This is a genomic window from Deferrisoma palaeochoriense (genome assembly GCF_054656955.1).
Map to the genome: position 1 here is coordinate 1 of NZ_BAAHXI010000002.1, position 111,069 is coordinate 111,069.

At 71.4% G+C, this 111,069-nt stretch carries 107 protein-coding genes (1 of these 107 only partly in view); 61 read left to right on the plus strand and 46 right to left on the minus strand.

Annotation, left to right across the window (positions count from 1 at the left end; genetic code table 11):
- The first annotated feature begins 420 nt into the window (after positions 1 to 420).
- From ACYQ8L_RS00845 to ACYQ8L_RS00885, 9 genes are all read left to right on the plus strand, one after another.
- On the plus strand, positions 421 to 2,088 hold the full coding sequence (locus ACYQ8L_RS00845) for a peptide-binding protein (protein WP_459939859.1): 1,668 nt from the start codon (positions 421 to 423) through the stop codon (positions 2,086 to 2,088).
- Positions 2,089 to 2,091: 3 nt separating this feature from the next.
- Positions 2,092 to 3,072, plus strand: a complete 981-nt coding sequence (locus ACYQ8L_RS00850; protein WP_459939860.1) for an ABC transporter permease — start codon at positions 2,092 to 2,094, stop codon at positions 3,070 to 3,072.
- A gap of 13 nt (positions 3,073 to 3,085) precedes the next feature.
- Positions 3,086 to 3,769: a cyclic di-GMP-binding domain-containing protein, MshE-related gene (locus ACYQ8L_RS00855; RefSeq protein ID WP_459939861.1), complete on the plus strand. Its 684-nt coding sequence runs from the start codon at positions 3,086 to 3,088 to the stop codon at positions 3,767 to 3,769.
- Positions 3,769 to 4,626, plus strand: coding sequence for an oligopeptide ABC transporter permease (gene opp4C, locus ACYQ8L_RS00860; protein WP_459939862.1), 858 nt, complete (start codon positions 3,769 to 3,771; stop codon positions 4,624 to 4,626). The genes ACYQ8L_RS00855 and opp4C overlap by 1 nt, the downstream gene beginning before the upstream one ends.
- Before the next feature lie 30 nt (positions 4,627 to 4,656).
- Complete coding sequence (locus ACYQ8L_RS00865; protein WP_459939863.1) at positions 4,657 to 5,634, plus strand: ABC transporter ATP-binding protein; 978 nt, start codon at positions 4,657 to 4,659, stop codon at positions 5,632 to 5,634.
- Positions 5,627 to 6,580: an ABC transporter ATP-binding protein gene (locus ACYQ8L_RS00870; protein ID WP_459939864.1), complete on the plus strand. Its 954-nt coding sequence runs from the start codon at positions 5,627 to 5,629 to the stop codon at positions 6,578 to 6,580. The genes ACYQ8L_RS00865 and ACYQ8L_RS00870 overlap by 8 nt, the downstream gene beginning before the upstream one ends.
- Before the next feature lie 13 nt (positions 6,581 to 6,593).
- Positions 6,594 to 7,202: a hypothetical protein gene (locus ACYQ8L_RS00875; protein WP_459939865.1), complete on the plus strand. Its 609-nt coding sequence runs from the start codon at positions 6,594 to 6,596 to the stop codon at positions 7,200 to 7,202.
- A gap of 276 nt (positions 7,203 to 7,478) precedes the next feature.
- On the plus strand, positions 7,479 to 8,174 hold the full coding sequence (locus ACYQ8L_RS00880) for a zinc metallopeptidase (protein WP_459939866.1): 696 nt from the start codon (positions 7,479 to 7,481) through the stop codon (positions 8,172 to 8,174).
- A gap of 3 nt (positions 8,175 to 8,177) precedes the next feature.
- On the plus strand, positions 8,178 to 8,579 hold the full coding sequence (locus tag ACYQ8L_RS00885) for a hypothetical protein (RefSeq protein ID WP_459939867.1): 402 nt from the start codon (positions 8,178 to 8,180) through the stop codon (positions 8,577 to 8,579).
- 26 nt (positions 8,580 to 8,605) lie between these two features.
- On the opposite strand, the gene ACYQ8L_RS00890 is transcribed toward ACYQ8L_RS00885, so the two are convergent.
- Positions 8,606 to 9,511, minus strand: a complete 906-nt coding sequence (locus ACYQ8L_RS00890; protein ID WP_459939971.1) for a DMT family transporter — start codon at positions 9,509 to 9,511, stop codon at positions 8,606 to 8,608.
- Positions 9,512 to 9,665: 154 nt separating this feature from the next.
- Here ACYQ8L_RS00890 and ACYQ8L_RS00895 point away from each other — a divergent pair, with 154 nt between their 5' ends.
- From ACYQ8L_RS00895 to ACYQ8L_RS00930, 8 genes are all read left to right on the plus strand, one after another.
- Positions 9,666 to 9,821, plus strand: coding sequence for a hypothetical protein (locus ACYQ8L_RS00895; RefSeq protein WP_459939868.1), 156 nt, complete (start codon positions 9,666 to 9,668; stop codon positions 9,819 to 9,821).
- Between the two features lie 53 nt (positions 9,822 to 9,874).
- A complete protein-coding gene (locus ACYQ8L_RS00900; protein WP_459939869.1) occupies positions 9,875 to 10,678 on the plus strand; it encodes a transporter substrate-binding domain-containing protein in 804 nt (267 codons plus the stop codon).
- A 67-nt stretch (positions 10,679 to 10,745) separates the two neighbouring features.
- Positions 10,746 to 11,705 carry an amino acid ABC transporter permease gene (locus tag ACYQ8L_RS00905; RefSeq protein ID WP_459939870.1) on the plus strand — a complete coding sequence of 320 codons (960 nt, stop codon included), beginning with the start codon at positions 10,746 to 10,748 and terminating at the stop codon, positions 11,703 to 11,705.
- Positions 11,698 to 12,432 carry an amino acid ABC transporter ATP-binding protein gene (locus ACYQ8L_RS00910; RefSeq protein ID WP_459939871.1) on the plus strand — a complete coding sequence of 245 codons (735 nt, stop codon included), beginning with the start codon at positions 11,698 to 11,700 and terminating at the stop codon, positions 12,430 to 12,432. The genes ACYQ8L_RS00905 and ACYQ8L_RS00910 overlap by 8 nt, the downstream gene beginning before the upstream one ends.
- 322 nt (positions 12,433 to 12,754) lie before the next feature.
- Positions 12,755 to 13,687: a S66 peptidase family protein gene (locus tag ACYQ8L_RS00915; RefSeq protein WP_459939872.1), complete on the plus strand. Its 933-nt coding sequence runs from the start codon at positions 12,755 to 12,757 to the stop codon at positions 13,685 to 13,687.
- Positions 13,684 to 14,661, plus strand: coding sequence for a beta-N-acetylhexosaminidase (gene nagZ, locus ACYQ8L_RS00920; protein WP_459939873.1), 978 nt, complete (start codon positions 13,684 to 13,686; stop codon positions 14,659 to 14,661). Before ACYQ8L_RS00915 ends, nagZ begins: the two co-directional genes overlap by 4 nt.
- Positions 14,658 to 15,671 (plus strand): aminoglycoside phosphotransferase family protein, encoded by a 1,014-nt coding sequence (locus ACYQ8L_RS00925; RefSeq protein ID WP_459939874.1) that lies wholly within the window; start codon positions 14,658 to 14,660, stop codon positions 15,669 to 15,671. Before nagZ ends, ACYQ8L_RS00925 begins: the two co-directional genes overlap by 4 nt.
- Entirely contained in the window at positions 15,659 to 15,859 is a 201-nt protein-coding gene (locus ACYQ8L_RS00930) for a hypothetical protein (RefSeq protein ID WP_459939875.1), read from the plus strand. Before ACYQ8L_RS00925 ends, ACYQ8L_RS00930 begins: the two co-directional genes overlap by 13 nt.
- A gap of 152 nt (positions 15,860 to 16,011) precedes the next feature.
- Here the strand turns inward: ACYQ8L_RS00930 and ACYQ8L_RS00935 are convergent, their stop codons facing one another.
- Together ACYQ8L_RS00935 and ACYQ8L_RS00940 are read right to left on the minus strand one after the other, a co-directional pair.
- Positions 16,012 to 17,904, minus strand: a complete 1,893-nt coding sequence (locus tag ACYQ8L_RS00935) for a DUF294 nucleotidyltransferase-like domain-containing protein (protein ID WP_459939876.1) — start codon at positions 17,902 to 17,904, stop codon at positions 16,012 to 16,014.
- 106 nt (positions 17,905 to 18,010) lie between these two features.
- On the minus strand, positions 18,011 to 19,417 hold the full coding sequence (locus tag ACYQ8L_RS00940; RefSeq protein ID WP_459939877.1) for a S41 family peptidase: 1,407 nt from the start codon (positions 19,415 to 19,417) through the stop codon (positions 18,011 to 18,013).
- Between the two features lie 410 nt (positions 19,418 to 19,827).
- Between ACYQ8L_RS00940 and ACYQ8L_RS00945 the strand changes: the two genes are divergently transcribed.
- The gene (locus ACYQ8L_RS00945) at positions 19,828 to 19,962 is read left to right on the plus strand and encodes a hypothetical protein (RefSeq protein ID WP_459939878.1); all 135 of its coding nucleotides are present in this window, start codon (positions 19,828 to 19,830) and stop codon (positions 19,960 to 19,962) included.
- Between the two features lie 75 nt (positions 19,963 to 20,037).
- Here ACYQ8L_RS00945 and ACYQ8L_RS00950 read toward each other — a convergent pair whose 3' ends face one another.
- Complete coding sequence (locus ACYQ8L_RS00950) at positions 20,038 to 22,998, minus strand: proline dehydrogenase family protein (protein ID WP_459939879.1); 2,961 nt, start codon at positions 22,996 to 22,998, stop codon at positions 20,038 to 20,040.
- Positions 22,999 to 23,147: 149 nt separating this feature from the next.
- On the opposite strand from ACYQ8L_RS00950, the gene ACYQ8L_RS00955 reads away from it, so the two are divergent.
- From ACYQ8L_RS00955 to ACYQ8L_RS00965, 3 genes are read left to right on the plus strand one after another with little or no spacing between them, the layout of a single operon-like run.
- Positions 23,148 to 24,389, plus strand: coding sequence for a PQQ-dependent sugar dehydrogenase (locus ACYQ8L_RS00955; RefSeq protein WP_459939880.1), 1,242 nt, complete (start codon positions 23,148 to 23,150; stop codon positions 24,387 to 24,389).
- Positions 24,386 to 25,183 (plus strand): SDR family NAD(P)-dependent oxidoreductase, encoded by a 798-nt coding sequence (locus ACYQ8L_RS00960; RefSeq protein WP_459939881.1) that lies wholly within the window; start codon positions 24,386 to 24,388, stop codon positions 25,181 to 25,183. The genes ACYQ8L_RS00955 and ACYQ8L_RS00960 overlap by 4 nt, the downstream gene beginning before the upstream one ends.
- Positions 25,184 to 25,213: 30 nt before the next feature.
- Complete coding sequence (locus ACYQ8L_RS00965) at positions 25,214 to 25,408, plus strand: ArsR family transcriptional regulator (protein ID WP_459939882.1); 195 nt, start codon at positions 25,214 to 25,216, stop codon at positions 25,406 to 25,408.
- 231 nt (positions 25,409 to 25,639) lie between these two features.
- On the opposite strand, the gene ACYQ8L_RS00970 is transcribed toward ACYQ8L_RS00965, so the two are convergent.
- Positions 25,640 to 26,869: a multiheme c-type cytochrome gene (locus ACYQ8L_RS00970; protein WP_459939883.1), complete on the minus strand. Its 1,230-nt coding sequence runs from the start codon at positions 26,867 to 26,869 to the stop codon at positions 25,640 to 25,642.
- A 79-nt stretch (positions 26,870 to 26,948) separates the two neighbouring features.
- On the minus strand, positions 26,949 to 27,683 hold the full coding sequence (locus ACYQ8L_RS00975) for an ATP-binding protein (RefSeq protein ID WP_459939884.1): 735 nt from the start codon (positions 27,681 to 27,683) through the stop codon (positions 26,949 to 26,951).
- 191 nt (positions 27,684 to 27,874) lie between these two features.
- Here ACYQ8L_RS00975 and ACYQ8L_RS00980 point away from each other — a divergent pair, with 191 nt between their 5' ends.
- The 4 genes from ACYQ8L_RS00980 to ACYQ8L_RS00995 all read left to right on the plus strand — a co-directional run bounded on the left by ACYQ8L_RS00980 (position 27,875) and on the right by ACYQ8L_RS00995 (position 31,865).
- A complete protein-coding gene (locus ACYQ8L_RS00980) occupies positions 27,875 to 28,888 on the plus strand; it encodes an NAD(P)/FAD-dependent oxidoreductase (RefSeq protein WP_459939885.1) in 1,014 nt (337 codons plus the stop codon).
- Positions 28,889 to 29,029: 141 nt separating this feature from the next.
- Positions 29,030 to 29,878 carry a glycosyltransferase gene (locus ACYQ8L_RS00985; protein ID WP_459939886.1) on the plus strand — a complete coding sequence of 283 codons (849 nt, stop codon included), beginning with the start codon at positions 29,030 to 29,032 and terminating at the stop codon, positions 29,876 to 29,878.
- A complete protein-coding gene (locus tag ACYQ8L_RS00990; protein ID WP_459939887.1) occupies positions 29,857 to 30,807 on the plus strand; it encodes a ParB/RepB/Spo0J family partition protein in 951 nt (316 codons plus the stop codon). Before ACYQ8L_RS00985 ends, ACYQ8L_RS00990 begins: the two co-directional genes overlap by 22 nt.
- Positions 30,804 to 31,865, plus strand: a complete 1,062-nt coding sequence (locus ACYQ8L_RS00995) for an SPL family radical SAM protein (RefSeq protein ID WP_459939888.1) — start codon at positions 30,804 to 30,806, stop codon at positions 31,863 to 31,865. The genes ACYQ8L_RS00990 and ACYQ8L_RS00995 overlap by 4 nt, the downstream gene beginning before the upstream one ends.
- A gap of 103 nt (positions 31,866 to 31,968) precedes the next feature.
- Here the strand turns inward: ACYQ8L_RS00995 and ACYQ8L_RS01000 are convergent, their stop codons facing one another.
- On the minus strand, positions 31,969 to 32,490 hold the full coding sequence (locus ACYQ8L_RS01000; protein WP_459939889.1) for a Slp family lipoprotein: 522 nt from the start codon (positions 32,488 to 32,490) through the stop codon (positions 31,969 to 31,971).
- Positions 32,491 to 32,950: 460 nt separating this feature from the next.
- On the opposite strand from ACYQ8L_RS01000, the gene deoC reads away from it, so the two are divergent.
- Positions 32,951 to 33,619: a deoxyribose-phosphate aldolase gene (gene deoC / locus ACYQ8L_RS01005; RefSeq protein WP_459939890.1), complete on the plus strand. Its 669-nt coding sequence runs from the start codon at positions 32,951 to 32,953 to the stop codon at positions 33,617 to 33,619.
- A gap of 26 nt (positions 33,620 to 33,645) precedes the next feature.
- Here the strand turns inward: deoC and ACYQ8L_RS01010 are convergent, their stop codons facing one another.
- Positions 33,646 to 34,830 (minus strand): pyridoxal phosphate-dependent aminotransferase, encoded by a 1,185-nt coding sequence (locus tag ACYQ8L_RS01010; protein WP_459939891.1) that lies wholly within the window; start codon positions 34,828 to 34,830, stop codon positions 33,646 to 33,648.
- A 93-nt stretch (positions 34,831 to 34,923) separates the two neighbouring features.
- Positions 34,924 to 36,207 carry an IMP cyclohydrolase gene (locus ACYQ8L_RS01015; protein ID WP_459939892.1) on the minus strand — a complete coding sequence of 428 codons (1,284 nt, stop codon included), beginning with the start codon at positions 36,205 to 36,207 and terminating at the stop codon, positions 34,924 to 34,926.
- Positions 36,208 to 36,380: 173 nt separating this feature from the next.
- On the opposite strand from ACYQ8L_RS01015, the gene ACYQ8L_RS01020 reads away from it, so the two are divergent.
- The 5 genes from ACYQ8L_RS01020 to ACYQ8L_RS01040 are packed head-to-tail and all read left to right on the plus strand — an operon-like array spanning position 36,381 to position 41,242.
- The gene (locus tag ACYQ8L_RS01020) at positions 36,381 to 36,728 is read left to right on the plus strand and encodes a hydrogenase maturation nickel metallochaperone HypA/HybF (protein WP_459939893.1); all 348 of its coding nucleotides are present in this window, start codon (positions 36,381 to 36,383) and stop codon (positions 36,726 to 36,728) included.
- Complete coding sequence (gene hypB, locus ACYQ8L_RS01025; RefSeq protein ID WP_459939894.1) at positions 36,725 to 37,384, plus strand: hydrogenase nickel incorporation protein HypB; 660 nt, start codon at positions 36,725 to 36,727, stop codon at positions 37,382 to 37,384. The genes ACYQ8L_RS01020 and hypB overlap by 4 nt, the downstream gene beginning before the upstream one ends.
- Positions 37,385 to 37,436: 52 nt before the next feature.
- On the plus strand, positions 37,437 to 39,122 hold the full coding sequence (hflX, locus tag ACYQ8L_RS01030) for a GTPase HflX (protein WP_459939895.1): 1,686 nt from the start codon (positions 37,437 to 37,439) through the stop codon (positions 39,120 to 39,122).
- Positions 39,123 to 39,138: 16 nt separating this feature from the next.
- The gene (locus ACYQ8L_RS01035; protein WP_459939896.1) at positions 39,139 to 40,749 is read left to right on the plus strand and encodes a methyl-accepting chemotaxis protein; all 1,611 of its coding nucleotides are present in this window, start codon (positions 39,139 to 39,141) and stop codon (positions 40,747 to 40,749) included.
- Positions 40,742 to 41,242 carry an acyl-CoA thioesterase gene (locus ACYQ8L_RS01040; protein ID WP_459939897.1) on the plus strand — a complete coding sequence of 167 codons (501 nt, stop codon included), beginning with the start codon at positions 40,742 to 40,744 and terminating at the stop codon, positions 41,240 to 41,242. Before ACYQ8L_RS01035 ends, ACYQ8L_RS01040 begins: the two co-directional genes overlap by 8 nt.
- Positions 41,243 to 41,261: 19 nt before the next feature.
- Here ACYQ8L_RS01040 and ACYQ8L_RS01045 read toward each other — a convergent pair whose 3' ends face one another.
- Positions 41,262 to 41,540, minus strand: a complete 279-nt coding sequence (locus tag ACYQ8L_RS01045) for a hypothetical protein (RefSeq protein WP_459939898.1) — start codon at positions 41,538 to 41,540, stop codon at positions 41,262 to 41,264.
- Here ACYQ8L_RS01045 and ACYQ8L_RS01050 point away from each other — a divergent pair.
- Positions 41,539 to 42,606 carry a uroporphyrinogen decarboxylase/cobalamine-independent methonine synthase family protein gene (locus ACYQ8L_RS01050; RefSeq protein WP_459939899.1) on the plus strand — a complete coding sequence of 356 codons (1,068 nt, stop codon included), beginning with the start codon at positions 41,539 to 41,541 and terminating at the stop codon, positions 42,604 to 42,606. The two genes, ACYQ8L_RS01045 and ACYQ8L_RS01050, sit on opposite strands and share 2 nt — an antisense overlap.
- 32 nt (positions 42,607 to 42,638) lie before the next feature.
- On the opposite strand, the gene ACYQ8L_RS01055 is transcribed toward ACYQ8L_RS01050, so the two are convergent.
- The gene (locus tag ACYQ8L_RS01055) at positions 42,639 to 43,754 is read right to left on the minus strand and encodes a tetratricopeptide repeat protein (protein ID WP_459939900.1); all 1,116 of its coding nucleotides are present in this window, start codon (positions 43,752 to 43,754) and stop codon (positions 42,639 to 42,641) included.
- Between the two features lie 231 nt (positions 43,755 to 43,985).
- On the opposite strand from ACYQ8L_RS01055, the gene ACYQ8L_RS01060 reads away from it, so the two are divergent.
- Genes ACYQ8L_RS01060 through ACYQ8L_RS01075 form a run of 4 tightly spaced genes read left to right on the plus strand, consistent with a single transcriptional unit; the run spans position 43,986 to position 48,080 of the window.
- Positions 43,986 to 44,375, plus strand: a complete 390-nt coding sequence (locus ACYQ8L_RS01060; RefSeq protein WP_459939901.1) for a PaaI family thioesterase — start codon at positions 43,986 to 43,988, stop codon at positions 44,373 to 44,375.
- A gap of 9 nt (positions 44,376 to 44,384) precedes the next feature.
- Complete coding sequence (locus tag ACYQ8L_RS01065; protein WP_459939902.1) at positions 44,385 to 45,536, plus strand: cation:proton antiporter; 1,152 nt, start codon at positions 44,385 to 44,387, stop codon at positions 45,534 to 45,536.
- A 3-nt stretch (positions 45,537 to 45,539) separates the two neighbouring features.
- Entirely contained in the window at positions 45,540 to 46,904 is a 1,365-nt protein-coding gene (locus ACYQ8L_RS01070; protein WP_459939903.1) for a cation:proton antiporter, read from the plus strand.
- A 6-nt stretch (positions 46,905 to 46,910) separates the two neighbouring features.
- Complete coding sequence (locus tag ACYQ8L_RS01075; protein WP_459939904.1) at positions 46,911 to 48,080, plus strand: exo-beta-N-acetylmuramidase NamZ family protein; 1,170 nt, start codon at positions 46,911 to 46,913, stop codon at positions 48,078 to 48,080.
- Positions 48,081 to 48,115: 35 nt separating this feature from the next.
- Here ACYQ8L_RS01075 and ACYQ8L_RS01080 read toward each other — a convergent pair whose 3' ends face one another.
- The gene (locus tag ACYQ8L_RS01080) at positions 48,116 to 48,304 is read right to left on the minus strand and encodes a hypothetical protein (RefSeq protein ID WP_459939905.1); all 189 of its coding nucleotides are present in this window, start codon (positions 48,302 to 48,304) and stop codon (positions 48,116 to 48,118) included.
- 63 nt (positions 48,305 to 48,367) lie between these two features.
- On the opposite strand from ACYQ8L_RS01080, the gene mpl reads away from it, so the two are divergent.
- Positions 48,368 to 49,798, plus strand: a complete 1,431-nt coding sequence (mpl, locus tag ACYQ8L_RS01085; protein WP_459939906.1) for a UDP-N-acetylmuramate:L-alanyl-gamma-D-glutamyl-meso-diaminopimelate ligase — start codon at positions 48,368 to 48,370, stop codon at positions 49,796 to 49,798.
- 125 nt (positions 49,799 to 49,923) lie between these two features.
- Positions 49,924 to 51,756, plus strand: a complete 1,833-nt coding sequence (locus ACYQ8L_RS01090; protein ID WP_459939907.1) for a family 10 glycosylhydrolase — start codon at positions 49,924 to 49,926, stop codon at positions 51,754 to 51,756.
- A gap of 72 nt (positions 51,757 to 51,828) precedes the next feature.
- Here ACYQ8L_RS01090 and ACYQ8L_RS01095 read toward each other — a convergent pair whose 3' ends face one another.
- Together ACYQ8L_RS01095 and ACYQ8L_RS01100 are read right to left on the minus strand one after the other, a co-directional pair.
- The gene (locus tag ACYQ8L_RS01095) at positions 51,829 to 52,608 is read right to left on the minus strand and encodes a DUF4197 domain-containing protein (protein ID WP_459939908.1); all 780 of its coding nucleotides are present in this window, start codon (positions 52,606 to 52,608) and stop codon (positions 51,829 to 51,831) included.
- A 129-nt stretch (positions 52,609 to 52,737) separates the two neighbouring features.
- Positions 52,738 to 53,541, minus strand: coding sequence for a DsbC family protein (locus ACYQ8L_RS01100; protein ID WP_459939909.1), 804 nt, complete (start codon positions 53,539 to 53,541; stop codon positions 52,738 to 52,740).
- An 877-nt stretch (positions 53,542 to 54,418) separates the two neighbouring features.
- On the opposite strand from ACYQ8L_RS01100, the gene ACYQ8L_RS01105 reads away from it, so the two are divergent.
- Genes ACYQ8L_RS01105 through ACYQ8L_RS01200 form a run of 20 tightly spaced genes read left to right on the plus strand, consistent with a single transcriptional unit; the run spans position 54,419 to position 74,457 of the window.
- The gene (locus tag ACYQ8L_RS01105) at positions 54,419 to 55,225 is read left to right on the plus strand and encodes an ExeA family protein (RefSeq protein ID WP_459939910.1); all 807 of its coding nucleotides are present in this window, start codon (positions 54,419 to 54,421) and stop codon (positions 55,223 to 55,225) included.
- Positions 55,222 to 56,166, plus strand: coding sequence for an HD-GYP domain-containing protein (locus ACYQ8L_RS01110; protein ID WP_459939972.1), 945 nt, complete (start codon positions 55,222 to 55,224; stop codon positions 56,164 to 56,166). Before ACYQ8L_RS01105 ends, ACYQ8L_RS01110 begins: the two co-directional genes overlap by 4 nt.
- A gap of 29 nt (positions 56,167 to 56,195) precedes the next feature.
- On the plus strand, positions 56,196 to 56,504 hold the full coding sequence (locus tag ACYQ8L_RS01115; protein ID WP_459939911.1) for a PqqD family protein: 309 nt from the start codon (positions 56,196 to 56,198) through the stop codon (positions 56,502 to 56,504).
- Positions 56,501 to 57,556, plus strand: coding sequence for a radical SAM protein (locus ACYQ8L_RS01120; RefSeq protein WP_459939912.1), 1,056 nt, complete (start codon positions 56,501 to 56,503; stop codon positions 57,554 to 57,556). Before ACYQ8L_RS01115 ends, ACYQ8L_RS01120 begins: the two co-directional genes overlap by 4 nt.
- On the plus strand, positions 57,553 to 57,708 hold the full coding sequence (locus ACYQ8L_RS01125; protein WP_459939913.1) for a hypothetical protein: 156 nt from the start codon (positions 57,553 to 57,555) through the stop codon (positions 57,706 to 57,708). The genes ACYQ8L_RS01120 and ACYQ8L_RS01125 overlap by 4 nt, the downstream gene beginning before the upstream one ends.
- Positions 57,705 to 58,547: a hypothetical protein gene (locus ACYQ8L_RS01130; RefSeq protein ID WP_459939914.1), complete on the plus strand. Its 843-nt coding sequence runs from the start codon at positions 57,705 to 57,707 to the stop codon at positions 58,545 to 58,547. Before ACYQ8L_RS01125 ends, ACYQ8L_RS01130 begins: the two co-directional genes overlap by 4 nt.
- Positions 58,544 to 59,920, plus strand: a complete 1,377-nt coding sequence (locus ACYQ8L_RS01135) for a nucleotidyltransferase family protein (RefSeq protein WP_459939915.1) — start codon at positions 58,544 to 58,546, stop codon at positions 59,918 to 59,920. Before ACYQ8L_RS01130 ends, ACYQ8L_RS01135 begins: the two co-directional genes overlap by 4 nt.
- Entirely contained in the window at positions 59,917 to 60,909 is a 993-nt protein-coding gene (locus ACYQ8L_RS01140; protein ID WP_459939916.1) for a polysaccharide biosynthesis/export family protein, read from the plus strand. The genes ACYQ8L_RS01135 and ACYQ8L_RS01140 overlap by 4 nt, the downstream gene beginning before the upstream one ends.
- Positions 60,910 to 60,911: 2 nt before the next feature.
- A complete protein-coding gene (locus ACYQ8L_RS01145; protein WP_459939917.1) occupies positions 60,912 to 63,014 on the plus strand; it encodes a GumC family protein in 2,103 nt (700 codons plus the stop codon).
- Positions 63,011 to 64,369 carry an O-antigen ligase family protein gene (locus ACYQ8L_RS01150; RefSeq protein WP_459939918.1) on the plus strand — a complete coding sequence of 453 codons (1,359 nt, stop codon included), beginning with the start codon at positions 63,011 to 63,013 and terminating at the stop codon, positions 64,367 to 64,369. The genes ACYQ8L_RS01145 and ACYQ8L_RS01150 overlap by 4 nt, the downstream gene beginning before the upstream one ends.
- Positions 64,366 to 65,568 (plus strand): glycosyltransferase family 4 protein, encoded by a 1,203-nt coding sequence (locus ACYQ8L_RS01155; protein ID WP_459939919.1) that lies wholly within the window; start codon positions 64,366 to 64,368, stop codon positions 65,566 to 65,568. The genes ACYQ8L_RS01150 and ACYQ8L_RS01155 overlap by 4 nt, the downstream gene beginning before the upstream one ends.
- The gene (locus ACYQ8L_RS01160; RefSeq protein WP_459939920.1) at positions 65,565 to 66,947 is read left to right on the plus strand and encodes a hypothetical protein; all 1,383 of its coding nucleotides are present in this window, start codon (positions 65,565 to 65,567) and stop codon (positions 66,945 to 66,947) included. The genes ACYQ8L_RS01155 and ACYQ8L_RS01160 overlap by 4 nt, the downstream gene beginning before the upstream one ends.
- A 31-nt stretch (positions 66,948 to 66,978) precedes the next feature.
- Positions 66,979 to 67,656, plus strand: a complete 678-nt coding sequence (locus ACYQ8L_RS01165; RefSeq protein ID WP_459939921.1) for a WbqC family protein — start codon at positions 66,979 to 66,981, stop codon at positions 67,654 to 67,656.
- Complete coding sequence (locus ACYQ8L_RS01170; protein ID WP_459939922.1) at positions 67,653 to 68,309, plus strand: PIG-L deacetylase family protein; 657 nt, start codon at positions 67,653 to 67,655, stop codon at positions 68,307 to 68,309. Before ACYQ8L_RS01165 ends, ACYQ8L_RS01170 begins: the two co-directional genes overlap by 4 nt.
- Complete coding sequence (locus ACYQ8L_RS01175) at positions 68,306 to 69,442, plus strand: glycosyltransferase family 4 protein (protein ID WP_459939923.1); 1,137 nt, start codon at positions 68,306 to 68,308, stop codon at positions 69,440 to 69,442. The genes ACYQ8L_RS01170 and ACYQ8L_RS01175 overlap by 4 nt, the downstream gene beginning before the upstream one ends.
- Complete coding sequence (locus ACYQ8L_RS01180) at positions 69,439 to 70,419, plus strand: glycosyltransferase family 9 protein (RefSeq protein WP_459939924.1); 981 nt, start codon at positions 69,439 to 69,441, stop codon at positions 70,417 to 70,419. Before ACYQ8L_RS01175 ends, ACYQ8L_RS01180 begins: the two co-directional genes overlap by 4 nt.
- Complete coding sequence (locus ACYQ8L_RS01185; RefSeq protein ID WP_459939925.1) at positions 70,416 to 71,891, plus strand: oligosaccharide flippase family protein; 1,476 nt, start codon at positions 70,416 to 70,418, stop codon at positions 71,889 to 71,891. The genes ACYQ8L_RS01180 and ACYQ8L_RS01185 overlap by 4 nt, the downstream gene beginning before the upstream one ends.
- Positions 71,888 to 73,015: a glycosyltransferase family 9 protein gene (locus tag ACYQ8L_RS01190; RefSeq protein ID WP_459939926.1), complete on the plus strand. Its 1,128-nt coding sequence runs from the start codon at positions 71,888 to 71,890 to the stop codon at positions 73,013 to 73,015. Before ACYQ8L_RS01185 ends, ACYQ8L_RS01190 begins: the two co-directional genes overlap by 4 nt.
- Complete coding sequence (locus ACYQ8L_RS01195) at positions 73,012 to 74,223, plus strand: glycosyltransferase family 4 protein (protein WP_459939927.1); 1,212 nt, start codon at positions 73,012 to 73,014, stop codon at positions 74,221 to 74,223. The genes ACYQ8L_RS01190 and ACYQ8L_RS01195 overlap by 4 nt, the downstream gene beginning before the upstream one ends.
- 51 nt (positions 74,224 to 74,274) lie before the next feature.
- On the plus strand, positions 74,275 to 74,457 hold the full coding sequence (locus ACYQ8L_RS01200; protein ID WP_459939928.1) for a DNA gyrase inhibitor YacG: 183 nt from the start codon (positions 74,275 to 74,277) through the stop codon (positions 74,455 to 74,457).
- Between the two features lie 202 nt (positions 74,458 to 74,659).
- Here ACYQ8L_RS01200 and ACYQ8L_RS01205 read toward each other — a convergent pair whose 3' ends face one another.
- The 32 genes from ACYQ8L_RS01205 to ACYQ8L_RS01360 form a co-directional block, all read right to left on the minus strand.
- Entirely contained in the window at positions 74,660 to 75,118 is a 459-nt protein-coding gene (locus ACYQ8L_RS01205; RefSeq protein WP_459939929.1) for a PaaI family thioesterase, read from the minus strand.
- On the minus strand, positions 75,115 to 76,590 hold the full coding sequence (locus tag ACYQ8L_RS01210) for a class I adenylate-forming enzyme family protein (protein ID WP_459939930.1): 1,476 nt from the start codon (positions 76,588 to 76,590) through the stop codon (positions 75,115 to 75,117). Before ACYQ8L_RS01210 ends, ACYQ8L_RS01205 begins: the two co-directional genes overlap by 4 nt.
- Positions 76,587 to 76,952: a VOC family protein gene (locus ACYQ8L_RS01215; RefSeq protein ID WP_459939931.1), complete on the minus strand. Its 366-nt coding sequence runs from the start codon at positions 76,950 to 76,952 to the stop codon at positions 76,587 to 76,589. Before ACYQ8L_RS01215 ends, ACYQ8L_RS01210 begins: the two co-directional genes overlap by 4 nt.
- Before the next feature lie 56 nt (positions 76,953 to 77,008).
- Complete coding sequence (locus ACYQ8L_RS01220; protein WP_459939932.1) at positions 77,009 to 78,199, minus strand: ABC transporter substrate-binding protein; 1,191 nt, start codon at positions 78,197 to 78,199, stop codon at positions 77,009 to 77,011.
- A 38-nt stretch (positions 78,200 to 78,237) separates the two neighbouring features.
- Positions 78,238 to 79,167, minus strand: coding sequence for a branched-chain amino acid ABC transporter permease (locus ACYQ8L_RS01225; protein ID WP_459939933.1), 930 nt, complete (start codon positions 79,165 to 79,167; stop codon positions 78,238 to 78,240).
- Positions 79,164 to 80,108, minus strand: a complete 945-nt coding sequence (locus tag ACYQ8L_RS01230) for a branched-chain amino acid ABC transporter permease (protein ID WP_459939934.1) — start codon at positions 80,106 to 80,108, stop codon at positions 79,164 to 79,166. The genes ACYQ8L_RS01225 and ACYQ8L_RS01230 overlap by 4 nt, the downstream gene beginning before the upstream one ends.
- Positions 80,109 to 80,217: 109 nt before the next feature.
- Complete coding sequence (locus tag ACYQ8L_RS01235) at positions 80,218 to 80,922, minus strand: ABC transporter ATP-binding protein (RefSeq protein ID WP_459939935.1); 705 nt, start codon at positions 80,920 to 80,922, stop codon at positions 80,218 to 80,220.
- Entirely contained in the window at positions 80,916 to 81,653 is a 738-nt protein-coding gene (locus tag ACYQ8L_RS01240; protein WP_459939936.1) for an ABC transporter ATP-binding protein, read from the minus strand. Before ACYQ8L_RS01240 ends, ACYQ8L_RS01235 begins: the two co-directional genes overlap by 7 nt.
- A 67-nt stretch (positions 81,654 to 81,720) precedes the next feature.
- On the minus strand, positions 81,721 to 83,334 hold the full coding sequence (locus ACYQ8L_RS01245; RefSeq protein ID WP_459939937.1) for a hydantoinase B/oxoprolinase family protein: 1,614 nt from the start codon (positions 83,332 to 83,334) through the stop codon (positions 81,721 to 81,723).
- On the minus strand, positions 83,331 to 84,719 hold the full coding sequence (locus tag ACYQ8L_RS01250; protein ID WP_459939938.1) for a phenylacetate--CoA ligase family protein: 1,389 nt from the start codon (positions 84,717 to 84,719) through the stop codon (positions 83,331 to 83,333). The genes ACYQ8L_RS01245 and ACYQ8L_RS01250 overlap by 4 nt, the downstream gene beginning before the upstream one ends.
- Entirely contained in the window at positions 84,716 to 85,195 is a 480-nt protein-coding gene (locus ACYQ8L_RS01255; RefSeq protein ID WP_459939939.1) for a V4R domain-containing protein, read from the minus strand. The genes ACYQ8L_RS01250 and ACYQ8L_RS01255 overlap by 4 nt, the downstream gene beginning before the upstream one ends.
- Positions 85,192 to 85,452: a TIGR04076 family protein gene (locus ACYQ8L_RS01260; RefSeq protein ID WP_459939940.1), complete on the minus strand. Its 261-nt coding sequence runs from the start codon at positions 85,450 to 85,452 to the stop codon at positions 85,192 to 85,194. Before ACYQ8L_RS01260 ends, ACYQ8L_RS01255 begins: the two co-directional genes overlap by 4 nt.
- 99 nt (positions 85,453 to 85,551) lie before the next feature.
- A complete protein-coding gene (locus ACYQ8L_RS01265) occupies positions 85,552 to 86,631 on the minus strand; it encodes a 4Fe-4S dicluster domain-containing protein (RefSeq protein WP_459939941.1) in 1,080 nt (359 codons plus the stop codon).
- 107 nt (positions 86,632 to 86,738) lie between these two features.
- Positions 86,739 to 87,743 (minus strand): XdhC family protein, encoded by a 1,005-nt coding sequence (locus ACYQ8L_RS01270; RefSeq protein WP_459939942.1) that lies wholly within the window; start codon positions 87,741 to 87,743, stop codon positions 86,739 to 86,741.
- Complete coding sequence (gene yqeC, locus ACYQ8L_RS01275) at positions 87,727 to 88,524, minus strand: selenium cofactor biosynthesis protein YqeC (RefSeq protein ID WP_459939943.1); 798 nt, start codon at positions 88,522 to 88,524, stop codon at positions 87,727 to 87,729. The genes ACYQ8L_RS01270 and yqeC overlap by 17 nt, the downstream gene beginning before the upstream one ends.
- The gene (locus ACYQ8L_RS01280; protein ID WP_459939944.1) at positions 88,521 to 89,120 is read right to left on the minus strand and encodes a class I SAM-dependent methyltransferase; all 600 of its coding nucleotides are present in this window, start codon (positions 89,118 to 89,120) and stop codon (positions 88,521 to 88,523) included. The genes yqeC and ACYQ8L_RS01280 overlap by 4 nt, the downstream gene beginning before the upstream one ends.
- A gap of 116 nt (positions 89,121 to 89,236) precedes the next feature.
- Positions 89,237 to 90,049: a selenium-dependent molybdenum cofactor biosynthesis protein YqeB gene (yqeB, locus tag ACYQ8L_RS01285; protein WP_459939945.1), complete on the minus strand. Its 813-nt coding sequence runs from the start codon at positions 90,047 to 90,049 to the stop codon at positions 89,237 to 89,239.
- 263 nt (positions 90,050 to 90,312) lie between these two features.
- Positions 90,313 to 90,909, minus strand: a complete 597-nt coding sequence (locus ACYQ8L_RS01290) for a nucleotidyltransferase family protein (RefSeq protein WP_459939946.1) — start codon at positions 90,907 to 90,909, stop codon at positions 90,313 to 90,315.
- A gap of 194 nt (positions 90,910 to 91,103) precedes the next feature.
- A complete protein-coding gene (locus ACYQ8L_RS01295) occupies positions 91,104 to 93,410 on the minus strand; it encodes a xanthine dehydrogenase family protein molybdopterin-binding subunit (protein ID WP_459939947.1) in 2,307 nt (768 codons plus the stop codon).
- Positions 93,407 to 93,883 (minus strand): (2Fe-2S)-binding protein, encoded by a 477-nt coding sequence (locus ACYQ8L_RS01300; protein ID WP_459939948.1) that lies wholly within the window; start codon positions 93,881 to 93,883, stop codon positions 93,407 to 93,409. The genes ACYQ8L_RS01295 and ACYQ8L_RS01300 overlap by 4 nt, the downstream gene beginning before the upstream one ends.
- A 251-nt stretch (positions 93,884 to 94,134) precedes the next feature.
- Positions 94,135 to 95,004, minus strand: a complete 870-nt coding sequence (locus ACYQ8L_RS01305) for an FAD binding domain-containing protein (protein ID WP_459939949.1) — start codon at positions 95,002 to 95,004, stop codon at positions 94,135 to 94,137.
- Between the two features lie 16 nt (positions 95,005 to 95,020).
- Positions 95,021 to 96,304 carry a phenylacetate--CoA ligase family protein gene (locus tag ACYQ8L_RS01310; protein WP_459939950.1) on the minus strand — a complete coding sequence of 428 codons (1,284 nt, stop codon included), beginning with the start codon at positions 96,302 to 96,304 and terminating at the stop codon, positions 95,021 to 95,023.
- A complete protein-coding gene (locus ACYQ8L_RS01315; protein ID WP_459939951.1) occupies positions 96,301 to 98,049 on the minus strand; it encodes a hydantoinase B/oxoprolinase family protein in 1,749 nt (582 codons plus the stop codon). The genes ACYQ8L_RS01310 and ACYQ8L_RS01315 overlap by 4 nt, the downstream gene beginning before the upstream one ends.
- Positions 98,046 to 100,151 carry a hydantoinase/oxoprolinase family protein gene (locus tag ACYQ8L_RS01320; protein ID WP_459939952.1) on the minus strand — a complete coding sequence of 702 codons (2,106 nt, stop codon included), beginning with the start codon at positions 100,149 to 100,151 and terminating at the stop codon, positions 98,046 to 98,048. Before ACYQ8L_RS01320 ends, ACYQ8L_RS01315 begins: the two co-directional genes overlap by 4 nt.
- 167 nt (positions 100,152 to 100,318) lie before the next feature.
- Entirely contained in the window at positions 100,319 to 101,950 is a 1,632-nt protein-coding gene (locus tag ACYQ8L_RS01325; protein WP_459939953.1) for an acyl-CoA mutase large subunit family protein, read from the minus strand.
- A 366-nt stretch (positions 101,951 to 102,316) separates the two neighbouring features.
- Positions 102,317 to 102,724, minus strand: coding sequence for a cobalamin B12-binding domain-containing protein (locus ACYQ8L_RS01330; RefSeq protein WP_459939954.1), 408 nt, complete (start codon positions 102,722 to 102,724; stop codon positions 102,317 to 102,319).
- An 82-nt stretch (positions 102,725 to 102,806) separates the two neighbouring features.
- Complete coding sequence (locus tag ACYQ8L_RS01335; protein WP_459939955.1) at positions 102,807 to 103,085, minus strand: ferredoxin family protein; 279 nt, start codon at positions 103,083 to 103,085, stop codon at positions 102,807 to 102,809.
- A gap of 409 nt (positions 103,086 to 103,494) precedes the next feature.
- Positions 103,495 to 104,784: an FAD-dependent oxidoreductase gene (locus tag ACYQ8L_RS01340; protein WP_459939956.1), complete on the minus strand. Its 1,290-nt coding sequence runs from the start codon at positions 104,782 to 104,784 to the stop codon at positions 103,495 to 103,497.
- A 49-nt stretch (positions 104,785 to 104,833) separates the two neighbouring features.
- Positions 104,834 to 105,787, minus strand: coding sequence for an electron transfer flavoprotein subunit alpha/FixB family protein (locus ACYQ8L_RS01345; RefSeq protein ID WP_459939957.1), 954 nt, complete (start codon positions 105,785 to 105,787; stop codon positions 104,834 to 104,836).
- Positions 105,788 to 105,867: 80 nt separating this feature from the next.
- Positions 105,868 to 106,617 carry an electron transfer flavoprotein subunit beta/FixA family protein gene (locus ACYQ8L_RS01350; RefSeq protein WP_459939958.1) on the minus strand — a complete coding sequence of 250 codons (750 nt, stop codon included), beginning with the start codon at positions 106,615 to 106,617 and terminating at the stop codon, positions 105,868 to 105,870.
- A gap of 103 nt (positions 106,618 to 106,720) precedes the next feature.
- Entirely contained in the window at positions 106,721 to 107,869 is a 1,149-nt protein-coding gene (locus ACYQ8L_RS01355; protein ID WP_459939959.1) for an acyl-CoA dehydrogenase family protein, read from the minus strand.
- A gap of 152 nt (positions 107,870 to 108,021) precedes the next feature.
- On the minus strand, positions 108,022 to 109,212 hold the full coding sequence (locus tag ACYQ8L_RS01360; protein WP_459939960.1) for a CaiB/BaiF CoA transferase family protein: 1,191 nt from the start codon (positions 109,210 to 109,212) through the stop codon (positions 108,022 to 108,024).
- Positions 109,213 to 109,540: 328 nt separating this feature from the next.
- Here ACYQ8L_RS01360 and ACYQ8L_RS01365 point away from each other — a divergent pair, with 328 nt between their 5' ends.
- The 3 genes in view from ACYQ8L_RS01365 to ACYQ8L_RS01375 are tightly spaced (each overlapping or abutting the next) and all read left to right on the plus strand, a layout consistent with a single transcriptional unit that may run on beyond the window.
- Positions 109,541 to 110,533 carry an FAD binding domain-containing protein gene (locus tag ACYQ8L_RS01365; protein WP_459939961.1) on the plus strand — a complete coding sequence of 331 codons (993 nt, stop codon included), beginning with the start codon at positions 109,541 to 109,543 and terminating at the stop codon, positions 110,531 to 110,533.
- Positions 110,530 to 111,063, plus strand: coding sequence for a (2Fe-2S)-binding protein (locus ACYQ8L_RS01370; protein ID WP_459939962.1), 534 nt, complete (start codon positions 110,530 to 110,532; stop codon positions 111,061 to 111,063). Before ACYQ8L_RS01365 ends, ACYQ8L_RS01370 begins: the two co-directional genes overlap by 4 nt.
- Positions 111,060 to 111,069 carry the start of a xanthine dehydrogenase family protein molybdopterin-binding subunit gene (locus tag ACYQ8L_RS01375; protein WP_459939963.1) on the plus strand. Its footprint extends 2,285 nt past the window's final position, so only the first 10 of its 2,295 coding nucleotides appear in the window; its start codon is at positions 111,060 to 111,062; its stop codon lies beyond the right edge, outside the window. Before ACYQ8L_RS01370 ends, ACYQ8L_RS01375 begins: the two co-directional genes overlap by 4 nt.

Consider the following 111,069-nt stretch of genomic DNA (forward strand, 5'->3'; position numbering starts at 1 on the left):
GCCGTGGTCCAGACGGCCGCGGCGCACCGTGTGGCCGTGGCGGAAGTTATTGTTTTTGCAAACGGGCCGCGGCCTACGGGAGCTTCCAAAGCGATCCGGGCGCGGTGGGGGCGCGGCGAGGCAAGGGGCCGCACCCGGCTCTCCACCAGCCCCCCGCCCGCGGGTTTCCGCTAAAACGCCGGGAATCTGACAATACTTCCGTTGGTTCCAGTAGCTTTCGAGCCTCCTAATGCTCCGCCGGCTCAATCGGCACGCCCGGAAGCGGGCCCCATGCCCGCGTGATCTCCTCGCGCGCCTCTCTTGGCGCCGGGGGAATCCCGTCCCAGCGTTCCAGCCGGCTTGACGCCGCCGCCGGTTCCGGGCGATTCTCCGCGGCACCCGCCGTGCGCCGAAACCATCCTGGAACTCGAAGGGGAAACCGTGTCGAAGCGAATCTGGCTGGCCGTTCTTCTCGCCGCCCTGGCGGCCTGCACCCAGGGATCCCAGGAATCCGAGAAACCTGAAGCCCCCAAGGAGCCGCAGGCCCAGGTCGATCTCTCGCCCGCCTACGGCGACACCTTCGTGGACGCCTCGATCGGCGACGCCTCCACCCTGATCCCGATCCTCGCCACCGACTCCGCCTCCCATTCCGTGGCGGGCCTCATCTACAACGGGCTCGTGAAATACGACGGGGAGTACAACGTGGTGGGGGACCTCGCCGAGTCCTGGGAGGTGAGCGAGGACAACCTCACGATCACCTTCTATCTCAAGAAAGGGGTGCGATTCCACGACGGCGCCCCCCTCACGGCCCGGGACGTGGAGTTCACCTACCGGGTCACCATGGACCCGAATACGCTCACGGCCTACCGGGGCGATTTCGAACCGGTGGACTCGGTGGAGGTGCTGGACGACCACACCCTGCGGGTGCGCTACAAGGAGCCCTTCGCCCCGGCCCTGATCTCCTGGGGCGCGGCCGTGCTGCCGCGGCACCTCCTGGAAGGGAAGGACATCAACACCTCGGAACTGGGGCGGCATCCCGTGGGGACGGGCCCGTTCCGGTTCGTGGAGTGGACCACGGGCCAGCGCATCGTGCTGGAGCGCAACCCCGACTACTTCGACGTGGATCCCGACACCGGGATGCGCCTTCCCTATTTCGATCGGTACGTGTTCCGGATCATCCCGGACCTCGGGGTGCAGTTCAACGAGCTTCTGGCCGGGAAGATCGACATGATGGGGTTGAAGCCCCTCCAGTGGGTGCGCCAAACCGATTCGGAGCGGTTCCGGTCGCAGTACAACAAGTACAAATACCTGGCCAACGCGTACACGTATTTAGGTTACAACCTCGAAAAGCCGATGTTTCAGGACGTACGGGTGCGCCGGGCGCTCACCCACGCGATCGACAAGAACGAGATCGTGGAGGGCGTGCTCCTGGGCCTCGGGGTGCCGGCCACCGGCCCCTACAAGCCGGGCACCTGGGTGTACAATCCGGACGTTCCCAAGTACCCCTACGATCCGGAGAGAGCCAAGGCGCTGCTGGCCGAGGCCGGCTGGACCGACACCGACGGCGACGGGGTGCTCGACAAGGACGGGCGGCCGTTTCGGTTCACCGTGCTGACAAACCAGGGGAACGACCAACGGCTCAAAACGGCCGAGATCATCCAGCAGCGGCTCAAGGCCGTGGGGGTGGAGATCGAGATCCGGGTGCTCGAGTGGGCCGCGTTCATCAACGAGTTCGTGAAGCCCGGGAAGTTCGACGCCGTGATCTTGGGGTGGACGATCACCCAGGACCCGGATCTCTACGACGTGTGGCACTCGTCGAAGGCGGTGCCGGGCGGGCTCAACCACACCCACTACCGCAACCCGGAGGTGGACGACCTGTTGGTGCGGGCCCGCAAGACCTTCGATCGGGAGGAGCGAAAGCGGCTCTACGACCGGTTCCAGGAGATCCTGGCCGAGGATCAGCCGTACACGTTTCTGTACGTGCCCTACGCCCTGGTGGCCGTGTCGAACCGGGTGCACGGCATCCGACCGGCCCCGGCGGGCATCACCTATAACTTCGAGCGCTGGTACGTGCCCAAGGCCCTCCAGCGCCACACGGAGACGCCCTGATCCATGCTCGCGTACGTGGCCAAGCGGGTCGCGTTCATGGTCCCCATGCTCCTGGGGATCACGGTGATCTCGTTTGCGCTGATGCACATGGCCCCGGGGTCCCCGACCGAACTCTACACCGAGCTCAACCCGAAGGTGGGGGCCGAGTTTCGGGAGCGGTTCGAGCGATATTACGGGCTCGACAAGCCGCTTCCCGTGCAGTATGTGACCTGGCTCAGCCAGGTGGTGCGGCTGGACCTCGGGGTGAGTTTCAGCCCCGACAAGCGGCCCGTGTGGGACAAGATCCGGGAGCGTCTGCCGATCACGATCCTGATCAACCTCCTGAGCCTCGTGGTGATCCTGGCCTCGGCCGTGCCCCTCGGGGTGCTTTCGGCGGTGCGAAGGGGGAGCCGGTTCGACCGGACGACAACGGTTCTGGTGTTTGCCGGGTTTTCGATCCCGAGTTTCTGGCTCGCGCTCCTCCTCATGAAATGGCTGGGGGTGGATTTGGGGTGGCTGCCCATCTCGGGGCTCGAGTCCTTGGGGGCCGACCGGCTGCCGCCTTTGGCGCGGTTCTGGGACCGGGTGCAGCACCTCATCCTGCCGGTGTTCGTCTCGGCCGTGGGGGGGCTTGCCGGGATCAGCCGGTACATGCGCGGGTCCATGCTGGAGGTGGTACGGCAGGATTACATCACCGCCGCCCGGGCCAAGGGGCTGCCCGAGTGGCGCGTGATCTACCTGCACGCCCTCCGGAACAGCCTTCTGCCCATCGTGACCCTGATGGGGTTCTGGATCCCGGCGCTGATCGGGGGGAGTGTGATTTTCGAGACCATCTTCGCCATTCCGGGGATGGGACAGCTCTTCTATCAAAGCGTGATGGCCCGGGACTACCCCGTGATCCAGGGGATTTTGCTCCTGGGAAGCGGGCTCACCCTGGTGGGGAACCTCGTGGCCGACCTGACCTACGCCCTGGTGGATCCCCGCATCCGGTTCGGCCGGGGGTAGAAAGGGGAAGACGGTGCCTCCTCGACGCAGACGCCTCGGCGAGATCCTGATGGACGCCGGCCTCATCACCGAGACCCAGCTCCAGGCGGCCCTGAGCAGCCAGAAAACCTGGGGCGGGAAGCTGGGCTCCACCTTGGTGCGCATGGGGTTCGTAAAGGAGGAGGACATCCTGCGGTGCCTCTCGGCGCAGCTTCGGCTTCCGGCCGTGGACTTCCGCAAGGTCCGCATCTCCCCCCGGGCCCTGGCCGCCGTACCCCTGCGGATCGCCGAGAAGTACCACGTGATCCCGGTGGCCCTGAAGGAGGAGTCGGGGAAGAAGTCGGTGATCCTGGCCATGGCCGATCCCACGAACCTGGACGCCATCAGCGAGATCGAGTTCCAGACCGGGGTGAACGTGCGGCCGGTGGTGGCCACCGAGTCGGGCATCACCCGGGCCATCAACTACTACTACCGCAAGCAGGGGCCCGACCCGGCCGGAGGAGGCCCACCGAGGCCGGGGCCCGTGACCCCCACCGCGGCCCCGCCCGCCGCCGAACCCGAGGAGGAGATGGTGATCCTCCAGAAGGGGGAGGAACGGCGGGTCGGTTCGCTCGACGGTTTGGACGCGAAGGACCTCCTCGAACTCCTCCTTCGGGTGCTCGAGAAGAAGGGCGTCGTCACCCGGGAGGAACTCCTGGCCGCCCTGCGCTCGGAGTGATGGGGAAGCCGACCCACGTGGGCCCGTGGCGGACCCTATGGCTCCGCCTCCGGCGGAACCGCCAGGCCATGGCGGGGCTTGTCATCGTTTCGGCCCTGGCCGTGGTGGCCGTGCTCCACCCGTGGCTCGCCCCCTACGACCCCGCCCAGGTGGACATCCGGCACATCCTGGAGCCCCCGAGCAGCCGCCACTGGTTCGGCACCGACGAACTCGGACGCGACGTGCTCTCGCGGCTTCTCTACGGCGCCCCCATCAGCCTCCTCGTGGGGTTCGTGGCCGTGGGCATCGCCGTGGCCATCGGCACCGTGCTGGGCTGCACCGCCGGCTACTACGGCGGGTGGTGGGACAGCCTGGTGATGCGCTTCGTGGACCTCATGCAGTCGATCCCCACGTTTTTCCTGATCCTTTCGGCCATCGCGTTTTTGAAGCCCTCGATCTGGCTCATCATGGTGATCATCGGGGCCACCGGCTGGATGGGCGTGTGCCGGTTGGTGCGGGCCGAGGTGCTGAGCCTCAAGAACCGGGAGTTCGTGCTGGCGGCCCGGGTGCAGGGCGCGGGGGATGCCCGGATCCTGTTCCGGCACCTGCTCCCCAACGCCATGGTGCCGGTGCTCGTGTCCGCGACCCTGGGCATCGCCGGGGCGATCCTGGTGGAGTCGAGCCTGTCGTTCCTGGGCCTCGGGGTGCAGCCGCCCCAGCCCTCCTGGGGAAACATGCTGGCCCAGGCCCGGGACAACCTGGAGGGGGGGTGGTGGGTCACCGTGTTTCCCGGGATGGCGATTTTCTTGACGGTGCTGGGCTATAACCTTCTGGGCGAGGGCCTGCGCGACGCCCTGGACCCGAAGATCAACGACTGACCCGCGCCGGCAGAGCCATAGGAGCGTTCGTTGCCCCATCTTCTCGAGGTGGAGAACTTACGGGTTTCGTTCCACACCCGCGCCGGCGAGGTGCCGGCCGTGCGGGGCCTGGACCTGACCGTGGGCCACGGCGAGGCCGTGGGGCTCGTGGGCGAGTCGGGGTGTGGCAAGAGCGTGACCGCGCTGAGCCTCATGGGCCTCGTGCCGGATCCCGGCCGGATCGAGGCGGGTTCCATCCGGCTGGAGGGAAGGGAACTGGTGGGGCTTCCGGACGAGGAGTACCGCAGAATCCGAGGCCGGCAAATCGGCATGGTGTTCCAGGAGCCCATGACCAGCCTGAACCCGGTGTTCACCGTGGGGTTCCAGGTGGCCGAGGCCCTGACGACCCATTTCGACCTGCCGCGCGACGAGGTGCGGCGCCGGTGCGTGGAACTTCTTACCGAGGTGGGCATCCCCGCTCCCGAGGACCGGCTCCGCGCTTACCCGGCCCAGCTTTCGGGGGGGCTGCGCCAGCGGGTGATGATCGCGATCGCGGTGGCCTGCCGGCCCCAGTTGGTGATCGCCGACGAGCCCACCACCGCCCTGGACGTCACGATCCAGGCCCAGATCATGGGGCTCCTGGGCCGGCTGCGGCGGGAGCGGGGCATGGCCCTCCTCCTCATCACCCACGATCTGGGGCTCGTGGCCCAAAATGTGGACCGGGTGGTGGTGATGTACGCCGGGTACGCGGTGGAGGAGGCGAGCACCCGAGAGCTCTTCCGCGACCCCCTGCACCCCTACACCCGGGGCCTCCTGGGCTCCATCCCCGGGGCGAGCGGGATCCGCAGGGGCGAGCGGTTGCGGGCCATCCCCGGAAACGTCCCCCACCCCAGCCGGGTTCCGTCGGGGTGCCCGTTCCGGGACCGGTGCGACCTGGCCATCGAGGCCTGCGGGGACGCCGTGCCGGCCCTCGAGGAGAAGCGGCCCGGGCACCGGGCCCGTTGCATCCGGGTGGACCGAGATGTTTGAGGTACGGGCGGTGGAGCGGCGCTACCCGGTGAAGCGGGGGGCCTTCGGGAAGCGCCGGTGGCTTCGGGCGGTGGACGGGGTGGACCTGACCCTGACCCAGGGGGAGACCCTGGCCCTGGTGGGGGAGTCGGGGTGCGGGAAGAGCACCCTGGCGCGGCTCCTCCTGCGGCTCGAGCCCCCCACGGCCGGGGAGATCCGGTACGCCGGCCGGGACCTCTGGGCCATGGACCGGGAGGAAATCCGGAGGTTCCGGCGGCAGGTCCAGATGGTGTTCCAGGACCCCCAGGCCTCGCTCAACCCCAGGATGCGGGTGGGCCAGATCGTGGGGGAGGGCATGGTGATTCACCGGCTCGCCCGGGGCGTGGAGCTTCGGGAACGGGTGGCGCGGCTTCTGGAGCAGGTGGGGCTGCCCCCCGAGGCGGCCGAGGCCTATCCCCACGAGTTCAGCGGGGGGCAGCGCCAGCGAATCGGCATCGCCCGGGCCCTGGCCGTGGAGCCCCGGGTCGTGGTGGCCGACGAGCCGGTCTCGGCCCTGGACGTGTCGGTGCAGGCGCAGATCCTGAACCTGCTCCAAGATCTGAAGGAACAACACGGACTTACGTACCTTTTTATCAGCCACGACCTGCGGGTCGTGGAGCACATCTCGGACCGGGTGGCCGTGATGTACCTCGGCCGGGTGGTGGAGGAGGGCCCGAGCGAGGCCGTGTTCGCCCGCCCCCTGCACCCCTACACCGAGGCCCTGCTCACGGCGGTGCCCGTGCCCGACCCCGAACGACGCCGGGAGCCCCGGGTCCCGGAAGGGGACGTGCCGAACCCGATCGACCCGCCGCCGGGCTGCCCGTTTCACCCCCGGTGCCCCCGGCGGTTCGGGCCCTGCGACCGGGAGGTGCCGGTCGTCTCCGAGCCCGAACCGGGCCACCGGGTCCGGTGCCACCTTCACGCCTGAGCCGAGGGAAGCCATGCAAAGCGTCCTGCGGCCGATGGATGCAAAGGAACTGCGGCTGCTTGCCCTGTGTGTCGGGGTGAGCCTCGTGGTCCACGCCCTGGCCGTGTGGCTGGCCGCGCCCGGGGGCGCCCGCCCCTCGAAGGAGACCCCGGCGCCCCTGGCCGAACGGTTCGCCGCGGCGGTCAACGCGGCCACCGACCTCGACGCCGCGGATCGGGCCAAGCTGGAAGCCTCGTTGGCCAGGGTGAAACGCGCCGGGTGGCAGCGGGTGGAGATGGCCGAGACCCTCCAGTGGGTGGCCCAGGAGGTCGGGGTGCCGCTCTCGGACTGCGACCTGGTGCGGGCCCTCGACGCCGAGCGGGCCCGGGAGGGCCGGTGGGACATCCGGGCGTGGGTGCGGTGGGAGGCCGGAGCGGGCGCCGAGCCGTTCCTTCGGCTTGCCTACCTCGTGGGGGAGGGGACCTTGAAGAGCGATTTCGGGTCCCACCGCCTCTGGATCCACGTCGAGGCCCCCGAGGGCGCCGGCCGGGTGGCCCTGGAAACGATGGATTGCCGGCTGTTCCGGGCGGGGAAACTCTCGGCCGCGGACCTGCTGCACCGGGCCCGGTGGTTCGACGGGTGACGCCAGCGAGGAGGCTGGGAGGCTGGAAGGCTAGAAGGCTGGGAGGCCGAGAGGGCAGAAAGCTGGGAGGCCCGTGTCCGCCTCCGGGATATACGGTCCGGTTCCCCGGCCGGTGCGCGGGCCGCGGGGCGGGGCAAAGGGCCTTGGCACCTCCGTGGGGCGTGGTTACTATAGGGGCGACTCGCCGGGATCGACGGCGCCGGGACCGGGCCGACGATCCCGGCGCTCGTGTATCCGGGGAGCGTTGATTCACCCCAACACCGCGGAGAACTGGCCATGTTCTACTTCGACCCCTTGTATTTTCTGCTCATCGCGCCGGCGTTTTTGCTGTCGCTCGTGGCCCAGATGTGGGTCCAGTCCGCGTTCCACCGCTACGGGGAGCGGATGAACCGCAGGGGGATCACGGGGGCCCAGGCGGCCGAGATGATCCTCGCCCGGTCAGGGCTCCACGACGTGCGGATCGAGATGGCGCAGGGGTTTCTGTCGGACCATTACGACCCGCGATCCCGGGTGCTGCGGTTGAGCCCCGATGTGTACGCGAAGCCCAGCCTCGCCGCCGTGGGAGTGGCGGCCCACGAGGCCGGCCACGCGCTCCAGCACGCGGCAGGGTACGCGCCGCTCCAACTCCGCTCGGCCCTCGTGCCGGTGGCCTCCATCGGCTCCCAGCTCGCCTGGCCGCTTCTCATCTTCGGGTTCCTGTTGCACACCATGGCCCTGGTGAAGCTCGGGGTGATCCTCTTCGCCGCGGCCGTGGCGTTTCAGCTCGTGACCCTGCCGGTGGAGTTCAACGCGAGCCGCCGGGCGTTGGCGGCCGTGGAGAGCGTGGGGATCCTGGGGCCCGACGAGCTCCCGGGGGCCCGCCAGGTGCTCACGGCCGCGGCCCTCACCTACGTGGCGGCCGCGGTCACGGCGGTGATGCAGCTCCTCTACTTCCTCCTTCGTTCGGGACTCCTGGGGGGGAGGGACGAGTAGGCCGTGAGGGCCCCGGCCTGGAAACGGCTGGTCGACCGGCTGACCGACGAGGGCTACGAGAGCCCGTATCTCGACCGGCTGCGCCGGCGGCTCGACGTGTACCAGGCCCAGCGGGAGCTCGAGAAGGAGATCCTCCAGGAGATGGCGGCGGCCCTGGGCCGGGCCGAGGAGAAGGTGCTGGTGGCCCTCCTGGAGCTGGAACTCCTGGGCCGGCAGGTGGACCGGCTCGAGGCGGAAGGGGCGGAGGACCTCGCGGAGGCGGTCCTTCGGTTCAACGCCAAGCGCCGGGAGGCCCAGCAGCGGCTGTGGGAGCTCGTGATCCACCGGGAGGCCTTGGGGTTTCGGAACCACCGGATCCTGGACGAATTCTACCCGATTCCCCCGCCCAGGCGTCCGAGGGCGTAGGGCCCGTCCCCGCTCCCGCGGCGCCCTTACCCGGCCTCGGGTTCTGCCTGCGCTGCTGTCCCGTTCGCGGCCGCCGGCCAGAGTTCGGCCGTCAGGGTGCCCGCCACGATCAAGAGGCCGCCGGCCCATGCCGCCGGCGTGAGCCGCTCCCCCGCGAGCCACACCGAGAAAAGGGCGGCGAACACCGGCTCCAGGGTGTAGATCAGCGCCGCCCGGGCCGGGGTGGTGTAGCGCTGGTAGGTGGTCATGATCCAGAAGGCGTAGACTGTGGCGAACACCGCGGTGATCACCACGGCCCCCGCCAGGCCGGCCGACCACGCCCGGGGCCAGGTGACGGGCTCGAAGGCCAGGCTTCCGGCCCCGGCCAGAACCGCCATGGTGGCCACCTGCACGAACGTGAGCGCCCGGGCGTCCACCCCGGCCGTGAGGGCGTCGAGCCCCAGCACGTGAAGCGCCACGAACACGGAACACAGGAGCACCAGGAGATCCCCGGTCCCGAGGTGCCAGGGGGCGCTTCCCGTAAGCAGCCACAGGCCCACCACCGCAAGCCCCGTGCCCAGCTTGGCCCCCGGGCCGGGGCGCTTCCCCAGGATGGGCCCCGCCAGGAGGGGCACCCACACCACGTTGAGGCCCGTGAGGAAGCCCGCGTTGGCGGCGGTGGTGCGTTCGAGCCCGAAGGTTTGAAACAGGTAGGCCAGAAAGAGCAGGGTGCCCAAGAACACCCCCCGGTTCCAGCCCCGGCGGCCGAGCCGCAGGATCTGGCCCCGGGCCATCCCGGCGAGGAGCGCCGCGGCCAGGGCAAAGCGAATCCACAGGAAACACAGCACAGGCACCTGGCCGATGGCGTCCTTCACCACCGGGAAGGTGCCCCCCCAAAACACGGTCACCGTGGCCAGCAGGAACTCGGCCCATAGTTGCCGGTTGCGACCCATCTGGTGCACGACGCTTCCTTTCTCCCCAGCGCCCTGGCGCCGGGGGCACAAAGAAAAGCCGCCCCGTTCTTGCCGGGGCGGGGTGTGTGTGGTATAAGCGCTTTCCCTTTTACCAAATTCAGTTTCGCCGCGCTACACCCTTCGAGGAATGCCGATGGAACGCGGGGAGAAAGAGCCGGTCCAGGTCGTCTGTCCCCGGTGCCGGTTCACCCAGATCGTTTACCTCCCGGTGGAGGACCTTCCCCGGTGCCCGGAGTGCGGCACCCGGATGGTGATCGAGGAACTCCTGGACGAGGGCAAGTCGTACTGAGAGCCCTGTCTTCTCCTTCTCTCTTCCCCCACGTTACGCGAAAGGAGAGTCCCATGAAACGACTTCTGTCCATCCTGACGGTTGTGGCCCTTGCCGTTGCCACCCTGGTTCCGGCGGCCTCCGCGGGCACGCTGGACGAGATCCTGGAGCGGGGTTCGCTCCGGGTCGGCATGGAGCCTGGCTACATGCCCTTCGAGCTCACCAACCGCAAGGGCGAGATCGTCGGCTTCGACGTGGACATCGCGAAGCGCATGGCCAAGGCCATGGGGGTGAAGCTGGAGTTGGTGAGCACCGCCTGGGACGGTATCATCCCCTCGCTCATGACGAAGAAGTTCGACATCATCATGAGCGGCATGACCGTGACCCAGCAGCGGAACCTCCAGATCAACTTCGCCGACCCCTACATCGTGGTGGGGCAGACCATCGTGATCCGCAAAGAACTCGCGGGGAAGGTCAAGTCGTACAGGGACCTCAACGACCCCAAGTATAAGGTGGTGTCGAAGCTCGGCACCACGGGCGAGCAGGCCGTGAAGCGGCTGATCCCCAAGGCCACCTATATCTCCTTCGAGCGCGAGGACGAGGGGTTGATGGAGGTGGTACGGGGCAAGGCCGACGCTTTCGTGTACGACCACCCCTACTGCGCCCTGGCCGTGAAGCAGAAGGGCGAGGGCAAGGTGGTGTGGCTCGACGAGCCCTTCACCTACGAGCCGCTGGCCTGGGGCGTCCGGAAGCGCGATTACGATTTTATCAACTGGCTCAACAACTTCCTGCGGCAGATCAAGAACGACGGTACCTACGACAAGATCTACGAGAAGTGGTTCAAGGACGACGCCTGGTTGAAGGATCTGCAGCAGTAACCCGACCCCGAATCTCGCCGAAGGGCCCCGTACCCCGGGGCCCTTCGTGCGAAGGCGGAAGGACGCCGTGAAACAGACAACCCGTACCTGGCCCTGGAACCTGTTGCTCGGGCTCATCCTGCTCGGCCTCGCCGCCGGGATCTGGGTGGCCACCAAACGGGTGGACTACACCTGGCGGTGGAACCGGGTGCCCCAGTATTTCGCCTACCACGCGGAGATCAACGAGCACGCCCCGGCCGACGGCCGGGTGGTGGAGATCCGCAACACCGGCTCAGACGCGGTGATCGTGTTCGAGAGCGACACCGGCGACCGATCGGAGATCCGGGTAGAGACCGACACCGTTCGGGTATCGGAGGGCGAGGAGTTGTTCGAGGGCGATATCGTGGGCTCGCGTCACCAGTGGAAGGTGGGGCCGCTCACGAAGGGGCTCTGGACCACCCTGTGGATCTCGTTCTTCTCGGGGGTGCTCGGTCTCGTCCTGGGGCTTGTCACGGGGCTCGCCCGGATCTCCAAGAACCCGACCCTCAAGGGGCTCGCGGTGTTCTACGTCGAGCTCATCCGGGGCACCCCGCTGCTGGTTCAGATCTTCATCTTTTACTTCTTCATCGGCACCGTGCTGAGCCTCGACCGGATCGTGGCGGGCATCCTGGCCCTGGCCGTGTTCGCGGGGGCCTACACGGCCGAGATCGTCCGGGCCGGGATCCAGTCGATCCCCCGGGGCCAGATGGAGGCGGCCCGGTCACTGGGGATGACCCTGTTCCAGGCCATGCGCTACATCATCCTGCCCCAGGCCTTCAAGCGGATCTTGCCCCCGCTCGCCGGGCAGTTCATCAGCCTGATCAAGGACTCGTCGCTCGTGTCGGTCATCGCCATCACCGATCTCACGAAGGCCGGCCGGGAGGTCATCACCTCCACCTTCGCCACCTTCGAGATCTGGTTCACGGTGGCGGCCCTGTATCTTCTGATCACCTCGCTCTTGAGCCAGGTGATCCTGTGGATGGAACGGAGGCTCGCGGTCAGTGATTAAGGTTCGCGATCTCGTCAAGATCTTCCACGCCCGCGGCCACGTGGTCCGGGCCGTGGACGGGGTGAGCACCGATGTCGCCAAGGGGGAGGTGGTCGTGGTGATCGGCCCCTCGGGGTCGGGAAAGTCTACGTTCCTCCGGTGCCTGAACGGGCTCGAGACCTTCGACTCGGGGCACGTGGTGATCGACGGCATGGACTTGGCGGACAAGAAGACCGACATCAACAAGGTCCGCCGGGACGTGGGCATGGTGTTCCAGCAGTTCAACCTGTTTCCCCACAAGACCGTGCTCGACAACATCTGCCTGGCCCAGCAGGTGGTCCGGAAGCGATCCCGGGAGGAGGCCGAGGCCAAGGCCCGGCAACTGCTCAAGAAGGTCGGGATCGCCGAGAAGGAGTCGGAGTACCCCTCGCGGCTTTCCGGCGGGCAGCAGCAGCGGGTGGCCATCGCCCGGGCGCTCGCCATGGACCCCAAGGTGATGCTCTTCGACGAGCCCACGAGCGCCCTGGATCCCGAGATGGTGGGGGAGGTGCTGGACGTCATGAAGCAGCTCGCCCGGGAGGGCATGACCATGGTCGTCGTGACCCACGAGATGGGGTTCGCCCGGGAGGTGGCCGACCGGGTGCTCTTCATGGACGAGGGCAAGATCGTCGAGGAAGGCCCCCCGGACCAGATTTTCTCGAACCCCCAGAACGACCGGACGAAGTTGTTTTTGAGCCAGGTGTTGTAACGGCTGGAAAGCCGAACCGCTCTCACGCTTACGCCGCGTCGCGGGAACCCCGAGGGTGCACCGTCTAGGAACTCCGTGCCCTCCGTGTCCTCCCTGGTTTCCCCCCCCTGTCCGCTCTTCGGCCCCGGCGAGGATGTCCCGCCGGGGCCGTTTCCGTTAGAATCCCTGCCGTGAGTCCCCGACCGACGGCCCGCACTCCCGGAAACGGCGGCGTCGATCCGGGGGGAGAGCGGCCTCCCCCGGGCCGGGGAGGGCAGGGCGTCCCGGTCCCGACGCCCCGCGGTTCCGCCCCGCCCTGTTCCGAACCGCTTCGGTGATCCCGATGAACGACGCTTTCCCACCTCTCTCGCCCCTCCGGCCCCTTCGGACTGGGGATCTCGTGGCCCTGGTGGCGGCCGCCGGACCGGTGACGGCCGAGCGCGCCGAGGGGGCGAAACGGCTTCTCGAGGCCCGAGGGCTTCGGGTGCGGCTTCGGTACGACCCGCGGCGTTCCCGGCGCTACCTGGCCGCCGGCGACGAAGAGCGGTGGGCCGACCTCTGGGGGGCCCTCACGGATCCCGAGGTGGCGGCCGTGTGGTTCCTGCGGGGCGGGTACGGCGCCGTGCGGCTCCTCCCCCGGTTCGCCGCAGAGGACCCGCCCCCGGCGCCCAAGCCACTCGTCGGGTTCTCGGACAACACGGCGCTCTTGGCGTTCGTCCGCCGCTGGGGCTGGCCCGCGCTCCACGGGCCCCACCCGGACCCGGACGATCCCGACGGCGTGGATGCGGTCCTCGGGAGCCTCGGGTTCTGGGGCGAGCCCGCGAGACCCGCCCAATCGGGCCTGCGGCTCTGGAACCCCGGGGCGTGGGAACCCCGGGTCGCGGCGGTGGAGGGGGGGTGCCTCGCGCTCCTCGCGGCGCTCCAGGGCACGCCCTACGCCCCGGCGTTTTCTGGAAAAATCGCGTTCCTGGAAGACGTGGGCGAACCGGCCTACCGGCTCGACCGGATGCTGTGGCAGCTCGTGGCCGCCGGCGCCTTCGAGGGGTGTCGGGGCGTCGTGTTCGGCCGGCCCGAGAGCTTTGTCGCCGAGGATCGGGAGCGGGCGGCCGTGGAGGAACTCCTCCACGAGTTCGCCTCCCAGGCGCCGTTCCCGGTGCTCTCGGGGGTCCCGGCCGGGCACTGCCGCCCGAACCTCCCCCTGCCCCTGGGCCGCCGGGCCTACCTCGATCCGGAAGGGGGCCGGATCGCCTGGATCGAATCCTTGGTGGAGCCGTGATCCCCCGGCCGGGCCGTCTTCTGATCGTGGGCTTCGAGGGGGCGTCCGTGCCCCCGTGGCTCCGTGCCTTCGCCCGGCGGTGGGGCCTCGGAGGGGTGATCCTGTTTCGCCGCAATGTGCCGGACGCCGGGACCGCGGCGCGGCTCGTGGGCGAGGTCAAGGAAACCCTCGCCGAGGCCGACCCGGGTTCCCCGGCCCTGGTGTTCGTGGACCAGGAGGGGGGCCGGGTCGAGCGGCTCCGGGACGGGGTGCCCCGGTTGCCCCCCGCCCGGGAGTTGGCCCGGGAGGGGGCGGACGTCCTCTCGGAGCGGGTCGAGGCCCAGGCCCGGGCCCTGGCTGCCCTCGGGATCGACGGGAACCTGGCCCCGGTTTGCGACCTGCCTACGGCCGGGGAGAGCGGGGTGATCGGGGACCGCGCGTTCGGCGACGACCCGGCCGCGGTGGCCCCCCTGGTCCGGGCCCACGTGCGGGCGTGCCTGCGGGGCGGGGTTCTCCCCTGCGCCAAGCATTTCCCCGGCCACGGCCGGGCCCGGGTGGACAGCCATGTGGGCCTTCCCACCGTGGAGGCGGCGTGGGACGAAATGGCGGCCCGGGACCTGGTGCCGTTCCGGGCGGCCGTGGCGGCCGGGGTGCCGCTCGTCATGGCCGGGCACCTCCGGGTGCCGGCCGTGGACGACCGGCCGGCCACCCTGTCCCGTCGGTGGCTCGGCGACGTGCTCCGGGGCCGGTTGGGGTTTCGGGGTGCCGTGATCTCCGACGACATGGAGATGGGGGCGCTGGGGGCGCTCGGACCGGTCGCAGAGGGGGCCGTGGAGGCGGTGGAGGCCGGGTGCGACCTCCTCATTTTCGGCCGGATGCTCCGGCCCGACCTCGACCTCGACGAGGTGGCCGGGATGCTGGCGGAGCGCGCGCGCCCGGAGCGGTTGGCCGAGGGCCGGGCCCGGGTGGAGGCGCTTGTGGGGAACCGGCGATGACCGCGGTTCCTGCGGCCCGGAACCTCGTCCGGGTGTTTCCGGATCTCGGTTCCGTAGACCGGGTGGAGCCCTTGGCGGGCGACGGATCGGCCCGGCGGTTCTACCGCGTGTTCGTCGGGGGAGGCACCCGGGTCCTCCTCGAGGGCCCCGACCCCATGGAGAACGGGGCCTACGTCCGGATCACCCGGCACCTCGCCGCGTGCGGGGTCCGGGTGCCCCGGGTGTTCGGCGTGTGGGAGGAGGGGGGATGGATCCTCCTAGAGGACCTGGGGGACCGGAGCCTCTTCCGGGCCCTGCGGGCGCCGGGGGCAGACCCCGTGGCCCTCTACCGGCCGGTGTTGGACCTTCTCGTCCGGATGCAGGTGGACGGCGCCCGGGGGTTTCGGCTCGAGACGGGGTTCGCCCCCCGGCCCTACGACGAGCGCACCATGGTGGAGGACGAGGGGCTCTACTTCGCCCGGGAGTTCGCGCAAGGGGTCCTGGGCCTCGCGGTGCCGGCCGGGTTCCGGACCGACCTCGAGCGGTTGGCCGCCCGGGTGCCCCCGGGGGCGCGCGGCTACTTCCTCCACCGGGACTTCCAGAGCCGCAACGTCCACCTGACCCCGGAGGGGCCGGCCGCCATCGACTTCCAGGGCGCCCGGCCCGGACCCCTGGCCTACGACACGGCGGCCCTCATCCTGGACCCGTACGCCGACCTCCCGCACGGCGTTCGGGTGGTGCTCCTCGAGGAGTACCGGAACCGCCTCGTGGCGGCCGGGGCCCTTCGGGGCTGGACCGAGGAGGCCTGGATCGCCTGCGGCACCTTTCGGCTCCTCCAGGCCCTGGGGGCGTTCGGAAAGCTCGGATGGAGGCTCGGGAAACCCGGATTCCGGGAACACGCGCCGGCCGCCCTGCGGACCCTGGAGCACCACTTAGCGCCGGTGGCCCGCCGGTTTCCGCACCTTGCCGAAACCGTGGCCCGGGCCCGGGAGGCCTTGGAACGTTCGGGGAAGAGCCCATGCGAAACGTAATCTCCCTCACGATCGTGCTCGCACTGGCCCCCCTCGCGGGCGGATGCAGCCCCCGGTCCTGGTGTCGGGGCGTGTTCGAAGGAGACGCCTGGCACGAGCGCGCCGAGAAAACGCCCCCTCCGGACCTTCCGCCCACCTACGACGAGTATGAGCGGGCCCGAACCGAACCTTCGGCCCAGAGGCGCTGAGGCCGTCGAACGCATGGCCGTCGGGCGGGTAGGGGGGTGGCGCTCTGGCGGGCGTCACGCCCGTTGACGCGTCCATCTGGTCGGGCGAGGGAGGAGACCGCCGCGCGCCCCCAGGCGCCCTCGCCGCCCAGCCGCCACACGGAGGGGCTCTCTCACAGCCCTCCCGTTCCCACCTGGTACTCCAGGGCCAGGCGCCGCTGGAGCCGCTTGGCCTGGCGGAAGGCCTCCAGCAGGAACTTCCGGTCCAGGGGGTTGAGGTCGTCGGGCCGGATGCGGTTGTCGGGCTCGACACCGGCCCGTTCCTGCTCGTACTGGTGCCGCAGCCGGAGCCGCTGCAGAAACAGGTGGGCCTCGATCCAGGCCTCCACCTGCCCCTGGTCGAGGCGCAGCGGCTCGGCGGCGGCCCGGAGCCGCTCCGCCGTGTTGCTGGTGGGCGCGGCGTGGGCGAGCCCGAACACCCGGGCCGCGTCGGTGAAGAGGGCCACGCCGTGGGCTTTGAGATCCACGGTGCCCTTGTGCTCCCCCCGGGTCTCCACCACGAAGTCCCGGAAAAAGCCCAAGGGAGGAGTGCGGCCCAGGGCGTTGGCCGCCAAGAGGTGCAGGAACAGGTCCTTCCGGGGCGCCTCCTGCCGCAGCCAGTCCCGAAGCTCGACGCCGAGCGCTTCGTCGCCGAACAGCGGGCGCAGGTCGAAGAAGATCGTGGCGTTCAGCAGGGCCTCTGGAGCGGGGGCGTCGATCCAGCTGCGGAACCGGTCCTCCCACTCGGCAAGGCTCAGGCACCAGGAGGGATTGGACGCCATCACGCCGCCCTTGCACAGCGGGAATCCGCACGCCGCCAGGGCCTCGTTGGCCCTCCGAGCGGCCGGCAGGAGTTCCCCCCGCACCGCCTCGGCCTCCCGGTCGGGCGCGTCGAACACGAGCCCGTTGTCCTGGTCGGTCGAAAGCGTCTGCTCCATCCGCCCCTCGCTCCCGAGGGCGATCCAGCACACCCGCACTCCCTGCGGGAGCGCGGGCAGGAGCTCGAGCTCCAGCACCCGCGTGGTGAGATGGTCGTTCAGGGTCGAGATGAGCCGCGTGACCTGCTCGGCCGCCGTTCCCCCCGCGAGCAACTGAAGGGCCAACTCCTTGATCTCCCGGGCGAGGCCGGCCAGCGCATCCACGTCTTCCGCCCCATGAATGCGGTTTCGGAGGTCGGCCAGGCGAAGCCGGTTCCGGCGAAAGAGATCGCTTTCCGACACGAGTCCCACGACGCGGCCTCCGTTTACGACCGGGAGATGATGGAACCCCTCCCGGGCCATGATCATGGCGGCCTCGAACCCGAAGGCCTCGGGGGACAGGGTGAGGGGATCCGGCGTCATGACCCCCTCCACCGCGTCCGAGGTGTCGCGGCCGGGCAAGGCCACCCGGCGGAGCACGTCCCGGAGGGTGAAGAGCCCTAGGGGATGCTGCCCCTCGTCCGTCACCACCACGACGGTGGCGTTGCGGCGGTCCATGGCCACCAGGGCGACCCGGATCGGGTCGGTGGGCCGGCAAAGCGGCGGGTCGGGCTGCATGAGGGCCCGGACCGGCTGGGTGAGGCCGGGATCCTCCGGCGCCGAAGGCACCGCCCCCACCCGGGCCGAGGCCGCCCGGAACGCGTCCACCCGGCACCGGCAAAACTCCCGGAACCCCTCGTGGCGCTCGCGCAGCCGCGAAAACTCCTCCACCGGGATCTCGAGGCACCACACGTCGGTGCGGGCCCGCCACGAGAGCCCGGTGGGCCGGTGCTCGGAAAGGGCCTCCACCGGGAAGCACTCTCCCTCCACCAACTCGGCCACGACCCCGCCTTCCCCCACCGCCTCGACCACCCCATCCTCCACGAACCGAAGCCGGGCGGGTACGTCGTCGGGGCCGAGGATCAGGCTGCCCCGGCGGTAGCAGACCTCCCGGAGCCGCTCGGCGAGCCACCGCAAGTCCTCCTCGGGAAGCTCGGAGAAAGCCTCGTGGCGGCGCAGTCGAACCAGGATGTCCTCGGGCATCGGGGCCACGCGCTCTACCTGAGACACTCGCGTACCTCCGTAGGGTGTGGACGGCTAGGAGGCTAGAATGCTGGGAAGCTGGAAAGCTGGGAAGCAGGTCATCCCCGAAGCGCTTCCTGTCGGTCGGCCGCGATCAGAGCAGGTCCGGACGGACGATCCGGTGCTCCCACAATTCCCGGGGCGCCACGCGGCGTTCGGTACGACGGGCGGCCGCCGCCGGGGTTTCGCCCCGCAGCACCGCCAGGGCCGCCTGGAGCTGGGGGTCGTCCTCCGGCGTGGCGCCGCCGTCGGGGGCGGCCACCTCAAAGTCGGGCGTGAGCCCCGCGCCGTGCCAGGACGTTCCGTCGGCCAGTTCGAGCCGCTGGGACGGGATGAGAAGGGCGCTTCCGTCCAGAAGCTGTTCCACCGTCTGGGCCACGCCCTTGCCGAAGGTGGTCTCGCCGACCAGGGTCGCCACACCCCGGTACTGGAGCACCCCGGCCACGATCTCGGAGGCGGAGGCCGAGCCGGCGTCCACCAAAATGACGAGGGGAACGGGATCCACGTCCTCGGCGAACCAGTCCCCGAAGCGGTAGGAAACCGTGAGCCCGAACACGTCCTCGGTATGGAACATCTCCTCCCCGTCCAAGCTGCCTCCGGCCAAGAAATCGGCCAGTTCGATCGCCCCCTGAAAGCTCCCGCCGCCGTCGTCCCGGAGGTCCAAGACCACGCCCGAGGGCGCGTTCCCGAGGGCCGTCTTCAGGCTGTTGTAGTCCTCCCTCACCCGATCCGCCGTCTGGGTGGTGAAGCTCCGAACCCCGAGGTAGGCCACATCGCCGTCGAGGAGTTTCTCGATGTGGGTTTCCGCGGCGGTTTCGATCGCCACCGTCGCGCCCCCGCGCTCCACGGTCAACGTCGCCGTTTTCCCCTCGGTGCGGGGAAGAAGGAGCCTCGCCTCGTCGAGGGGGAGACCTTCCAGGGAATGGTCGTTCACGCGCAGGATCCGATCCCCGTCCTGGAAACCGTCCCACCAGGCCCGGGAATAGGGGAGCACGGCGTCGATGGTGGGAGCCGTGTCCCCCTCGTGGACCGAGAGAAGGATCCCGATGTAGGCCCTCTCCCCGGTGATTCCCGGTTCCACCGAACCGGAAAAGGCATCCGCCGTGTGATACACCGCGAACGGGTCGGCAGGCTCGATCGCGGCCACGTACGCGTCGGGGGTTCCGATTCCCCGGACGTCGGCGGGGAGTCTTCCGGGCTCCAGGTAGAGGTCATGGAACGCGAGGCACGCCTGGGCCACGAGCACGGGCACTCGCTGGTCCGTGGGATCCTGGCAGGCGGGTTCGGCCAGGGTGCGGTCGTAGAGGGAGGCGAGTTGGGCCTCTGAGGCCCCTGCGGGAACGTCGGTCAGGACGAGGGCTCGGCCCGGGCGAAAGGTCTCGCCGTCCCGGACGACGAAGTCGTCGCCCGACGACCCGCCGCCACAGCCGGCCACCGCTGCAAGCGCTACGACCCCGACCAGGATCGCTAGGGGGCCGAGATCCCGGGAAGTCCTCTGCAAGGTAGGCTCCTTTGGCGGGGGGAGGAGAAGAGGGGTCCTGAGATTGTGCCACAGGGGAACCGGGGGGCCAACGCATCCGGCCAAATCACCACTTGACGGATGGTATTGGGCAAGTATATTCCGCGGCCACTCGCAGGACCCAACCCCACCCCAAGGAGGAGAACGTCATGCTCAAGCGGCTTCTGTTGGTCTTGGTCGCCGGAACGGCCCTGGCCCTCGCCGGATGCGCCGGATTCCACCACGGCCCCCGGCACGGCTGCGCCATGGAGGCCGGATAGGCCCACGCGTGCCAGTGCGGGGACGCTAACTGCGCCTGCGCGCAGGGCGATCCCTCGAAGTGCGGCTGCAAGGACAAGGCCTGTAAGTGCGGCTGCAAGGGCAAGGACGGGTGCAAGTGCGGGAAGCACATGATGAAAGCCTGCAAGTGCAAGGCCGGCGGCGACTGCACCTGCAAGGGGGAGTGTCGCTGCGCCGAGGCTCAGAAGAAGTGCAACTGCAAGGTGGACGGCAAGTGCGTGTGCGGGCCGGGGTGCAAATGTAGTTGACGTCTTTTCCGATTCGCTCGAAAAGGGCCGCCCCACGGGGCGGCCCTTTTTCACGGTTCGCCGGCGGCGCGGCGGTCAGATCTGGACGTCCGGGGAGAACCCCCGCCGCACGGTGTTCTCGCTCGCGCACCTCGGGTTCGCAAACCGCAGGAGGTAACCCGGGCCCCCGGCTTTGGTGCCGGTGCCGCTCATGCCGAACCCCCCGAAGGGTTGGCGGCCCACCACCGCGCCGGTACAGCCGCGGTTGAGGTACAGGTTTCCCACCCGGAATCGCCGCCGGGCCGCCGCCAGATGGGAGGGGGTGCGGGAGAACACGGACCCCGTGAGGGCGTAGCGGGTGCCGGAGGCCACCTCCAAGGCTTCGTCGAACGTCCGGGCCCGGTGGAGGGCCACCACCGGGCCGAACAACTCCTCCTGCATCAGGGGGTGTGACGGATCCTCCACCTCGAACACGGCGGGCCCCACGTACCACCCGTCGTCCCGGCCCGGGCCTGCGAAGAGGGGCCGGGCCCCGGGCCCCGGATCGCACACCACCGCCCGGATTCTCCGATGGGCCTCTTCGTCGATCACGGGGCCGAGGCGGGAACGCGGGTCCTCCGGCGGGCCGAGGGGGAGCGATTTGGTGGCTTCCACGAACCGCTCGCGAAACGGGGCGTAGGCTGAGCCCACCGCGATCACCCGGGAACAGGCCGAGCACTTCTGCCCGGCGTACCCGAAGGCGGACTGGATCGCGCCCGCCACGGCGGCGTCCAGATCGGCGCTCTCGTCCACGACGATGGCGTTTTTTCCGCCCATCTCGCAGATGACCCGCTTGACCTCGCGCTGCTCGGGGTGGGTCTTCCCCGCGATTTCCAAGATCTCGAGGCCCACGCCCATGCTGCCGGTGAAGGCGATCAGGAGCACCCCGGGGTCGGCCACAAGGCGCCGCCCCACGTCTTCGCCCCGCCCGGGCAGGAACTGGGCCACCTCCGGCGGGAATCCGGCGTCCATGAGGGCCTGGAACAGGGCGTACCCTACGCCGGAGGACTGCTCCGCGGGCTTGATCAGCACCGGGTTCCCCGCCACCAACGCCGCCGCGGTCATCCCGGCCAGGATCGCCAAGGGGGAATTCCACGGTGCGATGATCGCAGCGGGCCCCACGCCCTCGTACCAGAGGAGGTTGATCTCGCCGGGCACCGTTCCCATGCGGCGGACGGCCAACTCCTCCACTGCTCGACGGGCATAGTAGCGGCAGTGATCCACGGCCTCCGCCACATCCGCGTCGGCCTCGCGCCACGGTTTCCCCACCTCGTACACCTGGAGGGCCGCGAGGAAGAGTCGGCGTTCCTCCAGCAGGTCCCCAAGGCGTTCGAGGAGCTGAACCCGTTCCCCCAGGGGCCGGTCGCGCCACCGGGGCCAGGCGGCCGCGGCGACTTGGATGGCCTGGTCCACCTCGGGCGGGCTGGCCAGAACCACTCGGGACGCCGTTTCCTCCTTTCGCCCCGGGCACGGGTGCTCCAGAACCGGACCGTCCCGGCGCTCCCGGCCGCCCACCACCACGGGGGCGATGAGGGGCAGAGCCTTCCGGGCTTCTTCCACCGCCTGGCGAAACCTCCCCCGCTCGGCTGAGCGCCCGAAATCCACGAGGCCGCAGTTGTGGAACCCGTTCCCGCCCTGGGCTCCGCCCTGACTCGGGCCGGGCCCCGGCGGGGCGAAGAGCGCCTCGGGAGAAGCCCCCTCCCGATGGGTAAGCCGCAAGAATCCCTCGTTGGATGTGTTCTCCAGGAGCCGGCGGACGAGGTAGGCCATACCGGGGATCAGTTCGCCCACCGGGCAGTACACGCGAACCCGGCACCCCAGGTCCCGCAGGGCCGCCCGCTCGGGCTCGGCCATGCCATACAGGGTTTGCACCTCGATGCGTTCCCGGGGAATCCCCGCCGAGTCTGCGCTCGCCAAAGCCCAGGCGATGGAGCGCAGGTTGTGGCTGGCGAAGGCGGGAAGAAACCGGTCGGGTTCCTGGAGGAGCGCGGTGGCCAGGGCCTCGAACTGGGCGTCCGTTTCTCCCCTGTCGGTGAATACGGGGCAGGGGTAACCCTGTTGGCGGGACCGGATGACCTCGGTTTCCCAATAGGCCCCCTTCACGAGGCGCACGGGAACCGGGACGCCCCGCTCCCGGGCCGTTCGGCCGATGCGTTCGAGGTCCTCGGCCGCACACCGCAGGTACCCCTGGAGGGTGATGCCCAGGTGGGGCCTGTCGCGAAGGCGGGGGTCCAGGGCCGCGCGTTCGAACACCTCGAGGGCCAGATCGTGGAGGTCCCAGGACTCGAGGTCAAGGTGGATCGCGACGCCCACCTCCTTGGCACGGACGAGGAGCGGGGTCAGGCGGGCCAACACCCGATCCGCTCCCCCCTCGGGATCGGCGGGGTCCAGGTAGGGGGCCAGGGAGGAAACCTTCACGGATACGTTCACCCGGGGGAGGGGACTTCGGGCCAGCAGGGGATGCTCGGGCCACCTTCGGGCCTCCCGGGCAAGCGTTTCGATGAGGTCTCGGTAGCGGCGGGCATAGGTGTCGGCTTCGGCGTCGGTCACGGTCGCCTCGCCCAGGAGGTCGGCGGTGAACGCGAACCCCTCCCGGTGGAGCCGCCGGAGCCGGCGCACCGCAGAAGGCGCATCGACTCCGACGATGAACCGCGTGCCCAGGCGCTCCAGCCCCGCGCGGATCAGACGCGCCGTGGCGGCCGCCAGCGCCGGATTCCCCGCGGCCCGGACCGCGGCGCCTGGAAGGCCGGGGATGCGGGCGGCCGCCGGACCCAGGTACTCGGCCACGTGGAGGGCCACCTGGTCGGCCCGCTGCAGGGCAGGAAGCACGTCCACCAGGCGAAAAAGGGACGTTTTGAACTCCGGGTCGGCCATAGCCAGATCCAGGACCCGTCCCTCCCAGTGGCGGGTGTCGAACAACGTCGGCACATGGCCCTGGATCCGGTCCCAGAGCAACCTGCCAAACTCTTGTACCCACGCCTCGATCGCCTGGTCCACGTGGTCCGGGATGTCTGGCATCGCGTCTCTCCGGAAAGGGGGCGGCCCATCCACCGATACCACGGCCCTGCCTCCCGTCAACCGAACCGGGCACCGACTTGCGAACCTCCGGGATCCGGTAACACTTGGACCCAGGCCAGCCGGAACCCGGGGGGTGGGGAGAGGATCATATGGGACGTCGAGACCTCTGGGCGGTTGGGTGCGCGCTCCTCCTCGCCTTCGGCTGTGGGGCGGGCACGTCTGGCACCGGGGCCCAATCGCCGGTGCCGGACCCCGTCGTTCTCCGGGCGCAAACGATCACGGTGGGGGGATCCGTGCGGGAGGTTCAGGTACCGGAGGGGATGGTCCTGGAGTTTCTGGCGGGCGGAATGGACCGGCCGCGGTTTTTCGCCTTCGACCCGGCGGGCATGCTCCTGGTCGGGAGCAAGGGGGGAACGGTGTACCGGGTTGCGCCGCCCTATTCCCGGGCGGACCCGCTGGTCCGGACCGGCGGCTACCCCCACAGTGTCGCGGTGCGACCGGGCGAACTCCTCATCGCCAAGACCGAGGGGCTCTACGCCGCCCCCTACAAACCGGGCCAAGAGTCTCTGGATCCCGCGACCCTGCGCCTCTTGGCGGCGCTCCCGTCGGGGCGGGGCCACTCGAGCCGTACGGTGGCCGTGGGGCTGGACGGCCGCATCTATCTGAGTCTCGGCATCTCGGGCAACTGCAGCGACGAGTACCTGGACCCCTCCTATCCCTTCGACCGCAGGCGGGGAGGGGTGCTGGTGCTCCGGGAGGGGGACGGCGGTGCCGAGTGGGAGCCGTTCGCCTCGGGGCTTCGCAATCCGGTGGGGTTCGATTGGCACCCGGCCACCGGGCGGCTCTACGCCACCAACAACGGCCCCGACCATTGGGGCTTCGAACAGCCGCCTGAGAACTTCCGCGCCCTACCGCCCGGATCCTTCCACGGCATGCCCTGGTTCCAATGGGATGGGACGGCCCTCAAGCGGGATACCTGCATCGACACGCCTCCGCCCCGGCCCGCCGGGGACGTGGCCCCGCCGGATGCTACGTTCCCGGCCCGCAACGCCCCCCTCGGGATGGCCTTCGTGGGGTCCGGGGCGCTTCGCCCGGAGTTCGAGGGGGACGCGGTGGCGGCCCTCCACGGCAGCTGGGCCACCCGGCCCTCCGGCGGGTTTTTCGGCGACCCGGCCACCCGACGGCCGCCTGCCTTGGTCCTGGTTCGGTTCGAGGGGGGAAAGCCCGTGCGCGTGGACGAACTGGTCACGGGGTTCCAGCTACCCTCGGGGGAGCGGTGGGCCCGGCCAGCCGGGGTGGCCGTGGGGCCGGACGGGCACCTCTATTTCACCAGCGACGAGGGGGTCCAGGGGATCTTTCGACTTCGGGCCGTGGCAGGGGGCGCGCCGTGAGACCGCTCGAGGGGCGGGTCGCCGTGGTCACGGGGGCGGGCCGGGGCCTGGGCCGCGCCACGGCGCTGGCCTTCGCCCGGGCGGGCGCCCGGGTAGCCGCCCTGTCCCTGCCGGGGCCCGACCTCGAGCATCTGGCCTCGGGCCTCGGGGCGATTGGCACATCGCACCTCGTGCTGGCTTGCGATGTGTCCGAGTGGGAGCAGACCCGGGCGGCCTTCGAGGACGTTGAGGCCCGGCTGGGTCCTCCCGCGGCCCTCGTCAACAACGCCGCCGTGATCGGCCCGCCGCGGTTCCGAGAAGACGCCACACCGGAGGCTTGGCACCGAGCGGTCGCGGTGAACCTGCACGGCGTATATCACGGGATCCGGGCGGTCTTGCCCTCCATGGAGAGGCGCTGCGACGGCGCCATCGTGAACCTCTCGTCCGGCCTGGGTCGGGTGCCGTTTCCCCGATTCTGCGCCTACGCCGTGACCAAAGCCGGGGTGATCCAGATGACCCGAAGCCTCGCCGTGGAGCTTGCCCCCCTGGGCATCCGGGTGAACGCCGTGGATCCCGGCATGATGGACACCCCCATGCAGGCCGAGGTGAGGGCCCTCGGTTCTGAGGTCCTGGGCTCAGATCTTCACCGGGAGTTCGTTTCGGCGGAGCGGGCCGGGAGGCTTCGGCCTCCCGGGGAGGTGGCGGCGCTGCTGGTTTGGCTCTGCTCCCCGGCCGCCTCCGGCGTCACGGGGGTCGAGGGAACGTTACAAGACTACCGCCACCTGGGGTGGCCCGGGCCAGGGGCACCCGGATGACCCGGCGGCCTGGCACAAGGAGAGAACGCGATGGATGTGGAGCGGATTTCGGCGGAAGAGGCCCGGGCACGGGCGAAGGCGGGGGAGGCGCTCTTGGTGTGTGCCTACGAGGACGAGGAGAGGTGCGCCTCGCTGCGGCTCGGGGGGGCCCTGACCCTGAGGGAGTTTCGGGAGCGGGCACCCGCCCTCGATAAGGCCCGGGAGATCGTTTTCTATTGCGCCTGACCCGCCGAGGGCACGGCCGCCCGGCGGGCGGCGTACTACCGAAGCCTCGGTTTCTCGAACGTGAAAGCCCTCGGGGGCGGCGTGGAGGCGTGGCGCGCCGCCGGGTATCCCATGGGGTGAGGGTACCTTCTCCCCCCGAGTGGATTCCCCTCGCCGTCCCGACACCGGCTCATAGCAAGAAACGGGGAGGCCCCTCCGGGCCTCCCCGTTTCCCCGGTGTCGGCCTTTTCCTTACTGGTGCCGCGCCGCCTCGCGGATCATGCGCTCGGCCTCGTGCTTGATCTCCACCAGGTCCTTCCTCATCTCGGCCAGGCCGTACCAGGTCACGTAGTCCGGGTTCATGTGGAACGCGCCCTGGAAGGCCCGCATCCGGTGCTCCAGGAACATCACATAGAGCGTCTGTTCGATCGGGGTCATCGCGTCGTAGAAGGTCAGGAGATCCGGGTAGGCGGGCTTGCCGGGTTCCGGCTGGATGATGCCCCGCTTGTAGAGGTCGGCCACGATCTCGATGGCCTCGGCCATGAGCTTGTCGGCCTCCTTGATCATCTGGTCGGCGTTTTCGAGCTGGGTCTTGGCGTAAGAGGGGCTGTGGCACTGGGTGCAGACCTTGAGCATCCGGTCCCGCTCGGCCTGCCAGTCTTCCTTGGTGAGCCGCGCCACCTTGCCCGCCTTCACCACGTCCAGGCGGGCGGTGGGCTTTCCTTCGGGGTCGAGCACGTGAAGGCCCTTGAGGATCGTGGTCCGGTACCCCATCCACTCCTCGTCGTCCTCAGGCAGCCGCAGCCCCAGGAAGCCCCAGGCCGTCATGACGGCGTGGTTCCCGTTCTCCATGTGGCAGGTCTGGCATTTGGGCGCCCGGCCGGTGTCACCCTCGGTCAGATAAATCACGCCGTGCTTGGAGCTCGACCACATCTCCCACTGGGGGTGGTCGAAGCCCATGTGGCAAGTGCGGCACGCCTCGGGCCGTTGGGCCTCGGCCTTGGAAAACTTGTGCCGGGTGTGGCACGAGTCGCAGGGGCTTCCGTACCGGGACTCGGCCCGCACCGACTCGTCGCGCACCCCCACCTTGTGGCAGCCCCCGCAGCCCTTGAGCCCCTGGATGTACGCGTGGGGCTGGAACCCGGTCTTCGGCATGGCCGACATGGCGATCCAGCCGAGGGCGTGTTTGCCGGCCATATACTCGTCGTGCTTGTCCTGGTGGCACTCGGCACAGGTTTTCTCGGTGGGCAGCTTCACCTTGGCCACGTCGTCGGCGCTCATGTGCTCCGAACCGTGGCAGTTGGAGCAATCCACGCCGTTCTTGCCCATCTCACCCGACAAAAAGTCCTTGACGATGTTCGGGGTCACCTTGCGGTGGCACTCCATGCATTTGCTCTCGGCCGCCAGCGCCGTGCCGGCCCAGAGGATGGCCGCCAGGAGCCCGGCGGCCAGACACGAAAACCGTTTCCTCGTCTTTCCCATGATGCGACTCCTCCTTGCCCGGGCAGGGTTGGAAGGATCCGGCGGGGTGCCCGGCCGGGCCTCCGGGCGCCCCGCGGGGTTACAGCGGTCGCTCGGAAAGGACCGTGCCGTCCCGGCCGATCACCGCCTCCCGGGCCGGAATCGTGGAACCCGCCTCCCGGAGGGCCTGGGTGACCATGCCGCTGAGCCCCCCGCAGCAGGGCACCTCCATCCGCACAACCGTGACCGACCGGGGGGCGCCCTGCTCGAAGATCTGGATGAGCTTCTGGAAATGGGCGTTGGCGTCGTCCAGCTTGGGGCAGGCCACCGCCAGGGCCCGGCCGGCGAGGAACCGGTCGTGGAAGCCGGCGAACGCGAAGGGCACGCAGTCGGCCGCCACGACGAGATCGGCGTCCCGGAAAAACGGCGCCGTGGGTGGAAGGAGGGCGAGCTGCACGGGCCACTGCGCCAGGCGGGAGGGCGCCTCGCCGGCGGAAGCCGACGGCTCACGGCCGGCAGCGGGCCGGAGGTCCACCACCTGGGCCGAGGGGCACCCGCCCCCGGGGGACGGGTGGGCGTGGAGGGGCTCGCGTCCCAGTTCCCGGAGGCGCTTTTCCACGAGTTCCTCGTCGAAGGGCTCGGCCTCGCGCTCCTCCACGATCAGGGCCCCCTCGGGGCAGTGGCCGAGGCAGGCGGCCAACCCGTCGCACAGGGCCTCCTTCACGAGCACGGCCTTGCCGTTGCGGATCTCCAGGGCGCCCTCGGCGCAGTTGGGCACGCACTCACCGCAGCCGGTGCACTTTTCCTCATCGATACGGATGATGGGTCGCTTCACGGGTACACTCCTTAGGTCGGGGGTTCGGACGTGTCGAAAGATAATCCCTTCCCGCGTTCGCGCCATTGACCGGGATCAAAAAACCAGAAAAAGGGGAGCGCGCTTGACGACGTTACGCCGGTTCGTACACTGGCACGGGCAGCCCGACCACCCCGCCGCCGGCCGCCCATCCGAAAACGGAGGAACTCCCCATGCGCCAATACGTCATCCTGGGAACCGGCCCTGCCGGCACCGCCGCCGCCGAGACGATTCGGGCGGAAGACCCCAAGGCCCGGATCACGATGGTCAGCCGGGAGTTCACCCCGTTCTACCTGAAGCCGGCCCTGGCCGATCACGTGGCCGGGCGGCTGGATCGGGACCGGCTGGTGCGGCCCGACACCCCGGTGCTCCAGGATCCCGAGACCGAGGTTCGGGCCGGGGCCCGGGTGTACCGGGTGTTCCCCCACGAATCGCGGGTGCTCCTCAGCGACGGCACGAGCCTCTATTTCGACCGGCTCCTCATCGCCACGGGGGCGGCGCCGCGCATGGGCCGGCGGGCGGCCGAACTCCGGCACAAGGTGTTCACGCTGAACTCGTTTGCCGACGCGATCCGGCTGGCCCGCGCTGCGACCGGAGCGGGGCAGTGGGTGCTCGTGGAAGGGGAGGGGCACACCGGGCTCGAGGTGGTCCGGGCGTTTGCCCTCCGGGGGTGCCGGGTGGTGTACCTCACGAGCCACACCCGGTTTTGGCCCCCGGGGTCGCCGGTGGCGCGGGCGGACGTGCTCGAAAAGCTGCTTTCCGAAAAGGTGGAGGTGCTGTTCGATGAGACCGTGCTGGACATTCTCGACCGAAACGGCGAGGGGTACCGGGTGGTCACCTCGTCCCGCCGGGCCATCGACGCGGGGCTCGTGTGCGAGGCGGGAGCCCTGGAACCCGCCGTCGAGTACCTGGCGGGAAGCGGGCTCCTGGTGGACGGGGGGGTGGTGGTGGACCGAGAGCTCCGGACCAACTTCGACAACATCTATGCAGCGGGCGACGTGGCCCGGGTGTTCGACAGCGAGCACGGCTGGATCCGGGGGAACTTCGGGTGGGAGAGCGCCCGGGACCAGGGCCGGGTGGCCGGGTACAATCTGGTCCACGGCGGGGGCCGGGAGGTGGGGGCGGCCGAGCCCAACTTCCGGAAACTGACGGGCACGAAGCTCCTGGAGCGCTGGCAGAAGGGTTAAGGGGGAACCACGGAGGGCGCGGAGGGAGCCGCGCCGGAGTCCTCTCGTTCCCCCGCGGCGCTCGACGAACGTGCTGAACGAGGCCGACCGGCCCAACGATTCACGACTTCACGATTCACGGTACCCCCCAGCGGACACCCCATGCCCCACGTCTCCGTGGTGATCCCGACCCACGACCGCCTCGGCCTGGTGGACGAGGCGGTCGCGAGCGTTTTGGAACAGACCTTCCCCGACCTCGAGCTCGTGGTGGTGGACGACGGCAGCACCGACGGCACCGCCGAGCACCTGGCGGCGCGGTTTCCCGACCCCCGGCTCCGGATCGTGGTCCAGGAGAACCGGGGCGCGAGCGCGGCGCGAAACCGGGGGGCGGCCGAAACCTCGGGGGAGTGGCTCGCGTTCCTCGACTCCGACGATAGGTGGCTCCCCCGGAAGCTCGAGCGCCAGCTCGAGGCCCTGGCGGCCCACCCCGACCACCCGGCCGCCTACACCGAGGAGATCTGGTACCGCAACGGTCGCTGGGCGAATCCCCGGAAGATCCACGCCAAGTACTCGGGCTGGATCTTCGAGCGCTGCCTGCCCCTTTGCATCATCAGCCCCTCCTCGATCCTGATGCGGCGCGAGGTGTTCGAGGCCCTGGGGGGCTTTGACGAGAGCCTGCCGGCCTGCGAGGATTACGACCTTTGGCTCCGGCTCGCGGCCCGGCACCCGGTGTTGCTCGTGCCCGAGCGGCTCATCGTCAAGCGAAACGGCCACCCGGGCCAACTCTCCCAGGCCCACTTCGGGCTCGACCGGTTCCGGGTACGGGCCCTGTGGAAGGTGGCCTACGACCCCGAGGTGCCCGACCGGCTCCGGGCCCGGGCCCTCGAGACCCTGGCCGAGAAGGCGCGGGTGGTGGCCCTGGGGGCCCGGAAGCGGGGCCAGACGGAGAGGGCCCGGGTGTTCGAGCACTCCCGGCAGGAGGCGTTGGCGTGGCGGGAACGGATCGGCTGACCCTGGTGGAACCGGACGCGCTGCGCCCGGATCCGGAACGCTACTCGTTTTCGTGGCCGCCCGGGGAGGAGCGGGCCCGGCTGGCCGAGAGCGTCGCCCGCGTGGGCGTGCTTCGGCCCCTGTGGGTCCGGGAGGAGGGGGGAGGGCTTACCGTCGTGGCGGGCCACCGCCGGCTCGATGCCCTGCGCCGGGTCGGCGCGTCGTCGGTTCCGGTGCGGATCACCGACCTCGAGGGGCCGGCCCTGTGGGACCTCCTCCTCGCGGACCACGCCGACCACCGGCCCTGGAACCCCGTGGAGGCGGGGCTCTACCTGCGGCGGCGCACGGCCGACACGGGGGAAGCCCTGGAGGGGTTGGCCGAAACCGTGTTGCCCCGCCTCGGACTCGCCCCGCGGCCCCAGGCGGCCCGCGACGCCCTGTGGTTCGCCGGCTTGCCCGACCCCCTCCGGGATGGCGTGGTGGAGGGCCGGGTTCCGGCCGCCGCGGCCCGGGCCCTGGCCGGGGTGCCGGAGCCCGAGGCCCTGTCGGTGCTCACCTGGCTTTCGGCCTGGCGGCTCGGGGGGAACCGGTTCGCCGAGTTGGCGCGGCTGGCCCTGGAGTGCGCCTGGGCCGAGGGGGCCGAGGTGGAGGGGTGGCTCCGGGCCGAGGGGCTGTGGGAGTGGAAGGGGACGCCCGAAGGCCTGCGTGCGGAACTGCGGGCCCGCCGGTTTCCCACGGTGACCCGGTGGGAGGGGCGGTTTCGCCGGGTGGTGAAGGACCTGGAGCTCCCCGAGGGGGTGCGGGTCGAGGCGCCCCAGCATTTCGAAGGGGGAGAACTGCGGTGCGCGGTGGCGTTCCGGAGCCTGGAGGAGCTCGCCCGCCGTCTCGGCGAGGCCCGGCGGGCGGCCGAATCGGGGGCCTGGGACGCCCTGGCGGAGTTTCTCGGGTGACCCGGCCCTTTTCGCGCATCGTGGTGGACGAGGATGTCCGGGACCTGCCCTTCACCCGGGCGTTCCTCGGCCGGGTGGGGGACGACGTGCCGGTGGAGGTGCGGCCCCAGGGGGCCCCCGGCCCCCGCGGCCGATCCACGGCGCACGTGACCCGCGAGCCCGGCCGGTTCCTCAAGCCCTGCCCCTGCAGCCCGGGGGTGGTGCGGTGCGGGTACTGGGTGCTGACCCCGGCGTTTCAGTGCCCGTTCGGGTGCACGTACTGTTTCCTTCGGTTCTACGCGCCCGAGGAGCCCCTGACCGTCTACGCCAACCTGGCCGACGCCGAGGCCGAGTTTCGGGAAGCCCTGGAGGCCTGGCCCGGCCCGGTCCGGCTCGGCACCGGGGAGTTCGCCGACAGCCTGGCGCTGGACCCCTGGACCGGCCACGCCCGGTGGCTCCGGGACCTGGTGGCCCCCCACCCGCGGGTGACCCTGGAGCTCAAGACCAAGAGCGACCGCATCGACGGTCTCCTGGGTCTGGAGCCCCTCCCCAACCTGGTGGTGGCCTGGTCGGTGAACCCCCCGGAGCGGATCCGCACGGACGAGCCGGGCACCGCCCCCCTGGACCGGCGCCTCGCCGCGGCCGCGGCGGCCGTGCGGGCCGGGTATCGGGTGGCGTTCCATTTCGATCCGGTGACCCTGGAGCCGGGGTGGCGGGAAGCCTACTCGGGGGTCGTGGAGGCCCTGTTCTCGGCCGTGCCCGCCGACCGGGTGGCCTGGGTGAGCCTCGGCACGCTTCGGTTCCCCCGGCGGTTCCTGGAGCGCTGGGGCCCCAAACTCCGGGGGGCGAGGGCGTTTTTCGGGGAGCACGTTCCCGGGCCGGACGGGAAGCTCCGGTACTTCTGGCCGCTACGGCGCGACGCCTACCGGTTCCTGGCCGACCGGATCCGCCGCCGGGGGGGAGAGGAGTTGCGGCTCTACCTCTGCATGGAAACCCCGGCAATGTGGCACGCGGCCTTCGGGTTCGAGCCCGAACCGGAGGGCGACGTGGAGCGCTGGCTTGCCGCGCCGTTCGGGTGACGGGACGGACGGCAGCCCGAGCGAGGGAAGACCTCGCACTCGCGTCCGGCGGCGCGGGCGCCCGGGCGATTCACGATTTACGATTCCCGATTCACGGCCGTTCTTACCACCACCACGGCCGGGTGCCCACGGCCGGGTCGTACCAGGGGGGATACCAGGCTTCCGCGCGGGAAAACGGGGTCCGGGCGAGTTCCCGGCGGGACCAGGCCCGCACCTCGGCGGCCTTGACGACGAGGTACCGGCGCGTGGCGTCCCCCTCGGTTCGTTCGGCCGTGCCCGCGAGTTCCCCAACCACGGTGACGGCCCGGCCGGGGGAGAACAGCCGCGGATCCAGTTCGGCGTCATACTGGGCGAGGATGCGGCCGTCGCCCAGACGGTCGGTGCGGGGCCGGTCCCACCCGTCGATGGGTTTGTGGAGGAGCCGCAGTTCGGTGCCGGTTTCGGTGGCCCGGACCTCCTCCACCACCCCGCCGATCACCACGAACTGGCCGACGCGCCGGTCGGCTTCCGCGAGGAGGTGGGAAAACCGCGGGGGCACCTCGTCGTCGGTGCGGGCGTCGAGATGGGCCGCGCACGAGGCGAGGAGGAGAAGGCCGATCAGGAGGAAAGCGTTCCGGATGCGCATCGCGGTGTCCTTTGTCTCAAGCCTACCCGGTGCCCGTTCGGATCGGCAATCGGCAGGGGAAGGTTGAGCCTTGGGGCTTGACCCGGTTTCGGCCGCAGGGAGGACCGCCGCGCCATGGGCTGAGGGACCGGGGACCACCGACCGGCGATCGTGGACCGAAGTTCCTTCGAAGCGTTACCAATACCTTCAAAAGTATTGCCGGGGGGCGGGTGGGGGACTGGTTACGGCCGGGCGCGAGTGCGGCACCGGATCGCCGCGCCTTTCCATGCCGTTGTCGGCTCGGCAGGGCGGGGCGGGGGTGGCGGACGTTCCGAACCTTTCAAAGCGATCCGGGCGTGGTGATGGCGCGGCGAGGTAAGGGGCCGCACCCGGCTCTCCACCAGCCCCCCACCCGCCGGTTTCCGTTGTAACGCCGGGGATCTGACAACACTTTCCGTTGGTCGTAGTAGGAGAAACCGTCATGGATCTCGATCGGCTTAGGGGGGCCCTGGAGTCCACGCTTCTTTCCCCGGTGGCCTCGGCCGCCCAGGTGGAGGCGCTGTGCCGGGAGGCGGCCGAGCACGGCTGGGTCGGGGTGTGCGTGAGCCCGTGCCGGGTGGCCGAGGCGGCGGGGCACCTGCGGGGAACCGGGGTTCGGGTGGTGACCGTGGCCGGGTTCCCCCTGGGCACCTCGTCCACCCGGGCCAAGGCGGCGGAGGTGGAGCAGGCCCTTCGCGACGGGGCCGAGGAGGTGGACGCGGTCTGGAATGTCGGGTGGTTTCTCGAGGGGCGCTACCGGGCCGTGGCCGAGGAACTGCGCACCCTCAGGACGGCGGCGGGGGAACGGGTGCTCAAGGTGATCCTCGAGACGGCCTACCTCGATCCACCCCGGCTCAAGGAAGCCGGGGCCCTGGCCCTCGGGTGTGGGGCCGACTTCCTGAAGACGTCCACCGGGTTCGGGCCACGGGGCGCGAGCCTGGACGACGTGCGGGTGCTTCGGCAGGTGGCCCGCGGCCGGTGCGGGGTGAAGGCCTCGGGGGGGATCCGGACCCTGGAGCAGGCCCTGGCGCTCCTCGACGCCGGGGCCGACCGGATCGGCACCTCCTCGGCCGGGGCGATCTGGTCGGAGGCGGGGGCGAGACAGGAATAGGGGAGCCAGCCCGCCCCCGGGGTGGGCTACCCGGCTCCGGCCCGGGCCCAGCGCTCCAGGCGGTCGAGCGCCTCGTCCAGGGTTTCGTCCCGCTTGCAAAAGCAAAACCGCACCAGGTTTCTCCCCAGCGCCGGGTCGGAGAAGAAGCTCGACCCGGGAACCACCGCGACCCCGGCGTGCCGCACGAGCTCCACGGCGAAGGCGGTGTCATCCTTCGCCCCGAACCCCGAGACGTCGGCCATCACGTAGTAGGCCCCCTCCGGAGGGAAGCACCGAAACCCCAGGGCCTCGAGCCGGGGAACGAACCGGTCCCGCTTGGCCTGGTAGAGGTCCGCGAGGTCGCGGTAGTAGGCCTCCGGCAGCCCCAGAGCCACGGCGCCGGCCTCCTGGAGGGGGGCCGCGGCGCCTACCGTAAGGAAGTCGTGGACCTTCCGGATGCCCGCCGTGAGTTCGGGGCAGGCGATGGCGTACCCGATGCGCCAGCCGGTGACCGAGTAGGTCTTGCTGAGGCCGCTGATCGCGATGGTGCGGTCCCGCATCCCCGGAAGGGTCATGGGGGCCACGTGCCGGCGGCCGTCGAACACGATGTGCTCGTAGATCTCGTCGGTCACGAGCACGGCGTCATGCTCCCGGCACAGGGAGGCCACCGCCCCGAGTTCCTCCGCCGTGAACACCTTGCCGGTGGGGTTCTGGGGGGTGTTCAAGACCACGGCCCGGGTGCGGGGGGAAAACGCCCGGGCGAGGTCGTCCGGATCGAACGCCCAGCGACGCACACCCCCTTCCTCCACGGGCCGCAGCGCCACGTACCGGGGCGTAGCGCCGCACAGGATCGCGTCGGGCCCGTAGTTCTCGTAGAAGGGCTCGAACACCACCACCTCGTCCCCGGGATCCACCACGGCCAGGAGGGCCGCGATCATGGCCTCGGTGGATCCGCAGGTCACGGTGATCTCGGCCTCCGGGTCCACCTCGATCCCCAGGAACCGGCGGGTCTTCTCGGCCAGGGCCTCCCGGAACGGCCGGGCGCCCCAGGTGATGGCGTACTGGTTGATGTCGTCCTGGATCGCCCGGCACGCCGCGTCCTTGAGTTCCCGGGGGCAGGGGAAATCGGGAAACCCCTGGGCCAGGTTCACCGCCCCGTGGGCCACGGCGTGGCGGGTCATCTCGCGGATGACGGACTCGGTGAAAGAACGGGCCTTCCGCGATAGCGTCATGGGTCTCTCCGTGGGGAGGGGTGTCCCGTTTCTCACCCCCCCGCCCCCCCCGATCGTTCCGTGCGAACGTCCTACCGTCCCAACGTCCGCACGTTAGTGCTTGAAGCACCTCTGCCCGGTGAACACCATGGTGGCGCCGGCCTCGTTCACGGCCTCGATCACCTCCCAATCCCGGTTGGCGCCGCCGGGCTGGCACACGGCCGTGACCCCCTCCCGGAGCCCCACGTCCACCCCGTCGCGGAAGGGGAAGAAGGCGTCGCTGATCATGGCCGAGCCGATGAGCCCGCCCTTGGCGCGGCGGGTTTCCTCCTGGATCTCGTCGAGCAGGGCCTGGTCGGCCTCCCCTTTGCGAACCCGCAGCTCCAGGTCCTTGTAGGGCAGGCCGTGGCGGTCGTAGCACAGGGCGTCGGCGTACTTGGTGTAGGCCTTGAACACCGCGATCTCGGCCACCCCCACCCGGTCCTGCTCCCCGGTGCCGATCCCCACCGTGCACCGGTCCTTCACGTACAGCACGGAGTTCGAGGTGACCCCCTGTTCCACGCACCAGCCGAAGAAGAGGTCCGCGAGCTCCGCGGGGGTCGGTTCGCGGTTCACCCGGTACTCCCGGCCCTCGTGGGTGGCCACGGCCGGCTGGAAATCGGAGGGGCTCTGGATGGCGTTCAGGGGCGACTGCTGCACGATGAGGCCCCCGTCGATCAGGCTCTTGAAGTCCACGAACCGGCGGGTGCGGTACTCGGCCAGTCGGTCCATACGGGGCACGGCCAGGATGCGAAGGTCCTTGCGGCGTTTGAGGATCTCGATCACCCCCTCCTCGTAGTCGGGGGCCGCGACCACCTCCAGGTACTGCTCCACCACGGCCTCGGCCGTGGCCCGGTCCAGCGGCCGGTTGACCACCAAGGCCCCGCCGAACGCGGCGATGCGATCGGCCCGGAACGCCCGGCGGAACGCCTGCTCGAGGCTTTCGGCCTCGGCGGCGCCGCTCGGGTTGTTGTGTTTGAGGATCACGGCCGTGGGCCGGTCCATCAGGTACCGCAGGATGTTGAGGCCGTTGTCCACGTCGGTCAGGTTGATCTTCCCGGGGTGCTTTCCGGCCTGGAGCATGTGCTCCTCGGCCAGGGACGAGACGAGACCCAGGCCCGGCCCGATGAAGGTGCACTCGCCGAGCGTCAGGTTTCCGCCCACGAGCTCGTAGAGGGCCGCCTCCTGGCCGGGATTCTCCCCGTACCGAAGGCCCTTCTCCACCAGCCCGCCGGATGCGTCCGGGAGCTTCCAGGTGCGCTTGCGGTACTCCAGGGTCTGGTCGCCGAAGGTGATGGTCAGGCGGTCGGGGAAATGGTCGTCCATCACGGTGCGGTACATCTTCTTGATGTCGGCCATCGGACTCCTCCGCATGGGGGGGGAACGGGGTCGGCACTTACTACCACAACGCCCCGCGGCCGGGAACCCCCGGGCCCGCGTTGACACCCGGCCCCCGCACCCCTATAACGGGCGCCCGATGCGCGGCGGGGACGACCGAACGCCGCGAGCCCACAACCGGAGGCCACCTGCCCGTGCACGAAACCGGAATCGCCATGGAAGTGTTGCGGCTCGCCCGCGAGACGGCCGAGCGGGAGGGAGCGGCCCGGATCGCCCGGCTCAAGGTGGTGGTGGGCCGGTGGTCCGGGGTGGAGCCCGAAACCCTTCGGTTCGCCCTGGAAACCCTCCTCGAGGATCCCGTGCTCGAGGGGGCCCGGGTGGACATGGAGGTGCGGGAGGCCGAGTTCCTGTGCGGCCACTGCGGCGAGCGGTTCCCCGCCCAGGGGTATTTCGACCCGTGCCCGGCCTGCGGCCGGGAGGGCGCCGAGATGGTGGCCGGCGACGAGCTCCTGCTGGAGGAACTGGACGTGGAGGACGGATGACCGAACTTCGGGTAGAACAAAAAATATTGGCTCGTAACGACGCTCTGGCGAAGGCGAATCACGAGTTGTTTGCCTCCGCCGGGGTGCGCCGGAGCGTGAACCTGATCTCGAGCCCGGGTTCCGGGAAGACCACGCTCCTCGAGACGACCCTGCGCCGGCTGCCCGGAGGCGTGCGGGCCGCGGTGATCGAGGGCGACGTCCAAACCGAGAACGACGCGGAGCGCATCGCCCGCACCGGTGTGCCCGTGGAGGCCGTGGTGACGGGGGGAGCCTGCCATCTCGACGCCGCCATGGTCCGGCGGGCGTTCGACCGGCTCCGGCACCGGAGCCCGGGGGGCGTCGACCTCCTGATCATCGAGAACGTGGGGAACCTCGTCTGCCCGGCCACCTACGACCTCGGGGAGGACGAGAAGGTGGCCCTCGTGAGCGTGACCGAGGGCGAGGATAAGCCGCTCAAGTACCCGGCCGTGTTCCACCACGCCACCGCCGCCGTGGTCACCAAGGCGGACCTGCTGCCCCACCTGGACGTGGACCTGGACCTCCTGCTGCGGAACCTGCGCGCCGTGAACCCGGAGCTCAGGGTGTTCGTGGTGTCGGCCCGCACGGGGGAGGGGATGGAGGCGTGGATCCGCTTCCTCCTCGGGGAATCCGGGTGATAGGATGGAGTCCAAGAACCGGACCGCGAGGAGGTGACGACCCATTTCCCAGGTGCAGGGCAACCTGACGGGCCTCAAGCCCAGCCAGATCCGGGCGCTCGAGCGCCTCTACCGCCGGAGGATCCCCGAGGAGGACCTGGTCACCGCGGAGCTCGCCAACCAGATGGCCCGGCTGAGCCGGGAGACGGGCCGCCAGGTGGGGGTGCTCGTGGACCGGCGGGGCAGCGTGCTCCACGTGGTGGTGGGCGACGAGGCCGGCATCCTGATCCCCGACCTCTCCCGCCACGGCCTGGGTCGGGGAAAGCTCCGGGGGGTCCGGTGCGTCCACACCCATCTGCGGGGCGAGGATCTGAACGAGGACGACCTCGCGGACCTGACGCTCCTCCGGCTCGACGCCATGGCCGCTGTGGGGGTCACTCGCGAGGGGCGGCCCGGTACGATCCGGGTAGCCCACCTCCTGCCGCCGAACCCCAGGGGGGAGACCTACCGGCTCCTTCCGCCCCAGGACTTCTTCGCCTTCCGGCTGCCCTTCGGGGAGTTCATCCGGGCCCTCGAGGACGAGATCGCCAGCCGCCAGGCGGGCACGGTGGAGACCCGCCTCGCCGCCGACCGGGCCATCCTGGTCCACGTGTCTACGGCGCCCCGCCACGAGGTGGAGGAACGGGTCCGGGAGTTGCGGGAGCTGTGCCGGACCGCAGGCGTGGAGCCGGTGGAAACCGTGGTCCAGCGGCCCCGGCGGATCAATCCCCGGTACCTCCTGGGGGAGGGGAGGCTCCGGGAGGTGATCGCGTCGGCCCTCCAGAAGGGGGCCGATCTCCTCGTGTTCGACCAGGAGCTCTCGCCGGCCCAGGCCCAGGCCATCTCGGAACTGGCCGAGGTCCGGGTGATCGACCGCACCCAGCTCATCCTCGACATCTTCGCCCGCCGGGCCCACACCCCTGACGGCAAGGTGCAGGTGGAGCTGGCCCAGCTCCGGTACATCCTGCCGCGGCTGCGGGGCAAGGGGCTGGCCATGAGCCGGCTCACGGGCGGCATCGGCGGGCGGGGGCCGGGGGAGACGAAGCTCGAGGTGGACCGCCGCCGGGTTCGCGACCGCATCGCCCACCTGGAGCGCCGGCTCGAGGCCCTGGCCCGGGGCCGCACCCAACGGCGGCAGCGGCGGCAGCGCTCGGGCGTGCCGATCGTGAGCATCGTGGGGTACACGAACGCCGGGAAGAGCACGCTCCTGAACGCGCTCACCCGCTCCGAGGTGTTCACCGAGGACCTCCTTTTCGCCACCCTGGACACCTCGACCCGCCGGCTTCGGTTCCCCCGGGAACGGGAAGTGATCATCACGGACACCGTGGGGTTCCTCCGGGATCTTCCCGAAGGGCTCGTGGGGGCGTTTCGGGCCACCCTCGAGGAGCTCCACGACGCGGATCTCCTGCTCCACGTGGTGGACGTGGCGAACCCCGCCTTCGAGGCCCAGATCCGGGCCGTGGAGCGGCTGCTGGGCGAACTCGACCTCGGCGACAAGCCCACGCTGCTGGTGTTCAACAAGGCGGACCTCCTGCCCCCGGGCGAGGCCGAGCGGCTGGCCCGGCTCCACGGCGGCGTGGCCGTGAGCGCCCGCCGGCCGAAAACCCTGGCCCCGCTCCTGGAGCGCCTGGAGGAGAAATTTTGGAGGGACGAGGAATCCCCGCCGGGGTCAAGTGACGCGCCGCCGTGGCCGATCCGAGAGAAGATCACCGAACCGTGAGAAAGGAGATCGGCGCATGGACGGAAGCGGCTCTCGCCTCGGCGGGTGGATCGGCGGGCTCCTGGGCCTCGCCGGTGCTGGGATCGCCTGGGCCGGGTGGGGCGCGGCGGGTACGGGGGTGGCCGCCGTCGGGCTCGCCGTGGCCGGGCTGTGGCCGCGAACCAGCCGGCCGCCGGCGACCCTACGGGAGCTCCTCGAGGTGGCGCGGGAACATCCGGACGGCCCCTGGGGCCCCCTGGGCCGCGACCTGGAGGACCGGCTCCGCCGGCTGGACTCCCACGCCGACGCCATCCGCGACGTGGTGCGGCGGATGCAGGAGCACGCCACGCTGCTCGGGTGGGTGCTCGACAACCTGGGCCGGGCCGTCGAGGGGGCGAAGGAGGGGCTCTCGGTGGTCGACGGGGCGGGGGAACGGGTATGGGACCGGGCCCAGCGGGTCCAGGCGGAGAGCGAGCGGGGGCTCGCGTTCATGGACACCCTGGCCCAGAGCACCGAGGAACTCTTCTCCGGGGCCGAAACCCTGAACCGCTCGGTGGAGGAGGCCACGGCCTCGATCACCCAGATCTACGGGGCCCTGCGGGAGATTCACGGCAACGTGGACCGAGTGAGCGAGGCGAGCGACCGCACGACCGGGTTTGTGGCCGAGGTGGGCCGGGCCATGGGCGAGATCCGCAACCGGATCGACCGGAGCCTCGATCTCTTCCAGGAAGTGGAGGGGGCCGCCCGGGAGGGCCGTGACGCGGTGGTTCAGGTGGGCGAGGGCATCCGGCGGATCGAGGACGCGTCCCAGGCTCTGGGGGTCGCGGTGCAGGCGCTGGCCGACCGGAGCCGGGAGATCGAGGGCATCCTGGGGGTGATCACCGAGGTCAGCGAGGAGACGGGGCTCCTGTCCCTGAACGCGGCGATCCTGGCCGCCCAGGCCGGGGAGCGGGGGGCCGCGTTCGCGGTGGTGGCCGACCAGATCCGGGGCCTGGCGCGGCGCACCCGGGAGAACGCGGGGCAGATCGCGGCCCTCATCCGGGAGGTGCAGGAGAACATCGCCGAGGCGACCCGGGGCCTTTCCGAAAGCCTCGCCGCCGTGGACGATGCGCGCCGGCTGGGGGAGAGGGCGGGGGGGGAGATCCAGCGGATCGAACAGGCCGTGGTGGCCGCCGTGGGGGAGGCCCGGGAGATCGCCCAATCGGCCCAGCGCCAGGACGAGCAGGCCCGGGCCATGGTGAGCGCGGCCGACGAGGTGAACGCGAGCCTCCACCGGGTGGCCGAGAATCTGCACCAGGGCATGCAGGAGATGGACCGGGTCCAGGCCCTGATCCAGACCCTGGCGGCCCTGAGCCAGTCGCTCCGGGCGGCCTCCGACAGCCACCGGGACACGGGCCGGCAGACCGCCGAACTCATGGAGAGCTTCGCCCGGGAGGTGGAGGAGATCGGAGGGGCCCTGGAGGAGCAGCGGCAGGCGGCCCGGGCCCTGGAAGAGCACCTGGCCACCGTGGCCGAGTCGGGGGAGGGGGCCGGGGAGAGCTTGGAGGGGTTCCACGAGATCGTGCGCCAACTCGTGGCCCAGGCCGACGGCCTGCGCGAGGACGCGAGGGTGGCGGAGACCCGAAACGAGGAGTCCGAGGATGGCTGAGGGCAGGAGGGTGTCCGAGACCCGGGTTGAGGTGGCGGAGATGATGCTCCCCCAGCACGCGAACCTGGCCGGCAACGTCCACGGCGGGATGATCATGAAGATGATCGACGACGCGGCCGGGGTGGTGGCCTTTCGCCACTGCCGGGGCAACGCCGTCACCGCCTCGATCGACCGGCTGGATTTCCACGCGCCGGTGTACGTGGGAAACCTGGTGGTCCTCAAGGCGTCCATGAACTACGTGGGTCGCACGAGCATGGAGGTGGGGGTGCGGGTGGAGGCCGAGGACCCGAAAACCGGGGTCGTCCGCCACACGGCGTCGGCCTACCTCACGTTCGTGGCGCTGGACGACGAGGGAAAACCCCGGCCGGTGCCCCCGCTCATCCTCGAGACCGAAGAGGATCGGCGCCGCTGGGAGGCCGCCCTGCGGCGCCGGGAGGAGCGCATGCGCACCCGCTCGATCCTCAAGGCCGAGGGCCTGTCCCGGAGGGCCTAACGGGGAAGGCGGGACCGGGTCAGCCGAACCCGAACCGCCCGGTGACCAGAAGGTGGGCCAGCGCCGTGAGACTGGCCGACGCCAGGATCACCGCCGAGACGAGGTGGAGGAGGGTCTGGACGAGCCCCCAGTCCCACGTCAACGTTTCCCGGTGGCGGAACAGATCGAGGAGGGCCAGCACCAGGGCGACGCCCGTGCACACGGGAACGGCCAGGCCCCATCCGCCGGTACGCCAGCTCACGGCCAGGACCACGGCGGCGGCGGCCCAGAACCCCAGGGAAAGGATGCGTTTACCCATGCCGTTTCGTTCCTCCCAAGAACCTGCGGGCCCTCGCCTGTCCGATCTCCTCTCGCCCGGGGGGCTGCCCACGGGAATCGGAAGCCTCCCCCACACCGATCCGGAGTCCGCGGTGGACGCCGTGCTTCGCCACCTCCCGGAGATCCCGTTCTGGCCCCAACTGCCCCGGCGGAGCCCGCTGGAGGGGATGGTACCCCAGTACGTGGAGGGGTTCCCGGTGGGCGACGACCTAAGGCTCCCCGACGCCGACGAAGGGGTCCGGGGGCTCGAGGGGTTCTACGAACGGGTTCTCGCCGGCGATCTGGAGGCGTTCGGCCTGAGCCCCGGGCGGGCCCCCGGATTCTATGCCCTGGAGCGGCGCCTCGTCCAGGACCCGCCCCCGGAACTACGGTGCGTGAAGGCCCACGTGACCGGCCCGGTGACCCTGGCCTCCTCGATCAAGGATCCGGCGGGTCGGGAGGCGCTCCACGACGACGGCTTCCGGGACGCCCTGGGTCAGTTGGCGGCCCAAAAGGCCCTGTGGCAGGTGCGGCGGCTGGCGCGGCTCGGGAAACCCGTGATCGTGTTCCTGGACGAGCCCGTGATGGAGGTGTACGGCTCGGCCTACTCGAGCCTGAGCCGGGAGATGGTGCTGGACCTCTGGCGGCCGACCCTGGAGGCCCTGGAACCGGAGGACGCCTGGGTCGGGATCCACTGCTGCGGGAACACGGACTGGGGCCTCCTGTTCGAGAGCGGGGCCCACATCGTCAACTTCGACGCGTTCCACTTCCTGGAAAAGATGCTCTTGTACCCGGGGGAGGCCCAGACCTTCCTGGACCGCGGGGGCGTGATCGCCTGGGGCATCGTCCCCACCTCTCCCGAGGCGCGCGACGTCACCGTGGAGGGTCTGTGCCGGCGCCTCGACGAGGCCATGGGACGGTTCGCCCAAGCCGGGGTGGACCCGGATGCCCTCCGGCGAGGGTGCCTCCTTACACCCTCGTGCGGCATGGGGAGCCTCGACGAGCCCCTGGCTGAGCACATCCTGGGCCTTCTGAAGGAGACTTCGGCCCGGTTTCGGGCCGGGTAGGGGAGGGGGAATCGGGGCGGGGCGAGGTCCCCTCAGCCGACGGGTTTACTTCGCGTCGTGTGGGTGCACGACTCCACCGGCATGCCGCTCCCGCAGGGGCAGGGGGAGGTCAAGGGCAGGCGCTGGCGGTTTTGAAAATCCACCGGGATCACGGCCCCGGCCGGCCCGGGATCCCCCTCTCCGGCCTCGGCTTCATCCCGGGGCCATCGGTCGGCCTCGTCGAACAGCCTCCGCACCGCGGCGTAGCGCTTCGCCAGGGTGCTCACCGAGATCCCCCAGTGTTCGGCCACCTCGGCCCGGGACACCTCGTGCCCCAGCATGCGGTGGCAGGTCCAGGCCAGGGCCGCGGCCCAGGCCGCGTCGAGCACCCTCGGGGCCGAGCCCGCCTGGGCCACCTCGGCCCAGACCCCCTCCACCAAAAGCACCTCCAGATGGCTCGCCCCCTTGGACCGGAGCCAGGCGCGCAACCGCCGCAGTTCGGCCCGCTCCTCGGGCCGGAGGATGCGGCGCTGGGCCCGGATCTCGGGGAGGAGGGCGCGCATCTGCTGCCGCTCCAGGGCTCGGCCGGCCCGGCCCTCCCGCACGGCCCGGAGGGCGGCCTCGAGCTCGGGATCCTCGGGGGTGAGGGCCAGGGCCGCCTCGAGATGGAACTCGGCCTCGTCCCATCGGGCCTCGCTGGCGAGAATCAGGCCGAGGTCGATGTGCGCCGGGGGGTAGTAGGGGTGGAGCCGGGCCGCCCGTTCCAGAACCCGTTTCCCCTCGGTTTTGCGGTTCTGCTGGTAGAGCACCCACCCCAGGGCGCAGAGGCACCCCGGATGGTCGGGCGCCTGCCGCAGGGCGTCCTCCAGTTCGGCACAGGCCTCCTCGCCCCGTTCGGAGCGCAGGAGCGCATCGGCCAGGAGGAGGCGGGCCGAGATGTGTTCCGGATCGTGCCGGGCGGCCTCCTGGAGCACCCCGACCGCGCCCGCCGGATCGCCGGTCTCGAGAAGCGCCATCCCCTCGTGGAACGAAAGGAAAAAGGCGTCCTCGGCCGTCTCGGGCTCGGGCTGGTGCTCCCGAACCCGCTCGAGCAGTCGAAGAACCGAGGGCCAGTCCTCATCGAGGGCGTGGCGCTCGATGAGGTGGAACAAAAAGCGGACGTCGGGCATTCTTCCCTCTCGCAATGGCAACCACGAACGCCCGGGCCCCGGGGGGCCGGGCGGGCGGACTATACCAGGGCAGCCGATCCCATTCCAAGGTATACTTGCCGGCCCGCAGTCCCCCCCCTGGGTTCCGGTGGGAGCAAAGGCTTCTCGCGCAGAGGCCCACGCGAAGCGGGTGGTTTGCGTCGGCGCTCGCCGGGGGTTAGCCGTCTTTGAAGACACAAAAGGAGGATATCCATGGAACCGAGAACCCATCTGGCCATCCGCCCCGAGTGGGTGGGGGAGATCCTGGAACTCGAGGAGGGCCGCTGCCGCGCGAGGCTCGTGGCCCGGCCCGAGATGGCGGCGGACGACCGGGGCCTCGTGCACGGGGGGTTCACCTTCGGGCTCGCGGACTACGCCGTGATGATGGCCGTGAACCACCCCTTCGTGGTGCTGGGCGGGGCCGAAGTGCGGTTCACCGCCCCCGTGCGGGTGGGGGAGACCCTGGTGGCCGAAGCCCGGGTCGTGGAGACCAAGGGCAAGAAACGGGTCGCCGAGGTCCACGTGGAGGTGGACGGCCGGCGGGTCCTGGAGGGGACCCTGACCGCCTTCGTGCTGGACCGGCACGTCCTGGACGCCGGGTAGGCCGGATCCGTGCGCGAACTCCTGGGGGTTGCTGCGCTCCTGGCCCTCGGCCTTGCCGTGTCGAACCGGTGGTTCGTCCGGGTACGGGCGGGACGGTTCGGCCGGTTCCTCTACCTCACCGGGGAGGAGTTCCTGCTCCTGGGGTTGGTGCTGGGCCCCCGGGTCACCGGCGTGCTGGACCACGCCACCCTGGAGGGCCTGGAGCCGTTCGTGGGCCTCGGGTTGGGGTATCTGGGCTTCGTGTTCGGCCTCCAGTTCGACATCGCATCGCTGCGCCAGGTGCCGCCCCGGTTCTTCGCGGCCAGCGCCGGCCAAAGCGCGCTGGTCTTCGCCGCCACGGCGGCCGGACTGTGGGCCGTGATGGGGGTCGGCCCGGAGGGACTCCCCCTGGTGGCGGCGGTGGCGGCCGCCGGGGTGGGCACCTCCACCTCGTTCCTGTTCCTGGTGGACCGCCATACCGCCCTAGGACGGAACCCTGCCTTTCGGTTTCTTCGGTTTTCTTCCGTGTTCGACGACGTCTGGGGCGTGGCGCTCTTCGGGGTGGCCCTGTGCTGGCTCGCGCCGGGGGGCCCCGGTCGGTTCCTGCTCACGATCGGGCTGTCCCTCGTGTCCGCCGTGGTGCTCCTGGGCGGGGCGCGGGTGGCCCAGACCGAGGAGGCCGAGCTTCCCGTCCTGGCGGGGAGCGTCCTCTTCACGGGCGGCGTGGCATCCTACGCCGGGGTTTCTCCCATTCTGATGAACGCGGCCGCCGGTTTCTTGGTGGCCAACCTCCACCCCAGGGCACGGGCCCTCCACGAGCGCCTGCTCACCGTCGAAAAGCCCATCTATTTCCTGATGCTCCTCGTGGCCGGCGCCTGGTGGGGGCTTTCCGGGGAGTGGGTGGCGACGTGGACCCTCGTGTACGTGGGCGCCCGGTTGGTCGGAAAGCTTTTAGGAGGCACGGCGGCCGGCCGAATTTTGGCCGGCGATTGGGGAGGCGGTGCCGCCGGCCTGGGACTCCTCGCCCAAAGCGAGATGAGCGTGGCCCTGATGGTGAACCTGATGGTCATCTGCCCGGTCCAGGACGTGGGAGGGGGCGCCGCGGCGGTGCTCGTAGGGGTGATCGTGAACGACCTCCTCAGTTCGGCCTATTACGGCTGGGCCTACCGGAAGGGAGCGTGAGGGGTGCATCGGTTCGTCGCGGCGTGGGATCGGGTGCCTGGCCTGTGGGTGCGCCTCGGGTTCGCCCTTCTCCTGGCGGCCGTGCTGGCGGGGGTGGAGAGGGCCCCCCTGGGGGCCTACCGGTTTGAGCCGGCGCTCCTTTCCGTGTTCTACGGGTTTTTGCTGCTGGAGGCCTACCTTGTGGGGGAGGTGTTTGCCCGTCTGCGTCTGCCGAGGATCAGCGGGTACATCGTCGCCGGGGTCCTGAGCGGACCCCACGCCCTGGGCCTGGTGGACGAGCACTGGGGCCACCGGATGAAGGCGATCGACGATCTGGCGCTCACGTTCATCGCCCTGACGGCCGGGTGCGAGCTGCACCTGGGGAAACTCCGGGAGCGGTTCCGGGGCATCGCCGGGATCGCGGGCGGCATGGTGCTGATGGTGGTGCCGGGCCTGGCCGCCGTGACCCTCGTGGCCAGGCCCTGGCTTCCCTTCGATCTGGATCTGTCCGGGGTGGGGATCTGGGTCGTCGGGGCCCTCGTGGGCGTGATCGGGATTGCCCGTTCCCCCACCTCGGCCATCGCGATCATCCGGGACGCACGGGCGGCGGGGCCGTTCACCGACACGGTGTTCGGGGTGACCGTGCTCATGGACAGTCTGGTGATCCTGCTGTTTGCCCTCACCGTGGCCGTGGCCCGGGCCGCCCTGACGGGGGCCGGGGTGGATGCCGGGTTCCTGGGGGCGGTGGCGGCCCAGCTCGCGGCCTCGGTGGCGGCCGGTGCCGTGTTGGGGGGCGCCCTGGCGGCTTACATCCGGCGCCTGCGGGGGTACCTGCCCGTGGTGCTTATGATGACGGCGCTCGTGGTGTCCGAGTTTTCCCGGTGGTTGGCCCATTGGTTCGAGGCCCGCTACGCCGTGGCGTTCCATCTCGAGCCGCTCCTCATCGCGACGGCAGCCGGGTTCACGGTGCAGAACTTCTCGACCCAGGGGCGGGAACTCGAGGAGGGGCTCAGATCGGTGGCGCTTCCCATCTTCATCGTGTTCTTCTCGGCGGCCGGGCTCCATCTGAACCTGCCGGTGCTGGCGGGCGTGTGGCACCTGGCGGTGGTGTTCGTGGCCGCCCGGATGGTTTTGCTTGTGGCGGCCGGGTGGCTGGGCGGGGCGGCCGCGGGGCTCCCCCCCGCGTTTCGCCGGATGAGCGGCATGGCGTTCTTCACCCAGGCCGGGGTGAGCTTGGGACTCGCCGGCGAACTGGCACGGCGGTTCCCCGACTGGGGTCCGGGGATGGCCGCGTTCTTGATCGCCTGTATCACCCTGAACGAACTCGTGGGGCCCGTAACCTTCAAGCTGGCGTTGGACCGGGTGGGCGAGTCGGGCCGCGGGGAGTAAGAAGGCATGGTAACGGTGGGACTGGAGCGGTTCTGCCAGGAGCCCGGCCGCTGGGTGCGGCCCGGGGAACGGGTGGGGCTGCTGCTCAACACGGCCAGCGTGGACCGGAAGTTCCGGTGGGCCCGGGACCGGGTGGCGGCGCTCCCGGGGGTGCGCCTGGCGACTCTCTTCGGCCCCCAGCACGGGGTGCGCTCGGACGTGCAGGACAACATGGTGGAGTCGCCCCACGGGGTGGACCCCGCGCTGGGGATCCCGGTGTGGTCGCTCTACGCCGAGCGCCGGGAGCCCACGGCCGAGATGCTCGACGGGCTCGACGTGCTCCTGGTGGACCTTTGGGACGTGGGCTGCCGGGTGTACACGTTCATCTGGACCCTTCGGCTCGCCATGGCGGCCTGCGGCCGGCACGGGGTGCGGGTGGTGGTGCTCGACCGGCCCAACCCCCTGGGCCGGGCCGCCGAGGGAAACCTCCTCGAGCCGGAACAGCGGTCGTTCGTGGGGCTGGAGCCGATCCCCATGCGCCACGGGCTCACGGTGGGGGAGCTGGCCCGGTGGTTCCGTTCCGCAAGGGGAGTGGAGTGCGAGTTGGACGTGGTTCCGGTGGAGGGGTGGGACCCCGGGGGCTTGTGGCCCGAGGTGGGCCGGCCGTGGATCATGCCCTCGCCCAACATGCCCACCTTCGACACGGCGTTGGTGTACCCGGGCACCGTGCTCCTCGAGGGCACCACGGCCTCGGAGGGGCGGGGCACCACCCGGCCCTTCGAGATCGTGGGCGGCCCGTGGGTGGGGGGCGAGGCCCTCGCCCGAAGGCTCGAGCGGTACGGCTTGCCGGGGGTGGTGTTCCGGCCGGTGGGGTTCGAGCCCACCTTCCAGAAGTGGGCGGGCCGGCCCTGCGAGGGGGTGCACCTGCACGTCACCGACCCGGCGGCGTTCCGGCCGTACCGGACCGGCCTCGCGATCCTCGCGGCCCTCTGGGACCTCGCCTCAGACCGGGGGTTCGGGTGGCGGCCGCCCCCCTACGAGTACGAAACCGAGCGGCTTCCGATCCACCTCCTCCTGGGGTCGGAACGCCTCCGGGAGGCCATCGAGGCCGGGGCTGACCCCAGGGAAATGGAATCCGGGTGGGCCGAGGATCTGCGGCGCTGGGAGGAAGAAACCGCTATGGTGCGCCTGTACTGAACCCCCCGAACGGGGGAGGGCGATCCGGCCGCCCCTCAGGCCGCCCGCCGGTTCGCCTGGAGCTCCTCCACCCGCCGCCATACCGTGTGGCGGCGCCGGGCCTTCAGGTTCTCCCGGTCGGCCCAGTAGTGGAACGCGGGTTCCAGTTCCGGCTGGCCCATATCCTTCCACCACTTCAGGAACGCGTGGGCGAGGATGTACGGGACGGCCTGGTCGCGGTTCATGAGTCCCTCCCTATGCGAAGCAAAATCAAACGCGGACTTGGAGTGTAACAAAAGGATCCTGGCGTGTTCAACCAGACAAAACAGTTCTCCTCCATTTCGTTGGACAACCAGCACCTCCATTTCCTCGGGATCTGCGGCACGGCGATGGCCTCGGTGGCCGTGGCCCTCCACCGGCGGGGCGTTCGGGTGACGGGTTCCGACCAGGCCATGTACCCCCCCATGTCGGAGGTGCTCGCCGCGGCCGGCGTTCCGGTGGCGGATCGGTTCGACCCGGCGAACCTCGACCCGGCCCCCGATCTGGTCGTGGTGGGAAACGCCATCAGCCGGGGAAACCCGGAACTCGAGGCCGTGCTGGACCGGGATCTGGAACGGTGTTCCCTACCGGAACTCCTGGGCCGGGCCTTCCTGCCGGGCCGCAAGGCCCTGGTGGTGGCCGGCACCCACGGCAAAACCACCACCTCAGCCCTGTGTGCCTGGGCTCTGGAACAGGCCGGCCGCAAGCCCTCCTGGCTCGTGGGCGGGATGCCCCGGGGCCTGGAGGGCGGCTTCCGACTGGGAGAAGGGGAGTGGTTCGTACTGGAGGGCGACGAGTACGACACGGCCTTTTTCGACAAACGGCCCAAGTTCGTCCACTACCGGCCCCGGATCCTCGTTCTGAACAACCTGGAGTACGACCACGCCGACATCTACCCGGACCTGCCGAGCCTCAGGAGGGCGTTCGTGCAGGCCGTGCGCATCGTCCCGCGCACCGGGGCCCTCGTGGCCAACGCCGACGACCCCGAGGTCATGGCCCTGGTCCGCGACGCCCCGTGCCCGGTGGTGACCTACTCGGCCCGGGGGAACCCGGCCGACTGGGCGGGGGAGGGCAGGGAGGGGGAACTCGCCGCCCGGGGGCCAGAGGGGCGGACCCTCGCGCTTCGGTACGCCCTCGTGGGGCCCCACCAGGCCTGGAACGTGCTCGCGGCGGCCGCGGCCCTGACCTTGGCCGGGCTCGCCCCGGAGGAGATCGAGGAGGCGGTGGCGAGCTTTCCCGGGGTGCGGCGGCGGGCCGAGCTCCGGGGGGAGGCGGACGGGGTGGCGGTGTACGACGACTTCGCCCACCATCCCACCGCGATCCGGTCCACCCTCGAGGGGTTCCGCCGCCGGTTCCCCGGCCGGCGCCTCTGGGCCGTCGTGGAGCCCCGGTCGAACACCATGCGCCGCCGGGTCTTCCAGGAGGCCCTCGTCGGGGCCTTCGACGCCGCCGACCGGGTGTGCTTGCGGGAGGTGCCGAACCCCGAGAAGGTGCCGCCCGAAGACCGGCTCGACGTGGACCGGCTGGCCCGGGACCTCACGGCGAGGGGGGTGCCGGCCCAGGCGTTTCCCGACGCCGGGGCCATCGTGGAGTTCCTGGCGGCCGGGGCCCGGCCAAGGGACGTGGTCGTGGTGCTCTCCAACGGCGGCTTCGAGGGGATCCACGAGAGGCTCCTGGAGGCGCTGCGGGGGAGGACCTGATGCGCCCCGTGCCGGGATCCCCGAAACGGGATCGGGTAGGGCGCGGCGGCTTCGGGGGGCCGGCCGGGGCCCGGCACGCGAGGGGCGGGGGCCGCGCGCACCAAAACGCCCCAGGGTTCGCGCCCATGCCCCTGGCGATGGCGGTTTTTCTTCTGGTTCTGGCGGGGTGCGCCGCGGGCACGGCCCGGCGGGCCGCCTGGCTCGTCCGGGACCGCCTGGCCGACCCCGCGGAACTGACCCGGGCCTGCGAGGCCGCGAAAACCGCCGGGCTCGAGCGCCTGGTCGTCCAGGTGCGGGGCCGGGGGGACGCCTGGTACCCGAGCGAGGTCGCTCCCCGGGCCGAGCCCCTCCGCGCCGCGCCGGAGGGCCACGACCCCCTCGCCCTGGCCCTCGAGGCCTGCGCCCCGGTTCCCGTGGCCGCCTGGCTCAACGTCTACTACCTCTGGGGCGACGAGACTCCCCCGGCCGACCCGGCCCACCCGGCCCGGGCCCACCCGGAATGGGTCCTCACCGACGACGAGGGCCGCCGAGTGGACGGGTACGGCCCCGTGGAGCGGGCCCTGGGCTGGATCGAGGGGATCTACGCCGACCCGGCCTCCCTGGGGTACCGGGACCTCTTCGTGGAAGTGGTCCAGGAGCTCGTGGCGGCCTATCCCGTGGGGGAGATCCACCTCGATTTCGTGCGGTACCCGGGGCCGGGCTACGGCCAGGGCGGCCCCCTGGGCGAGAGGTTTCGGGAAACCTGGGGCCTGGACCCCCGGCTTCTGCCCCCCGAGCTCCGGGACGCCCCCGACCTCGCGGCCTGGCTCGACGGGTCCATGCCCGCCGGGGACCGGATCCTCACCACCCTGGGGCTCCTGTGGGCGGAGGCCCGGGCGAGGGAGGTGACGGCCCTGGTGCGGGCCGTGCGCCGGGAGCTCGACCGGGTGGAGGGGCGGCGCGTTCGGCTCTCCGCGGCGGTCTGGCCCGATCCGGGGTCCTCGTACCGGGACAAGGGGCAGGACTGGCGCACCTGGGCGGCCGAGGGGCTCGTGGACGCCCTCTATCCCATGGCCTATTTCGGACCTCCGGCCCGGGTGGAGGCCCAGGCGCGCCGCGCGCTCGCCGCGGTGGGGCCCTGGGGGACCGAACTCTGGCTCGGGCTGGGAGGGTATGTGAAGGCCCCGGCCCAGATCCGCGAGGAGGCGCGGCGGGCCGCCGTGGGGCGGTACTGCCTGTTCGACTGGGGAACCCTCCTGGACCGCCCCGGCGGCCCCGGGCCGTGGGTTGAGGCGCTGGGGGGCCGCTTCGTCCCCCCGGTCTCCCACCGGGCGCCCCCGGCACCCCGCACGGAGGGCGGCCGGCGCCTGTGGGCCCTGGTGGACCGAGCGGTCGGCGGGGACTGGGCCGGATTGGCCGTCCCGGACGGGGCCCTGGACCGGAGGTGGGCGGAGTTCGAGGCGGCGCGGCAGGGGGTTCTTTCCGCCGCCGTGGAGGCGGCCGCCCGTTCCACGGTGACCGTGCCCGACTGGGTGGACCTGGAGGGGATCTTCCGGTACGTGAACCCGGACGACCCTCCCGAACGGGTGGCCGAGCAGGCGTCCCGGGCCCGGGAGGCCTTGGAACGGGTTCGGGCCGGGGAGGACTTCGGCCGGGTGGCCCGGGAGGTGAGCCAGGGCGGGACGGCCCGGTTCGGAGGCCCCTTGGGGCGGCGCTACCTGACCGAGGGGCTCCCCGGCCGGGAGGCCCTGGCCGCGGCGAGGCCCGGGGACCTGGTGGGCCCGGTGCGGGTTTCCAACGGGTTCTGGGTCTACCGGGTCCGGGAGCGAGGGCAGGGGAGGGCGGTTCCCTTTTCCGAGGCGCCGTGGCCCGCCCGCCGAAACGCCCTCCGCCGGATCCTGGCCTCCACGGGGGTTCGGCTGGGAGGCCAGGAGGCTGGGAGGCTAGGAGGCTGGAACGCTAGAAGGCTCGGAGGCTAAACCCTGTGGCGACTCGATTGCCAAAATCCGTCCCGGTGCGTACCGACGCCTTCCCAGCCTCCACGAGCGGTCCTACGGTTGGCCCCCGAACACCTTCTTGAGGAGGTCGGTGGTCCGGGCCACGGGGTTCGTGCGGATCTTCTGCTCCTCCTCGGCCACCAGGGTAAAGAGCCCGTCCAGGGCCTTGTCCGTCACGTAGTGGTCGAGGTCGAGGTCCGATCCGGCCACGTAGGAGGCGATCTCGGGCCGGCCGGCAAACCCCTTGTAAGCCCGGGTCACCCCGACCTCCTCCGAGGCCTTCTTCACCACGGGCAGGAACCGCGCGTAGAGATCCTCCCGGGTGGTCTTTTGCAGATACTCGGTGGCCGCGGTGTTCCCGCCCTTCCAGATCGCGTGGACGTCGTCGAAGGTGAGGGACGTGACGGCGTCGGAAAAAACCGGCAGGGCCTCGGCCGCGGCCCGCTCGGCAGCGCGATTGATCGTCTCCTCGAACGCGTCCGCCTGGCCGCCCAGCCCGAACCGCCGGGCCACCGAGGCCGCCGTCTGGAGGCGGTCGGGCAGGGGGATCCGGATCTTGGGGTTTTCGAGGAACCCCCCGGCCTGGGACGCCCGCTCCACGGCGGCCCGGGCCCCCTTGGCCAAGGCCTCCTTCAAGCCGGCCGCGATCTCGTCGGGGGAGAGCTGTGCTCCCCCCGCCGCCTCGGTTCCGGCTTCGGTGGCCTGGCCCGGCACGGCCTTTTCCACGGCGCCCTTCAGGCTGTCGAGCCACCCGGCGTCTGCCCCACCGCCCGCGCCCAAGAAACACGCCGCAACCACCAAACCCAGTGCCCCCGCCCTTGTCGTGATGCTCATCCCCGCCTCCCGATGTGCGAGCGCTTCCCCAGCCGCAACCCCTCCGGAACACTCACAGGGACACCCCAGAACGGTTCGGCATCCCGGACGTCCGGCGCTCCGGCCAAGGCCTATGTGCTATGCACGGCGTCAGTGCTTGGCCGCCTCCTTTTTACCCCCGGTCTCCGGCGTGTCCAGGTACGAAAGGATGGTGGCGGCATCTTTGTAGCCGGGAACGACCCGGCCGTCGGGGAACACGAGGGTCGGGGTGGAGCGCACCCCGATCTGTTTCGCTAGCGCCTCGTTCTTCTCGATCTGGTCGGTCTCACAGGTCGGGTCCGGGATCGGCTTCCCCGCCAGGCTGTCCTCGAGCATCTGGGCCGATTTGGCGCAGATGATCGCCTGGGCCTTCTTGCGGGCGTTGGGGTGGATCTTCAGCGGCAGCATCTTGATGAAGAACGCCACGTCCGGCCGCTTCTGGACAACCTTTTTCATCTCGGGGTGCAACTTTTTGCAGAAGGGGCATTCGGGATCGTCGAACACCACAATCCGCGTGGGCGCCTCGGGATCCCCGATCACCACGGCGTCCTCCAGGGGGATGACGGAGGGATCGATCCGGTTCAGATCGATGTACCGCTCCCGGGTCACGCTGGTCATCTTTTCAAGATCGATGACGTCTCCGGTGATCACGAACCGCTTCGAGTAGTCGAGGAACACGGGGAGCTTCTGGCCTCGCTTTTCGACGTCCACCTCCCACATGCCCGGCACCGCGGCCTCTCGCACGCCGAGAACCTTGTCCACGAGCTTCCCCAGGGCCGCCTCCGCCTCCTTCTGGGTCAAGGTGTGGCAGTCGGAGCACTTTCCGGAGCCGCAACCGTCCGTCATGAAGGCAAGGGCGGAAAAGGACACAAGGGATAGGGCTGCCACCGAGAAGAAAACAACGACACGATGCATGTAACTCACCTCCCTGACCGCGACGGAATCCTGGGAACCGTCCACGGCCCCTTTCGCAACTCCCCGGGCCGGAACTCTCCTAGGGGCCGCGCAGGGACCGTGGGATCGGGCACTCTACCAAGCCCCGCGCAGGAGGGGAAGGGCGGCAAGGACCGGTCCAGACCGGGTCACGGTCATAACTTGACATAATATATCTTATCAGACGTTGCTTATCCGGGGCGGCATTGTCTCCTCCGCGACTGGGCGCTCTGATTTGGGCGGTTCCGTGTATTGGTTTCGGGTCGGTCAAGCCTTTGTGGGCTCCCGTGTCCGCCGACGGGTCGGCGGCCGAGTCCGTAGAGTCCCCCAGTCCTCCGGGTTCCCCCCCCAGACCCTTCCCGGTTCGACCTGCGCGAGTGTTCCCTTTGCCGCCCGACGGCGAGTCCCGGCGGTGTTCGTGAACCCGCCACCGCCCGGACCTCGCCGAAGCGCCCGCCATGGACCCACCGAAGGTGCCGCTGTCCGCCGCGACGGGACTGGCCCGGGGCTTTTTGCCGGGCGCGTCCTTGACGACGGTTCGGGGGCCGCCGGGGTTCGCCGCGGCCTGGGTTCGGCGACGTGACGAGTGTCCTCGGGTTCGGGGGGAACCTAGTTGCGATGGTCTGAACGGTGGGTTCTTGGATATGCAACAACTACAGACAAGTGGGAGAAATTACCGAATTACGCACTAAGTGACGCTGGCATCTTGGAACCGCCTGATATGTCAAAGAAACACAAGGTCGGCGTTGAGGTGTGAAACTTTGCGGTGGCAATGTGTGAAAAAACCCTAAAGTCTCTTTGCACCCCTGCCGATCCGTGAGCCCGACGCGTCGGACCCCGCAATACCGGGAAGGGCCCCATGTACGAGACCTACTGGAACCTGCATGCTCCGCCGTTCGAGAACGTCCCGGACCCTCGGTTCTTCTACGCCTCGGAGGTCCACCGGGAATGCCTGGCCCGGGTCCAGTACGCCGTGAGCCGGCGAAAGGGCGCCGTGCTCGTGGTGGGCGACGTGGGGTGCGGCAAGACCCTGCTGTGTCGCCGCTATCTGGCCACCCTGGCCCCGGGGGCGTACGACGTGGCCCTCCTCGTGCACCCGAGCCTCGATCCGGTGGGGTTCCTCCGGGAGGTCCTTCGGCAGTGGGGGGAGGCCCCTCGGGGAGACTCGAAGGACGAGCTCCTCGGGCAAGTCCGCGCCCGCCTGCTCCAGAACCACCGGCGGGGGGTCGAGAGCCTTCTCGTGGTGGACGAGGCCCAGGCGATCCAGGGGCTCGAGACGCTCGAGGAACTCCGCCTCCTTCTGAACCACCAGCTGGACGACCGGTTCCTGCTCACGGTGGTCCTCCTGGGCCAGCCCGAGGTCCTGAACCGCATCCGGGCCCTGCCCCAACTCCACCAGCGCATCGGCATCCGGGCGCGGCTCGGCCCCCTGACCCAGGACGAAACCGTGCGGTACGTGCTGACGCGGCTCAAGCGGGCGGGCGCCACCCGGTGCATGTTCCGGCCGCGCGCCCTGGCGGCCGTCTACCGGCTGTCCCGGGGCGTCCCCCGCGACATCAATACCCTGTGCGATCTCGCCCTGCTGCGGGCGTACCTGGAGCGGGCGCCGTTCGTGGAGGAGGCCCACGTGGCCTTCGCCGACGAGGAGGTGGTGTCGTGCGCATGATCGATCTCGTGGGCAACGGAACCGCCGCGACCGCCCTGGAACTCCGGGGCGGGGTGCCGCCCGTGGGATCCGGCGAGTCGCTTTACGAGGAGTTGGTGGAGGGGCTGGCCCGCGTGGCGGACGGGATCCGGAGGCGCTCCCGGGTGCGGCTCGGGCGGATCGTGGGCACGGTGTGCCGGTGGGCCCGGACGGGCGACCCGGACGGAGCCCTCCTCCGGAAGAGTCTGGAGCCCTATTCCCCGGAGGAGCTGATCGCCCGCCACTCGGCCAACGTCACCGTCCTGAGCCTCACGATCGCCCGGGCCATGGGGCTCGACGAGGCGGCCCGGGTCAACGTGGCGCTCGCGGCCGCGGCCCACGACCTCGGGATGGCGGCTCTGCCCGAGGACGTGGTGCTCAAGCCCTCGGCGTTTTCCGAGGGGGAGCGCCGCGTCATCGAGGGGCACCCGTCCCTCGGGTTCCGGCTGCTACGGAATCTGGGGCCCAAGGCCGATCCGGCGGCCCGCGCGGCCTTCGAGGAGCACGAGCGCGAGGACGGCAGCGGCTATCCCCGGCGCCTGCGCGGCGACGCCATCTGTCTCGAGGCCAAGATCATCGCCGTGGCCGACACCTTCGAGGCCATGGTCCATCCCCGGCCCCACCGGCCGGCCGTGCCGCCCCACCAGGCCGTGGCGGCGTTGGCCAAGGACCTGCGGGGACGGTTGGCCCCCCGCCCGGTACGCGCCCTGCTCCGGGAACTGACCCCGTTCCCCCCCACGACCCGCGTCCGGCTGAGCGACGGCCGGTCGGGCACCGTGTGGGAGGTGCGGCCGTCGGCGCCGCTTCGGCCCGTGATCCGGGTGTGGGAGTCCGGGGGGGCCCGGAACGTCGATCTCCTGCGCCACCCGTCGCTGCGGATCGCAGAGGTCCTCGGAGACCCCCGCCCGGGGCAGCCCCACTGAGGCCTCCCACCCCCCGAAGGAGACGTACCATGCAGACCTTGATCCGGTTGGATCCGATCCCCCTTCCCCGCCCGTCCCGCCACGTGGCCGCGCGCCGGGTGGGATCCCAGATGGTCCTCGTGCCCACCGCGCGCAGGGCTTCCGAGCTCGGGTCGGTGTTCACCCTGAACGAGGTGGCCGCCCGGATCTGGGAACTCCTGCCCACGGCCCGGTGCGTGGACGAGATCGTGGACGCGTTGCTGGCCGAGTACGAGGCCGACCGGCTCATTCTGCGGGCCGACGTGCTCGGGTTTCTGGCCGACGGGATCGCGGCGGGGGTGCTGGAGGTCACGGAATGACCCCCACCGTTCCCCTGACCCTGTGGGCCCAGGAAACGGCCGACGAGTTCTGGGAACACCGGGTACCCGTGGAGGGCACCTTCGAGCTCACCCGGGCCTGCCCCTTCTCCTGCCCCCACTGCTACTGCCCCGAGGCAAGGCCCGGACCCGAGCTCACGACGCCCCAGATCCTCGGGCTCCTGGACGAGCTGGCGGAGGCCGGCTGCCTGTGGCTCACCCTCACGGGCGGGGAACCCCTGGCCCATCCGGGGTTCGAGCGGATCTACCTCCACGCCGTGGAGCGGGGCTTCCTGGTGACCCTGTTCACCAACGGGCTGCTCCTCGACCAAAGGATTCGGGACCTTCTCGCCTACCGGCCCCCGGCCTCGATCGAGATCTCGGTGTACGGGGTGTCGGAACACGGCTACGGCCGGGCCACCGGGCGGCCCGACGCCTGGCCCGCGGTCCGGGCCCACGTGGAGGCGGCCGTGGCCGAGGGACTCTCCGTCACGCTCAAAACGGTCCTCACCCGCGCCACGGCGCCCGAACTGGACGCGATGGCGACCTGGGCCCGGAACCTGGGCGTGGGCTTTCGGTTCGATCCCGCGATCAACCCGCGCCTCGACGGCGCCCCCCGCCCCCTGGGGGAGCGGCTCTCCCCCGAGGAGGTTTTGGCCTTCGAGGCCCGGTTCTCCGACCGGTGCGAGGCCTGGCGGGAGGCCTGCGCCCTGCCTTCGGGGGGTACCGGACCGAACGGCCTGGGATGCGGGGCCGGCCGCACGGCGTTCCACCTGACGGCGGAGGGGGCGGTGACGCCGTGCCTGCTCCTTCCCTGGCTCGGGGTGTCCGTCTTCGAGGCGGGGTTTCGGGCCGCTTGGGAACGCGACGTCCCCCGAATCTTAGACCTCCTGCCCCCCGGAAATCCCGAGTGCGGGGCCTGCGACCTGGGGAACCTGTGCGACCACTGTCCCGCCTGGGCCTTTCTCGAACACGGCCGGTGGAACGCCAGGGTCGAGTACCTGTGCTCCCTGGCCCACGGCCGCGCCGAAGCCTTCGGGAGGAAGTGCGCGTGAACCGGAAGCCTTACGCCAAACCCGTGCTGCGGCGGGTGGAACTGGCCGTGGAGGAAGCCGTGCTGGCCGCCTGCAAGACCCAGCGGTGGCAGCCGGCCCGGGGCCGGAAGTGGTGCCTGCACCCCTGGTGCAAGCAGAGGCTCGGGTCATGACGCCGGCGGCGCGGTTTCGGATCGGGGACGTGGTGGTCGGGGTGGAACGGCGGGACGGCGGGCTCCCCCTGGCCCGGCCAGCCTACGGGCCGTTCCGGGTGGAGCGGGAGGACGCGCCCCTGGACGTGGCGGTCACCGCCCTGCCCGGCCCGCCGCCCGCCTTTTCCGGGACGCTCCAGTTCCGGAGCGGCGAGACCTGGAGCCTCTGGGAGGCGGGCGGCGGATTTCTCTTTCGCCCGGCCGGGGGGCCCGGTACGGCCTGGATCTCCGAGACGTTCCGGGAGGTGCGGGTGTACGGGCTGGATCCCGAGGCCCCGGTGCTCGACTACCCGCTGGACGAGCTCCTGTTCGTGCACCTCCTCCCCGACCTGGGCGGGGTACTCCTCCACGCCTCGGCCGTGGTGCAGGGGGGCCGGGCCCTGGGGTTCACGGGGGTTTCGGGCACCGGGAAGTCCACCATGGCCACCCTGTGGGCCTCGGCCCGGGGCGCGCCGGTGCTGAGCGACGACCGGGTCGTGCTCCGGGTCCGGGAGGACGCGGTGTGGTGCCACGGCACCCCGTGGCACGGCACGGCCGGCCGGGCCCTGGGGGGCGGCGCGCCGCTCGGGGCGCTCCACCTCCTGACCCAGTCCCGGGTGCCCTACCGCCGCCCCCCCGACCCCGACACCGCCCTGGCGCGGCTCTTGCCCTGCGTGTTCCTGCCCCACTGGGACCCCGTGCGGACCGCCTTGGTCCTCGAGGCCCTCCACCAGATCGTGACCCGGATCCCGCCGGAGGAGGTGGGGTTCTTCCCCCATCCGGCATGCCTCGACACCCTGTTCCCGAGGGAGGCCGCATGAGCCGAGCGCCCCTGCCCGATCGGGTGGTCCTGGTCCGGGGGGGCTCCATGGCGCCCTGCCTCCTGGCGGGCGACCGGGTGTTCGTCCGGCCGGCGGCCGAAGGGGAACCCAGGCCGGGGCAAGTGGCGCTCCTGGCCGGACCGGTTCCGGTGCTTCACCGGGTGCTTCGCCGATCGGGCGGCACCCTCTGGGTGCGGGGAGACGCGCAGGCCGGGCCGGCCGAACCGGTTTCCGCCGAGAGGGTTCTGGGGGTTGCCCAGTGGCGGGTCCGGGACGGGCGCCTAGAGGACCTGCCCGGGCCGAGAAAGCCCCGGTTTTGCCTGCCGGCCCCGGCGCCCCGGCCCGCCCCGGCCTGGGTTCGGTGGTGCCTGCCGGCCGACCCCCCGGAACCCCCTCCTCCCGAAGAGGTGGCCCGGTGGACACCGGCCGCCCGGCGAGAACGCCTCGCCCCCCTTCTGGCCCACCGCCTGGCCTCCGTGGTGGGCCCCCTCCCCCCCGGCCTCGAGCGGGAGGCGCTTCGCGCCGCGGCGGCCGAGGCGTTCCAGACCGGGCAACTCGCCCGGGCCCTGGAGGCCCTGGGCCGGGCCGGGGTGGAAGTGATGCCCCTCAAAGGGGTGTGGCTCGCCCACCGGGTGTACCCGGCCGCCCACCTGCGGCCCATGAACGACGCCGACCTGCTGGTGCCCCCCGGACAACGGGCCCGGGCCCACGAGGTCCTCACCGCCCTTGGGCTCCGGCCCCTGGGGGAAACCGTGCCGGACACCCGGCCCCCGGGCTCCTCCCTGCCCTCGGCCCTCTACCGGGACCCCGAGGGCGCCTTCGCCGTGCACCTCCACTGGGGCCTCGTGAACGCCACGGTGCCCCTGGCCCACGCCGGCCTGGGCCCGGATCCGTGGCGGGACGCCGCCCGCGCCGATCTCCTCGGGAACCCGGTCTGGGAACCCCCTCCCGAGGTCCACGGGGCGCTGCTGCTCGAGCATCTCACCCGCCCCGGCCACCTCCTGCGCCCCCTGGTGCGGCTGGTGGACCTGGCCTGGTTCGAGGCCCGCTGGGGACGCGGCGCCCTGGACCGCGCCGCCCTCCTCGCCCAGGACACGGGCTGGGGCGGCGTCACCGCCGCCGCGCTGCCGGCGGTGCTCCGGCTCCTGCGGGACGGCTGTCTGCCCGGCCTCCGCGACGGGGTCCGGGTCGCGGCGGCCCACCTGCGGGGCCACGCCGGCCTTCGAAACAAGATGAACTTTGTGTTTCGAACCATCATTCCGGAAAAGAGGTTTCGCGCCCCTTCCCAAGGGGGGCGCGGGTCCGCCCCCCTGGTGGCCCTCCTGCGGGCGGCCCGCCTCGTCGCGGCCCTGGGGCCGGAGGTGGGACCGTGAGGGGCCTGGCCGCGGTCGCCCTCGTCCTGGGGGGCTGCGCCCTGGCGCCGCCGCCGGTGGTGGAGCTTCCGGCCGCGCCCCCGGCCGAGGTGGCCGCCACGCCGCGCACCCCGGAGCCGCCCCCCTCCCCTCCCCTGCCCCCCGATCCGGCGGAAAACCGGGTGTTTGCCTGCCGGGAGGGCCGCTGCGAGTACCGCCTGGGCCCGGGTGACCGGGTCGAGGCGGTGTTCCTGGGGGAGCCCGACCTGCCGGTGCGGCAGTTCCCCGTGGAGGCCGACGGATACCTGGCCCTGCCCCACGTGGGCCGCCTCAAGGCCGGGGGGCGCACCCTGACCGAGGTCCGGGCGGAGGTCGAGGCCCGCCTGTCGCGCCTCCTCCGGGATCCCACGGTATCCCTGCGGCTCGCGGAACCCCGGGCCCACCGGGTGACCCTGCGGCTTCCCGACGGCGCCCAGGTCGTGGCGCTGGACGGCCTCACGCGGCTCGGCCCCTTCCTGGCCGGCCGGTACGCCGGCCCCGAGCGGGGGCTCGTCACGGTGCGCCGCGGCGATGTGACGTGGCGCATCCCCCTGGCCGAAGCCCTGGACCCGACGGGAGCGGGACGGCTGGTGCTCGACGCGGGCGACCAGATCGCGGTGGCGCCGGAGGGGCCGGCCCGGTTCTACGTGATCGGGGAGGTGGAGCGCCAGGGCACCTATCCCCTGGAGCGCCCCACCGACGTGCTCCAGGCCGTCGCCCAGGCCGGGGGGTTCAGCCCCCGGGCCCGGCGCGATCTGGTGGCGGTGCTCCGCCCCGGGCCGGAGGGCGCCCGGGCCATCCCCGTGCGGCTCGGTTCCCCGGGGCCGCTCCTGGAACCCGGCGACGTGGTGTACGTGGGCCGTTCCCGGGCCGGCGACTGGAACGCGTTCCTCGAGCAGATCCGGCCCACCCTGGAGGTGCTCAATCTCACCAGCGGCACCGGCCTGAACACCCGGAACCTCACGGAGTAGCGATGCGCACCCTGGACCTCGATCTCCCCCGCCTCGTGCGGATCCTCCGGCGCCGAGCCCTCGCCCTGGCGGCGAGCGCCGGTGTGGCCGCCGCGGCGGCGGGGTTCTCGGCCCGGATGACGGCCCCGCCCCCGGTGTTCGAGGCCGTCGCCACCGTCCGGTACGAGCGGGAGAGCACCCCCGTGGGGCTCTTCCTGGAGACCGTGTCCTGGTCGGCCGCCGACGAGATCGAAAGCCAGGCCGCCGTGATCGCGTCGTTCCCGGTGCTCGCCGAGGCGGCCCGCCGGGCGGGCCTCGTGCCCCCGGAACTGGACGACGAGGCGCTTGCGGCGGCCCCGTCCCACGTGGCCGTGCTCGAGGACCTGTCGGGACGGGTCTCGGCCCAACGCCGAGGGGCCACGAGCCTCATCGACGTGCGGGTGCAAGACCAAAACCCGGAGGGCGCGGCCGCCCTAGCGAACCACCTGGTGGCCGCGTACCGGGACCTCAACGCCCGCCAGAAAACCCGGCGGGTCCGGACGGCCCGGGAGTTCATCGAGGCCCAGCGCCGGGCCACCGCCGAGCGGCTCCGGAGGGCCGAGGAGGAACTGCGGGCCTACCGGCAACGTACCGGGGTCATAGACCCGGGCATCCGGCTGGACCACGACCTCGAGGAGGAGGCCCGGTTGCGGCTCGAACTGGACCAGATCGAGGCGGCCCTTCAGGGGCTCCGGGGGACCGCCGACGCCGAAAACCCCACCGTCCGGGTCAAGGCCCAGACCCTGGCCGATCTGGAAGAACTCCGGGCCCGGCTCCTGGAGCGCTATACCCCGGAGCATCCCCAGGTGCGGGAACTCGAGGACCGGATCCGGGAGGCCCGCGAGGCCCTCGAAGGGGCCGTGGCCCAGGTCCGCGACGCCCTCGAAACCCGGCGCGCCGAGGTCCGCCGCCGCCTCGATGCCCTCGGGGACCGCCTGTCCGGCCTTCCGGCGGCCGCTCTGGGGCTCGCGCGCCTCGAGAGGGAGGTGAAGGTGGAGGAGGAGCTTTACAGCCTCCTCGCGTCCAAGCACCAGGAGGCCCTCATCCGGGAGGCCGAGCCCGTGCAGGAGGTGGCCCTGGTGCGGCCGGCCTTCCCGCCCACGGAACCGGTGAACGGGAAGAACCCCGTGCTGCCCGTGGCCGGCGGGGGGATCGTGGGGCTCCTCCTGGGGGTGTTCTGGGTCCTGGGCGCCGAGAGCTTCGGCCACCGGGTGGAGGAGGACGACCACCTCACCGAGCTCGTGGGCGCGCCCGTGCTCGCCGTGCTGCCCCCACCCCCCGAACCCCTGTGGCCCACCCTGCTCGAGGAGTTCTCGGCCGGCGACACCCCGCGGGTCCACGGTCTGCGGCGGGCCTGCTCCCGGGTGACCGGGGGCGGGGCCCCCGGGAACGGCCTGATCGGGGTGGCGCCCCTCCGTTCGGCCCACCGGGACCCGGCCGCCCTGGAGCTCGCCCTGGCCGCGTCCCTGAGCGGCCGCGGGGTGGCCCTGGTGGACGCCTCGTTCGAAACGCCCTGGCTCTCGGCGGCCCTGGGCCTTGCCGACGTGCCGGGCCTGGCCGAACTCGCCGGCGGCACGGCCGGCCCCGACGACGTCCTGTACGGCCCCTCCGACCTCCTCCTGGGGCCGATCGACACCGGCCACCTGACCACCTGCCCCGCTCTGGACGGGCTGTGGGTGGTGCCGGCCGGCGCCCGGCCCGCGTCCGGAAACGAGTTCCTCGCGACCCCGGAGGTTCGGCGGGCCCTGGCAGGCCTCCGGGATCGATTCGAGGCGGTGTTCGTCGCCCTTCCCGGCATCGTGCCGGCGACCCCGGCCATGGGAGTCGCGCCGGTTCTGGACGGTCTGGTCCTGGCGTGCCCGCCCGCGCCCCTGCCCGCGGCCCCCCTCCGGGAGGCGGCAGAGCTCTGGGACGGCGCCGGGGGCCGGGTCTGCGGCGCCCTCTGGCGCGCCCGGGCGAGCCGGGCCAGCCGGGGCCCGCTGACCCGCCGGGCCGCCTGGGCCGTGGCCGGTGCCCTCACCACGGCCACGGTGGGAAGCGCCCTTTGGGTCACCGGGCGGCTGGGCCCCTGGGGAGGGGCGCCGTGAGGGCGGTCGCGCTTGCCCCGTCCCGTCCGGCCGGGCCCTGGGTCCTCGTGACCGCGGCCGTCCTCGGGGCCGCCTGCGGTCTGGCCCCCCTGGCCGGCACGGCGGCCCTCCTGGGGCTCGCGGTGGCCGCAGTGGGGTTCGGGTCGGCCGAGGCGGGGCTTGCCCTCCTCCTCGGGGCCATGCTGCTTTCGCCCGAGATCCCGCTCCGGCCGGGGGCTTCCGGGGGGCTGGAGACCGGCCGGGCCGTGACGATCCGCCTAGACGACCTCGTCGTGGCCGGGTACTGCGTGGGCCGGTTGGCCCGCATGGCCGTGGACCGCGCCGCCCGGTTCCGGATGCCGAGCGCGGTGGCCCGGCCCGTGCTCGCGTACCTGGCCGTCTGCGCCGTGTCCACGGCCGCGGGTCTGGCGGCCGGCCGGGTCCGGCCCCTCACCGGCACGCTGTTCGTCCTCAAATACGCCGAGTACTTCCTCGTGTTCGCCCTGAGCCTGGAGCCCCTCTCCCGGCCCGGCCGGGCCGGGCGGTTTCTGGGCCTCTTTTTCGCCGTGGCCGCGGTGGTGTGCCTGTGGGCCCTCACCCAGGTCCCGGCCGCGGGACGGATCAGCGCCCCCTTTGAGGGGGATCCGGAACCCAACACCCTGGGGGCCTACGTGGTTCTCGCCGGGTGCCTCGCCGCCGGGCTCTGGCTGGAGGCCGGCCGGCCCTGGGCCCGGTGGGGGCCGTGGCTCCTCGGGCTCTTCGGCGCGACCCTGCTCCTGACCCTTTCCCGCTCCTCCTGGCTCGCCGCCGTCGCGGCCGCCGGGGTGTTCGTGCGCCACAGCCGGCGGCGGCTCTGGGTGGCCGGGGCGTGCCTGCTCGCCGCCGCCGCCCTGGTGGCCTTCCCGCCCCCGGCGGTCAAGGAGCGGGTGCTCCACACGGTCCGGGAACGAAGCTCCCAGCCCCAGGTGACGGTGGCCGGGGTCACCCTGGACGCCTCCACCTCGGCCCGGATCGAAAGCTGGGTCCAGGTGGCCCGAGACGCCCTGCGCCACCCGCTCCTCGGACACGGGGTCACGGGGTACGGCTTCGTGGACGCCCAGTACGTGAAGCTCCTGGCCGACACGGGGCTCCTGGGTCTGGGGGCCTTCCTGTGGATCCTGGGGTCCCTGCGGGGGCGGGGCCGGGCGGCCGTGCAAAGCCCCGAACCCCTCCGCCGGGGCCTGGGGCTCGGGTTTCTCGCGGCCACCTGGGGCCTCGGGGTCCACGCCCTGGGGGCCAACACCTTCATCCTCATCCGGGTGATGGAGCCCTATCTCTTCGCCGCCGCCTCCGTGGTGGCCCTTGAGCCCAAGGGGGGCGAGGAGGAAGCGCCGTGACCGAGTTGCGGATCTGCCACGCGGTGACCCGTCTGGACCGGGGGGGATCGGCCGAGAACACCCTTCGCACGGCGGTACACCAGGCCCGCTCCGGGCACCGGGTGTGGCTGGTGGCCGGGCCGAGCCACGAATCCGCCATGGGTCCCCGGGAGCGGGCGGCGCTGGAGGCGGAACTCGAGGCGGCCCGGCGGGCCGGGGTCCGCCGCGAGACGAGCTCCGCCCTCGTGCGCGCCGTGCGGCCCGCCCAAGACCTGGCGGCCCTCCTGGACCTCTGGCGCCGCCTCCGCCGGATCGAGCCCCATGTCCTCCACACCCACACCAGCAAGGCCGGGGTGCTGGGCCGCCTGGCCGGGCGCCTCGCGGGCGTGCCCTGGGTGATCCACACCTTCCACGGCCACGTGTACGAGGGGTACGGAAGCCGCCTCGCCTCGGCCGCGTTCCTCTGGGTGGAGCGGGCCCTGGCCCCCCTGGCCGACCGCCTCGTGGCCCTCACCCCCCGGGAGAAGGCCGACCACCTCCGCCGGGGGGTGGGACGGTCGGACCAGTTCCGGGTGGTGCCGAGCGGGGTGCCCCTGGACCGGTTCCGGTCCCGGCCTCCCCGGGCCGCGTCCCGGGCGAGCCTGGACCTTCCCCCCGACGCGTTCCTGGTGGGGTCGGTGGGCCGGCTCATCCCGCTCAAGGGCCACGACCTCCTCGTCCAAGCCCTCGCCCACCTGCCCGGGGACACCCACGCGGCGGTGCTCGGGGAGGGGGAGGAGAGGCCGGCCCTCGAGCGCCTGGCGGCCGAACTCGGGGTGGGCCATCGGCTGCACCTCCTGGGCTGGCGCGACGACGTCCCGGGGTTCCTGGCCGCCGTGGACGCGCTCGCCATGCCCTCCCGGAACGAGGGGATGGGCCGGGCGGCCGTGGAGGCCATGGCCGCGGGCCGGCCCGTGGTGGCGGCCCGGGTGTCCGGCCTCGCCGACGTGGTGGCCCACGGGGAGACAGGGTTCCTAGTGCCCCCGGAAACCCCCGGGGCCCTGGCCCGGGCCCTGGAACGGCTCCGTCGGGATCCCGGCCTCCGGGCCCGGATGGGGGAGGCCGGCCCGAAGCGGGCCGAACGGTTCAGCCTGGAGACCATGCTCGCCCTCCTCGACGATCTGCTCGAAGAGGCGCGGGCCCGGCTGGGGGCCGTGTGCCCCCAGGGGGTGGGGTCGTGATCCGGCTCGTGCTGGCGGCCCTGGTCCTCCTGGCGGCCGCCCCGGCCGGGGCCCGGCCGCTCGTGGTGGCCGCCCACGTGCACACGGTCTGGTCCGGCGGGGCCCACACCCCCGAGGAGATCGGGCGGTTGGCGGCCGAGCGCGGCGTGGACGCCGTGCTCCTGGCCGACCACGACCTGGTCCGGGCCACATGGGGCGTGCCGCCCTTCGAGCACCTCCTGGCCTGGCGGGTGGACCGGCCGAGCGTGCTCGCCCGCGGCCCGGCCGCCTACCTGGCCGAGGTGGCGGCCGCGGCCCGGTCGACCGGGGTCCTGCTGGTCCCCGGGGCCGAGGTGTCGGCCCACGCCCGGTGGGAGGGGCTTCCGGGCGACCTCGTGCTCCGGGGCTGGCGGCGGCACCTGCTGCTCTACGGCCTGGCGGACCTCGAGGGCTGGGAGGACCTCCCGGTCCCGGGGAACACGGGGCGGGTCCGGTGGGACCGGCTCCCCTGGGGGCCCCTGGTCGGGGCCGGCCTCGGGCTTCTCGTCTCCCTGGGGCTCTGGGCCGCGGCCCGGCGACCGGGGGAGCGCAGGTGGGCCGCCGGCCTGGCGGCGGTGAACCTCCTGGGCCTGGGACACCTCGTCCTCGCCCCGGCGTTTCCCTGGCCGGTGCAGGGGCCGGCGGCCGGGCGGGCCGGGTGGGCCCCGTACCAGGCCGTGATCAATCACGGCCGGGCCCACGGCGCCCTGCTCGTGTGGGCCCACCCGGACGCGGCGCCGGCCGACGAGCGGGTCGGCGAGGGACTCGCCGCGGCCACGCTCCGGGACGAACCCTACCCCGAGGCCATGGTGGCGAACCGCGGCGCCCACGGGTTCGAGGCCCTGGTGGCCGGCCCCTCTCCCTCGGCCGACCCCGGGGGCCCCTGGGACGCCGCCGCAGCCCGGAGCGCCGGGGCCGGAGAGGCCCCGCCCTGGGGGTTCGCCGGCCAGGACCTCCATCGGGACGGCCGGGCCGGTTGGCTGGGGGAGATCGTGCTCTTGGTGGACGCGGTCGAGGCCTCCTGGCCCGCGCTCCGCGAGGCCCTGGCGGCCGGCCGGTTCACCGTGGCCCGGCGGGAACCGGACCGGGAGGCCTACGTTGCCTCGTTCTCCCCCGCCCCCGACGGCGCCTCGGTCGGGGTCCGGATCGAGGGCACCCCCGGCCTCGAGGCCGCCCTGACCCTCGTGGCGGCCGGCCAACCGGTGGCCCGCGCCCGGGTGCGGATTCCGGCCGAGGTGACGCTCCCCCTGCCCCCCGCGACCGCGCCCCGGCCCGTGCGGCTTCGGCTCGAAGGGCCAGGCGCCCTCCGGGCCCTCACGAACCCCGTCCTCGTACCGGCCGCGCCGCCGAGGCGGTCCTGATTCCCCAGCAAGGAGCGAAAGGAGTCGTTCCATGATCGTCGCCGTGCACCAGCCCCAGTACCTACCCTGGCCGGGGTTGTTCGACAAGATGGCCCGGGCCGACCTCTTCGTGTTCCTCGACAACGTCCAGTTCGTGCCCCGGGAGTGGCAGAACCGGAACCGGATCCGCACCTGGCAGGGGTGGCAGTGGCTCACGGTGCCGGTCCACGGGGGGGGCCGCCCGCTGATCCGGGACGTGCGCATCGACACCTCCCGGGGCTGGGCCGAACGGCACCTGCGCACCCTCGAGGCGAACTACAAGCGCTGCCCGGGGTACCCCGAGGTCATGGGATGGCTCGAACCGCTGCTGCGCCGGCCCTGGTCCCACCTGTGGGAGCTCAACGTGGCCGTGACCCGCGCCATGGCCCGGGCCCTGGACATCGCCACCCCGACCCGGGTGGCCTCGGACCTGGGCCCCCTGCCCACCGGCGCGGACCACCGGATCCTGGCGATCTGCGAGGCCGTGGGGGCCCACACCTATCTGGCCGGCGCCGGGGGCCGGAACTACATGGACCCGGGGCGGTACGAGGCCGCCGGGGTGCGGGTGGAGTTCCAGGCCTTCACCCCCCCCGTGTACCCCCAGGTCCAGGGCGAGCCCATCCCGGGGCTCTCGGCCATCGACCTCTTGTTCCAGCGCGGGCTCGAAACCCCGGAAAGGAGCGCGGCATGAGGATCCTCGCCATCGGGGCCCACCCCGACGACATCGAGATCGGCTGCGGGGGAACCCTGGCCAAATACGCCCGGGGGGGGCACGACGTCTACCTCATGGTTCTCACGGGCGGCGACCGGGGCGGCGACGCCGGCACCCGGCGGGCCGAGCAGGAGGCCGCGGCCCGGGCCCTCGGGGCCCGGGAACTCCTGTGGGGCGGGTATGCCGACACGGAACTGCCCCTTGCGTACAACGAGGTGATCCAGAAGATCGAGGGGGCCCTCAAGCGGGTGCGGCCCGACTTCATCTTCGTGAACTACTTCGAGGACACCCACCAGGATCACCGCACGCTGGCCGAGGCCACGCTGTCGGCCACCCGGTACATCCGAAACGTCCTGTTCTATGAGGTGCCCACCACCCGGGACTTCAACCCCACCGTGTTCGTGGACATCGAGCCGGTGTTCGCCGAGAAGCTGCGGCTGCTCGAGTGCCACGCCTCCCAGGTGATGCGCACGAACTGCGAGGGGGTGAGCATCCTCGAGGTCGCCCGGTCCTCGGCCCATTTCCGGGGGGTCCAGGGCCGGGTGCGCTACGCCGAGGGGTTCGTGTGCCTGCGGCTCTTCATCAACGTGCTCGACGGAACCGAGCCCGCGCTCCAGGAGGTGGCGGCATGAGGGCCGAGGATCGCAGCGCGCTCGCCTGGGGGGCCGGGGTTGCGGGGGTGGGACTGGTGCTCCGGGCCGCGGGGGCGCCGGGGTGGCTCGCCGCCCTGGTCCTGGCCGGGGGGCTCGGGCGGCTCCTCATTCCGCTGGCGGGCCGCCTCGCCCGGGGCATGGGCGCCGTGGACGAACCCGGGCCCCGCCGGATCCACCGCACGCCCACCCCCCGGCTGGGGGGAGTCGCCGTGTTCCTCGCCTTCCTCGCCGCCCTCTGGGCCGGCGGGGGATTCGCCCCGGCCGTGAGGGGGGTGGTGCTCGCGGCGGCGGTCATCTTCGCCCTGGGCGCGGCCGACGACGCCCGGGGGCTTCCCGCAGGCCTCCGGCTCCTCGTGCAGGCCGTGGCCGTGGGCATCCTGGTCCAGGCCGGGGTGGTGGTGAAGCTCGTGCCGCCCCAGGCGGCCGCGTGGTGGTGGCTCGTGGACGTGCCCCTCACGTTCCTGTGGATGCTCGCGGTCACGAACGCCTTCAACTTCCTGGACGGGATGGACGGCCTGGCCGGAGGCCTGGGCGTCATCGCGGCCGGGGTCCTCGGGGTGCTCGCCTGGCGCACCGGCACCCCCGACCTCGGGGTCGCGGCGGCGGCCCTGGCCGGCGCCGCCCTGGGGTTCCTGCCGGCCAACTGGCGGCCCGGCCGGCCGGCCCTCATTTTCCTGGGGGACTCGGGGTCCACGTTCCTCGGGTTCACCCTGGGGGCCCTGGCCATCGTGGGCGACTGGTCCCCGGCCCGCCCCCTCGTGTCGGCCTGCGTCCCGGTGCTCGTGTTTTTCGTGCCGCTGTTCGACCTGGCCTACACCAGCGTGGAGCGGTTCGCCTCGGGGAAGGTCTCGACCCTGGGGGAGCTTCTGGCCTACACCGGCACCGACCACATCCACCACCGCCTGGCCGCGGTGTTCGGAAGCCGCACGGCGACCGTGGTGTTCATCCACGCCTTTGCGGCCACCGTGGGGCTCGCGGCCGTGGCCCTGCCCCGGGCCGAGGGGGGGCCGGCGGCGGTGCTGCTCGTCCAGGTCCTCGGCGTGGCCGGGCTGGTTTCGGCCCTGGAGGTGGCGGCCCGGCGGCGGCTTGCGCTCCGGGAGGACCGGCCGTGACCCGGATCGTCGCGGTGATGCTCGGAGGCATCGGGAACATGGTGCTCCTGACCCCGGCCCTAAAGGCCCTGGCCCGGGCCCACCCGGGGGCCCGGATCGACGCGGTGGTGGCCTCGGAAGCCGCCTGGTCCGTGGTGGAGCGCGCCCCCTTCGCCGGCCGGGCCTTCCGCTACCGGAGCGGGCGGGACCTCCCGCGCCTGGTCCCCTGGCTCCGGCGCCCCCGGCCGGATCTTTTGTTCGTGGCCACGGGGCACAACCCGGCCAAGGCCCGGTGGATCGCCCGGCTCGCGGGGGCCCGGGCCACGGCCGGGGAGGGTCCGGGGTTCACCCACCCGGTGGCGCCGGACTTCCGGATCCACGAGGTGCCGGCGAACCTGCGGATCGTGGCCCCCTTCGCCCCGGCCCGGAAGGTCCCCGATCCGGAGGTCTGGATCACGGAGGACGAGAGGGCCCGGGCGGAGAGGCTTCTTCACCGGCACTGGGGCCCCGGCCCCCGGGTGGCCCTCCAGGCCGGATGCGGGGCGGGCCTCGCCTTCAAGCGGTGGCCGGGGGAGCGGTTCCGGGAACTCGCCCGGCGCCTCGGGGCCCAGGGTTGCTCCGTGGCCTGGCTCGCCGGCCCCGGCGAGGAGAACCAGGTGGCGGCCCTCGCCGAGGGGCCCGTGATCCCCCCGGTGCCGATCCGGGTGGCCGCGGCGCTCCTTGCCCGCCTCGACCTCCTGGTCACCAACGACTCGGGCCCCATGCACCTCGCCGCGGCCGTGGGAACGCCCACGGTGGCGCTTTTCGGCCCGACCCACGAGGCCCGGTTCGGCCCCTGGGGGGACGGGCACCGGGTGCTCTCCCGGCCGCTTGCCTGCCGGCCCTGTTACCCGCCCCGCCGGAGCTGCGCCGACCGCCGGTGCCTCATCGCCCTTTCGGTGGAGGAGGTGGAGGCCGCGGCCCTCGATCTCCTCAGGCCCCGGAGGGCCGTGGGATGAGCGGGCTCGCCCGAAGGGGGCTTTGGACCGTCGGGGCCCGGCTCGTGTCGGCCGGAGTCGGGTTCGGCCTCACCCCCTACGTGGTGGGCATACTGGGGCCGGAGCGGTTCGGGCTGTGGTCGCTCGTGGCCGTGGCCGTGAACTACGCGGGGTTCCTGGATCTCGGCGTGTCCTTCGCGTACGTGCGGGAACTGGGCCGCCACCTGGGGGCCGGGCGGCCCGACCGGGCCCGGGCGGCCCTCTCGAGCGGCACCCTCTTCTACCTCGCGTTCCTCGGGGCCGTGGTTCCCGCGGCCTGGGTGGCCGCCCCAGTCCTCCTCCCCCTCCTCGGGGTCGGCCCGGCCGACCTCCCCCTGGCCGTCCGGGTGTTTCGCGGGGTGGTCCTGGTGCTCGCCGTCCGCCAGGCCACGGCCGGATGGCGCGGACTTCTGCTCGCGGCCGAGCGCCACGAGGCCGCCGCCCGGGTCGTGATGGCCTCCGCCGCGCTCCACGCGGGGCTCACGGTCTGGGTGCTCCGAAACGGCTGGGGGCTCGAGGGACTCGTGGCCGAGGCGCTCATCCAGGCCGGGTTCTGCGCCGTCGCCTACGGCGCCCTGTGCCGGAAGCACGTACCATCGGTAAGGCTGGCGCCACAGTGGGTTAGGCTTTCCGACCTCAAGCCCCTTGTGAGCTACGGTCTCCGGCTCCAGGGCACCGCGCTGGCCGACCTCGTGAACGGCCAGGTGGACAAACTCCTCCTGGGGGCCTTCGTGGGGCTCGCGGCCGTGGGGCACTACGAGGTGGGGGCCAAGATCCCGCTCCAGGCGGCGTGGCTTCCCTGGTTCCTGGCCATGCCGGCCGTGGCGGCGGCAGCCCGGCACGCAGGTCGTGCGGCCGGGGTACTGGAGGAGGCCTGGCGCCTCACGGTGCCCCTGGGCCTCCCCCTGGGGCTCCTGTTCCTCCTCGAACCCGCCGCCCTCCTCACGCTCTGGATGGGGCCCGGCGCCTGGGACCCGGCCTCCGCCGCCGTGCTCTCGGCCCTGGCCGCGTTTCCCTTGGCCTCGGCCCTCACCTCCCCGGTGCGCGCGGTGCTCCGGGGCTCCGAGGTGCCCCGCCTGGAGCTTCGCGCCGGGGTTCTGGCCGCCGGGGCCAACGCCCTGGGCTCGGTCCTCCTGGTGCCCCGGTTCGGGCTTCCGGGAGCCCTGGCCGCGACGGTAACGGCCCTCGGCGCGTCGCAGGCCGGGTTCCTGTGGGCCGGGCTCCGGCGAATCTACGGGCCCCGGATCCCCTGGGCCGCCCTCGGCGCCCCGGTGGCCCGCGCCTTCCTGGCGGCGGCGGTGGTCTGGGCGATGGGGTCCTTCCTTCCCGCCCCGGAGGGGCGGGGGGCCGCGGCCCTGCGCCTGGCTTTCGCGGCCACCCTGTTGTTCGCCCCCTCCGTCCTCGAGCGGGTTCCCATCGGCTCCCGCGTCCGGGCGCCGGAGGCGGCCCCGTGATCCGCCGCCTCGCGCCCCTCTACCACTGGGTCCGGGCCCGGGCCGCCGTCCGGGGACCGTGCCTCGGGCCGGTGCGACTCGCCGAGGCGGCGGGCCTCGCCGTCTTTTTTCCCCACCGCCTGGGCGATCTCGTGCTGGCCTCGCCCACGATCGAGGTCCTGGCCCTGGCCGCGGCGGGGCGGCCGGTGGCGCTTCTGTGCCGGCCGGGCCTCGCGGCCCTGGCCGGGCGGATCCCGGGTCCGGATCGCGTCCTCCGGGTTTCGGCCGACGCCCCCCCCGAGGACGTGGCCCGGCGGTTGCGGGAGGCTCTCCCCGCCGGCAGCGCCTTCGTGGACCTCACGGCCGACGAGGACCTCCAGGGCGTGCGGATCGCCCGAGCCCTCGGGTGGCCCGCGGCCGGGTTCACGACCCGGGGCCGGGGCCGGATCTTCGGCACCCGGTTCGGCTCGGCCCGCACCCCCGAGCACTTCTGGCGGATCGTGGCCCGGGCGGCCGACCACCTCTGCCCCGGAGTGCCCGTGGGACTCCCCCGCCTGTTCCCCCGCCCGGCGGACCGGGAAGGGGCCGAACGGCACCTCGGCCTCGGGCCGGCGGACCGGGCCCGGCCCCGGGTCGCCCTGGTACCCGGCGGCACCTACCCCAGCCAGCGCTGGCCGGCCGAGCGGTTCGGCCGGGTGGCCGACGAACTGGCCCGCCGGGCCAACGCGCGGGTGTTCGCCTTCGGGGCGCCCGGGGAGCGGGACCTGGTCCGGACGGCGGCCGGTGCCACGGGTGCCCCCGTCTGCGACCTCGACCCCTCCCGGCTCGTCGACGCCATGGGCCTCATGGACCTCGTGATCTCCAACAACACCGGCCCCCTGCACCTGGCCGCGGCCCTGGGCGTTCCCACGGTGTCCCTCCTCGGCCCAACGGATCCGGTGCGGTTCTGGCCCCTGGGGGCCGAGAACCGGGTGCTCTGCCCCCCGGTGCCCTGCCGGCCCTGCGGGCGGGGCGCCTGCGCCGACCACCGGTGTCTGGCGGCCATCGGGGAGGACGAGGTTCTGGCCTCGGCCCTGGAGATCCTCGGCGCCGATCCGGGCCCCTTGGGAGCCCTTCGGCACCAACTCGAGGGGGCCGAGCGATGACCGCGAACTCCGCGCCGAACCGGCGACCGGCCCCGCCCATTCTCTCCCTTCACCTGAGCGACCAGAGCCGGGCCGACCTGGGGGGGCAGCAGAGCCTCCTGGGGCTCGTGGCGGGGCTAAAGGCCCGGGGCCACCGCCCTTTGGTCGCGCTGCCGGGGCTGGGGACCCTTTCCTCGGCCCTCGACGCCCACGGAGTTCCCTGGATCTCGGGCCCCCTGGGGCCCGGCTCCCGGGGCCCCAGGGGGCTCGCCCGCCGGATCTCGTTCCTGCGGCGGGAGATCCGGCGGACCGGGGCGAGTGTGGTGCACGCCGACCGGCCGCTCAGCGCCTTCGCCGCGGCCCTGGCGTGCCGGCGCACCGGGGCCCGCGCCGCGTGGCACGTGCGGGTTCGGGAGCCCGATCCCCTGTTCGACCGCTTTTTGCCCCGGGTCGTGGACCGGATCGTGGCGACGAGCCGCGGCGTGCTGGAGCGGTTTCCCCCGGCCGTCCGCAACCGGGTCGCCGTGGTCTACAACGGCCTGGACCTCGAACGCTTCCGGCCGGCGGGGCCGCCCGAGGCCCCACCGCTCGTGGGATTTCTCGGGCAGTGGATCCCGCTCAAGGGGGTGGACGTGTTCCTGGACGCCGCGCGGATCGTGGCGGGGCGGGTGCCCGGCGTCCGGTTCCTGGTGGTGGGGTCGGGCTCGGGGGAATACACGGAACGACTCCGCACCCTGGCCGGGCCCCTGGGGGAGCGGGTTGAGTTCGCGCCCCCGACCGCCCGGCCCGAGGGCCTCTACCCCCGGCTCACGGCCCTGGTGGCGCCCACCCGGGAGCCGGGAGAGGGGTTCGGCCGGGTGGCGGCCGAGGCCATGGCCTGCGGGGTGCCCGTGGTGGCGAGCCGGGTGGCGGGGCTTTCGGAGGTGGTGGCCGACGGGGAGACCGGGTTGCTCGTTCCGCCGGGCGATCCGGCGGCCCTGGCGAAGGCGCTCGTGAACCTCCTCAGGAATCCCGCCGAGGCGGCGGCCCTGGGCCGGGCCGGCCGGGCCCGGGCCGAACGGCTCTTTTCCCTGGAGGCCCACGTCCGGGCGATGGAGGAGGTGTTCCGGGAGGCCCTCACCCCGGCCCTCTCCCCCAAGGGGGGAGAGGGAGACAGGAGACAGGCGCTCCCCGCCGGCCAAGAGCGGTCCCCCCTCCCCTGGTGGGAGGGGGACAGGGGGAGGGGGTAGCGACTACGGCCCCTTTTCTCCGCCCGGGGTGGTTCGGTATTCTTCGCCGCCATGACCGTACGCTGCCCCACCTGCAAAGCCCCGACCCCCTGGGAGGGGAACCCCTTCCGGCCGTTCTGCTCGGAACGGTGCCGGGCCGTGGATCTCGGCCGCTGGCTCCGGGAGGAGTACCGGATCGAGGCCGAGGAGGACGACTCCGACCTCGCCCCGGACCCGGAGGACCCCGTCCACTGAGGGCCCCGGGGTTGGGCCCCTCACCCCGGCCCTCTCCCCCCGAGGGGGGAGAGGGAGACAGACCGCACGCGGTCCCCCCTCCCTTGGCGGGAGGGGGACAGGGGGAGGGGGAGAAGGACCGACCCGCTTGCCTGCGGCCCGGGGCCGGGGCCCCGCGGTCGGAGGCGAAAGGACGAGACCCTCACGCCCCGGCCCGGAGAAGCTAGTCCCCCTTCCCCTCCTCTTCCAGGAACGGCACCGGCGTGCCCTTGCGGTAGGCCAGGGCCTGGGCCGCGGCCACCACCTCGCCGTCCTCTCGCACCACCCGGATGTGGTACGTGGCGGTCCGGCGGGTGAGGGCCACCTCCCGGGCCTCGGCCACCAGGCGCTCCCCGGGCCGGGCGGCGTTCACGTAGGTCACCGACAGGTTGAGGGCGAAGGCCGTGACGCCGTGGGAGTTGCAGGCGATTTGGAACGCCTCGTCCAAGAGGCTGAAGAGCGCGCCCCCGTGCACCGTGCCGAAAAGGTTCGTCATGTCCGGCGTGGGGGTCATCTCCACCCGGCAGGATCCGGGTTCCACGTCGAGGAGCCGAAGACCCATGTGCCGGGCGTAGGGCTCGGACCGACTGGCCCGGGCGATCGCCCGGCACGCGGCCTGGGGGTCGGGATCGGGTCGGGTCATGGGGATGTCGCCTTTCCGAAGGCCTGCAGGGCCTCCTTTCGGATTTTTCCCAGTTCCGTGCGCGGCAGCGCGTCGAGGAACACGATCTCCCGGGGGCATTTGAACCGGGCGAGACGGTTGGCGCACCAGGCCAGCAGGTCCTCGCCGGTGACCGAGGCGCCGGGCCGAAGCTCCACAAAGGCCCGGCCGGCCTCGCCCCACACCGGGTCGGGCACCCCGACGACCGCCGCGTCGGCCACGGCCGGGTGGCTCCGAAGAACGGCCTCCACCTCGGCCGGGTACACGTTCTCGCCCCCGGAGATGTACATCTCCTTGGCGCGGCCGGCGAGGTGCCAGTAGCCGGCGTCGTCCACCCGGGCGAGGTCCCCGGTGTGAAACCACCCGCCCCGCAGGGCCTCCCGGGTGAGATCCGGATCCCCCCAGTACTCCAGGAACACGGTGGGACCCCGCACCCGGATCTCGCCCCCCCGCCCCAGGGCCACCTCGGCATGACGCACCGGCCGGCCGAGGGTGCCGGGGCGTTGCCGGAGGTCCTCGGCCGAGGCCCAAAGCACGATGGAGGTCTCGGTTTGGCCGTAGAGCTGGCGGACCTCCACCCCGGCCTCCAGGCAGACGCCGATGAGCTCCGGCGGCACGGGCTCTCCCCCCACCCCGCACGCCCGAAGGCCCGAGAGGCACTCCGGGCCGCCCGCCTCGACGACCCGGCGGAGCACCGTGGGCACGGCCAGGAAGTGGGTGACGCCCCCCTCCCGTAGGGCCGCCACCACGGCCTCGGCATCGAACCGGGGGAACAGGGCGACGCTCGCCCCGGCGTAGAGGGCCGGCACCACCTGGATGAACAGGGCGCCGGAGTGGAACAGCGGGAGCATCACGAGCATCCGGTCGCCGGGCCCCAGACCCAGGAACTCCTGGGCGTTCAGCGCGTTGAAAAACCCCTTTCGCATGGGAAGCAGGGCCCCCTTGGGCCGGCCCGTCGTGCCCGAGGTGTAGAGGAGCGCCTGGGGCGAGTCGGGCGAGCGCGGGCCCCCGGCCCCTCCTCCGCCCTCCCCGGCCCCCTCCCGAAACCCCACGGCCCGGCCCGAGGTCAACACGTCCCGGGCCACCCGGTCGCGAAGCTCGGGCTCCACCAGGAGCAGGCGCGGTTGGGCGTCCTCGAACCGGTGCTGGGTCTCCCCCGGGGCGAGCCTGGCGTTCCAGGGGTTGAACACGGCCCCCACCCGGCTCGCCCCCAGGAACAGGAACACCACGTGGGGGTGGTTCCGGTGGAAGCAGGCCACCCGGTCCCCCGGCCCCACGCCCGCCGCCCGAAGCCACCGGGCGGTCGCCTCCACCTCGGCCTCGAGGTCGGCCCAGGTCCAGACCCTCTCGCCGAACCGCAGGGCCTCCCCCCCGGGTCTTCGGGCGGCCCAGGTGGCGACCCACCGGTCCGGGGCCATGGCCCGGGCCAGGGCCCTCGCCCCCCGCCGGCTCATCCGCCGGCCTCCACGAGTTCCAGGAGCCGTCCGCTCGCCGGATCGTCGAGGAACGCGATCCGCCCGTGGAGCCCGGGGCGGGGAAACCCCCGGAGCATCCGAAGCCCCGTGGCCGCGAACCTCGCGGCCGCGCGGTCCAGATCCGGCACCCGGACGGCCAGGTGGTGGAGCCCGGGGCACGGGCGGGTCACCCGGGGGTCGATGCCGGGCACGTCGCCCCGGAACGAGAGCACCTCCACCGTTCCCCCGAGGTACACCCGGGCCCGGAGCCCCACGTCGGGAATCTCCCGCGCCTCGCTGGGGCCCAGGAGCCGGTCGAACGCCTCGGCCGCGGCCTCCAGGTCGGCCACCACGAACCCCACGTGGTCGAACCGGGCGGGGGCCGACGCCCCCGCCCGGGTTCCATGGCTTCCCGGGCTCAGAGGGGCGTCTCCACGAGTTGGCCGTCCCGGATGCCGAGCCAGCCGCTGATGGGCACGAACCGGCCGCCCTGGACCTCCACCATGAACCCCTCGTCCTGGGCCAGGTGGTCGTCGGGCCCGAAGCTCACCGGCCGGATGATGCCGTTCTCCCAGTTCCGGATGGACTCCAGGGCCTCGATCAGCTTCTCCCGGGTCAGGTCCCGGCCGGCCCGCTGGAGCCCCTCACAGAACAGCTTCGTGTAGAAGTACCCGTAGAGGTTGTACCGGTTGGGCTCGTGGCCGGGCCGGTATTTCGCCAGGATCTCCCGGTACTCCTTCATGGCCGGGCTTTCGTCCCGCACCGGGTCGGGCCAGAGCGACAGGCCCCACACCCCCTCGCCCACGCCGCCCGAGAGCACGAGGAACTTCTCGTCGGTCAGGGGGCCCGAGGAGATGAGCTTCGTCTTCTTGAGCCCGATCTTGGCGGCCTCCTTGAGCACCTGGGCCCCCGGGCCCGGCACCAGGGCCAGGAGGCAGGCGTCCAGGTCGGCCTGGGCGATCTTCGCCACCTGGGGCGCCACGTCGGTGGCCCCGCGCTTCACGGACTCGGCGGCCGCCACCTCGAGGCCCTTGGCCTTGAGTTCCGCCGCCAGGGTGTCCAGGAAGAACTTCCCGTAGGCGTCGTCCTGGTAGATGATGCCGATCCGCTTGAACCCCTTCTTCTCCGTGAGCCAGCGGGCCACGATCTGGGTCTGGATGTCGTAGTAGGTGAACGAGGTGAAAACATATTTCTTGCCGTGGAGCTTGGAACTCCCCTGAAACGGGAAGAGGAGCGGCACCTTCTTCTGCTCCAGGTAGGGCACCACGGCCATCACCGGCGAGGTGCCCTGGTTGATGAGCACACAGAACACCCCGTCCTGCTCCACCAGGCGCTTCATGTTCGCCACCGCGTCCTGGGGCTTGTAGGCGTCGTCGTACCACTTCCACTGGATCTTCCGGCCGTGGATGCCCCCCTTCTCGTTCACGTACTCCAGGTAGGCCTCGATGCCGGCGATCTCCTCGGTGCCCGGAAAGACCAGCGGCCCCGAGAACGACTGGGACGTGCCGATCAGGATGGTGTCGTCCGTGACCCCGACCTCGGCCCCTGCCGTCGCCGCGGTCATCCCGATCGCGGCCACCGTCGCCAACCACCACGCCGTCTTCCTCATGGTGAACCTCCTTTTCCCGCCCCTGGTGGGATGGAACCTCAGCCCCGGAACCGCTCCAGGGCCGCCCTTGCCGCACCGGCGATGCCCCCCGGCATCGCGATCATGCACACCACCACCGCGAGCCCGAAGATGAGGGCCCGGAAGTCCTGCAAAACCGCCAGGTACTGGTTGAGCACCGTGAGCACCACCGCCCCGAGGATCGAGCCGCCGATCGAGCCCATGCCCCCGAGGATCACCATGGCCACGAAGTCGATCGAGAGTTCGATGGAGAAGGCGTCGGGCGAGATGTACGACACCACGTAGGCGAAAAGCCCCCCGGCCACCCCGGTGTAGAAGGCGCTCACGGCGAAGGCCAGGGTGCGGTAGGCAGCGGTCGAGATCCCCAGCGTCTCGGTGGCCACCTCGCTCTCCTTGAGGGCCAGGAACGCCCGGCCCACCTTGGAGCGGGCGAGGTTCGCGGCGCCCCACACCCCGAGCGCGGTGACGGCGAGGGCGAGCCAGAACTTCTGGCCGTCGGAACCGATCTCCCGGCCAAAAAGCGTCGGCGCGAGCACGTACATGCCGTCGGCCCCCCCGGTCCAGGCGTCCATCTGGAGGATCGCCTCGGTGACCACCACGCCGAAGGCCAGGGTGGCCATGGCGATGTAGAACCCCGAGAGCCGAAGGGCCGGAAGCCCGATGGCCACGCCCAAGAGGGCCGCGGCGGCGCCGGCGGCGGCGAGCGCCCCCAGGACCCCCCAGCCCGGCGCGTGGACCCCCATCAGGGCGGCCACGTACGCCCCCACCGCCAGGAACCCGGCGTGGCCGGCGCTGATCTGACCGGTGAACCCCATGAGGAGGTTCAGGCCCACGGCCACCATGACGTAGACCAGGAGCAGGTTCACCACGAAGAGCCCCAGGCTCGCCTTGACAGCCCACAGGGCCGCGGCCGCGGCCACCCACGGCAGGAGACGTCGCGCCGCCCTCATACCTTGCGCACCTCCCGCTCCCCCAGGAGGCCCTGGGGCCGCACCACCAGGACCCCCAGCACCACGAGGAACGGCACCATGTTCTTCACCTGGCCGGCCAGATACCCCCCCGCCAGGTTCTCGATGACGCCGAGGGCCATGCCGCCGGCGATGGCTCCGGGGAACGACCCCCAGCCCCCGAGGATGGCCGCCGCGAACGCCGGGATCACCACGGCGCCCATGTGGGTGGAGAGGTTGAGGACCGGGGCGATGAGCGCCCCCGCAAGGGCGCTCAGGCCCGCCGACAGGATCCACGCCACGGCGTACACCCGGCGCACCTCGACCCCCATGAGCTGGGCCGCCTCCGGGTTCTCGCACACCGCCCGCATGGCCACCCCGTGGCGGGTGTACTTGAAGAAGGCAAAGAGCCCCACCATGATCCCGAGGGCCACCGCGACGGTGCCGAGGTTGAGCGGGGTGACGACCACCGGCCCCAGGTGCACCCCCCTGGGCGAGAAGAGCGGCGGAAACGGAAACTCGTCGTGGCTCCAGACCATGCCGGCCAGGCTCTTCAACACGATGCTCAGGCCCAGGGTGATGATGAACACGTTGAAGTGGGGCTGCCCCTCGGCCGGCCGGATCACGGCGAGCTCGCAAACCCATCCCACGAGCCCGCCCAGCAGCGCGCCCCCCGCCACCGCGGCCCACACGGGCAGGTGGGCGTGGGCGTGCAGGGTGAACCCCAGGAACGCCCCGACCATGGCGAGCTCCCCCTGGGCGAAGTTCACGTGCTCGGTGGCCCGGTAGATCAGGGTGAGCCCCAGGGCCACCAGGGCGTACACGCACCCGGTGGCGAGTCCGCTCGCGACGAGCTGCCAGAACATGGCGGCTAGTCGGCCCGACCGCCGGGCGGCGCGGCGGCCGGCCGCCCCGTCGGCCGCGGGAACCCGTTGGCGAAACACGCTGTCTGAACGGTCATCACAAACCCCTTTTCAGAGTTCAGAGGACAGAGGACAGAAGACAGGGGGCCCCGCCTTCCCGCCTCCTAGCTTCCCAGCTTCCCAGCCGCTTCTATCCCCCCAGATACGCCTCCCGCACCCGGGGGTCCTCCAGCAGATCCCGGGCCGTTCCCTCGCGGACCACCCGACCGGTTTCGAGCACGTAAGCGTGCTGGGCCACCTGCAGGGCCATGCGGGCGTTTTGCTCCACCAGGAGCACGGTGGTCCCCTCCCGGTGGATCCGGCCCACCACCTCGAAAATCTCCTGCACCAGGAGGGGAGCGAGGCCCAGACTCGGCTCGTCCAGCAGCAGCAGCCGGGGTCGGGCCATCAGCGCCCGGGCGATGGCGAGCATCTGCTGCTCGCCGCCCGAGAGGGTGCCGGCCCGCTGCCCCAGCCGCTCGGCCAGCACGGGAAAAAGCTCGAGCACCCGGTCCCGGTCGCTGCGCACCCCGGCCGGATCCCGCCGGGTGTAGGCCCCCATGGCCAGGTTCTCGGCCACGGTGAGGTGGCCGAAGATCTCGCGGCCTTCGGGCACGAGCCCCACGCCCTTTCGGACGATGCGCGCCGGCCGCAACCCGTCGATCCGGTCCCCCTCGAACCGGACCTCCCCTTCCCAGGGCCGCAGAAACCCCATCACGGTGCGCATGATCGTGGTCTTCCCGGCGCCGTTGGCGCCCAGGAGCGCCACCACCTCCCCGGGGGGCACCTCCAGGCTCACCCCCTGGAGCACCGGGGTTTTCCCGTAGCCCACCGTGACGCCCCGGAGGCTCAGCATGCCGCCTCCCCCAGATACGCCTCGACCACCCGGGGGTCGGACCGGACGTCGTCGGGTCGGCCCTCGGCCAGGATGCTCCCGTAGTTCAGGACGCACACCCGGTCCGACAGCCCCATGACGAACCGCATGTTGTGCTCCACCAGGAGCACCGTGATTCCCCGTTCGTCCCGGATGCGTCGCACGGTGGCCATGAGTTCGGCGGTCTCGGCGTCGTTGAGGCCCGCGGCCGGTTCGTCGAGGAGCAACAGCACCGGTTCCGCCGCGAGGGCCCGGGCCACCTCGACCTTCTTCTGGACCCCGTACGGCAGGTCCTCGACCGCGGCGTCGGCGTAGCGCTCGATCCCGAGAAATTTGAGGAGCTCCAAGGCCTTGGCCCTGCCGGCCCTCTCCCTGCCCTTCACGCCCGGGTCCAGAACCAGGGCCCGGAGGAATCCGTAACCCAGATGCCGGTGCAGGCCCACCAGCACGTTCTCCGCCGCGGTCATGCCCTTGAAGAGCTCCAGGTTCTGGAAGCTCCGCGCGAGCCCCATCCGGCTCACGCGGTGGGGCGGCAGGCGGTCCACCCTCCGGCCGCGGAAGTACACCGCGCCCTGGGTGGGCCGGTAGAGGCCGCAGACCACGTTGAACAGGGTGGACTTCCCCGCGCCGTTGGGGCCGATGACGGCATAGATCTCCCCGGCCTTCACCGAAAACGAACAGTCGTTCAGCGCGCGAAGGCCGTCGAAATCCATGGTCAGATGCTCGACACGGAGGATCGTAGAAAATTCGCTCGAGGAGGTCATTGGCTCCATTCAAACATTATTTGTTCTTTGTCGCAACCGCCCCGAACCCGCCCCCGCCCCCGGCCACCTGGGTGAGCAGGGTCCCCTCGGGCACCCGCTCCAGGAGATCGAGGGTCCGGGGCCGCAGGCGCCGGCCGTCCGGGAGGTCGAGGAACAACTGGTTTCGGGCGCCGGCACCGCCCCCGGCGAGGCCGAACGCCCGGGCCGGTTCGTGGAGGCCGTCGCCGAACACCACGACCCGGTCCACCTCGGCCCCGAACCGGATCCGGGTCACCACCCCCCGGCCGCCCCGCCACCGGCCCCGGCCGGCCGTGCCCGTGGCGTACTCGTGGCGCACCAGGCGGTGGGGCACCGCGGCCTCGAACATCTCGGGGTCCTGGGCCAGGATCCCCCCGGCGCAGTTGATGAGGCCGATGTGGTCGTACCCGTCGCACCCCTCCATGGCGCCGCTTCCGCCCTTGAGCGCGTTGAACAGGATGTCCACGTAGGGCGCCCCGCCCTTCCGGGGGTCCCGGCCGGCCAGCACCACGGCGAGCATCCGGTTCCACCCGGCCGTGACTCGGTCGGGCCGCGCCTGGAAGAACGCCCGGAACAGGGCGTCGGCGTGGGCGCCCGTGAGGGTGTTCCCGAACCCGGTGGCCGCGGGCGGCCGGGCCGCCAGGATCGTGCCCGGCGGGATCCGAAGGCGGATCGGCCGGAGCATGCCCCCGTTGTGGGGGATATCCGGGGCAAGGATCATGAGGAGCGTCAGGGTGGCGGCCGACACCGACGCAGCCTCCGGGGCGTTCAGGAACCCCGGGGTCTGGGGCGAGGTCCCCTCGTAGCGGATCTCGAGCTCGTCCCCCCGGATCTCCACCTGGCAGCGGACCCAGAGCGGGAACCCGCGCTCCTCGATCCCGGCGCAGACCGGCGCTTCGCCGGCGTACACGCCGTCGGGGAACTCCCGGATCGCGGCCCGCATCCTCCGCTCGGTGGCGTCCATCAGGGCCTCCACCGCCGCCAGGAACCCCTCGAGCCCCATCCGGCCCAGGATGCGGCCGAGACCCCTCTCCCCCACCACGCAGGCGCCCATGGCCGCCTCCAGGTCCTCGGCCACCACGGGGTAGCGCACGTTGGCGAGGACGAGGTTCCACACGTCCTTGAGACGCCGCCCCTCCCGGATCACCCGAACCGGGGGGATCCGCAACCCCTCCTGCCACACCTCGGTGGCCCCGGGGTTATAGCCGCCGCCCACGGCCCCGCCGATGTCGGCCTGGTGGCCCTTGGCCGCGGCCCAGGCCACAAGCCGGCCCCCGGCGGAGATCGGCCGGAACACGCATACGTCGGCCAGTTGGTTCCCGCCCCGAAAGACGTCGTTGTGGAGGAACACGTCGCCCGGGTGCACGTCGTCGCCGAAGGTGCGGATGAGGTCCCGCAGGGCGGGCTCCACCGCGAAGGCGAGCACCGGGATGTACTCGGTCTGCTCGAGCATCCGGCCCCCGGTGTCGTAGAGCCCCGTGACGAAGTCCCGGGCCTCGGCCAGGATGGGCGAACGCGCGGTGTGGAGGAGCGAAAGCCCCATCTCCTGGGTCACGCTCTTGAGCCGGCGCTGGAGGATCGCGAGCTCCGCGGAGTCGGTCCCTCGGCTCACGGCGCGTCCTCCCGCTCGATCCACCGGGCCTTGTGGGTGGGACGGGGAAGGGCTCCGGGCGCCACCCACTCGATCACGGGCCGCACCCGGAGCCGGTCCCGCATGGCGTCCACGATCTCCCGCTCCAGTTGGGCGAGGGCGGCGCCCTCCACCCCTTCCCCCCGCTCCACCCGGAGCCGCAGCGGCGGGTCCACCCGGGGCCCCGGGCCCGAAAGCACGATCCGGAAATGCCCGGTCACCCGCGGCACGAACTCCTCCAGGAGCCCCCGCACGGCCTCGGGAAACAGGTTCACGCCCTTCACAATCAGCATGTCGTCGGCCCGCCCCAGGATGGAGATCCGCGGGCCCGGCCGCCCGCAGGGGCACGGGGAGGTCCGCAGTTCCACCACGTCGCCGAAACTCGCGCGCAGGAACGGGGTGCCCTCCCAGGCGAGGAAGGTGACCACGAGCTCGCCCCGGGCGCCGTCGGCCGGCTCGACCGGCCGGTGGGTGCCGGGCTCCACGAGTTCCAGGAGGCAATGGTCGGCGGAGACGAAGTGCATTCCGGTGTTCGTCTCGCAGGTGATGGCGTGGAACGCGTGGCCGCCGCCGGTGTGGTCGAACACCCGGGCCCCGAACCCCTCTTCCAGGCGCGCGCGGATGGCGGGGTCCGACCCGCCGGGTTCCCCCGCGGCGAAAAACCAGCGGAGACCCAGGTCCCGGAGGTCGCACCCCAGGAGGGCCGGACACCGCTCGATCAGGTGGAGGCCGAAGCTCGGGGTGGCGATGATGGCGTCGGGCCGGGTGAGCCGGGCGAACTCCAGCACCCGGCGGCTCCCCCCGTCCACCCCCACCGGCACCACGGCCGCGCCCAGGTGCATGATGCCCTGGGAGAGGGGCAGCCCCCCGGTGAACATGGAAAGGCTCAGGGCCTGGAGCATCACGTGCCCCGGCCGGATCCCGGCCCGCCAGTACTTGCGGGCGTGCATCTCGTTCACCACGGCCACGTCGTGGGCCGTGAGGAGATAGAGGGTGGGCGTGCCGGTGGTGCCCGAGGTGGCGTTGACGCGGACCACCCGGTCCCGGGGGGCGCAGCAGATGCCGCCGAAGGGGTCGCCCCGCTCGGCCAGGCTCTCGGCCTGGGCCCGGCGCAGGTCGTCCTTGGTGAGCACGGGGACCGCGCGAAAGGCTTCCCAGCTTGTCAGGTCCTCGGGCCGGACCCCGGCCCCGTCGAGCCACCGGCGGTAGAACGGCGAGGCCTCGTAGGCGTAGGCCACCTGCCTTCGCAGCCGGGTCCACTGGAGGTCCCGCAGGGCCTCTCCGTCGAGCCTCTCCACCGGCTCGTTCCAGAGCCGGGCGCCCGGGGGCGGCCGGTCGGCCCGCAGCGTGGAACGGTCCGCGATCACGAGGTCTCCTCCTCAAACCGGCAGGCCGGCGCCCCCAGGGCCGCACACCGGGTCTCGACGAACCGCGCCCGCCGCCCCAGCGCGACCTCCCAGATCCCCTCGAGCACCCCGCACACCGGGTGGCACACCGGACCCCGCGCCCGCCCCCGGGCGGCCTCGGCGAAGGGGGAGTTCCGCAGGGTCACCCGGGCCCCCTCGTCGCGCCACTCCACCTCGAACACGCCCCAGCCGATCCGGGCCCCGAAGGCGAGAATCCGGGCCGCCGCCTCCCGGCCCGCCGGGCCCCGGCCCCGAACCGCCGCGGCCGCGAGCCGCCCCCCGGCCCGCCCCCCCTCCCGGAGGAGTTCGGCCACCGCCGCGTCCGGCGTGCCCACGACCGGCGCCAGGGTCTCGGGCCGGATGAGCAGATACCGGCTTTCGCCCACCCAAAGCCGGCCCCCTTCGGGATCGATGCGGAGGGGAAGCCCGGCCGTCACCCGTCCACCACCTCGGTTTCCACCACGAGCCGGTTGTAGGCGTCGGGGCAAGGGAGCCGCATGCGGCCGTCCGGGGCCCAGGGGTACGACCCGCCGTACTGGAGCACCGACAGGAACGGGAACACGGCGTGGTACAGATACCCGCACACCCCGCCGGCGTCGTAGCAGTCCACCACGAAGGAGTCCCCCGGCTTGTGGCCCTTGTGGCAGGTGCCGTCCAACGAAACCACCGTCAGTCGAACGCGTTTCTCGGCCATGGCGAATGCTCCTTCAGGGGCTAGAAGGCTAGGAGGCTGTAGGCCCAAACCCGTTCTGGCCCAGCGCGGCTCGCGTGGTGGGCCGCCGGGGCCGTTTCCTCACCCCGTCCTCTGTCCTCCGACCCCCGACACCTGTAACGGGCACAGGGCCTGGCACAGGGCGCAGCTTTCGCCCCGCTCCACCCAGTAGGAGAGGCAGGCCTCGCCGTCCACGGGCCATTTGAGGTCGCCCGCCCGGTTGCAGGGGTGGGGAGCCTCCCGGGTCGGCGGCCCCTGGGGGATCGCCCCCACGGGGCAGGCCCTGGCGCAGATGCCGCAGTCGTGGCAGAGGTCCGCGAGCGGGTCCTCCGGCGGCTCGGCGGGCGCCAGGGGCAGGTCGGTCAGCACCTTGGCGATCCGCACCGCCGCGCCCCACCCCCGGGCGGCCAGGAGCCCGTGGCGGCCCGCCCGGCCGAGCCCCGCGGCGACGGCCAGGGGAACCGAGAGCGCGGTGTCGTTCATGCAGGGCACGGCCACGAACCCGGCGGCCCGGATGGCCTCGGCCAGGGACAGGGCGAGGTCGGCCATGCGGGAGTACCCCAGGTTCGTCTCGATGCTGGCGTCGTAGGGCCGGCCCGCCCCCAGCCGCCGCCGGTCCATGGGCGCCAAGACCACCACGGCCCACCGCACCGTCTCGGGCAGCACGAACTCCGTTTCGGTCTCCTCCGGTTCCGGCACGGGCCGAAAGGCGATGGGCTTCGTCACCAGGTCGCCGGGGGCATAGGGGTTCGTCTGGACCCGGCCGTACACCCACCGGCGCTCCAGGGGAGCCACCCCGGCGTCCAGGGCCCCCAACCGTCGGGCCAACCCGCAGACCCACGCGGTGTTCTCCTCGGGGACCTCGCAGGGCCAGGGGAGCAGGGCGAGCTTCGAGCGCCGCTCCGGGGGCGCCGTCCAGGCCAGAAGGCCCCGGTTTTCCCGGCCCTCCCCGTAGGGGCCCACCAGGAAGTTCAGGGTCCGTGCGCCCGCAAGCTCGGCCAGGGCCTTCCGGGCCTCGGGATCGGTGCGGGCCCGCTGGGCCGCCTGCTCCATGTAGGCCTCCACCCACGGCCGGCCGAGCCGCCGCGAAAGGCTGTGAAACGCGATCCGGGAGGCGTCGAACCGATCGTCCGGGGCCTTGTTTCCCTGTGCTAAACTCATGTTTACTCTCACGTAATCGGCCGTTGCTGGCCGTTTCCTCTTCTGGTCCTTGGTCCCCTGAAACAGCGTCTCCCTCGCGCCTCCGGGCGAAAAAAAGGTGGCTCCCCCTACCTGGCGCGGCGCTCCCGGATCATCTCGGCCACCACGGACACCGCGATCTCGCCGGGCGTTTCGGCCTCGATCTCCAGACCCACCGGCATCCGGAGGACCCCGAGTCGCTCTTCGGGCACACCCGCCTCCCGGAACCGGCGCAGGGTGGCCTCGCGCTTTCGCCGGCTGCCGATCACGCCCACGTACCGGGCCGGCGAGCGAAGGGCCGCCTCGGCGCACTCGGCGTCGAGCAGGTGGCCCCGGGTGCAGGCCACGACGAACGTCTCCCAGTCCACCCCAAGCCGTTGAAACACCTCGGGTATCGGGCCGCACTCCACCCGTACGCCTTCGGGGAACCGCGCCGGGTCGGCGAACTCCGGCCGGTCGTCCACCACGGTCACCGCAAAGTCCGCGAGATCTGCCACCCATGCGATGGCCCGGCCCACGTGGCCCGCCCCCAGCACGACGAGCGGCGCCCTCTCCCTCTCCAGGGGCTCGGCGAGCACCCCGGCCCCGGAGGCCTCGACCCGGAATGTGCTCTCCCCGGTGGCGAGCACGGTTCGCGCGGGCTCTTCTTCCGCCGCCGGGGTTCCTGCACGCACCACGGCGATCTCCCTAGGGGTGCCGTCCGGATCCCAGCGGGTCACCAACGCCGCCCGTTCCCCGGAGGCCAGCACCTCGGCGGCCTGGGCCGCGGCCTCGGCCTGGCCGGGGCCCCAGGGCACCACGAGCACGTCCACCGTGCCCCCGCACACCATGCCCTCCTCGGCCAGGGTCTTGGGGTCGAGGCGGAACGGGAGCACCCGGGCTCGGCCGTCGTTGAGCGCCCCGGTCGCCTCCTCCTTCACCCGGGCCTCCAGCACCCCTCCCCCGATCGTTCCCTCCAGGGTGCCGTCGGAGAACACGGCGCACCGGGTCCCCCGGCTCCGGGGGGCCGATCCGCGGCGCCGGGCAATGGTGGCCACGGCCACCCGCTCGCCCCGGCCCAGGCGTGCGGCGATCCGGCTAAACAGGTTCTCCACGCTCCCACACCTCCCACTCGGCCTCGGGACCGGCGAGCCGGCACACCACCACCCGGCCGAACGGCGCCTCCCCGCCCAGGATCGCACCGGCGAGGCCCCGGGCGCGGGCCCAGACCCGGGGGTTGTCGGCCTGGTTCAGCACCGCGACGGCCCGCGCCCCGGGCGGGCACCCCTTGGCCGCGCCCCGGGGGTGGATGAACAGTTGGGCCAGGGCCTGGGGACCGATGGGGTCGTCGGGCCCGAGGCCGGAGATCTCCTGGAACCGTTCGACCCGGAAGCTGGCCTCCCCCGCGGGCCGCCCCAGGCACGTGAGCCCCGCCACCGCCACGAACACCGTGGTCTCGGCCGGCACCACCGGCTCCCATTCCTCCGGGGCCTTCACGGGCCGGCGCGCCGACCCGTCGCCTTCCAGGACGAGGCAGTCCACGAGACCCGCGGCCAGCAGCGCCCCCGCCCATTCCGGGGCGACGCCGTCCACTTTGCCCGGGTGGAGAAGCGCCCGACCGAGGACCGGATAGCCCGGACCGGCCCAGTCCCAGGCCTCCAGTTCCCTCGCCAGGTCCGCCGGGCCCTCCCCGAGTACGAGCCGGCCCTCCCCCTCCGGCGACGGGGGAAAGATCTTCGTGGTGGTGCCGGCCGCGGCCCGGAGCCCTGCCGCCCGGAGTTCCGAGACGACCCGGTACATGATCGTCGTTTTCCCGCCGGCGCCCACCACGGTCACGAGGTCCCCGGCGCGGACCCCGAGGGCCTCCCGGAGCTCCCGGGGTCGCTCCACGGTCACGGAGTCACCTCGATCCAGAGCCCTCCCCGCTCCACCACCCGGGCCCGGTCAGCGAGGCCGGCCGCCTCCACGAGGGCCCAGGCATCCTCGGCCGAGACCCAGCGCTTGCCGAGCCGGGCGTTCAACTCCCGCGACCGGTCGGCGATGGGCGAGATCACTTCGTCCGGGGTGTCGGGGCCGTACCCCCCCCCGACCCAGCCGAATCCGCCGGGGCCGAGCACCCGCGCCGTTTCCCGGAGAACCTCCGGTGTCAGGAAGAAAAACGCCCCCCGCACAACCACGAGGTCGAAGGCGCCCGCGGCAAAGGGCAACCGCTCCAGGGGCGTCACGGCGACGTCGAGGCGCGGCTCCACCCCTTCCGTCCGGGCCTTCTGCGCCGCCCACCCCGGGACCGCGGGGGTTTCGTCGACCACGACGGCTCGGGCCGTCGATTGGGCCCGGAGTGCGGCCACCGCGATCCCCCCGGCGAAGGGCCCGAGGTCGAGCAGGCGGGGGCTCGGGTTCCCGCACCGCCCGAGGGCATAGCGGGCCATATGGGGATACACCGGATCCCACAACCGGTTGATCTCGAGGATGAGCGCGTCGTCTCGAAGCATGGAGTTTTCGGTCGTCGGTCTACGGTCTACGGTCGCCGGTCGCGGGCCGTCGGAGCCTCGGCTATTCCGATGCCTTCCAGCCGCCTAGCCTTCGAGCTTTCCAGCTTCCCAGCGTCTCAGCGGTTGAAATGCATCAAGATCGCTTCCAGGGCCGATCCGCCCAGTGCCCGGGCCTTTTCCGAGATGGTGAAGCAGTACCGGCGCTCGCCCCGGGGGTCGATGTCCCCGGCCTTGAGTCCCTCCCACACCCGGATGCCGGGACGGAGCAGTCCCCGCACCACCCCGGAGATCTGGGCCCGGATCTCGTGGTCCCCCACCCGGGCCACGAGATCCCCGGCCTCCACCCGGTCGCCGATCTCCACCACGGGCTCGAATACGCCCTCGGCCGGCGCCCGGAGCACCCGCTCCTCCGTGTATCCCAGGGTGGGACCGGGCACCCCGGTGTTGGGCTCGGCCTCCCCGTCGAAGATGAGCCGGCCCAGGTCGTGGCCCCGGTTCGTCTCGACCACCACGTCCACGTCGTCGCCCGCCCGAAACCCCGGGCCGAACCCGATCACCAACTCGGCCATGTCCCTTCGGGTTCCCAGGTTCCGCTTGGCCAGGGTGGCGTCGACGAGCACGTGGGGCCGCCAGCCTTCGAGGCAGCGCAGTTCCGGGTCCACCAGCACCGGGATCGCGCCCTCGGCGAGCACCCCGTCGAACTCCCCGGCCGACGCGACCCGCCGGGCCTCCACCCCCTCCACCTCGCACCGGCCGTCCCACACGGCCTCGCAGAAGCTCACCTTCCGCCGCACGGCGAGGGGTTCCGGCACCTCGGTCATGGCCACCCGGAGGTGGCTCCGGAACAGCCGGTGGGCGATGCCGGAGGCCTGCTCCCCGGCGCCGCGGATGAGGACCCTGAGATCGGTCAGGCTGGAATGAAGGCGCATGGGAGCTACCGGCTGGGAAGCTGGGAGGCTAGGAGGCTGGGAGGCTCAATCCCGTTGGGACCAATCGTCATTGCTACGTCCTTTGTGGAACTTCCTGCCAGGCGGCTAGGCGGCTCGGCAGCTAGGTGGCTGGGCGGCTAGGCGGGCCGGCGGCTGAAACCCCGTGCGGCTCCGGCGCAGCCACATGACCCAACGTTATGGCGGTGGTCTTCCAGCGGTCATGGTTCGTCCTGGCCGGATTTCGGCCCGCCCGCGCCCGCGATTCATCGGTTCCGGCCGAGGGCCTCGTAGGCGTCCCGGGTGTCCACGTCGGTGATCACCCCGGGGTCGTACACCGGCACCTCGAGCACGTCGTCCGGATGCCGGGCCAGGATCGACCGGGCCCCCTCGTCGCCCGTGAGGGCCAGGAGTTCCCGCCGGTACCGCTTGAGATCCAGGATCACCGGGTGTCCCCTGCGGCCCTCGTACACGGGCACCACGATGCCCTGGGGCGACTCGCGGAACAGGAACGCCAGGAATCGGACCACCTGGGGCCGTAGGTTCGGCAGATCTCCCAGGGCCACCGCCACGGCGTCGACGCTCTCGTCCAGAGCCCCCACCCCGGCCCGGAGGGATCCGGCCATCCCCTCTTGGAACGCCGGGTTCTCCTCGATCCGGTAGGGTAGGCCCCGCAGGGCCTCCCGGACCGCGGAGGCGTCGCGGCCCACCACGGCCACGAGGGGCCCGAGCCCACCGTCCCACAGGGCCTCGGCCGGCCAACGCACCAACGGCTCCCCCCGAACCGGCAGCAGGAGCTTGTTCGGGCCGCCCATGCGGGCCGACGCCCCCGCGGCGAGAAGAACCCCGGCGATCGTGATCATGGGATCGCATGCCGCCTTTCGCCCCCTCCCCCTACCCCCCTCCCACCAGGGGAGGGGGGGTCTGTGGCATCCATCGGTGGAAGGAGGTGTGGTGGGGCCCTCTCCACCGCCCGCCCCGGCAGCCCCGCTTCGGACGCCGTTTGTCTCCCTCTCCCCCCCGTGGGGGGAGAGGGCCGGGGTGAGGGGGGCCTCTCCTACCCTCCCCCCTCCCGGATCGCCCGGAGCACCCGTTCCGGCTTCATGGGCAGTTGGCGCAGCCGCACGCCCACGGCGTCGTAGATGGCGTTGGCGATCGCCGGGGCCGAGGGCACGAGACCCGGCTCCCCGATCCCCTTGGCGCCGAAGGGCCCCTGGGGGTCCTCGGTCTCCACGAGCACCGGCTCCACCTTCACCGCGTCGGCCGCGGTGAGGATCTTGTAATCCCGGAAGTTGGGGTTCTTGAGCTTCCCCTGCTCGAAGATCATCTCCTCGGTCAGGGCGTACCCGATGCCCATCATGGCCGCCCCCTGCACCTGGCCCCGCAGCAGCATCGGGTTGATCGCCCGGCCCACGTCGTGGGCTGCGATGTAGTTCAGGATCTCCACGTGGCCGGTCTCGGTGTCCACCTCCACCTCCACCCCGTGACAGCCCCAGGTGTAGGTGCAGGAGTAGTTGCCCTTGAAATCCCCCTCCAGCATGTCGGTGGGCGGCTCGTAAAAGTGGGCCGCCATGAACATGGTGTTCCCCGACTTGGCGAAGTGGGCCCGGCGCAGCAGCTTTTCCAGCGGCATGTTCTTCGACGGGTCCTCCCGGCACACCACCTGGCCGTTTTCCAGGGCCAGGATCTCGGGTGGGGCCTCCAGGAGGTGGCTTGCGAACTCGAGGATCTGGTCCCGCACCATCTCGGCCGCCCGGAGCGCGGAGTTCCCGGCCACGAAGGTGGACCGGGAGGCGTGGACCCCCACGTCCCAGGGGCACACGTCGGTGTCGCCCACCACCACGTTGACCCGGTCGACCCCCACCCCCAGGGTTTCGGCCACGATCTGCCGGAGCACGGTGTCGAGGCCCTGGCCGATGTCCATCGAGCCGCTGAACACGTCGACGTTGCCGAAGTCGTCCACCTTGATCAGGGTGCCGCACCCGTCGGACCGGTAGATCTTGGCCCCGCCCCCCACGTGCACGAGGCAGGCCATGCCCACCCCCCGGCGCTTGCGACCGTCGCCCCGGGGCCTCGAACGGCGCTCGGCCCAGCCCAGGCGTTTCGCCACCTCCTCGATGCACTCCCGGTGGCCGCAGGTGGTCACCCGGAACCCCTGGGGGGTCACCTCGCCCGGCTGGTTCGCGTTGCGAAGCCGCATCTCCAGGGGGTCGAGGCCCGCCTTCTCGGCCAGTTCGTCTAGGTTGCTCTCGATGGCGAAGGTGACCTGGGGCGTGCCGTAGCCCCGCATGGCCTGGCAGTAAGTGTTGTTCGTGTACACGCAGGTGGCCTGGAACCGCACGTTCGGCACCCGGTAGAGGCTCGTGGCCGGCATCATCATCACGGTGGGCGTGGTGGCTCCCCAGGAGGTGTAGGCCCCGTTGTCGAGGAGCATCGAGATCTCCCGGAACGTGAGCCGGCCCTCGGCGTCGCAGCCCTGCCGGACCTTCACCTTCACCGGTTGCCGGGGCGAGGTGGCGAAGAACTCCTCTTCCCGGTCGAACACGATCTTCACCGGCCGGCCGGTCTGGTGGGCGAGGAGGATGGCGATGTACTCGTGGGCGTAGGTGTCGAGCTTCGAGCCGAACCCGCCCCCGATGGCGGCGTTCACGACCCGGACCCGCCCCCGGAGGCCCATGGCCTTGAGGGCCTCCACGTAGTCGGCCTTGGCCAGGCTCGGGATCTGGGTGTTGGAGTACATGGTGAGATTTCCCTGGGGGTCGAACGCCGCGATGCACCCGGAGGTCCCCAGGCAGCAGTGGGTCACCCAGCCCACCTCGTACTCCCCCTCGGCCACGTAGGCCGAGGCATTCTCCCCGGCCTCCACATCGCCGGCCTCGACCCGCCAGGGCAGCCGGAGCCGGTTGTCCTTGAGGGGTTTGCCCCGGGCGTCGGTCTCGTGCAGGAGCGGGGCCTCGGGCCCCAGGGCCTCTTCGGGGTCGAACACGGCCGGCAGGTCCTCGTACTCCACCCGGATCTTGGCCACGGCCTCCTCGGCCGCCTCGGGGCTGGTGGCCGCCACGGCCGCGATCTCGTCCCGGTACTGGCGGACCCGGTCCCTTTTCAGGGCCGTGTTGTCCTTGAGGAACCCGAACCGGATCTCGGGGGTGTTGTAGGCCGTGATCACGGCCTTCACCCCCGGCACCTGCTCGGCCTCGGAGGTGTCGATGGAGACGATGCGGGCGCTCGCCCGGTCGCTGTACTTGATCTTCCCGTACAGCATGCCCGGGAGCTTCAGGTCATGGATGTAGATCGTGCGGCCCGTGACCTTCTCGGGACCGTCGGCCTTGGGGATGGGCCTTCCCACCACCGCGCACGCGCTCATCGGTTCAACTCCTCGGCGGCCGCCTGGACGGCCTCGATGATCTGGACGTAGCCGGTGCACCGGCACAGGTTCCCGGCCAGGGCCGTGCGGATCTCCTCCTCGGTGGGCACCGGCACCCGGTCGAGGAGCGCCTTGGCCGAGAGGATCATGCCCGGGGTGCAGAACCCGCACTGCACCGCGCCCTTCTCCAGGAACGCGCGCTGGATCGGGTGGAGCTCCCCCCCGGGCTGGGCCAACCCTTCGATCGTGGTGATCTCGGCGCCTTCGGCCTCCACCGCGGGAAAGAGGCACGCGTTCACGGCTTTGCCGTTCACGATCACCGTGCAGGCGCCGCACTCCCCGGCCCCGCACCCCTCCTTCGCCCCGGTGAGTTCCAGCTCCTCCCGGAGCACCCGCAGCAGGTTCCAGTCGGGCGCCACCCCAAGGGTGACGGATTCGCCGTTCACCGTGAACCGGATGGTCATGCGTTCCATGAGCATGCTCCTCGCTTGCGAGGCGGCTGGGCAGCCAGGCGGCTCGGCGGCAGGAATTCCCCCGGCCGTTCGCGGGTCACCTGCCGAACCGCAGGCCCTCGCTCGGGTCGCGGCCTGAAGCCCTCTCCCGCATCGGGACCCGGCCGTCGGTCCGCCCCGTCTCCCAGGCCTTTCCGCCTGCCCGCCTCCCAGCCGCCCGGCCTCCAGCTTTCCAGCCCTCTAGCCTCCCAGCCTCCTAGCGTCCTAGCTTCCTAGCCGCTCCATGCCCCGGCCTCTTCCAGGAGGCGGGGGATCCACACCCGGATCATCTCCCGGCGGTACCAGGCCTCGCCCCGCCAGGAGTCGCGCACCTTGGCCTCGCGGGCCGCTACCTCGGCGGCTTCCCGGGCGGTCTCCGGGATGAGGACACGGCCCTCCAGGCAGGCCTCCGCCTCCCTCACGCGCAGGGGCGTGGGTCCGGCCACGCCGAGGGCCACCCGGGCCTCCCCCACGGTGCCGTCCCCCTCCAGCGTGACCCGGACCCCGATGCCGATCATGGGGAGTTCCACGGCCTTGCGGCGGGTGACCTTCCGGTACCCGGCGAAGGTCCGGCCCTCCGGCAGATCAACCCGGACCTCGGAGAGGATCTCCCCGGGCGCGAGCACGGTGCGGTTCGGCCCGGTGAAAAACTCGGTCAGGGGCACGTCCCGGTGACCGGCAACCCCCTCGACCCGGCACACCGCGTCGTAGAGCAGGAGCCCCACGGCCGAGTCGGCCGACGGGGCGGCGTTACAGAGGTTTCCGCCCACCGTGGCCACGTTGCGGATCTGGCGCGACCCCACGCCGGAGCAGGCCGCGTGGAGGGCCGGGAGCCGTTCGGCCACCCAGAGGTCGTCCTCCACCTCGGCGTGGGTCACGCAGGCCCCCAGGACCAAGCCGCGCTCGGTCTTCCGGAGTCCCTTGAGTTCGGGCACGTTGCGCAGGGACACCAGGGCCTTGGGGGCGATCTTCCCGGCCCGCAAGTTCACCCAGGCGTCGGTGGCCCCGGCCACGGGGATCGCGTCGGGCCCCAGGTCCGCCAGGAGCCCCAGCGCCTCCCCCACCGTGGTGGGCCTCAGGTACGAAAAGCCTCTGTGGGCCATAGGGAATCCTCCGCTCTCAGCGCTTGTCGAAGACGCGCTTGGATTTTTTCTCGCTGCGGGGGAGGCTCGCGTAGTCCACCACCCGCACCTCGGCCGACACCATGATCTGGCTCTTGATCCGGTGCTCGATCTCCGCCTCGATCCGCTCGTCCTTGAGAGGGTCGCCGGCCGGATCCCGCTCGACGAAGATCGTCATGTAGTCCCGGCCCTGGCGCCGCTCCAGGACAATGTTGTACTCGCTCGACACACCGGGCACCTCGGAGAGGATCTCGTCGATCTGGCCGGGGTAGATGTTCACGGCCCGGTAGATGAACATGTCGTCGTCCCGGCCCAGGATCCGGTCGTGGCGGGGGAACACCGACCCGCAAGGGCACCGGCCGGGCAGGGCCCGGGTGAGATCGCGGGTGCGGTACCGGATGAGCGGGCTCGCCTCCTTCCGGAGGGTGGTCACCACCATCTCGCCGATCTCCCCCTCGGGCACGGGCTTCAGGGTCTGGGGGTCCAGAATCTCGAGGATGTAGATGTCGGCCCAGTAGTGGATGCCCTGGTGGTGGGGGCAGTCGATGCCGGCGCCCGGGCCGTAGAGCTCGGTCATGCCCGTGATGTCGAACACGTGCTCCACCCCGAGCCCCTCCTGGATCCGGCGGCGCATCCGGTCGCTGCACCGCTCCGACCCCTGGATCACGGATTTGAGCCGGATCCGGTCCCGGAGGTGCCGGCGCTCCACCTCCTCGGCCAAGAGGAGCGCCATGCTGGCCGTGCAGCACACCACGGTGGGTTGGAGGTCCACCAGGAACTGGCACTGCAGGTCCACGTTCCCGGGCCCCACCGGAAGGGCCATCGCCCCCACCGCCTCGCATCCCGCCTGGAAGCTCACCCCGGCCGTCCAGAGCCCGTACCCCACGGCGATCTGGACCCGGTCGCCCGGCCCGACGCCGGCCATCTCGTAGCAGCGGGCGAAGAACCTGGTCCAGTCCTCCACGTCTTTGCGGGTGTAGGACAGGATCTTTCGCTTGCCCGTGGTGCCCGACGACGAGTGGATCCGCACCACCTGGTCGGTGGGCACGCTCAGCAGGGGAAACGGGTATCCGTCCCGCAGGTCGTTGGCCGTGGTGAACGGAAGGCGCTGGATGTCCTCGAGGGTCTTGATCTGCTCTGGCCGCACCCCCGCCTCGTCGAACCGCCTCCGGTAGAACTCCGAGCCCTCGTAGGCGTGGCGCACGGTCCAGCGAAGCCCCTCGAGTTGCATCTCGGCGAGTTCCCGTTCGTCCCGGATCGCCGGCATGAACGTGGTGCTCATGGTGATCGGCTCCTGCGCAGTTTCGCGGTTTCGGCCTCGTCCACGGTCCAGGTGTCCGGGTCGATGACCACCCCGTAATCCTCCCGGGCCCGTTCCAGGGAAACCACGCCGTTTCGTACGTCTTTCAACACCTTGGCCGGGTCCCGTTCCAGGGGGTTCCCCCAACCGCCCCCGCCGCCGGCCTGCTGGAAGTAGAGGGTTCCGGCCGGCACGTTCTGCACCAGGTCCTTGCTCGTGCAGGTGTACCAGCGGCCGTCCGGGTAGCGCAGTTTGATCACGTTGAGGGTGCCGTCCTTGCCGCCCACGGCGCCCCGGGCCGGCTCCACGTCCCCGTCACCGAAGGTCACGATCTTCACGTTCTCGCCCCCCACCACGAACTCGGTCTCCACCCCCAAACCGCCCCGCCAACGGCCGGCACCCGCCGAGTCGCACCAGTACTCGTGCCGGATCAGCCGGTGGGGGGTCTGCTGCTCGAACATCTCGTAGTCCTGGTCGAGCACCCCCCCCGAGGCGTCGATCATGCCGATGTGGTCGTACCCGTCGCAGCCGTAGATGCCGCCCGAGCCGCCCTTCATGCCCATGAAGAAGATGTCCACGAAGGGTTCTCCGCCCTTTCGGGGGTCGGCGCCGGTGCTCAGGCTGCACAGCAGCTCGTTCCACTCCGCGGTGACCCGCTCGGGGATCACCGGGCCCAGCGCCCGCATGATGGCGTCGGCGTTGTTGGGGCACAGGTGGTTCCCGTAGGTCGTGGCCGCCGGGTAGGCCGCATTGAGGATGGTGCCCTGGGGGATCGTGATCCGGATGGGACGCACCATCCCCTCGTTGTGGGGGATGTTGGGGTTCACCATCTGGAGAAAGGTCAGGATCGTGGCCGACGCGCTCGAGGTGAAGGTGCCGTTCACGAACCCGGGGGTTTGGGGATCGGTGCCGGTGTAGTCGAAATGGATCTCGCCGTCCCGGACCGTGATGGTGACCCGGATGGTGTACTCGGAGCCGGGGTTCTTGCCGTCGTAGTAGGCCTTGGCCTCGCCGCGGTACACGCCGTCGGGGATCGTGCGGATCTCCTGGCGCATCATCTGCTCGGTGGCGTCGAACAGGTACTCCTTGTGGGCCTCGAACACCTCGCGACCGTAACGCTCCAGGATCTTCAGCACCCCCCGCTCCCCCACCACGCACGAGCCGATCTCCGCCCGCATGTCCTCCTCGACAATGTCGAGCCGGATGTTGGCGAAGATGAGGTCCCAGACGTCCTTGCGGAGCTTCCCCCGCTCGATCACTTTCACGGGCGGGATCCGCAGGGCCTCCTGCCACACCTCGGTGGCCTGGGGGTTGTAGCCCCCCTGCACCGCGCCGCCGATGTCGGCCTGATGGCCCTTGCAGGCCGCCCACGCCACGAGTTCGCCCTCGAAGAAGATGGGCTTGTACACGGCGACGTCGTTGTTCTGGTTCCCCATGCTGAACACGTCGTTGTGGAAGATGACGTCCCCCGGGTAAATCTCGTCGCCGAAGTACTTGATGATGTACTTGCACACCGGGGCCAGGCTGAAGGCGAGGATCGGCAGGTTCTCGGTCTGCTCCAGCATGTTCCCCTTGGCGTCGTAGAGCCCGGTCACGAAGTCCTTCGCCTCGCAGAGGATCGGACTGCGGGTGGTCCGGGTCATGGCGATGCTCATCTCTTCCGTGATGCTCTTCAGCCGGCGCTGGAGGATGGACACCAGCACCTTGTCGATCGCGACCTGGCTCATCCCAGAACCCTCCGCAGCATCTCGTCTTCCCGTTCCTTGAGGTACAGGGTGTAGGTGCCGAGCGGGTCCACCACCACCGAGAACTCGGGGCTCACGAAGGTGGTGGTGTTCACCTGCTCGATGATGGCGGGCCCGGCGATGCGGTTGCCGTGGCGCAGTTTCATGCCGTCGTACACGGGCACGTCGGCGAACCGCTTCTCCTTGGGCAGGTAGGCCGGCCGGTTGCGTTTGAAGGCGGCCGAGGGGTCCTCGCCCGCGAAGGGCTCGGGCTGGAGCTTGGGCTTTTCGGTGCGGCCGATCGTGGTGACCCGGACGTTAATGAGCTCCACCGGGGTGCCCTTGTCGGCCAGGTTGTACCCGTACAGGGCGTCGTGCTGGGGGTGGAATCGGGCGGCGAAGGCCCCGGGGTCGGCGGCCCAGGCCTCCTCCCAGGGCACCTCCACGCTCACCTCGTGGTACTGGCGCACGTAGCGAAGGTCGAGCACCACGTGGGTGTCCACCCGGTCCTCGGGAATGCCCTCGGCCGCCAGTTGCCGCACCCCCTCGTCGCGCATCTCCCGGCACAGGGCCCGGAACCGCTCGGGGTCGAACGCATCGAGCCGCACCGGATAGGTGCGGACGAAGTCGTGCTTGAGGTCGGAGCGCAGCATGCCCGCGGCGCAGAAGATCGAGCTCTCCCGGGGCACCAGGATCACGGGGATGCCGAGCTCGAGCGCGATCATGCAAGCATGGTTCGGCCCGGCCCCCCCGGCCGTGACCAGGGGGAAGTCCCGGGGGTCGTAGCCGTTGTTTACGGCGATCTCCCGGACCGCGGCGGCCATGCTCACGTTGATCACGTCGTACATACCGGCGGCCGCCTCCTCCACCGTGTACCCGAGCTTGCGGGCGATGTGCTCCTCGATGGCCCGGCGGGCGGCCCCGAGATCCAGGGGCATCCGGCCGCCCGCGAAAAATTCGGGGTCCAGATAGCCCAGCACGAGGTCCGCGTCGGTGCAGGTGGGCAGGGTTCCGCCCCGGCCGTAGCAGGCCGGGCCCGGGTCGGCGCCGGCGCTCTGGGGCCCCATCCGCAGGAGCCCCCCCTCGTCGATCCAGCCGATGGAGCCGCCGCCCGCGCCGATGGTGACCACGTTGAGCATGGGCAGGCTGATCCGCAGCCGGTTGATGTTCCCTTCTGTCGTGGTCAGTGGCTTTCCGTCCTTCACCAGGGCCACGTCGAAACTGGTGCCCCCCATGTCGCAGGTGATGCAGTCCTCGTACCCCTGGCCGCGCACGAAGGCGAGTCCGGCCACGGGCCCGCCCGCCGGGCCGGAGAGCAGCGTGGTCGCGGGCTTCGCCATGGCCGCCTCGGGGGAGATCACCCCGCCGTTGGAGGCCATGATGAGGAGGATCCCCTTGTACTCCAGGTCGTGGAGCTTCCGGATCAGGCTCGTGAGGTAGCGGGTCAGAACCGGACCCACGTAGGCGTTGAGCGCCGTGGTGGACACCCGGTCGTAGAGCCGGATCGCCGGCAGCACCTCGGTCGAGACCGACAGGAACGCCTCGGGAAGCTCCTCGCGCACGATCTCGGCCGTGCGGCGCTCGTGGGCGGGGTTGGCAAAAGCGTTCATGAAGCAGATCGCCACCGCCTCGACCCCCTCCTTCCGGAACGTCTCCAGGGCGGCCCGCACGCTCCCCTCGTCCAGGGGCTCCACCACCTCGCCCTTGTAGTCCACCCGCTCGGTGACCGGCAGCCGCAGGTACCGCTCCACCACGGGCCGGGCGTTGGGGTAGCGGTTGTTGTACTGCTCCTCCCGGATGCCCCTGCGCATCTCAAGGGCGTCGCGAAACCCCTTGGTGGTGAGAAGCCCGGTCTTGGCGCCGGTGTAGGTCAGGGTGGCGTTGGTGGTCACCGTGGTGCCGTGCACGATGGTCGTGACCTGGGAGAGGAACGCCTGGGTCGTGAGCCCCCGATCCCGGGCCATCTCCTCGATTCCCTGGATCGTGGCGATGGAGGGGTCCTTCGGTGTGGAGAGCACCTTGTAGATGTGGCTCGTGCCGTCCTCCTCGGTGAGGAGGAAGTCGGTGAAGGTTCCCCCGACGTCGATCCCGATCTTGTAGCCCATGGGTTGCTCCTTCGGAGGGCGGGGAAAGGCTGGCAGGCTGGAACGCTAACAGGAAAAACGCATGGTGGTTCCGGCTCCCCAGCGTCACTTCGCAGGGCTTCGGCCCCGAGCAAACAACGACGAACGACCCGCGACCCGCGACGAACGATCCACGACCGTAGACCGCATCAAAAGATCTTCGGCTCCTGGAACGTGCCGAACACCTCCCGGAATACGTCGGCCATCTCGCCCACCGTACAGTAGGCACGGCAGCACTCCACCAGCGCCGGCATCACGTTCTCCCCCGACCGGGCCGCCGCCTCCAGGGCCTTGAGCCCCTCGGCCACCGGCGCGGCCGGCCGGGAGCGTTTGAGGTCCCGAAGCTCCCGGATCTTTTCCTCGGCCCAGGCCTCGTTGTACTCGTGGAGTTCGACCTCGGCCTCCTCCTCGCCCGAGGCGTACTTGTTCACCCCCACCTTCACGATCTCTCCGGTCTGGAGGGCCCGCTCGAACTCGTAGGCCTGGCGGGCGAGCTTTCGCTGGACGTATCCGCTCTTCACGCACTCCACGATCCCGCCCTTGGCCTCGATCTCCTCCATCTCCTCCCAAATCTTCTCCTCCATCTGCTTCGTTAGGGTCTCGACGAAGTAGGAGCCGGCCAGGGGATCCACGGTGTCCCGGAGTCCCACCTCCTCCATGAGGATCTGGCAGGTGCGAAGACTGAGGAGCGCCGCCCGCGGCGTGGGGATGGTGTAGGCCTCGTCAAAGGAGCACAGGGCCGTGGTCTGGGCCCCGGACAGGGCCGCGGCCAGGGCGTAATAGGCCCCCCGGATGATGTTGTTCTCGGGTTCGGCCTTGGTGAGGCCGGAGCCTCCGCCGGCAAAGAGCCCTCGGAGCCAGAGGTTCCTGGGGTTCTTGACCTTGTACTTCTTTTTTAGGTTTGTTGCCCAAACCTTGCGTCCTGCACGGAATTTTGCGACCTGCTCCCAGAGATTCCCGAAGATGTTGAAGTTGAAGCTGAACCGGCCCACGAACTCGTCGGGCTCGTAGCCCCGGCGCACCACCTCGTCGATGTAGGCGTTGGCAATGAGGAACGCGTAGGCCATCTCCTGGGCCGGCGTGGCTCCCGATTCCCGGATGTGGTACCCGCACACGCTCACAGGGTTCGTGCGGGGCATGACCTTGATGGAGTACTCGATGGTGTCGCCGATGAGCCGGATGGCGGGCTCCAGCGGGTAGATCCAGGCGCCCCGGCCGATCACCTCCTTCAGGATGTCGTTTTGGGGCGTGGCCGAGATCTTGGTGCGGTCGAACCCGAGTTTTTCGCCCACAGCCTGGTACATGGCGAGCATCACCGAGGCCACGGCGTTGATGGTGAGCCCGGTTCCCACCCGGTGGAGATCGATCCCGTCGAAGGCCACCTCGAAGTCCCGCAGGCTGTCCACGGCCATGCCCACCCGGCCCACCTCGCCCTCGGCCATGGGGTGGTCGGAGTCGAGCCCCATCTGGGTTGGCAGGTCGAAGGCCACGTTGAGGCCGGTCTGGCCGTGCGAGATCATGAGCTTGAACCGCTCGTTGGTCTCCCGGGGGGTGCCGAACCCCGTGTACTGCCGGGTGGTCCATTCCCGGGTGCGGTACCCCTGGGGAAAGATGTTCCGGGTGAAGGGGTACTCCCCCGGCTCCCCGAGGTCCTTCTTGTAATCGAACCCGATCGCCTCCAGGTCCTCGGGGCCGTATTTGGGTTTCACGTGGATCCCCGAGGGCAGGATCACGTCGAGGATCACGTCCTTCTCGTCCCGGATGTACTTGGCAACGTCCATGGGACCTCCGTCGGAAAGGCTGGGAAACTGGGAAGCGGGGAGGCCGGGAAGTCGTAACGTCTTCCAGGTAACTTCCCGCTGGGACGCTAGGAGGCTAGGACGCTGGGACGCCAAAATCCTTTGGGATTCCAGCGTCAGCGGCTGTCCCAACCTGTGGGAGCGGCTTTCGTACCAGGGGCCAGAATTCAGAGGTCAGAAATCAGAGAACCCCTGTCCTCTGTCGTCCGTCCTCTGACTCCTGACACGGCCGCCGCTCCTAACCCCCGGGCCCGGACTTGGGCGTTACTGTCATGCACAACGGGGCCCCAAAGGGGCGTTGGGAAGCTTCCAACAAAGCTCCCGGCGGTTCGCAGGACCAACCGCGTCCTACCCCCCGGGGGCTTCTCCGCAGCGCTCCTGGATGAACTTCACGGTCTCCTCGAGGGGCGTCCCTCCCGGGAAGATGCCCTCCACCCCCAACTCCCGCAGGGCCGGAAAATCCTTCTTCGGGATCACTCCCCCCACCACCACGACCTTGTCGTCGGCCCCCTTTTCTTTGAGCAACCCCATCAGCTTGCGGCAGATCGGGATGTGGCCGCCGGTCATAATGGACAGCCCGATCACGTCCACGTCCTCCTGGATGGCCGTCTGGACGATGGCCTCCACGCTCTGGTGGAGCCCGGTGTAGATCACTTCCATGCCGGCTTCCTGGAGGGCGTGGGCCACCACCTTGGCCCCCCGGTCGTGGCCGTCGAGGCCGGGCTTGGCGACCAGCACCTTGATCTTGCGCGCCATGAATCCTCCTCCACAGAACGGCTGGAAATCCCGGGGGAGCAGCCCCGGGCCTCCTGGCTTCCCAGCCTCCTAGCCTCCCAGCCTATCCATACCGGTACCGCACCCCGTATCCCCCCCGGGGGTAGCGCCACGTGAGGGCCCCCTCCCGGCAGGCCACGAGGCAGGTGCCGCATTCGAGGCAGCCTGCGTGCTCCACGGTCATGCGGCCGGACTCCTCGTTCCACGCATACAGCGAGGCGGGGCACACCCGCACGCAGTACCTCACCCGGCACCGCGACCGGCACACCTCGGGATCGATCTCGATGTGGCTTCGCTCGTCGTGGCGAAATGCGTTCTTCGCGAGCTTTTCGTCAACGGTCATGGGCTCTGTCGTTCGTCGTAGGTCGTTTGTCGTTGGTCGCGAAAATCGAGAAATCTCCCGCCCCGTCCGCGCGACCTATTACTCCGGCGGCTACTAAGACCAACGAAAGTTTGTCAGATCCCCGGCGTTGCAACGGAAACCCGCGGGTGGGGGGCAGGTGGAGAGCCGGGTGCGGCCCCTTACCTCGCCGCGCCATCACCACGCGCGGATCGCTTTGAAAGATCCGGAACGTCCGCCACCGCCGCCCCCCCTGCCGAGCCGGCAACGGCATGGAAAGGCGCGGCGATCGGGTGCCGCACTCGCGCCCGGCCGGAACCAGTCCCCCACCCGCCCCCGGCAATACTTGCGAAAATGAGGGGTTCTCACCTCCCAGCGTCCGCGCGTCTTATCGTTCGCACGTCTTAGCGGCCTACCGTCCCAGCGTCCTCGCCTTCCACCAGAACCGGGCGTCTCGGCGGTTCAGGACGTTCCGGCGCAGGAACGACCACACCACCTGGGCCAGCGGTTCGGGCGCCTCCCGGCCCAACCGCGCGAGGCGGCCGAAGGTCTCCGCCACCTCTCGCGGGTACCGCCGGTACAGGTCCGGGTTCTCCAGGAGCCGGGGCATCTCCCGGTACCCCTCGAGGTACCGCCACACGAAGCTCCCGCGAAGCCGCCGCAGGTACCCCGAGAGCCCGGTGGCCGAGACATCCCCCCGCTCCCGGGCCTCGATCACGGCCTCAGCCGCCATCCGGCCGCTCGCCACGGCGAACTCCATCCCCCGCACCGTGTACCCCATGTTGAGGGCAAACCCGGCGGCGTCCCCCGCGAGCAGGATGCCGTCGTCCACGATTCGCCCCACGCCCGAAAGGCCGGACTCGGGGATCAGGTGGGCCGAGTATTCGAGCAGTTCCCCCCCCTCCACGAGCCGCCGGACCCGGGGGTGAGCCTTGAACGCCTCCAGAATCTCCGGCGCGGTCTGGGCGACCTCCGACGCCATGAGGTCCTTCACCCCGACCACCACGCCGATGGAGAGGGACTCCCGGTTCGTGTACACGAACCCGCCCCCCATCCGGCCCCCCGTGAACGTGCCCAGGAACAGCTCGGCCGCCCCCTCGCCGGGTTCGAGGCCGAACCGGTCCTCGATCACCCCGGCCGGAAGCCCCACCACCTCCTTGATGCCCACCGCCACCGCGGCGGGCTCCGGCACCGACCGGAGCCCCGCCGCCTGGCCCACGAACGAAAGGACGCCGTCGCAGCCCAGCACCACGTGGGCCGGGATGTCCTCACCGTCCACCCGCACCCCGGCGACCCGTCCGTCCTCCCGGAGCAGCTCAAACACGGGCTTTTCGGGGATGACGAAAGCCCCCAGGCCAGCCACCCGGTCCCCGAGCCAGGCGTCCAGCCGGCCCCGGAGCACGGTATAGCTCTGGGGCGTCTCGCCGCCCAGGCCCGGGTCGCCGTACTCGATCCGCACGTGGCGGTCGCCGTCCGCCAGCGTCCAGGCCTCCCGGGTGACGGCGCGCTCCCAGGGCGCCCCCTCCCACCGGTCCACGACCTCCCGGATCGGGTCCACGTAGATCCTCCCCCCGGTCACGTTCTTGGTTCCGGGCCCGTCTCCGCGCTCCAACACCACCACCTGGAGCCCGGCCTCGGCCAGGCGCTCGGCCGCCGACAGCCCGGCGAGCCCGGCCCCCACCACGACGGCGTCCATCTTCATGGCAGGGCCTCGCCACGCCGAGAGATCCCAAACCGCTCCGGCCCCCTTCTCACCCCCGGGCCTCCTTGAGGGCTTTGGTGAGCGCCGGAAGCACCTGGAGGGCGTCCCCCACGATGCCGTAATCGGCGTACCGGAAGATCGGCGCGTTCGGGTCGGCGTTGATCGCCACCACAACCTTCGAGGTGTCCATGCCCATGGTGTGGTGCACCGCGCCGGAGATGCCGGCGGCGATGTAGAGGGCGGGCGACACCGTCTTCCCGGATTTCCCCACCTGGATCGCGTGATCGGCCCACCCCGCGTCCACCACGGCCCGGCTCACCCCCACGGCGCCCCCCAGGGCGTCGGCCAGGTCCTCCAGGAGCCTCAGGTTCTCCGGGGACTTGAGCCCCCGGCCGCCGCTCACCACCACCTGGGCCTCGGTGAGCGGCACCCGGTCGCCGCCCCTCGGCGTCCGCTCGAGCACCTGGAGGCGCTCCGGCGGGGGCTCGACGGCGCGAGACTCCACCTCGGTCGCGAGGTCGGCCCCCACCTCCGGGTCGAAGCTGTTCGGGCGAAACGCGGCTAGTACCCGCCGGCCCTCGACCCCGAGCCACTGGTAAGCTTTCCCACCGTAGACCGGCCGGAAAATCCGAAGGCCCCCCTCCCCCCGCTCGAGCGCCAGTCCGTTCACCACCGCGTTCCACCCCAGCCGCGCAGCGACCCGCGGGAGGACCTCCCGGGTTCGGGAGCCTTCTGGCCAGAGGACCAGGTCGGGCTGCTCGGCGCCGATGGCGCCCGCGAGGGCCTCGACCCAGGCGTCCGCCCCCCAGTCCCCCGGCCCTTCGATCCGAAGCAGTCGGTGAACGGTTCCCTCCAGCGCGGACGCCGCCTCGGCTTCGTTCCCCACGGCCACCGCCGTCACCCGGTCCCCGTCGCCCCCCACCCTCCGGGCCTGGGCCACGAGCTCGCGCACCACCCGTCGGACACCGCCGCCCTCGGCCTCGCACACCACCCAGATCTCCATGGGAACCTCGCTCTCGACGTTGGGACGTCCGGAGGCCGGGACGCCTTCCCTCTTGCCTCCCAGCCTCCTAGCTTCCCAGCCTAAATCACCCTCGCCTCGTCCCGGAGAAGACGCACCAACTCCGTTGCCGCCTGCTCGGGATCGCCCTCGATCATGCGCACGGCCGGCCGCGCCTTCGGCCCCTCGTAGCCCAGGCTCGGAAGCGCATCCGCCGGCTCGACACCCAGATCCGGCAGGGACACGATGGGGATCTGGGCGCGCATGGCCTTCATGAGCCCCATTACCTGGGGAACCCGGGGTTCCAGCCACCCCTTCTCGGCCGTGAGAAGGGCTGGCAGCGACACCCGCAACCGCTCGGTGCCGTCGGCCTCCCGGGTGACGACGAGCGTTCCGTCCTCGGGTTCGGCGGCCACCACGGCCGTCACGCAGGGGATCCCCAGGATCTCGGCCACCATGGGCCCCACGAGCCCCGCCTCGGTGTCGGTGCCCTGCTTTCCGGCGAGCACCAGGTCGAACCCTTCCCGGGAAACCACGGCGGCCAGCGCCCGGGCCGTGGTGAGGGGATCCGCCCCCTCCAGGGCGGGATCGTCGAGCCGGACGGCCCCGTCCGCGCCCATGGCCAGGGCCCGGCGCAGCGCCTCCAGCCCCGTGCCCACGGCGGTCACCTTGCCCCCGGTCGCCTGCTTGAGCCGGAGCGCGGCCTCCACCGCGATCTCGTCGAAGAAGTTGAGCACCCGTTTGGGCTCGACCTCGACCCGCTGGCCGCCCTCGGCCACCTGCACCCTGGCCTCCAGATCCGGAACCTCCTTCACCAGCACCACGATGTTCATGGGAACTCCCCTTGGCTTCGCGCTGGAAAGCTAGAACGCTAGAACGCTGGGAGGCCGGACCAGCCTCAACCGCGCGCTCCGGGCTCTTTGGCCCGCCCCGGGATCATCGGCCTTTCACGATCTCGCGGCCGATGAAGTTCTTCAGCACCTCGTGGGTGCCGCCTCCGTAGAGCAGGAACCGGGCGTCCCGGAAGTAGCGCTGGGGTCCGTACTCGGTGGCGAACCCGTTTCCGCCGTAGATCCGGGTGACCTCGTCCACCACCTTGAGGCAGGTCTCGGTGGCGAACATCTTGGCCATGGCCGCCTCCTTGCGCGGGTTGAGCCCCTCGCCGATCATCCAGGCCGCGTAGTACACCAGCAGCCTGGCCGCCTCCATTTCCGTGGCCATCTCCGCGAACTTGGCCCGGATCAACTGGTACTCCCCGATGGGCTTCCCGAACGCCTCGCGCTTTCGCGCGTACTCGAGCCCGTCGGCAAAGGCCGTCCGAGCGATCCCCAGGGCCATGGCGCCGGTCATACACCGGACCTCGTTCAGGATCTCGCCCAGGTACTCGGCTCCCTTCCCCTCCTCCTCGCCCAGGAAGTTCTCGTCGGGCACGAACACGTCCTCGAACACGAGTTCCCCGGTCACAGGACCCCGGGCCCCCAGCTTGTGGAGCACCTGCCCGGACCGGAACCCCGGGGTTCCCTTTTCCACGAGGAAGAAATTGAGGCCCTTCATGCCCTTGGCGGGATCCGTGGTGGCGAGCACGGTGGCGAAGTCGGCCGTCGGCCCGTTGGTGATCCAGTTCTTGGTGCCGTTGAGCACCCAGCCCCCGTCCACCTTCTTCGCCATGGTCCGGGTGGCGGCGAGGTCGGAACCCGACTGGTCCTCGGTGAAGCAGATCGTGGCAATCTTCTCCCCCCGGATCGCCGGCAGGAGGCACCGCTCCCGGATGGCCGGCGATCCGAACCGGTACAGGAAGTGGGTACCCATGAGCATGTTCATGATGACCGCCTGGGCAAACCCCACCGATCCCCGGGTGAGTTCCTCGTAGAAGATCATGCAGGTCACGGGGTCGGCGTTCATGCCCCCGATCTCCTCGGGGTACCGAAGCCCCAGGTAGCCCAGGCCGGTGAACTCCCGCCACAGGTCCTCGGGGATGCGGTCCTCCCGGTCGATCTCCTCCACCCGGGGGAGGATCATGCGGTCCACGGTGTCGGCGATGGCCTGGCGGAAGAACTGCTGCTCTTCGGTGAGTCGAAAGTCCATGGGCGTGCCTCGTTGCGGCTGGAACGCGAGAAAGCTGGGAAGCTCGGAGGCTGGGAAGCGAGAAGCCGGGAACCGCCGTGAAGCCCCCCGTGCCCTCGAAACGGTAGGACGTCCGGCCTTCCAGCCTCCTAGCCTCCTAGCCTTCTAGCCTCTCAAACCACTCCCTCCGCGGCCAGGCGGGAGAGCTCGGCCTCCGACACCCCGGCCGCGCCGTACACCTTGGCGTTGTGTTCTCCCAGGCGCGGGGGGAACGAGAGTTCCCTGCCCCTCAGCTCCAGGAACTCCGTGGTCACGGGCGGGGGGGCCAGGGTCACCTCGAACCCGGTCTTGGGGTCGCGGGCCCGAAGCAGCTTCGGCTTGACGGCCGGGTCCTCGCACACCTCCGGCACGGTCTGGACCCGGGAGGCCGGGATCCGGGCTTCCCGCAACAACGCCAGGAGTTCCTCCGTGCCCAGGGTGCGGGTGACCTTCGCGATCCGGTCGTTGAGCCTGCGCACGTCCCCGATCCGGCCGGCGTTCGTCTCGTAAGCCGGGTCGGCGAGGGCCCCGAACCCGGGCAGGCCGACGAGCCGCTGCCATTGGAGGTCGTTTCCCACGGCGAGGTACACGTACCCGTCCCGGGTGGGATACACGCTCACCGGGGCAAAGAACTCGTGGGTGTTCCCCCGGCGGGTCATCACCTTCCCGAAGGTGGTGGCCATCGTGATCGGCTGGGTGAGCCAGCTCACGGTGGAGTCGATCATGGCCACGTCGATCCGGCTCCCCTCGCCGGTGAGGGCGCGGCGATACAGGGCCTTCATGATCTGGCCGTAGGCGTGCTCGCTCGTGCCCATGTCGGGAAGCGGGATGCCCACGACCTCCGGCGGGCCGTCGGGCTCCCCGGTGAGGTCCATGAGGCCGCCCCGGGCCTGGAGGATGGGGTCGTAGGCGGCCTCGTTGGAGTCGGGGCCGAACCCGGTGATGCCCACCCAGATCAGGTCGGGCCGCACCTTGCGAAGCGTGTCGTAGTCGATGCCGAGGGGTTCGTAGTTCTTGGGGAGCTGGTTCGTGGCGAAGACGTCCACGGGGAGTTTCGCGATCAGGTCGTGGAGGAGCGACCGACCCCGCGGGTCCTTCAGATTAAGGGTGATCGCCTCCTTCCCGGCGTTGATCGCGAAGTAGTAGCTGCACATCAGGGGTTCGTCGGGACGAAACGGCTCCCCCACCCTGCGGTTGGGGTCCCCCCGGCCGGGGGGCTCCACCCGGATCACCCGCATCCCGTCCATGGCCAGGCGGTAGGTCAGGTAGGGAAGCACCGTGGCCTGTTCCAGGCTCAGCACCGTGAGATCGCCAAAGGGGTTCATCCCGAGCCTCTCTTCGTGTCTGTCCCACCCCTTAGAGAGGGTGTCGTGTTGCCGGAAAGCGCGCCAACTCCGGGGAGAGACTTGTTTGGTTTTGGGACAACTCGGTTTGATTTTTATGCAACCACTGTTTGTCCTCAGCCCGGTGCGCAGCAACCTACCCTTCCGAGCCGCCCGTGTCAACCCCTTTCCACGCCACGGCGCCAACCGAAATTCCGGGGGCAGTATTGACACGGGCGTATCCCAACTGCTAGGTTTCGCTCCGTCCTGATTTCATCCGCCGTTTTGTGCCGGGCTGAGTCAAAACATTGCAATCCCAACGGAGGGCGCAATGCTCCGCCTGCCCCCGATCCCCGTACACCGCCCCTCCACGGTCGCCGAGGCCGTGGACCTCCTCGTGAACCATCCCGGGGCACGTCCCCTGGCGGGCGGCACCGATCTCCTCGTGGCCCTGAAACTCGGGCACCATCGGGAAGCCTCTCTCGTGAGCCTGGCGGGTTTGGGACTCGGCGGCATCGACACCTCGGACGGGGCCCTCGCCCTGGGGGCGGGCACGTCCCTCTGGGAGCTCGCCCGGACCCCCCTTCCCCCGGGGTTACGGGCGCTGGGGGAGGCGGCCCGCCTCGTGGCCGCCCCGCCGATCCAGAGCCGGGCCACAGTCGGGGGGAACCTCTGTCTCGACACCCGCTGCTGGTTCTTCAACCAGTCCGCCTTCTGGCGAAGCGGCCGGCCCGCGTGCTTCAAGGCGGGCGGCGACCGATGCCATGTGGTGCCCGGCGGGGACCGGTGCCACGCGGTTCACCAGGCCGACCTGGCGCCGGTGCTCCTCGCCTGTGGCGCCGAGGCCCGGATTCATGGCCCCGCCGGGGAACGCTGGATGGACCTGGAGGATCTGTACTCCGGCGACGGGCAGCACCCGCTCACCCTCTCGGCCGGAGAACTCGTCACCGAGGTGCGGGTCCCCCTGCCGGAGGGCGGAGCGGTCGCCTACGAAAAGCTACGGATGCGCGCCGCGCTCGATTTCGCCGCAGCGGCGGCGGCCGTGTACCTGGAGCGCCGGGACGGCACCTGCACCCGGGCCCGGGTGGTGCTCGGAGGGCTGGGGAGCCGCCCCGTGCGGGTTCCGGAGGCCGAAGCGGCCCTTACGGGTTCCGCGCTGGGGGAGGACGCATTGCAGGCCGCGGCGGAGGCGGTGCGGGCGGCGGCCCGACCGGTCAAGAATACCGATCTCACGCCCGCGTACCGGCGGCGCATGGCCGGCGTGCTCGCGCGGCGGGCGGCCCAGCGGGCCTGGGCCCGCGCGGCCGAGGAGGAAACGAGGTGAGTGCCCAAGGCTCCCCGACGATCCCCAAGAAAGTCGTGGTGGAACTTTCGGTGAACGGGGCCCGCCACGAGGTGCTCGTGGAACCCCGGACCACCCTGCTCGAGGTGCTCCGGGAGCACCTGGGCCTTACGGGGGCCAAGGAGGGGTGTGGCCTGGGCGCCTGCGGCACCTGCACCGTGCTCCTGGACGGCCGGCCGGTGCGGTCGTGCCTGACGCTCGCGGTGGAGGCCGAGGGCGCGGAGATCCTGACCATCGAGGGCCTGGCCGACACCTGGCCCGACCGCCGCCCCGAGGAACTCCACCCGATCCAGGAGGCCTTCGTGGAGGCCCATGGCATCCAGTGCGGGTTTTGCACCCCCGGGATGATCCTGGCGGCCAAGGCCCTTCTCGACGAGGAACCCCGGCCCGACGAGGCCCGCATCCGCGAGGCCCTGGGCGGCCAGGTGTGCCGCTGCACCGGGTACGCCAAGATCGTGGACGCCGTGAAACTGGCCGCCCAGAGGCTTTCGGGTGAGGAGGTGGCGAAGTGACGCGCT

Excerpts from the sequence above, each read along its gene's own strand:
- ACYQ8L_RS00850 (WP_459939860.1), top strand. The coding sequence starts at position 2,092 with ATGCTCGCGTACGTGGCCAAGCGGGTCGCGTTCATGGTCCCCATGCTC.
- opp4C (WP_459939862.1), top strand. The coding sequence starts at position 3,769 with ATGGGGAAGCCGACCCACGTGGGCCCGTGGCGGACCCTATGGCTCCGC.
- ACYQ8L_RS00870 (WP_459939864.1), top strand. The coding sequence starts at position 5,627 with ATGTTTGAGGTACGGGCGGTGGAGCGGCGCTACCCGGTGAAGCGGGGG.
- ACYQ8L_RS00875 (WP_459939865.1), top strand. The coding sequence starts at position 6,594 with ATGCAAAGCGTCCTGCGGCCGATGGATGCAAAGGAACTGCGGCTGCTT.
- ACYQ8L_RS00880 (WP_459939866.1), top strand. The coding sequence starts at position 7,479 with ATGTTCTACTTCGACCCCTTGTATTTTCTGCTCATCGCGCCGGCGTTT.
- ACYQ8L_RS00890 (WP_459939971.1), bottom strand. The coding sequence starts at position 9,511 with ATGGGTCGCAACCGGCAACTATGGGCCGAGTTCCTGCTGGCCACGGTG.
- ACYQ8L_RS00895 (WP_459939868.1), top strand. The coding sequence starts at position 9,666 with ATGGAACGCGGGGAGAAAGAGCCGGTCCAGGTCGTCTGTCCCCGGTGC.
- ACYQ8L_RS00900 (WP_459939869.1), top strand. The coding sequence starts at position 9,875 with ATGAAACGACTTCTGTCCATCCTGACGGTTGTGGCCCTTGCCGTTGCC.
- ACYQ8L_RS00915 (WP_459939872.1), top strand. The coding sequence starts at position 12,755 with ATGAACGACGCTTTCCCACCTCTCTCGCCCCTCCGGCCCCTTCGGACT.
- ACYQ8L_RS00925 (WP_459939874.1), top strand. The coding sequence starts at position 14,658 with ATGACCGCGGTTCCTGCGGCCCGGAACCTCGTCCGGGTGTTTCCGGAT.
- ACYQ8L_RS00930 (WP_459939875.1), top strand. The coding sequence starts at position 15,659 with ATGCGAAACGTAATCTCCCTCACGATCGTGCTCGCACTGGCCCCCCTC.
- ACYQ8L_RS00945 (WP_459939878.1), top strand. The coding sequence starts at position 19,828 with ATGAAAGCCTGCAAGTGCAAGGCCGGCGGCGACTGCACCTGCAAGGGG.
- ACYQ8L_RS00950 (WP_459939879.1), bottom strand. The coding sequence starts at position 22,998 with ATGCCAGACATCCCGGACCACGTGGACCAGGCGATCGAGGCGTGGGTA.
- ACYQ8L_RS00955 (WP_459939880.1), top strand. The coding sequence starts at position 23,148 with ATGGGACGTCGAGACCTCTGGGCGGTTGGGTGCGCGCTCCTCCTCGCC.
- ACYQ8L_RS00965 (WP_459939882.1), top strand. The coding sequence starts at position 25,214 with ATGGATGTGGAGCGGATTTCGGCGGAAGAGGCCCGGGCACGGGCGAAG.
- ACYQ8L_RS00970 (WP_459939883.1), bottom strand. The coding sequence starts at position 26,869 with ATGGGAAAGACGAGGAAACGGTTTTCGTGTCTGGCCGCCGGGCTCCTG.
- ACYQ8L_RS00980 (WP_459939885.1), top strand. The coding sequence starts at position 27,875 with ATGCGCCAATACGTCATCCTGGGAACCGGCCCTGCCGGCACCGCCGCC.
- ACYQ8L_RS00985 (WP_459939886.1), top strand. The coding sequence starts at position 29,030 with ATGCCCCACGTCTCCGTGGTGATCCCGACCCACGACCGCCTCGGCCTG.
- ACYQ8L_RS01000 (WP_459939889.1), bottom strand. The coding sequence starts at position 32,490 with ATGCGCATCCGGAACGCTTTCCTCCTGATCGGCCTTCTCCTCCTCGCC.
- deoC (WP_459939890.1), top strand. The coding sequence starts at position 32,951 with ATGGATCTCGATCGGCTTAGGGGGGCCCTGGAGTCCACGCTTCTTTCC.
- ACYQ8L_RS01010 (WP_459939891.1), bottom strand. The coding sequence starts at position 34,830 with ATGACGCTATCGCGGAAGGCCCGTTCTTTCACCGAGTCCGTCATCCGC.
- ACYQ8L_RS01015 (WP_459939892.1), bottom strand. The coding sequence starts at position 36,207 with ATGGCCGACATCAAGAAGATGTACCGCACCGTGATGGACGACCATTTC.
- hypB (WP_459939894.1), top strand. The coding sequence starts at position 36,725 with ATGACCGAACTTCGGGTAGAACAAAAAATATTGGCTCGTAACGACGCT.
- ACYQ8L_RS01035 (WP_459939896.1), top strand. The coding sequence starts at position 39,139 with ATGGACGGAAGCGGCTCTCGCCTCGGCGGGTGGATCGGCGGGCTCCTG.
- ACYQ8L_RS01040 (WP_459939897.1), top strand. The coding sequence starts at position 40,742 with ATGGCTGAGGGCAGGAGGGTGTCCGAGACCCGGGTTGAGGTGGCGGAG.
- ACYQ8L_RS01050 (WP_459939899.1), top strand. The coding sequence starts at position 41,539 with ATGCCGTTTCGTTCCTCCCAAGAACCTGCGGGCCCTCGCCTGTCCGAT.
- ACYQ8L_RS01045 (WP_459939898.1), bottom strand. The coding sequence starts at position 41,540 with ATGGGTAAACGCATCCTTTCCCTGGGGTTCTGGGCCGCCGCCGCCGTG.
- ACYQ8L_RS01055 (WP_459939900.1), bottom strand. The coding sequence starts at position 43,754 with ATGCCCGACGTCCGCTTTTTGTTCCACCTCATCGAGCGCCACGCCCTC.
- ACYQ8L_RS01060 (WP_459939901.1), top strand. The coding sequence starts at position 43,986 with ATGGAACCGAGAACCCATCTGGCCATCCGCCCCGAGTGGGTGGGGGAG.
- ACYQ8L_RS01075 (WP_459939904.1), top strand. The coding sequence starts at position 46,911 with ATGGTAACGGTGGGACTGGAGCGGTTCTGCCAGGAGCCCGGCCGCTGG.
- ACYQ8L_RS01080 (WP_459939905.1), bottom strand. The coding sequence starts at position 48,304 with ATGAACCGCGACCAGGCCGTCCCGTACATCCTCGCCCACGCGTTCCTG.
- ACYQ8L_RS01090 (WP_459939907.1), top strand. The coding sequence starts at position 49,924 with ATGCCCCTGGCGATGGCGGTTTTTCTTCTGGTTCTGGCGGGGTGCGCC.
- ACYQ8L_RS01095 (WP_459939908.1), bottom strand. The coding sequence starts at position 52,608 with ATGAGCATCACGACAAGGGCGGGGGCACTGGGTTTGGTGGTTGCGGCG.
- ACYQ8L_RS01100 (WP_459939909.1), bottom strand. The coding sequence starts at position 53,541 with ATGCATCGTGTCGTTGTTTTCTTCTCGGTGGCAGCCCTATCCCTTGTG.
- ACYQ8L_RS01105 (WP_459939910.1), top strand. The coding sequence starts at position 54,419 with ATGTACGAGACCTACTGGAACCTGCATGCTCCGCCGTTCGAGAACGTC.
- ACYQ8L_RS01110 (WP_459939972.1), top strand. The coding sequence starts at position 55,222 with ATGATCGATCTCGTGGGCAACGGAACCGCCGCGACCGCCCTGGAACTC.
- ACYQ8L_RS01115 (WP_459939911.1), top strand. The coding sequence starts at position 56,196 with ATGCAGACCTTGATCCGGTTGGATCCGATCCCCCTTCCCCGCCCGTCC.
- ACYQ8L_RS01120 (WP_459939912.1), top strand. The coding sequence starts at position 56,501 with ATGACCCCCACCGTTCCCCTGACCCTGTGGGCCCAGGAAACGGCCGAC.
- ACYQ8L_RS01130 (WP_459939914.1), top strand. The coding sequence starts at position 57,705 with ATGACGCCGGCGGCGCGGTTTCGGATCGGGGACGTGGTGGTCGGGGTG.
- ACYQ8L_RS01135 (WP_459939915.1), top strand. The coding sequence starts at position 58,544 with ATGAGCCGAGCGCCCCTGCCCGATCGGGTGGTCCTGGTCCGGGGGGGC.
- ACYQ8L_RS01145 (WP_459939917.1), top strand. The coding sequence starts at position 60,912 with ATGCGCACCCTGGACCTCGATCTCCCCCGCCTCGTGCGGATCCTCCGG.
- ACYQ8L_RS01165 (WP_459939921.1), top strand. The coding sequence starts at position 66,979 with ATGATCGTCGCCGTGCACCAGCCCCAGTACCTACCCTGGCCGGGGTTG.
- ACYQ8L_RS01170 (WP_459939922.1), top strand. The coding sequence starts at position 67,653 with ATGAGGATCCTCGCCATCGGGGCCCACCCCGACGACATCGAGATCGGC.
- ACYQ8L_RS01175 (WP_459939923.1), top strand. The coding sequence starts at position 68,306 with ATGAGGGCCGAGGATCGCAGCGCGCTCGCCTGGGGGGCCGGGGTTGCG.
- ACYQ8L_RS01185 (WP_459939925.1), top strand. The coding sequence starts at position 70,416 with ATGAGCGGGCTCGCCCGAAGGGGGCTTTGGACCGTCGGGGCCCGGCTC.
- ACYQ8L_RS01195 (WP_459939927.1), top strand. The coding sequence starts at position 73,012 with ATGACCGCGAACTCCGCGCCGAACCGGCGACCGGCCCCGCCCATTCTC.
- ACYQ8L_RS01200 (WP_459939928.1), top strand. The coding sequence starts at position 74,275 with ATGACCGTACGCTGCCCCACCTGCAAAGCCCCGACCCCCTGGGAGGGG.
- ACYQ8L_RS01205 (WP_459939929.1), bottom strand. The coding sequence starts at position 75,118 with ATGACCCGACCCGATCCCGACCCCCAGGCCGCGTGCCGGGCGATCGCC.
- ACYQ8L_RS01210 (WP_459939930.1), bottom strand. The coding sequence starts at position 76,590 with ATGAGCCGGCGGGGGGCGAGGGCCCTGGCCCGGGCCATGGCCCCGGAC.
- ACYQ8L_RS01220 (WP_459939932.1), bottom strand. The coding sequence starts at position 78,199 with ATGAGGAAGACGGCGTGGTGGTTGGCGACGGTGGCCGCGATCGGGATG.
- ACYQ8L_RS01225 (WP_459939933.1), bottom strand. The coding sequence starts at position 79,167 with ATGAGGGCGGCGCGACGTCTCCTGCCGTGGGTGGCCGCGGCCGCGGCC.
- ACYQ8L_RS01235 (WP_459939935.1), bottom strand. The coding sequence starts at position 80,922 with ATGCTGAGCCTCCGGGGCGTCACGGTGGGCTACGGGAAAACCCCGGTG.
- ACYQ8L_RS01240 (WP_459939936.1), bottom strand. The coding sequence starts at position 81,653 with ATGGATTTCGACGGCCTTCGCGCGCTGAACGACTGTTCGTTTTCGGTG.
- ACYQ8L_RS01260 (WP_459939940.1), bottom strand. The coding sequence starts at position 85,452 with ATGGCCGAGAAACGCGTTCGACTGACGGTGGTTTCGTTGGACGGCACC.
- ACYQ8L_RS01265 (WP_459939941.1), bottom strand. The coding sequence starts at position 86,631 with ATGAGTTTAGCACAGGGAAACAAGGCCCCGGACGATCGGTTCGACGCC.
- ACYQ8L_RS01280 (WP_459939944.1), bottom strand. The coding sequence starts at position 89,120 with ATGCTTCGAGACGACGCGCTCATCCTCGAGATCAACCGGTTGTGGGAT.
- yqeB (WP_459939945.1), bottom strand. The coding sequence starts at position 90,049 with ATGCGCCTTCATTCCAGCCTGACCGATCTCAGGGTCCTCATCCGCGGC.
- ACYQ8L_RS01290 (WP_459939946.1), bottom strand. The coding sequence starts at position 90,909 with ATGATCACGATCGCCGGGGTTCTTCTCGCCGCGGGGGCGTCGGCCCGC.
- ACYQ8L_RS01295 (WP_459939947.1), bottom strand. The coding sequence starts at position 93,410 with ATGAGCGCGTGCGCGGTGGTGGGAAGGCCCATCCCCAAGGCCGACGGT.
- ACYQ8L_RS01300 (WP_459939948.1), bottom strand. The coding sequence starts at position 93,883 with ATGGAACGCATGACCATCCGGTTCACGGTGAACGGCGAATCCGTCACC.
- ACYQ8L_RS01305 (WP_459939949.1), bottom strand. The coding sequence starts at position 95,004 with ATGGCCCACAGAGGCTTTTCGTACCTGAGGCCCACCACGGTGGGGGAG.
- ACYQ8L_RS01310 (WP_459939950.1), bottom strand. The coding sequence starts at position 96,304 with ATGAGCACCACGTTCATGCCGGCGATCCGGGACGAACGGGAACTCGCC.
- ACYQ8L_RS01315 (WP_459939951.1), bottom strand. The coding sequence starts at position 98,049 with ATGAGCCAGGTCGCGATCGACAAGGTGCTGGTGTCCATCCTCCAGCGC.
- ACYQ8L_RS01320 (WP_459939952.1), bottom strand. The coding sequence starts at position 100,151 with ATGGGCTACAAGATCGGGATCGACGTCGGGGGAACCTTCACCGACTTC.
- ACYQ8L_RS01325 (WP_459939953.1), bottom strand. The coding sequence starts at position 101,950 with ATGGACGTTGCCAAGTACATCCGGGACGAGAAGGACGTGATCCTCGAC.
- ACYQ8L_RS01330 (WP_459939954.1), bottom strand. The coding sequence starts at position 102,724 with ATGGCGCGCAAGATCAAGGTGCTGGTCGCCAAGCCCGGCCTCGACGGC.
- ACYQ8L_RS01335 (WP_459939955.1), bottom strand. The coding sequence starts at position 103,085 with ATGACCGTTGACGAAAAGCTCGCGAAGAACGCATTTCGCCACGACGAG.
- ACYQ8L_RS01340 (WP_459939956.1), bottom strand. The coding sequence starts at position 104,784 with ATGAAGATGGACGCCGTCGTGGTGGGGGCCGGGCTCGCCGGGCTGTCG.
- ACYQ8L_RS01345 (WP_459939957.1), bottom strand. The coding sequence starts at position 105,787 with ATGGAGATCTGGGTGGTGTGCGAGGCCGAGGGCGGCGGTGTCCGACGG.
- ACYQ8L_RS01350 (WP_459939958.1), bottom strand. The coding sequence starts at position 106,617 with ATGAACATCGTGGTGCTGGTGAAGGAGGTTCCGGATCTGGAGGCCAGG.
- ACYQ8L_RS01355 (WP_459939959.1), bottom strand. The coding sequence starts at position 107,869 with ATGGACTTTCGACTCACCGAAGAGCAGCAGTTCTTCCGCCAGGCCATC.
- ACYQ8L_RS01360 (WP_459939960.1), bottom strand. The coding sequence starts at position 109,212 with ATGAACCCCTTTGGCGATCTCACGGTGCTGAGCCTGGAACAGGCCACG.
- ACYQ8L_RS01365 (WP_459939961.1), top strand. The coding sequence starts at position 109,541 with ATGCTCCGCCTGCCCCCGATCCCCGTACACCGCCCCTCCACGGTCGCC.